Source organism: Micromonospora sp. URMC 103, from assembly GCF_051386435.1.
Lineage (GTDB): Bacteria > Actinomycetota > Actinomycetes > Mycobacteriales > Micromonosporaceae > Micromonospora.
The window spans coordinates 2,678,566-2,791,538 of sequence record NZ_JBPQTR010000005.1 but is presented as its reverse complement, the minus strand read 5'-3'; the positions used below and the strand labels follow the sequence as shown (position 1 = coordinate 2,791,538).

Below are 112,973 nucleotides of genomic sequence, written 5' to 3'. Positions count from 1 at the left end.
CTGGCGCCGATCTCCGGCGACCTAGACGCCGCGCCGAAGACCCCGCGCCGGCGCCGCAAGGCGACCGCGAAGGCGGTCGAGGAGCCGCTGGTCGCGGCGTCCGCGGAGGAGGCCTCCGAGGAGGTCGTCCCGCCCGTCAAGGTCACCCGCACGCGGCGGAAGAAGACCGCGCCTCCGGTGGCGGCGGAGCCGACCGCGGAGACGCCGGCCGAGACCGCCGACACGTCGTCCGAGCCGGCGGGTGAGACCCCGCCGCCGGCCGCCGGCGCCGCCGAGGCCGGGGCGACTCCCGGCGAGGAGACCGGGCGCGCCGCGTCGACCGACGTCCCGCCGGCGGCCCAGGCTGCGGCGGGTGAGCGCGGCAGCGGCGCCGAGCCCCAGTCCGGCGAGGTGCCGTTCGGTGCGGCGGTGTCCGCGGCTCCCGAGCAGCTCACCGAGCCGGCGGAGATCGCCGAGCCGGAGCCCCGCACCCGCCGTCGGCGGGCCGCGCTCACGGCGCCCACCGTCCTGTTCATGGCACCGCAGCCGGAGACGGCGCCGGTCCCGCGCGTGACCGAGCCGGCGCCCGCCGCCGAGGAGCCGGTCGCCGAGGAACCGGCCGAGCCGTCCCGCCGCCGGCGGCGCGCCCGCCGGGAGGCGGAGCCGGTGGAGGTCGTCGAGGCGGTCGAGGCGGAGGAGGAGCCGGTCGAGGAGGCCGCTGAACTCGCCGAGACCGAGGCCGAGGGCGAGGAGGACGAGGACGAGACCGCGGCCGGCCGCCGTCGCCGCCGCCGTGGCCGCCGTGGCCGCGGCCGGGGCAAGGGCGGTGTCGAGGATCTCGAGGACGAGGAGGCCGAGGAGGCCGTCCAGGCCGAGGCCGAGGAGGCGGAAGCCGAGGAGACCGAGGACGAGGAGGCCGAGGGCGGGGACGGGCTGACCCGTCGCCGCCGCCGTCGCCGCCGCCGGGGAGCCGGCGACGTCGAGGGAGCCGCCCCGGACGACGGCGTCCCCACCGTCGTCAAGATCCGCGAGCCGCGCCGGACGGTCGACGAGGTGCAGGGCGTCTCCGGCTCGACCCGCCTCGAGGCCAAGCGCCAGCGTCGCCGGGACGGCCGGGAGCAGCGGCGTACGCGGCCGCCGATCCTCAGCGAGTCGGAGTTTCTGGCCCGCCGCGAGGCCGTGGACCGCGTGATGGCGGTCCGCCAGCGCGGCGACCGCACCCAAATCGCGGTGCTGGAGGACGGCGTGCTGGTCGAGCACTACGTCACCCGCAACTCTTCGGGCACCATGGCCGGCAACGTCTACCTCGGCAAGGTGCAGAACGTCCTGCCCAGCATGGAGGCGGCGTTCGTCGACATCGGCCGGGGCCGCAACGCGGTGCTCTACGCCGGCGAGGTCAACTGGGACGCCACCGGCCTGGAGGGCCGGGCCCGCTCGATCGAGCAGGCGCTCAAGTCGGGTGACTCGGTCCTGGTGCAGGTCACCAAGGACCCGATCGGGCACAAGGGCGCCCGGCTGACCAGCCACATCGCGCTCTCCGGCCGGCACCTGGTCTACGTGCCGAACGGCAACGCGTCCGGGATCAGCCGCAAGCTGCCCGACACCGAGCGCAAGCGGCTGCGGGACGTGCTCAAGAAGCTGGTGCCCGACGGCGCGGGCGTGATCGTCCGGACGGCCGCCGAGGGCGCGAGCGAGGACGAGCTGGCCCGGGACGTCAAGCGCCTCCAGGCGCAGTGGGAGGACATCCAGGCCAAGGCGGCCGAGGGTGGCGCCCCGGTGCTGCTGTACGAGGAGCCGGACCTGGTCATCCGGGTGGTCCGGGACCTGTTCAACGAGGACTTCCGCGAGCTCGTCATCGAGGGCGACGAGTCGTACGACATGGTCGAGTCGTACCTGTCGCACGTCTCGCCGGACCTGGTGGCCCGGCTGCGCCGGCACGCCGGCACCACGGACGTGTTCAGCGAGTACCGGATCGACGAGCAGATCCTCAAGGGCCTGGACCGGAAGGTCTTCCTGCCCTCCGGCGGCCACCTGGTCATCGACCGCACCGAGGCGATGACCGTGGTCGACGTCAACACCGGCAAGTACACGGGCGCGGGCGGCAACCTCGAGGAGACGGTCACCCGGAACAACCTGGAGGCCGCCGAGGAGATCGTCCGCCAGCTCCGGCTGCGTGACATCGGCGGCATCGTGGTGATCGACTTCATCGACATGGTGCTGGAGTCGAACCGCGAGCTGGTGCTGCGCCGGCTCACCGAGTGCCTCGGCCGGGACCGCACCAAGCACCAGGTCACCGAGATCACCTCGCTCGGCCTGGTCCAGATGACCCGCAAGCGGATCGGCGCCGGGCTGCTGGAGGCGTTCAGCGAGACCTGCGAGTGCTGCAAGGGTCGCGGCGTCATCATCCACACCGAGCCGGTGCCGGAGAAGCCGCGCACCGGCGGGGCCGGGGACAAGGTCAAGGCGGTGGCGTCCGCGGTGCCCAGCCCCGCGACCGAGGCGACCGGCGGCACGTCGCGGCGCCGGGCGCGCAAGAGCGCACCGGTGGAGCGCCAGGTGGCGGAGGTCACCGAGCCCGAGACCGCCTCCGCCGCCACGACCGGCGTCGAGCCCGTCACCACCGACGCCGACTACTACGACACGATGGGGTACGACCTCTCGCGCTACCAGACGGAGACCGAGGCCGGAGCCGCCGTCGTCGACAGCCAGGAGGGCGACTCGGCCCGGCTGGCCGCGGCGGACGACCCGGACGCCCTCGGCGACGAGACCGACGAGGAGGGCGGGGACGGCGCCGGTGTCCGGCGGCGGTCCCGCCGCGGCGGCGCCCGGCGGCGTACCCGGCCCTGACCATTTGACGGCAAGGGTGGCTGGCAGGGCCCCGACTCCGGCACGATGGCCGGGGTAGGGGCCCTTGCCCGTTCCGCGTGCGTATGCCTCGGCGTCGGTCGTGTCCGGCGTCGGCGTCGCGTCCGGGCTGCGTCACCACCGCCGCCGGGAGGAGAGAGATGCGTCGACTGCTCGTCGCCGCCGCGCTCGTCGCCGGCCTCGGGTCCGCGGGCGGCTGCGGGAACGCGCCGGCGCCCGACGCGCCTCCCGTCGCCCGGTCCGGCGCGGCGACCGGGATCGTACCGACCGGGACGGGATTGACCGGCGCGGCACCGACCGGGACGGGACCGACGACCGGCACCGCGGCGAGCGGGACCGCGGCGACCCCGAGCGGGGTCGCCGCGACGACGGGCGCCGGCGGGGGCACCGCAGCGGTCTGCGCCGTCACGCGGCGGGCCGGCGACGCCGCCCTCGAGACGTACGTCGAGGAGGTCGGCCGGATGGTCGCGGCGATCGGCGCGAACAACGGCGCGGCGGCCGAGGCCGCCCGGCGGCGGGCGGAGGGGGCGCTGAGCGGCTGGCGGAACGTGCTCCGCGAGCAGTCCGCCCGGGCCGCCGACCCGCGGCTCCGGACGCTGCTCGGCGACCTGGACGCCGAGGTCGGGGCGATGGGGGCGGACGTCGGCGGCCTCGACGAGACCGAGCTGGACCGCTTCCGGCAGCGCCTCGACCAGCTCTGTCCGGGCTGACCGGCCGGGTCGGTTTGGGGCGCGGGGCGGGCATGGCGTACGCTTGCCTGCGGCGCACTTTTGTGTGCCGAGTTCCCGCGTGCCCGCGCCGCCGTGCCACTGCTACCCGGCGAGCCGCCGCGGGGACGACCACCAGCAGCCTCAACGACAGGGAGTCCGCCTCCGATGTACGCGATCGTCAAGACCGGCGGCAAGCAGTACAAGGTCGCCGAGGGCGACGTGATCGAGGTCGAGAAGCTCGCCGGTGCCCCCGGCGACGCGGTGAACCTCACCGCGGTGCTCCTCGTCGACGGTAACGACCTGGTGACCGACGCGGCCCAGCTCGCCAAGGTCGCGGTGTCCGGCGAGATCGCCGCCCACACCAAGGGCCCGAAGATCCGGATCCACAAGTTCAAGAACAAGACCGGCTACCACAAGCGCCAGGGTCACCGCCAGCCGCTGACCCAGGTCAAGGTGACCGGCATCTCCAGCGGGAAGTAGGTCGTCCTCAGATGGCTCACAAAAAGGGTGCGTCCAGCTCGCGTAACGGTCGTGACTCCGCGGCCCAGCGGCTCGGCGTGAAGCGCTTCGGTGGTCAGGTCGTCAGCGCCGGCGAGATCATCGTCCGGCAGCGGGGCACCAAGTTCCACCCCGGTGACCTGGTCGGCCGCGGCGGCGACGACACGCTCTTCGCGCTGGCCGCCGGCTCGGTGCAGTTCGGCACCAAGCGTGGTCGCAAGACCGTCAGCATCGTGCCGCAGCAGTAGTTCGACAGCGAAGCGGGCCGCGGACCTGGTGTCCCGGCCCGCTTCGCTTTTTCTCGTGCGGGACGCCTCCCGCTGGAAGGATTGACGGCGTGACGATGTTCGTTGACCGGGTCGTCCTGCACCTGCAGGCCGGCGACGGCGGGCACGGCTGTACCTCGATCCACCGGGAGAAGTTCAAGCCGTTCGGCGGCCCGGACGGCGGCAACGGCGGTCACGGTGGCAGCGTCACGCTGGTCGTCGACCCGCAGGTGCACACCCTGCTGGACTTCCATTTCCGTCCGCACGTGAAGGCCGCCAACGGCAGGGGCGGCGCCGGCTCGAACCGGGACGGCGCCAACGGCGAGGACCTGGTGCTGGCCGTCCCGAACGGGACGGTGGTGCAGGCCCTCGACGGCACGGTCCTCGCCGACATGGTGGGTGCCGGCACCACCTTCGAGGTCGCCCGGGGTGGGCGCGGCGGTCGGGGCAACGCGGCCCTCGCGAACGCTCGGCGCAGGGCGCCCGGCTTCGCCGAACTCGGCGAGCCCGGCGACAAGCTCGACGTCGTGCTGGAGCTGAAGAGCGTCGCCGACGTCGGTCTGGTCGGCTTTCCGTCGGCCGGCAAGTCGTCGCTCATCTCGGTGATCTCCGCGGCCAAGCCGAAGATCGCCGACTACCCGTTCACCACCCTGGTCCCCAACCTCGGGGTGGTCCGGGTCGACAACCACACGTTCACCGTCGCGGACGTGCCCGGGCTGATCCCGGGCGCCGCCAGCGGCAAGGGTCTGGGCCTGGAGTTCCTGCGGCACATCGAGCGCTGCGCCGTGCTGGTGCACGTCATCGACACGGCGACGCTGGAGCTGGGCCGCGACCCGCTGGCCGACATCGACGCCATCGAGGCCGAGCTGGACGAGTACGGCGGCCTCGCCGAGCGGCCCCGCCTCGTGGCGCTCAACAAGATCGACGTTCCGGACGGCCGGACGCTCGCCGAGATGGTCCGGCCCGACCTGGAGGCGCGCGGGCTCCGCGTGTTCGAGATCTCCACGGCCACCCGTGAGGGGCTCCGCGAGCTTGAGTACGCGATGGCGGAGCTGGTGGAGGCCGCGCGTGCCGCCACGCCGGTGGCCGAGCCGACCCGGATCGTGATCCGTCCGGCGGCCGTGGACGAGGCCGGCTTCACGGTCGAGGCGGAGCCGGACGGCTCGTACACGGTACGCGGCGCGCGGCCGGAGCGCTGGGTGCGGCAGACGAACTTCGACAACGACGAGGCGGTCGGCTACCTGGCCGACCGGCTGGCCCGGCTCGGCGTCGAGGAGAAGCTGGCCAAGGCCGGCGCCGAGCCCGGCGACCTGGTGCGGATCGGTGACCGGGAGTTCGACTGGCAGCCCACGCTCTACGCCGGTGTCGACTTCGTTCCCGGCGTCCGGGGCGCCGACCAGCGGCTCGAGGACAAGGCGACCCGGGCCTCGGCCGCCGAACGGCTCGCCGCGCGCAAGGCGCGCCGGCAGCGGCCCGCCGACGAGATCGAGGCGGACGCGACGGACGACGTCGAATAGCTCCGTACCGTCTTCGATCGGGTCGTTCAGCGGAAACCTGGCGGAAATCCGCCCGGCATACCGTCGGGTGATGCTGATCGAGTCCCGTCCCGCCACCGACCCGGAGATCGCCGCCCTGGTCACCGCGCAGCAGCGTGAGCTGCGCGAGGCCGACGGCGGCCTGGACGGACAGGCGACACTGACCCACGCCGACATCGGCTACCTGGCCGTGGTGGTCAACGGCCGGGCGGTCGCGTGCGGCGGGGTGCAGGCCCTCGACGAGGAGACCGGCGAGGTCAAGCGGATGTACGTCCGGCCGGCGTACCGGGGCCGGGGGATCGCGCGCCAGTTGTTGGCGGCGCTGGAGGAACTGGCCTACCAGCGGGGGCACAGCCGGATCTGCCTGGAGACGGGCACCTACCTGCCCGCCGCCATCGGGCTCTACACCTCCTGCGGGTACGAGCCGATCCCCGTCTACGGCGAGTACGTCGGCAACCCGTACAGCGTCTGCTTCGCGAAGCGGCTGGCCGTGCGGGCCTGACCGGCGCGCTCAGGCGCCGGTCTCGGCGTGCGCCACGGTGACCGGCTTCGACTCCGGCGAGGCGTGCTGGCGCAGCACGATGCTCAGGACGACCAGCGTGCCCACGGCGAGGAACTCGCTCTGCCAGTTCTGCATGGACTGGAACCAGAAGTCGCTGGTGCCGAGGAAGTGCCACGTGCTCACGGGCGGCGCGCCACTCTCCAGCGCCTGCTCGGCGTTGTACTCGGCCGTGCCGCCGAGCAGGTGCCCGATGAACGAGCCGGCGAAGATCAGCAGCAGCGCGAGGCTGAGGCTGTTGCGGTAGATCACGAGCGGCAGCCCGCCGACGCGGACCGGCCAGGGCGATGCCGGGGTGGCGCGGCGCTCGTCGTCCTCGGGCCGGTCGGTCTGGCCCTCCGGCTTCGACTCCGCCGACCCGCGCTGCACGAGGTACGCGGTGAGCAGGACGTAGCCGCCCATCTGGAGGAACTCCGACTCCCAGTTCTCGAAGACCGCCTCCGCGAAGTGCCCGGTGGCCAGGTACGCGGGCCAGCTCAACGGGGCGGCCCCGAACTCGGCCAGCTCCTCGTTGTGGGTCTGCCAGCCGAACACGCTCTGCAATGCCAGGAAGACGAAGAACGCACCGAACATGGCGACGGCCAGAGCGTTGTTGCGTAGCCAACGTGGCATCTCGACCTCCTCGGCGGCCATCTGGTGACTCTCCGTTGCCCCAACGGATCATTCGCCAAACCCCGGTCCGGCGCGCCGGCACCCGAGCGGGTGACGGGCGCCACCGCGCTGGTCAGGGACGGTCGAGCGGCGCGTCGAGGCGACCGCCGGTGCCGTACTGGTTGGAGAGGAGCAGACCGAGGGCGAGCATGCCGAACCCCAGGCCCAGGTGGAGATAGTTGTCGGAGTTGTTGACGGGCAGGAAGTTGGCCGCGCCGTTCTGGTGGATGGCGAACCCGTACAGCCAGAGCCCGAGGTACGCGACGCCGCCGCCGGCCAGGTAGAGCCGCGCCGCGCCGAGGGTGCGGGCCATCGCGAGCCCGAGCACGCCGAACAGCAGGTGCAGCGAGTTGTGCAGGATCGAGATCTGGAACACGCCGAACAGCTTGGCGGCCGAGTGGTGGGTGGCGCCTGCCAGCTCGTCGTAGTTGGTGGTGACTCCCGGGACGAAGCCGAGCGCGCCCACCACGAGGAAGACCAGGCCCACCAGCGCGGCGACCAGCTGGATGCGCGGCTTCGGCCCCGCCGGTCGGCCACCGCGCGCGCCCCGTGCCATCGATGCCACCTCCGTGGATCTGTCCGCCCGGCGGATCGTCCGGCACCGGGCGTGCTCCGGGCCCGGCCGGTCGCCCGGGTCCTGGTCGTGAGAATCGTTCGTCTCACCGTCCGTGGCGGCGACGTCACGCAGCCCGACGATCCTCCATTTTGAAGTCCCCGCGAGGGCCGGCGCAGTGAAATGACGGAAGAGGGTATGGACCCGGCGACGGAGGGTAGGTGTTCCCGCGGAGGCGGCTCGTTCCGCCACCGAAGCCCCCAGCACAACCGCGACGACTTCCGAGCGGAAGGGACATCATGACTTACGATCTGTCACCCACGGCTACGCCGTACGGTCAGGAGTCGACCAATGGCGGCGTACGCGAGCAGGCCCGCCAGGTCGGGTCGGAGGCCGCCCACGCGGGCGGCGCGGTCGCCGAGACCGCCAGGGAGCAGGGCCGGGAGGTCGGCCGCGAGGCGGCCCGGCAGGCCCGCAACCTCTACGGCGAGGCCCGCAGCCAGCTCGCCGGCCAGGCCGGTGAGCAGCAGCGGCGGGCCGCCGGCGGCCTGCGGTCGCTGGCCGACGAGATGCGGACGATGGCCGAGCAGGGCGGCCAGTCCGGCCCGGTGAGCGAGCTGGCACGCCAGGCCGCCGACCGGGTGCACGGCGTGGCCGGCTGGATCGAGTCGCGCGAACCCGGCGACCTGATCACCGAGGTGCGCGACTACGCCCGCCGCAACCCGGGCACCTTCCTCGTGGGCGCCGCCGTGCTCGGCGTGCTCGCCGGCCGGCTGACCCGCAACCTCTCCGCCTCCGGCGACGACTCCGGGCAGCGCCAGTTCCAGGGCGCGTACGACGACCCGGAGCGGACGGCCGTCCTGCCGACCCAGACGCCGCCGCACGTGTCGGAGCAGGTGCCGCCCGGCGGCTACCTCGACCCGGCCCCGGCCGCGTACCCCGACCCGCAGACGACCACGAGCTACGCCGACCCGGTGGGCGGCACCGGTCAGCCGCTGCCGCCGGTGCACCAGACCGACCCGCTGCCCGGCGTGCCGTCGAGCGGGACCGTGCGGCCGTGAGCGTCCGGAGCGTCCGAAGGGAGGCGGCGGCATGAGCATGCCGACGCAGGGGTCCGGGATGGACTCCCCGACCACCGCGGGTGCCCCGCACAGCGCGGCGGAGGTCAAGGGCAGCTCCCTCGGTGAGCTGATGCGCCAGGTCACCACCGACCTGTCCACCCTCATGCGGCAGGAGGTGGAGCTGGCCAAGGCCGAGATCCGCCAGGAGGGCCGCAAGGCCGGCAAGGCCGCCGGGCTCTTCGGCGGCGCGGGATTCGGCGGCTACATGGTCGCCCTGTTCCTCTCGCTCGCGCTCTGGGCCGGGCTGTCCAACGTCATGGACGCCGGCTGGGCGGCGCTGATCGTGGCCGTCATCTGGGGCGCGATCGCCGCGGTCCTGTACTCGAAGGCCAAGCAGAACGCGCGGCACGTGCGCGGGTTGTCGCAGACCAGCGACAGCGTGCAGCGGATCCCCGACGCGCTCAAGCCCCACCCGGAGGGAGTCACCCGATGAGCACCGATCCCGACCAGATCCGCCGGGAGATCGAAGCCACCCGTAACAGCCTGAGCTCCGATGTGGACGCACTGGCGTACAAGGTCAGCCCGGGCCGCATCGTCGACGACCGTAAGCAGCGGGTCCGTACCGCGTTGCAGAATGTGAGGGACAGGGTCATGGGAACCGCGTCGGACCTCGGTCACGGCACCGGCCACGCCGCGCACTCGGTGGGCGAGCGCGCCTCGTCGGCGGCCTCCAGCGTGGGCGACGCCGCGCACTCGGCCGCCTCCACGGTGGGCGACGCCGCGCAGTCGGCCGCGTCGACAGTGAGCGACGCCGCGCACCGCGCGCCGCACGTCATCCGCCAGAAGTCGGAGGGCAACCCGCTCGCCGCGGGTCTCATCGCATTCGGCGTGGGCTGGCTCGCGTCCTCGCTGATCCCGGCCACCCGCCGGGAGCAGCAGGTGGCGACGCAGGTCCGCGAGAAGGCCAGCGAGCACGGCGGTGTGGTCAAGGAGAAGCTGACCGAGGTCGCCAGCGAGATCAAGGAGGAGCTGCGGGAGCCCGCGCAGCAGGCGACCCAGTCGGTGAAGGCGACCGCGCAGGACGCCGTGGAGACCGTGAAGGACGACACCCGCTCGGCCGCGCAGGACGTGAAGGAGCACGCCCAGCAGGCCCGCCAGTAGGGACCGCCATCCGCCCCCGCCCGCTCTCGAGACGGGCGGGGGCGAGCGCCGTTTCGGGGGGTCGCTGGCGGGTAGCGCTGCCGTACGGGTGCTCCGTCGTCGAGGACCCCGGTGGAGGAGGCGTGATGATCAGCAAGGCGACGAGGTGGGGTCTGCTCGGCGTCGGCACGGTCGCCGTGGCGGGTGTGGGCCGGACGGTGGCCCGCCGGCGGCGGCGACGCCAGCCGGAGCGGCAGGACGGCTGGTACGTGGTGCGCCGCGGCGTCACGGTCGACCGGCCGCGGGACGCGGTGATCGGCTTCTGGACCGACCGGGAGCGGTTGGACCGGGCGCTGGCCGAGTGGGCGACGCTGGAGCGGATCGACGGTGACCGGTGGCGGTGCGAGGACGCCGACGCCGACGGCGGCGCCGGCTGGCGGGCCGAGATCACCGTCGAGGGCCCGGGGGTGCTGCGCTGGCGGGTCACCGAGGGCGCGATCCCGCAGGAGGGGCGCCTGGAGCTGGTCGACGCGCCCCAGGGGCGGGGCACCGAGCTCCGGGCCGAGCTGCGGTACCGCTCCGGGCCGGTGCGCCGGGTGTTCGGCCTGACCGCCGGGAACGAGCCGGACCTGGCCCTGCGGGACACCCTCCGGCGGGTGAAGTCCCTGATCGAGACCGGCCAGATCATCGAGACCCGCCGCGACCCGTCGGCGCGCAGCCCGCGGCAGGAGCGGGCCACCGACAGGATGCGGGACAAGCTCATGACGGGGGGACGGGCGTGAGGGCGCTCTGCTGGGAAGGGGTCGGCAAGCTGGCCGTACGCGACGTGCCGGAACCCCACATCCGTGCGGCCGGCGACATCATCGTCCGCGTACGGGCGAGCAGCGTCTGCGGTTCCGACCTGCACCTGATCAACGGCTACCTGCCGGCGATGCGGGAGGGGGACGTCCTCGGACACGAGTTCATGGGCGAGGTCGTGGAGACCGGCCCGGACGTGCAACGGCTGCGGGTCGGCGACCGGGTGGTCGTCGGCTCCGTGGTCGCCTGCGGCGGCTGCTGGTACTGCCGCACCGAGCAGTACTCGCTCTGCGACAACTCCAATCCCCAGCCGGTCTTCACCGAGAAGCTCTGGGGGCACTCGCCGGCCGGCATCCTCGGCTACTCGCACGCCGCGGGCGGATACTCCGGCAGCCACGCCGAGTACATCCGGGTGCCCTTCGGCGACGTCGGCGCGTTCCCGGTGCCCGACGGGGTGGCCGACGACGCGGTGGTGTTCGCCTCCGACGCGATGCCGACCGGCTGGATGGCCGCCGACTTCTGCGGGCTCAAGGGCGGGGAGTTCGTCGCCGTCTGGGGCGCCGGCGGGGTCGGCCAGATGGCGGCGCGCAGCGCGCAGATCCTCGGCGCCGAACGGGTCGTCGTCATCGACCGGCTGCCGGAGCGGCTCGCCACCGCCGCCGCCCGGCTCGGCGTCGAGACGATCGACTACTCGCGGACCGACGTGCTGGAGGCGCTGCGCGAGATGACCGCCGGACGCGGGCCGGACGCCTGCATCGAGGCGGTCGGCATGGAGTCGCACGACGTCGGGCCGAGCTACGCGTACGACCGGATCAAGCAGGCGGCACGGTTGCAGACCGACCGGCTGGTCTCGGTCCGGCAGGCGATCATGGCGTGCCGCAAGGGCGGCACCGTGAGCATCGTGGGCGTCTACGCGGGGCTGGTCGACAAGTTCCCGCTCGGTGCCGCCATGAACAAGGCGCTGGTGCTGCGGATGGGGCAGATGCACGCCCAGCGCTACATCCCGATGCTGCTCGACCGGATCGCCGCCGGGGAGATCGACCCCGGCTACCTGGCCACCCATCCGCTGCCGCTGGAGGAGGGCGTGCGCGGGTACGAGCTGTTCGAGAAGAAGCAGGACGGCTGCCTGCGTACGGTGCTGCACCCGGCCGCCTGACCGCGGTACCGCCGCGCCGGCCACCGCCCGGCGCGGCCCCGTCAGGCCGTGCGGCGCACGTTGGTGACGACGAAACCGCTCGGCGGCAGCGTGGGCATCCGCCGCAGGCTCACGGCGAGGTCCTGCGGCGATACGTCGTACCGCATGCGCGCGCCGATGAACCGGTAGCCCTCCCAGAGGAAGGCGAGGGTGCTGTCCGGGGCGCGGTCGGCCGGGATGGTCGCCATCGGGCCTCCTGACGCGCCGGTGGCCGTCGCCGGCCGGCCGATTTCCTGGACCGGTCGCGTCTACCCAGGCCAATCCCGGGCGTACGGCCCGGTGCCGGGCGCCGTTCCGGGCGCCGCGCGCCGCGGCGGTGGGGGGAGGGGGCCAGCGGACCGGGACGTCCGCTGGCCCCTCCCGGGAGGGCGGAAACCTGGTTGGCTTCGGGAACCGGCCCCGCAACGCCGGCCGGTGCGACCGGCGGGGGCGGATCACTACGGCACGGATCACGGGGAGGCGGAATGCGCGGGAACAACTCGCCGCACCGGCGGTGGTGGACGATCGGGGCGCCGCGCGCCGGGCGGCCACCGACCGGGTCGGCCGGCGGCGGGACGACCCCCGCCGACCCGCCACTGATCGCGCCGCCGCGGCGGTCCGTTCCGCCGCCCCGATTCTTCACCGTGCACCTGGGCTTCACGGCGGCCGGCGCCGCCGACGCCCGGGACGCCGCGGTGGCGTACGCCGAGGCACTCAGCCTGCTCCGCCCCGAGCTGGCGCTCGGCGCGGCCGCCCTCTCACCCGCCGACGCCTGGCACCGGGCCGAGCGGCTGTTCTGCGGCGCGGTCGGCCCGGACGGCGAGCGCTGCGTCGACGTGACCGACCACCCCGGCTTCCACCACGGGCCCGGGCCCGGCGGCCTCGGCTGGGGAGACGGCGACTCGTGAGCGGCCCCGTCGCGCCGGTGGCCTCAGTCGAGGTCGAACTCCCCGTCCTGGGCGCCCGCCACGAAGGCGTCCCACTCGGCCTGCGTGAACACCAGCACCGGCCCGTCCGGCTCGGCGGAGTTGCGCATGCCGATCAGGTCGTCGACGAACGCGACCTCGACGGCGCTGTCGGAGGTGTCGCCGTCGGCCCGCTGCCAGACCGCCCGGGACAGGTCGAAGTCGCCCTTGGGGTGCTGAGCCATGGTCAATCCTCCAGTGCACGCGTCGGCCGGGGGAAACACGTGTGGTCCCCATCGGGCAGGATAAGCGGATGCCCAGCCTGACCCGTGTAGAGGCGACCGCGCGTGGCGCGGCGATCACCGTCGAGTCCTACCAGGTGGACCTCGACCTGACCGGCGGCGGGGAAAGGTTCCGCTCCCACGTGACGATCCGGTTCCGGGCCACCCCCGGCGCCGAGACGTTCGCCGAGGTCAAGCCCGCAAAACTGCTGGCGGTACGCCTCAACGACCGCGACGTCGACCCGGACGCGCTCGTCGACAACCGGTTGCCGCTGACCGACCTCGACGCGGAGAACACGCTCACCGTCGAGGCGGAGATGGCGTACTCCAACACCGGGGAGGGGATGCACCGCTTCGTCGACCCGGCCGACGGGGAGACGTACCTCTACGCGGTCACCTTCCTCGACAACGTGCAGCGCATCTTCGCCGCCTTCGACCAGCCCGACCTGAAGGCGCCGTTCACGCTCTCCGTCACCGCCCCGCCGGAGTGGACGGTCGCGGCGAACGGGCAGCTCGCCGACAACCCGCGTCCGGGGCGGTGGGAGTTCGCCCCGACGGCGCCGCTGGCCACGTACTTCTTCTCGCTGATCGCCGGGCCGTACCACCTGCGCGAGGCCGAGCACGACGGCGTGCCGCTGGGCCTCTACTGTCGACGGTCGCTGGCCGAGCACCTGGACGCGGACGTCGACGAGATCTTCACCGTCACCCGGCAGTGCCTGGACCGGTTCCACGAGCTGTTCACCGAGCGCTACCCGTTCGGCAAGTACGACCAGGCGTTCGTGCCGGAGTTCAACGCCGGCGCCATGGAGAACCCGGGCATCGTCACCTTCCGCGACGACTACATCTTCCGCTCGGCGGTCACCGACACCCAGCGGGAGCTGCGGGCCACCACCATCGCCCACGAAATGGCGCACATGTGGTTCGGTGACCTCGTCACCATGCGCTGGTGGGACGACCTGTGGCTCAACGAGTCCTTCGCCGAGTACCTGGGCACCCGGGTCACCGCCGAGGCCACCCGGTTCGGTCAGGCGTGGACGACGTTCGCGATGCGCCGCAAGGCGTGGGGCTACGCCGCCGACCAGCGCCTCTCCACGCACCCGGTGGCGCCCGAGGAGGTGGCCGACACCGACGAGGGCCTGCTCAACTTCGACGGCATCTCGTACGCCAAGGGCGCCAGCGTGCTGCGGCAGCTGGTCGCCTGGCTCGGCGACGACGCGTTCCTGACCGGGCTGAACGCGCACTTCGCGGCGCACCGGTTCGGCAACGCCACCCTCGCCGACCTGCTCGCGAGCCTCTCGGCCTCCAGCGGCCGGGACCTCACCGACTGGGCCGAGCGGTGGCTGCGCCGGCCCCAGGTGAACACGCTCCGGACCGAGGTCAGCCTCGATCCGGACGGGCGCTACCGCGAGGTCGCCGTGGTGCAGACCGCGCCCGCGTCGCACCCGGTTCTGCGCCCGCATCGCATCGGCGTCGGGCGGTATGCGGCCGACGGCACGGTGGACCGCATCGAGGTGGACCTCGACCCGGACGCCGACGGTGGCCGGACGGTGCTCGCCGAGCTGACCGGTACGCCGGCCGCCCGGCTGCTGCTGCCCAACGACGGCGACCTCACCTTCGCCAAGGTGCGGCTCGACCCGGCCTCGGCGGACGCCGTACCGCTGGTGCTGCCCGGTCTCGCCGACCCGCTGGCCCGGGCCCTGCTCTGGGGCGAGGCGCTCGACGCGGCCACCGACGGGGAACGGCCCGTCACCGGTGTCGTCTCGCTGATCGCGGCGGCGCTGCCCGCGGAGACCGAGGTGATCATCGCCGAGGACGTGCTGACCCTCAGCCGGTCGCTCGTGGACCGCTACCTCGACCCGGCCTCACGGGAGGGGGCGCTGGCGCGGATCTCCGAGGCGTGCGCCACGCTGCTGCGCGGCGCGCCGCCCGGCGGATCCCTGCAACTCGCCGCCGCGCGCGGACTGATCGCCGCCACCACCGACGCGGACCTGCTGACGGGTTGGCTGGCCGGCCGGGACGTCCCGCCGGAGCTGGCCGTGGACGCGGAGCTGCGCTGGGCCGTGCTACGCCGGCTCGTGGTGCTGGGCGCGGCCGGCGAGGCGGAGATCGCGGCCGAGGCGGCGGCCGACCGGAGCGCCGCGGGAGCCGAACGGGCGGCCCGGTGCCGCGCCGCACTGCCCGACGCCGACGCCAAGCGGGTCGCCTGGGAGGTCATCACGCGCAACACCGACCTCTCCAACCGGCTCGTGGAGGCGACTGCGGAGGGCTTCTGGCAGCCCGAACAGGCCGACCTCACGGCCGGGTACGTCGAGCGGTACTTCGCCGACATGCCGGCCGCCGCGCGGCTGCGTACCCCGTGGACGGCCGACCGTGTCGCCGGCCTGGCCTTCCCGCGCTACGCCGTGGCGCAGCCCACCCGGGAGGCGGCCGCGGCGCTGCTGGCCCGCGACGACCTGACCCCGGGCCTGCGTCGGGTCGTCACGGACGCCGACGACGACCTGCGCCGGGCGCTGATCGCCCGCACGGCCATAGCCGCCACCACGGCCTGACCCCCGAGGGCGCCCCCGCCCGCCGCCCCTCCCCGCGATCGTGCACTTCGTGCCCCGGCGCAGCGCGCAGAAGCCGCGTAACCGGGGCCGAAAGTGCAAGATCGGCGAGGTGGTGGGCGGGGGTCAGCCCCGGGCCAGCTCGGCCGTCACCGGGGCGTCAAAGTCGATGACGTAGCGCTGCTCGCGACCCAGGGTCCTCTCGGGATTCATGGCGGTCCGCACGAACAGCGGCATGAGCAGCGGCATCACGGCCCGGGCCACGGCGCCCGGCGCCTTGGCCCGGTTGATTCGGGCGGCCCGGGCGGCGACCCGCTCGACCCGCTCCCGCCGGAGCCGCTCGTACGCGCTGAACGCCGACGGCACGTCGGGCAGGTCGCGCAGGCAGCGGGCGAGTTGCACGGCGCTCTCGATCGCCAGCGAGGCGCCCTGGCCCGAACTGTTCGAGGGCGCGTGCGCCGCGTCGCCGACCAGCACCAGCCGGCCACGGTGCCACCGCGGCACGGGCGGCATGATGAGCAGTGAGCCCACCACGCGCAGCCCGTCGGCGTCACTGGTCGCCACGAGCTGCCCGCCCGGGTCGTCGTGGCCGTACGCCGCCCGGAGCGTCCGCAGCCAGTCGCCCGGAGGCACCGCGCGGGCCTCGGTGAGCGTCATCGGCCGCTCCTGCGGCAGGTTCACGCCCCACCGGGTGCCGCCGCCCGGCTCCGGCCAGTAGAGGTAGTAGCCACCTCGGCCGAAGGCGAAGGTCATGGTGCCCGGCTCGGCATCGACCTCGTGACGGGCCACGGCCTCGAAGCCGAGCAGCCCGGTGTGGTGCGGGCCGGGCGCGTCCGGGTCGATGAGCGTCCGGACCGTCGAGCGGATGCCGTCGGCGCCGACGAGGAGTTCGGCCGTGGCGGTGCCGCCGTCGGCGAACCGCGCGGTGACGCCGTCGGCGCTCTCCCGAACGTCGACGAGCCGTCGGCCGTGCTCGATCACCACGCCCTCGGCGACGGCCCGCTCGTGCAGGACCCGGTGCAGCTCGGCCCGGTGCACCACCTGCAGCGGTGGCACGCCGGCCAGGCCGGGCAGCTCGGTGCGCTTGCGGCCGACCGCCATCACCGTCCGGTGGATGGGGGTGGCGATCGCGGTCACCACACCGTCCGCGCCGACGGCGCGCAGCGCGGCGACCCCGTTGGGGGCGAGCGCGAGGGTGCCGCCGATGCCGTCGGCGGTGCTCGGGTACGCCTCGTACACCCTGGCGGCGATGCCGGCGCGGCGTAGCGCCAACGCCGTCACCGGGCCCGCGATGCCGCCGCCGATGACGATGGCCGTGCTCACTGTGGTCATGGTCCTCTCCCTGGTCGTCGTGCCCGTGCGACGGCAGCGACGGCCGTGCCGTCGGTGCCGTGCGACGCACCGACCGGCCTGCGGTCGGTGCCCGTGTGGCACCGACCTGGGAGGGAAGCCCGGCTATCCTCGTGGTTGCCGCTTCGGAGCCGAGCACCTTCCCAGGTGCGGTACCGAGGTAAGGGCCCCGGTGTGGTGTTGGCGCACCGCGCCGGGGCCGTCCGATGTCACCGCGTGCCGCCGCTCCCTCCGGCGAGATCGGTCGACTCCGGCGGCAGCTCGCCGGTCTCGTGGAACGCCCGCCACCGGTCGAGCCCCGGGTAGGTGCCCGTCGTGAGCTCGGCCAGCAGGTCGCGGACCCAGGCCGCCTCGGCCTCCCGGATCGCCAGGTCGTACTCCGACTCGACGAGGAACAGCCGCGGGATCTGCCGCAGGTGCTCGGCGAGCGTGGCCCGGCCCGCCCGGATGCCCTCCTCCAGCCGCTCGAGACGCTGCCGCAGGAGCGTCACCGCCTCGTCGGGATGCAGGGCGGCCAGCACGGAGAGCCCGGCGCGGAAGCGCGGGTGCTCCGGCTCCGGTGTCGACACCAGCTCGCGCACCCAGTCGACCATCTCCGTCCGACCCGCCTCGGTGATGCGGTAGACGGTGCGCTCGGGCCGCCGGCCGGCGCGGACGCTCTCCACGGCCGCGATGAGACCGTGCCGGTCCATGTTGCGGATCACCGTGTAGAACGACCCCCACTTGATCTCCATGTCCTGGTCCTTGCCCCAGGAGCGCAGCGCGGTGGCGATCTCGTACGGATGCATGGGCCGTTGGGTGAGGGCGGACAGCACGGCGAGGGCGAGGAGGTTGCCGACCTTGCGCTGCTTCGGCATGCGGCCCTCCCGTGCTCGTAGGCGATTACTCGTAAGCGAGTATAGGTTTCCGGCGCCGACCGCGCGAGCCCCCGCATTGGCCGGGACTCGTGCGGGTCCCGCGTGGCGGGGACCACGTCGCCGCCGCGGGCCCGCGCCCTGCCGGCCGGCCTACGATCACGGGGTGGAGGAAGATATCCGGCGGATCGGGATCATGGGTGGCACCTTCGACCCGATCCACCACGGGCACCTCGTGGCAGCCAGCGAGGTCGCGGACCGTTTCGGGCTGGACGAGGTGGTGTTCGTCCCCACCGGTCAGCCGTGGCAGAAGGCGGACGTGCCGGTCAGCCCCGCCGAGGACCGCTACCTCATGACGGTGATCGCGACGGCCTCCAACCCCCGGTTCCAGGTGAGCCGGGTCGACATCGACCGGGGCGGTCCCACCTACACCGTCGACACGCTGCGCGACCTGCACGCCGAGTACGGCCCCAAGGTCCAGCTCTACTTCATCACCGGCGCGGACGCGCTCGAGAAGATCCTCTCCTGGAAGGACCTGGACGAGATCTTCGAACTGGCCCACTTCATCGGGGTGACCCGGCCCGGGTTCGAGCTCACCGACAAACACCTGCCCGCCGACACGGTGAGCCTCGTGCAGGTCCCCGCCATGGCCATCTCCTCCACGGACTGTCGGGACCGCGTCGCCCGCGGTGAGCCCGTCTGGTACCTGGTGCCCGACGGTGTGGTGCAGTACATCGCCAAGCGCCGCCTCTACCAGCGCTGAACCGCCCGGTATGCGGCAGTCCGGGCGGGTTACCGACCAGAACTGACAAGTCGGGACCACGCCACATGTGAGACGCTTGGGGGGTCGCACGGTTGATCGAAGGAGAACGGTGACAGTTTCCGAGCGCGCGTACGAGCTGGCGACGGCCGCGGCCCAGGCCGCCGCCGACAAGAAGGCACAGGACATCGTCATCATCGACGTGGGCGACCAGCTCGCCATCACCGACGCGTTCCTGCTCGCCGCGGCCCCGAACGAGCGTCAGGTGCTGGCCATCGTCGACGCCATCGAGGAGCGCCTGCTGGAGCTGCCGGAGAAGGCGAAGCCGGTGCGCCGCGAGGGCGAGCGCGGCGGTCGCTGGGTGTTGCTCGACTACGTCGACGTCGTTGTGCACGTCCAGCACACCGAGGAGCGGGAGTTCTACGCGCTCGACCGGCTGTGGAAGGACTGCCCGACCATCCCGTTCGTCGACCGTGACCTGGTCGACGCCGAGTCCGCCGCCGGTTCCACCGCCGCGGAATGACCCGTCTGATCATCTGGCGGCACGGCAACACCGACTGGAACGCCGCCAACCGCGTCCAGGGTCAGACCGACGTACCCCTCAACGAGCTCGGCCGCGAGCAGGCGCGTTCGTCCGCGCCACTGCTCGCCGCCCTGCGCCCGGACGTCATCGTGTCCAGCGACCTGGGCCGGGCCGCGGACACCGCGGCCGCGTTGGCCGCCGTGACCGGGCTTCCGGTACGCACCGACGCCCGGCTGCGCGAACGCCACTTCGGGCGCTGGCAGGGCCTCACGCTCGCCGAGGTCGCCGAGCGCTTCCCCGCCGAACACGCGCGCTGGCGCGCCGGTGACCCCGACCCGGGCGCCGGGATCGAGACGCTGGACGACCTGGGCAAGCGGGTCGGTGCGGCCCTCGCCGACGCCGCGGACGCCGTCCCGGGCGGCACCGTCGTGGTCGCCACCCACGGCGGTGGGGCGCGGCAGGGCATGGGCCACCTGCTCGGCTGGGACCCGGGTGTGCTGCGGGCCGTCGGCTCGCTGCAGAACTGCCACTGGACCGAGCTGCGCCGCGACGACGTGCGAGGTTGGCACCTGCGGGCGCACAACGTGGGCCTGGTCGTCGCGCCGGCCGTCGCCGACGCCGTCTGAACACGGCCTCGTCGCCCGGCCCGCCATCGGCTAGCGTGCCGGGCATGCCCGTCGCGGTCGTCACCGACTCCACCGCCTACCTCCCGCCCGACCTGGTGCGGGCCCACCGGCTCACCGTGGTGCCGCTGACCGTCGTGCTCAACGGCGCGGAAGGGCTCGAAGGGGTGGAGGTCTTCCCCGCCGACGCCACCCGGGCGCTCAGCGGCCGGCGGGTCTCGGCGAGCACGTCGCGTCCCGCGCCCGAGCAGTTCGTCCGGACGTACCGCCGGTTGCTCGACGCCGGTGCCGACGGCGTGGTGTCGGTGCACCTGTCGGCGGAGCTGTCCGGCACGGTCGAGGCGGCCCGGCTGGCCGCCGACGAGCTGGGCGGGCGGGTCGCCGTGGTCGACAGCCGCTCGACGGGCCTGGGTCTGGGCTTCGCGGTGCTCGAAGCCGTCGAGGCCGCCGCGAGGGGCGCGGATCTCGACGAGGTACGCCGCGCCGCCGTCGACGCCGTGGCCCGCACGACCATCTACTTCTACGTGGACACTCTGGAGTTCCTTCGCCGGGGCGGCCGGATCAACGCGGCCGAGGCGCTGCTCGGAACGGCGCTGTCGGTCAAGCCGATCATGCACATGCCCGACGGGGCCATCGTGCTCCGCGACAAGGTGCGCACCGCGAGCCGGGGCGTGGCGCGCCTCGTCGACCTGGCCGTCGAGGCGGCCGGGGACGCCGAGGTGGACCTCGGCGTCCACCATCTGGCCGCGCCCGAGCGTGCCGAGACGCTGCGGGCCGCCCTCCTGGAGCGGCTCGGCGACCGTGTGCGCGCAACGTACGTCTCGGAGGCCGGCGCGGTCGTCGCCGCGCACGCCGGACCCGGCCTGGCCTGCGTCGTGGTGCACCGCCGGCCGGCCGCCGTGCCGGAGACCGACGGTCCCGACGCGGCCTGACGGTCGCGGGCGGTAGGGGGCCAGGCTGGTGTCCTCGCCGTTCCCTGTCGAGCTGCCCCAGATCTGGGGCGCGTGACGCCACCGAGACGGCGGCGGGAAGGAGCACGAGTGTCCTGTGTGGTGACCGGCGGGGGCCGGGGCGTGGGTCGTGCCGTGGTGGAGCGGCTGGCCACCGCGGGCGGCACGGTCGTCGTCGTCGAGCGTGACGCCGGCGCGCTCGACTGGCTCCGCGGGCACCCGGCCGCCGACCGGTTGGTGGGAGTCGTCGGTGACGCCGGCGACGAGGCGGTAGCGGGTCACGCCGCGGACCTCGCGGAGCGATCGGCGCCGCTGACCGGCTGGGTCAACAACGCCGCGGTGTTCCGGGACGCCTCGCTGCACACCGCCCCGGTGGCCGAGGTGGCCGACCTCGTCGGGGCCAACCTGCGGCCGGCCCTGGCCGGGGCCACGGCGGCCGTCCGGCGGTTCCTCGCCGCCGGCACCGCCGGGTCGATCGTCAACGTCTCCTCCCACCAGGCCGCGCGGCCGGTGCCCGGCTGCCTCCCGTACGCCACGGCGAAGGCGGCGATCGAGGGGCTGACCCGTGCGCTCGCCGTGGAGTACGGCCCGTACGGCATCCGGGCGAACGCGGTGGCGCTCGGGTCGATCGGCACCGAGCGGCACGCGGAGTTCCTCGCCCGGCAGGAGCCGGTCGAGGCGGAGCGGATCCAGGGGGACCTCGCCCGACTGCACCCCCTCGGCCGGATCGGCCGCGTCGACGAGGTCGCGGACGCCGTCGCCTGGTTGCTGTCGCCCGGCGCGAGCTTCGTCACCGGGACGATTCTGGGCGTGGACGGTGGGCGAGCGGTGCTCGGGTTGGATCCGGAGTCGCACTGACCTGCCACGATGCCGCCGCTAGCAGATGACGGCATGATCAGGGCGTTGTCCACAGGAGGCGCGGCCGTCCACAGGTGACGGACGAGCGGCCCGCGGTGGCCGGGGACCGCCGTAGCGTCACGGCGTGTCACACGAGGACGAAACCGTCGTACGCCGGCGCCTGCGGCAGCTGACCGCGCGGCTGCCCGACGCGGCCGTGGCCGCCGCTCCGGCGCCGATGGGCGCGCCGGCGGTCCCGGGCGCCCTCGACCTGCCGCCGGGCGGTCCCCCCGGCTCACCGACCGCCGGGCCGCGCCCGGAGCCGGATTTCGCGGTGCCGGACGCGCCGCTCGCCCCGGCGGCGGGAACGGGCGAGTCGACGGGGGATTCGGGCCGGCTGCCCGGCCCGGGGGCGTTCGACCCGGGGCGACGTGGGGTGCGGGCGTTGGCCGCGCTCGCCGTGGTCGTGGTCCTCGGTGCCGCCCTGTGGGCCTGGCGCGCACGGCCGCACACGGAGCCGGTCCCACCGCTAGCGAGCGCCGCCGCCCCCGTGGCGGAGAGCGCCGCGGAGCCCGGTCCGAGCCCGACCGGCGAGCTCGTCGTCGCGGTCGCCGGCAAGGTACGCCGTCCCGGTCTCGTGCGACTGCCGGCCGGCGCCCGTCTCGCCGACGCGGTGGAGGCGGCCGGCGGGGCGCTCCCCGGGGTCGACGTCGCCCTGCTGAACCCGGCCCGCAAGGTGACCGACGGCGAGCTGATCGTGGTCGGGGTGACGCCGCCGCCCGCACCTCCGGGACAGCCCGCGGGCGGTTTCGGCGGCGTGCCCGCCGCCGGCGCCGCACCCGGCCCCGGCGGCCGGGTCAACCTCAACACCGCGACCCTGGCGCAACTCGACGCGTTGCCCGGGGTCGGTCCGGTGCTGGCCCAGCGCATCCTCACCCACCGTGAGCAACAGGGCGGTTTCCGGTCCGTCGGTGACCTGCGGCAGGTCGAGGGGATCGGCGACGCCCGCTACGAGCAGCTCAAGGACCTGGTGACGGTGTGACGCCGCGGCCCACGCCGGAGGCGCCGCCGACCGTCGACACCGGGGCGCCGGACCTGCGGCTGGCCGGGCTCGCGGTGGCGGCCTGGCTCACGGCCCTCGCCGGCCTGCACCTCGACGCGGCGACCGCGCTACTGATCGCGGTGCTCGCGGCGGTGTTCTCCACCGCGGGCGCACTGCACCTGCTCGGCCTGCTCGGCCGTCCCGGGCCCCGGGTCCGGCGCTACGGCTGGATCGCCGTCGCGGTGGGCATCGGGGTCGTCTGCGGCGGCACGGCGACGGCCGCCCGGCTGGCCGTCCGCGACGCCGCTCCGCTGCGCGCCCTCGCCGAGCAGCGGGCGAGCGTCACCGCCGACCTGGTCGTCCGCGACGATCCCCGGCCGGTGCGCGGCTCGCCGGGCCGCCCGGCGACCCTGCTGGTGCCGGTCGACCTCGTGAGCCTCGCGGGGCCGGACGGCCGGCGGATCACCGTTCCCGCCCGGGTGCTGGCGCTGGCCACCGATCCGGCCTGGCGGGGCATCCTGCCCGGGCAGCGGCTCACCGCGCGGGGGCGGCTCGACGTCCCGCGCGGCGGCGACCTCACCGCCGCCGTGCTGAGCGTCAGCGGTCCGCCGGTCCGACACGGTCCACCCTCCTGGCCGCAGCGCGCCGCCGGGTCGCTCCGCGCCGGCCTGCAACGCGCTTGCGCGCCGCTCCCCGACGAGCAGGGCGGGCTGCTGCCGGGGCTGGTCGTCGGCGACACGAGCCGGCTGCTGCCCACGGTGGAGGAGGACTTCCGGGCGACCGGCATGACCCACCTCAACGCGGTGTCCGGGTCCAACGTGGCGATCGTGGTCGGCGCGGTGCTGCTGCTCGCTCGCTGGTCCCGGGCCGGGCCGTGGGCCGCCGTCGCCCTCTGCGGCGTCGCCCTGGTGGGCTTCGTGATCCTGGTGCGCCCATCGCCGAGCGTGGTGCGCGCCGCCACCATGGGCGCCATCGGGCTGGCCGCGCTGGCCGCCGGCCGTCCCCGCGCGGCCCTGCCCGCGCTGGCCGCGGCCGTCACCGTGCTGGTGCTCGTCGACCCGGAGCTGGCCGGTGACCCGGGCTTCGCGCTCTCGGTCCTGGCCACCGGCGGGCTGCTGCTGCTCGCGCCGCGCTGGCGTGACGGGCTGCGCCGGCGGGGCGTCCCGGCCGGGCTGGCCGAGGCGCTGGTCGTGCCGGCGGCCGCCCAGCTCGCCTGCGCTCCCGTCGTGGCCGGCCTCTCCGGCACGGTGAGCCTGGTCGCCGTGCCGGCCAACCTGTTGGCGGTGCCGGCCATCGCGCCGGCCACCGTGCTCGGCGTGCTCGCGGCCCTGGCGTCGCCATTGTGGCCGGCGGCCGCCGAGTTCGCGGCCTGGCTGGCGAGCTGGCCGGCGTTCTGGCTGGTACTGGTGGCCCGGTACGGCGCCCGGACGCCGGCGGGCACGCTGCCGTGGCCGGACGCTGTCCCCGGCGCCCTGCTGCTGGCGGGGCTGACCGTGGCGCTGCTCATCGCCGTCCGGCGGCCCGTGGTGCGCCGGCTCGTGGCGGTGGTGGCCGTCGCCGTGGTGCTGGGCACCCTGCCGGTACGACTGCTCGCCCGGGGCTGGCCGCCGCCGGGATGGGTCGTGGTGGCATGCGCGGTCGGCCAGGGAGACGCGGTGGTGTTGCCGGTGGCCGCGGGCCGGGCCGTGGTGGTCGACGCGGGGCCGGAGCCTTCGGCGGTGGACGGCTGCCTTCGCCGGCTCGGCGTCCGCGAGGTGCCGCTGCTCGTGGTCAGTCACTTCCACGTCGACCACGTGGGCGGCATCGCCGGGGTGTTCCGAGGTCGCCGGGTGGCGGCCGTGCTCACCCCCGCAACCGGCGAGCCGGGAACCGGGCGGGATCTGGTGGGGGCCGCGGCCGCCGCCGGTCGGGCGCGTCTCGTGAACGCGCCGGCCGGCTGGGCGTACCGGGCCGGCCGGACGGAGTTGGTGGTGCTCGGCCCGCCCTACCCGCTGCGCGGCACCCGCTCCGACCCGAACAACAACTCGCTGGTGCTGCGGGCCACGGTCGCGGGCGTCCGCGTCCTGCTGCCCGGCGACGCGGAGTCCGAGGAGCAGCGGGCCCTGCTGGAGCGGTCGCCTCCGGAGGCCTTGCGGGCCGAGGTGCTCAAGGTGGCCCACCACGGTTCGGCCTATCAGGACGCGGCGTTCCTGGAGGCGGTCCGCCCCGCCGTCGCCCTGGTGCCCGTGGGCGTCGGAAACACGTACGGGCACCCGCATCCCGCGCTGCTCGCGAGGCTGGCTCGGAACGGCGTGCGGGTGCTGCGGACCGACACCGACGGCGACGTGGCCGCCGTGCACGGCGACGGTGGCCTCGCCGTGGTGGCCCGGGGCGTCCCGCCGGGGGCGGCGCCGTGAGCGCTTTCATCGGACGGACTTGGGGGAGTGCATGACGGATTGACATGAATGTCGGGATTTGCACTGAGTGCGGGCTCCGCCGCCTCAGCGGCCGGTGAGCAGGCACGATCCCGCTGCGGCCCGTGCGAATATGGGCGACGTGACCCCCGCCAGCCTCGCCCCCATTCTGCTCGTTGTCGGCGACGAGGAGCTGCTCGCCACGCGCGCGGTGAGTGAAGCCATCGCCCGGGCGCGCAGCGTCGACCCCGATGTGGACGTCCGCGAGTACCAGGCCGGCGCGCTCACGGTGGGCGAGATCGCCGAGATGCTCAGCCCGTCCCTGTTCGGTGGCCGGCGACTGCTGGTGTTGCGCTCCGGCCAGGACGCCCGCAAGGACCTCGCGGCCGCCCTGCTGGCGTACGCGAAGAATCCGGACCCGGAGGTGCAGCTCGTCGTCCTCCACCTCGGTGGCGCCAAGGGCAAGGCGTTCGCGGACGGGCTGAAGGCGGCCGGGGCGACGGTGGTGCCCGCCGCGAAGCTGAAGGGGCACCGCGACCGGGTCGCCTTCGTCCGTGACGAGATCCGCCGCGGCGGCGGCAAGTGCACCGACGACGCCGCCGAGGCGCTGATCGCCGCGGTCGGCAACGACCTCCGCGAGCTCGCCGCCGCCTGCTCCCAGCTGATCGCCGACACCGACGGGCGGATCGGCGCCGACACGGTGGCTCGCTACTACCGGGGCCGGGTGGAGGTGAGCGGCTTCACGGTGGCGGACGCCACCATGGTCGGTGACGTCCCGGCCGCGCTGGAGGCGCTGCGCTGGGCGCTGCACGTCGGCGTCGACCCGGTGCCGATCGCCGATGCCCTCGCCGACGGCGTCCGCACCGTGGCCCGCGTCGCGTCCGCGGGGCGGGGCAGCCCGTACCAACTGGCGAGCAGCCTCGGCATGCCGGCGTGGAAGATCGAGCGGGCGCAGCGGCAGGGCCGGGGCTGGACGCCGGACGGGCTCGTCGTGGCCATGCAGGCGGCCGCCGAGTGCAACGCCGCGGTCAAGGGCGGCTCGGACGACCGGGCGTACGCCCTGGAGCGGGCCGTCTTCGCGATGGCGGCCGCCCGACAGGGCGGCGCCCGGTGAGCGGAACGGTCCGCACGGCGTGGGCCACCCTCGCCGCCGACGAGGAGCAGTTCCGCCCGCTCTACGCGCGGGTGCTCGGGCTGCGGTTCGTCAACCCGGGCGGCGTGCTCTGCTTCCTCTTCTTCGAGGGAGCGGTCGCCCTCGCCGTGCTGCTCGCGCTCGCCGAACTGGTCAGCTGGTGGGCCGTGCTGGTGCTGCCGGCCGCCGTGGCGGTCATGGTGAAGCTCAACGACATGGTCGCCGCCGTGGTGGTGCGCAGCGCGGCGCTCGTACCCGAGCAGGAGCGCGACCGGTTCCGCCGCCAGATGGAGCCGGCCGTCGGGCGCGCCCGGGTGGCGTGGAACAGCCACAGCGTGCCCGGGATCGTCGTCTCGGCCGAGCCGGCCGGTCCGGCCACCCGCGACGACGTCACGAACGCGGACCGGCCCCGCCCCGACCGTCCGTCCTGACCCGGCCGCCCGGGCCCGCCGGGGAACGGCGAGGCGAGGGTGATCGACTCCGTTCCGCCGAAGTGGCGGTATCCGGCGGACCGGGACACCGCTAGATCGCCGGAATGGTGTGGATCACGCCACGGGCGCGGACGACGACAGCCGGAAGCCCCCGGGGTCAGCGCCCCGGGGGCTTCCGGCGAGGTCTGGCGACGCCTGGGTCAGGCGGAGAACGACGCGACGCGCTTGGCGATCGCCGACTTGCGGTTCGCGGCCTGGTTGGCGTGGATCACGCCCTTGCTGACCGCCTTGTCGAGCTTGCGGGAGGCGTCCCGCATGAGGGCGGTGGCCTGCTCGACGTCGCCGGTCTCGGCGGCCTGGTGGAACTTGCGGATGGCGGTCTTCAGCGACGACTTGACCGACTTGTTACGCAGCCGGCGCTTCTCGTTCTGCCGGTTGCGCTTGATCTGGGACTTGATGTTCGCCACGCGACAGCCTCGTCTTGATAGCTCGGGTTGGTCAGCTTGTGCGCGCAACGAGCATGCGTCATCGTCACGCGAAAACTCAGGTTACCAGGTCGCCCCCGGACGAGCCAAAACGGCACCCGCTCGGCACGCGAGGCCCGGCCCGGGCGGGCCCGTCGGACGCCGGCAGCCCGGCAGGGTCGAGCCGACCGGCAGGCCCTCGTCACGTCCAGCCCTGGCGGGCGGCCAGCCAGGCCAGCGCCTGCTCGCCGCTCCACCTGTTGTGCCGACGGATCTGCGGCGAGGCGGTCGGCGGGGTCGCCGCCGCCGTCGTGAGGAAGTACCCGGCCAGCGCGGCCAGCGTCACGTCCAGCGCGTCCGCGGGTGCGCCGGCGGCCGTCGGATGGCCGGCGAACAGCCGGTCGACGTCCAGCCCGCTGGCGTACCCCGTGATGAGCAGCCCGGCCAGGTCGAACCAGGCCGGGCCGCGGCACAGCCAGGTCCAGTCGCAGAACCAGGCGCCACCGCCGGCGTCGATCAGGACGTTGTCGAGCCGCAGGTCGCCGTGGATGAGCGCGTCCGGCGCGGCGGCGGCCGCGTAGCCGGGCAGCCGGGACTCGAGCGCGACCAGCTCGTGGAGACGGCCCCCGAGCCCGGTGGGCAGGGGCGGGACCGGTTCCCGACCGGCGGCCACCTCGCCCCACCAGAGGATGTCCTCCCGGGCCAGGTCGGCGAGCCGGGGCGGGTCGAGGGCGAGCAGGTCGGCCGGTGGGTCGGCGAGCGCGGCGGCCAGGTCGGCGTACCCGGCGAGGGTGGCGGCCAGCTCTTCCGGCGGCCAGGGCAGGCGGGGGGTGCGGCCGTCGACGGCGTCGAGGCAGATCGCGTACCAGCCGGCCGCCGTGACGGTCCAGCGCAGGCGGGGGACCGGCAGCCCGGCCGGGAGCCGGGCGAGGACGGCGGCCTCCCGGGCGTACCAGTCGACGAGCCGCGGCTGGTCGGCCCACGGGGCCGCCTTGAGGAAGGCGGACGAGCCGTCGGCGGTGGTCAGCACGGCGGCAAAGCCCCGGGTGAAGCCCGCGCCGGCGACCCGGGCGCCGGTCACCGGGGCGCCCAGCCGGTCCGCGACGGCGGACCGCAGGCCGGCCGGCAGCTCGGTCCAGTCGGGCCGCACGGCGGTCGCGTGGTAGGGCGGCGGCGTGGCGGGCACGCCCGCGACGCCCGCTTCCTCGGCGCCGGGCAGGCCCCCGGCAGCGCCCGCTTCCTCGGCGGCGGGCAGGCCCTCGGCAGCGCCCGCTCCCTCGGCGGCGGCGGGCAGGCCCTCGCCGACGGGCAGGCCCTCGGCGGCCGACACTCCTTCGGTGGCGCACACCCCTCCAGTGTCGTACCCCGTCGGCAGGATGCGGTGGTGCCCATCGACGACGTCCCGAATCCCGGCGAGCCCACCGTTCTGCGAGACTGCGAGGCCATGAGGACCGACGAGTTCTGGCAGTTGATCGACCAGGCGCGGGCCGGCGGTGGGGGAGAGGCCCAGGCGGTGGCCGCCCGGGCCGTGGCGCTGCTGGCCGAGCGCGACCCGGCCGAGATCGTCGGCTACGCCCACCACCAGCGGCGGGTGCTCGCCGCGAGCCACACGGTGGACCTCTGGGGCGCGGCCTACCTCATCAACGGTGGGGCCTCGGACGACGGCTTCGAATACTTCCGCGGCTGGCTCATGGCCCAGGGCCGCGCCGTCTTCGCCAAGGCCGTCGCCGACCCGGATTCGCTGGCCGAGCTGCCGCAGGTGCGGGCCGCCGCGCTCTCCGGCGAGGAGTTCGAGTCGGAGGACATGCTCGCGGTGCCCTGGGAGGCGTACCGCCGGGCGACGGCCACCGATCTGCCGGCCGACCGTGACCCGGTGGCGACGCCGGACCTCAACGACTTCTGGGACTTCGACGACGAGGAGGAGGCCCGGCGGCGGCTGCCGCGCCTCGCCGCGCTCTTCGTCGAGCCGCCGGAGGAGTGATCCGACCGCGCCCGGGACGGCGTGGGAGCATAGAGGGGGCCGGCGTCGCGCCGGCCCGCTCACGTCAGCCGACCAGAACGGACAGCTGTGCCACCGACGCTCGATTCCGGCGCGAACGCTCCTGGTGCCACCGACCCCGGCCGCATCAGGAACTTCTGCATCATCGCCCACATCGACCACGGGAAGTCGACCCTGGCCGACCGGATGCTGCAGCTCACCGGTGTGGTCGACCCGCGGCAGATGCGCGCCCAGTATCTCGACCGGATGGACATCGAGCGCGAGCGCGGCATCACGATCAAGAGCCAGGCCGTCCGGATGCCGTGGACGATCCGCGAGGGCGACCGGGCGGGCGAGACCGCCGTCCTCAACATGATCGACACCCCGGGGCACGTCGACTTCACCTACGAGGTGTCCCGGTCCCTCGCGGCGTGTGAGGGCGCGATCCTGCTGGTCGACGCGGCGCAGGGGATCGAGGCGCAGACGCTCGCCAACCTCTACCTGGCGCTCGAGAACGACCTGCACATCATCCCGGTGCTCAACAAGATCGACCTGCCGGCCGCCCAACCGGAGAAGTACGCCGAGGAGCTGGCCCACCTGATCGGCGGCGACCCGGCCGACTGCATCAGGGTCTCGGGCAAGACCGGCGAGGGCGTGCCGCACCTGCTCGACGAGATCGTCCGGCAGTTCCAGCCGCCGGTCGGCGACGCCGATGCGCCCGCCCGCGCCATGATCTTCGACTCGGTGTACGACGTCTACCGGGGTGTGGTCACCTACGTGCGGGTGGTCGACGGCCGCATCAGCGCCCGCGACCGGATCAAGATGATGTCCACGGGCGCCACCCACGAGCTGCTGGAGATCGGTGTCATCTCACCGGAGATGCAGAAGGCCGACGCGCTCGGCGTCGGCGAGGTGGGCTACCTGATCACCGGTGTGAAGGACGTCCGGCAGTCCCGCGTCGGCGACACGGTCACCATCAACGCCAACCCGGCGACCGACGCCCTCGGCGGCTACAAGGACCCGAAGCCGATGGTCTACTCGGGCCTCTACCCGATCGACGGGTCCGACTACCCCAACCTCCGGGACGCCCTCGACAAGCTCAAGCTCAACGACGCGGCGCTGACCTACGAGCCGGAGACCTCCGGCGCGCTCGGCTTCGGCTTCCGCTGCGGCTTCCTCGGCCTGCTGCACCTGGAGATCATCCGGGAGCGGCTGGAGCGCGAGTTCAACCTCGACCTCATCTCGACGGCGCCCAACGTGGTCTACCGGGCCGTGCAGGACGACGGTCAGGAGATCGTGGTCACCAACCCGAGCGAGTACCCGACCGGCAAGATCGCCGAGGTGTACGAGCCGACCGTGCGGGCCACCGTGCTGACCCCGAACGACTACGTCGGGGCGGTGATGGAGCTCTGCCAGGGGCGGCGGGGCAACCTGCTCGGCATGGACTACCTGTCGGCCGACCGGGTGGAGCTGCGTTACACGCTGCCGCTCGCCGAGATCATCTTCGACTTCTTCGACCAGTTGAAGAGCCGGACCAAGGGTTACGCCTCGCTCGACTACGAGCCGTCGGGCGAGCAGGCGTCCGATCTGGTCAAGGTGGACATCCTCCTGCACGGTGAGCCGGTGGACGCGTTCAGCGCCATCGTGCACAAGGACAAGGCGTACAACTACGGCGTCTCGATCGCCGCGAAGCTGCGCAACCTCATCCCGCGCCAGCAGTTCGAGGTGCCCATCCAGGCGGCGATCGGCAGCCGGGTCATCGCCCGGGAGACGATCCGGGCGATCCGCAAGGACGTGCTCGCGAAGTGCTACGGCGGCGACATCAGCCGTAAGCGCAAGCTGCTGGAGAAGCAGAAGGAGGGCAAGAAGCGGATGAAGATGGTGGGCCGCGTGGAGGTCCCGCAGGAGGCCTTCATCGCTGCGCTCTCCTCCGACTCCGCCGACGCCAAGCCCGCCGGAAAGAAGTAACCACCACGCCGACGGCCGGTCCCGGCCGGGGGCGGGACGACTCGTCCCGGCCCCGGCGGGGCCGGCCGTCGCCGCGTACCCGGGGGCGGGCCTGAAGGAATTCTTCCGCCGCGCCGGGCCGCCCGAAGGTCCGTCGCCACCCGGCCTGACCTGCGTGGACGGTGCCCCGGTGGGACCGGCGGAGTGGCGGGACATCGGCGTACGACGACGTTTCCCTCCGGGTGCCGGTTTGGTTTTTCGACGGCTCGGGAACTTAGCGGCCACGACAGGAAGCACACACAACGTGTGACACATTCTTGAAGGAGGGCGACCGTGGAGCTGACCGTTTGGGGCATCATCACCGCGCTCATCGTTGGTCTGATCGTCGGGGCGCTGGGCCGTCTGGTCGTCCCGGGCCGGCAGGACATGCCGATGTGGCTGCACATGCTGATCGGTGTGGGCGCCGCGCTTCTCGGCACGGTGCTGGCGCGGGCGGTGGGCATCGCGACCGAGACCGAGGGTATCGACTGGGGCGAGCTGCTGGTGCAGGTCGTACTGGCCGCCATCGCGGTGGCCCTGGTGGCCGGCGTGGGACGCCGCCGCAGCGTCACCCGGTGATGACGGCCGGCCTGCGGCCGGCTACCGCACTGCCGAAACGGGCGTCCGACCGAGAGGTCGGGCGCCCGTTCGGCGTCTGCCCGGTTCGGCGCGGAACGCACTGGTAACGAGACGTTCGCAAACGGTGCCCCGGTAAGTCGGTTTGGCGGATCGGCCGATCGGGAACCTTCCCGTCGTACAGGAAACGACGTACTACTGAGGAGGGCGACCGTGGAGCTGACCGTTTGGGGCATCATCACCGCGCTCATCGTTGGTCTGATCGTCGGGGCGCTCGGCCGTCTGGTCGTCCCCGGCCGGCAGAACATGCCGATGTGGCTGCACATGCTGATCGGTGTCGGTGCCGCGCTTCTCGGCACGGTGCTGGCGCGGGCGGTGGGCATCGCGACCGAGACCGAGGGTATCGACTGGGGCGAGCTGCTGGTGCAGGTCGTGCTGGCCGCCATCGCGGTGGCCCTCGTCGCCGGCGTGGGGCGCCGCCGCAGCGTCACCTACCGGTAATTAATCCATCGGATTCGCGAAGGGGCGCCCGGCCGTTCGGCCGGGCGCCCCTTCGTCGGGATACGGCACGATTTCGCGCCCGCTGCCCCCTGCCTCGCGACCCCGGCCTGCGGTACGGTCGCGTCGCCCCGTCCCGATCGCCCACTGTCGTAAAGGATTTTTTCCTACTAAGGTGCGGCGGAGAAGGTTAGTGCCAGGCGGCGCGAGGGGAGATGTGGCGTGAACAGGTGGAAGCGGCTGGCCCCGGTCACCGCCTTGGTGGCTTCGGCCGCGATGGTGCTGACCGGTTGCGGCGGCTCCGGCGACGACGACGCGGCCGACACGAGCAAGCTGACGGTCTGGATGATGGGCGAGGGGGGCGACGCCCAGAACGCGTTCCTCGACGGCGTCGAGGCCGAGTTCAAGCAGAAGCACCCCGGCACCGACGTGGTGGTGCAGTACATCCCGTGGCTCGAGGCGCCGAAGAAGTTCCAGGCCGCACTCGCCGGCGGTGAGGGGCCGGACGTCACCGAGCTGGGCAACACCGAGACGCAGGGCTGGGCGGCGCAGGAGGCCCTCGCCGACCTGACCGGCCGGATGAACGGCTGGGCCGACGGCAAGGACATCCTTCCCGACCTGGTGAGGAACGCGCAGCTCGACGGCAAGCAGTACGGCGTGCCGTGGTACGCCGGTGTGCGGGCCATCTTCTACCGCACGGACTGGTTCGCCGAGGCGGGCGTGAAGCCGCCGACGACCTGGGACGAGCTGGTCACCGTCGCCAAGACGGTGCAGGCCAAGAAGCCGAACACGTACGGCATCGCCGTGCCGGGCAACTCCGAGTTGCCCTTCTACTCCTTCCTCTGGGGGGCGGGCGGCGAGATCGCCACGCAGCAGAACGGCGCCTGGAAGTCCGGCTACACCAGCCCCGAGGCGCAGCGGGCCGTCAAGTTCTGGACGGACCTCGTGACCGTCCACAAGGTCGCCCCGCCCGCGGCGGCCGGTTGGAACGAGATCGACGCGCGCACCCAGTTCGCCACGGGCAAGGCGGCCATGGCCTTCGCCGGCAGTTGGCAGCAGGGCGCCATCAAGAAGGACAACCCGGAGATCGAGAAGGTGTGGGGCACGTTCCCGATCCCCGGCCCGGACGGCAAGGCGGCGCCCGGCTTCGCGGGCGGCTCGGACCTCGCCGTCTGGAAGGACAGCGAGCGGCAGGACCTCGCCTGGGACTACCTGACGGTGCTCGCAAACAAGAAGAACGCGCAGACGTTCGCCGACAGCCTCGGCTTCTTTCCCGTCTACCGGGATCTCGTTGGCGGCAACAAGTACGCCAATGACAAGATCATGTCGGCGTTCGCGACCACGATGCAGAACACGAAGGTCACGCCGCTCACCCCGAAGTGGGTGGAGGTCAGCCGCACCAAGACGGTGACCCAGGCGATGAACAGCTCGGTCATGAAGGGTCAAAAGACGGTCGAGAAGGCCACCGCCGACGCGGCCGCGGAGATGGAAAGCATCCTCAACGCCAAGTGACCACGCTGACCGAGGCGCCGGAGACGCCCGCCGCTCGGGAGATCCCCGCGCGGCGGCGTCGCCCGGTCGACCGCCTGCCCTACCTGCTGCTCCTACCCTGCGTCGTCGTCGTCGGCGTGCTGCTGCTCTGGCCCCTCGGCCAGGTGGTCGTCATGTCGTTCTACCGGCTCAACAACGTCCGCCAGTTGCGCGGCGACCGCGAGTGGCCGTGGGCGGGGCTCGGGAACTACACGCAGATCCTCGGCGACCCGTTCTTCTGGACGGTCCTGCGCAACACCGTGCTGTTCGCGGTGGCCAACGTCGTGCTCACCATGATCGTGGGCACTCTGGTGGGGCTGCTGCTCAACCGGCTCGGCCGCAGGATGGCCACCTTCGTGGCCAGTTGCGTGATGCTCGCCTGGGCCACCCCGGCGCTCACCGGCACGATCGTCTGGAAGTGGATCTTCGACGACACGAGCGGCCTGGCCACCTGGTTGTTCAACGCGCTGCCCGACGGGATGTCGCAGGCGCTGTTCGGGCGTACCGACTGGACGGGCTACGGCTGGTTCAACTCGCCGCTGCTGTTCTTCTCGATCCTGACCCTCGTGGTGGTCTGGCACTCGTTCCCGTTCATCGCGGTCAGCGTGCTGGCCGGGTTGAAGAGCGTGCCGAGCGAGCTGCACGAGGCGGCCCGGGTGGACGGAGCGGGGCCGTGGCGGGTGTTCTGGCGGATCACCTTCCCGCTCCTGCGCCCGGTCTTCGGGATCCTGATCGTGCTCTCCACGATCTGGGACTTCAAGGTGTTCACCCAGCAGTTCGTGCTGTCCGGCGGCACCCAGGACCGGCCCACGTTCATGCTCTCCATCTACTCGTACGCCGAGGCGTTCTCGCCCCCGCCGAAGTACGGGCTCGGCGCGGCCATCGCGGTGATCCTCACCGTGATCCTGCTCGTGGTGACCGGCTTCTACGTGCGGATGGTGCTCAAGCAGGAGGACGGGTCGTGAAGAAGGTCGCGCTCAACGGCGCGGGGCTGCTGGTGGCGCTCTTCGCGGCCTTCCCGGTCTACTGGATGATCGCCACGTCGCTGAAGCCGAACCGGGAGATCTTCTCGGCCACGCCGCAGCCGGTGCCGGCGCACCCCACGCTCGACCACTACCGGGACATCCTGACCGGCAACCTGATCCCCGGCGTGACCTTCGCCGACTTCTTCCTCAACAGCGCAATCGTCGCCGTCGCCACGGTGCTGCTCAGCGGCCTGGTGGCGCTCCTGGCCGCCACCGCGGTGGCCCGGTTCCGGTTCCGGCTGCGCACCAGCTTCCTGATCATGCTGCTCGTGGTGCAGATGATCCCGCTGGAGGCCCTCGTCATCCCCCTGTTCCTGATGATCCAGCGGCTGGGGCTCTACAACACCCTGCCCAGCCTCATCCTCACCTACCTCGGCTTCTCGCTGCCGTTCGCGGTCTGGATGCTGCGCGGCTTCGTGGCCGCGGTGCCGAAGGAGTTGGAGGAGGCGGCGGCCATCGACGGCGCGAGCCGGGCGCAGACCTTCCGGCGGATCCTCTTTCCGCTGGTCGCCCCGGGGCTGGTCGCCACCAGCATCTTCTCCTTCATCACGGCCTGGAACGAGCTGATCTTCGCGCTCACATTCATCAACGACCAGGACCGCTACACCCTGCCGGTGGCCATGGCGTTCTTCAACGGACGCGACGACACCGCCTGGGGTCCCGTCATGGCGGCGTCCACACTGTTCACCCTGCCGGTGATCGTCTTCTTCCTGCTGGTGCAGCGGCGGATGGTCTCCGGGCTGGTCGCCGGCGCCGTGAAGGGCTGACGTCGCGGGCGCCGGCGTCCTGAAGGGCCGACGTCGCGGGCGCCGGCGTCCTGAAGGGCTGACGTCGCGGCCGCCGGCGCCGTTGCGGTGATCTTTCGCGCTGTTCACGGCCCCGGCCGGACGACTACGCTGACCGCCATGACGGGCAGGGTGGTGGCGGTGAACCTCGGCGTGGTCACCGAGGCGGAGTGGGCCGGCGACGCGAGCGGCCGCACCGGCATCGACAAGCGGCCGGTGGACGGCCCGGTGCTGTTCGGCGTCGACGGCGTGGTCGGCGACTTCATCGGTGAGCGCGCCCACCACGGTGGTCCGGACCAGGCGGTCTACGCCTACGCGGAGGAGGACGCCGGCTGGTGGGCCGCCGAGCTGGGCCGTGACCTGCGGCCCGGGGGCTTCGGCGAGAACCTCACCACGTACGCGGTGGACGTGACGGGGGCCGTGATCGGCGAGCAGTGGCAGATCGGGTCCGCGGTGCTCCAGGTGACCAAGCCGCGCACGCCGTGCACCACCTTCGCCGGCTTCTGGGGCATGCCCGACCTGATCAAGCGCTTCACGGCCCGCGCGCTGCCCGGCGCGTACCTGCGGGTGCTGCGCGAGGGCGAGGTCGGCCCGGGCGACCCGGTGCAGGTGGTCGACCGGCCCGCGCACGGGGTGACGATCGGCGAGGTGTTCCGGGCCCTCAACCTCGAGCCGGCGCTGCTGCCCCGGTTGCTCGACGCGCCCGACCTGCCGGAGGGGATCCGGGAAAAGGCACGCCGCCGGCTCGCCGTCCGCTGAGCGGCGGCGGCCGTCGGCGGATGTGGCAAAGGGCCCCCTGCCCCGCGCGAGGCGGCGGCAGCGGGGCCCTTCCCTACGAGGTCAGCGCAGCCAGGGGATGCTGCGGTCGAGAAGACCGCGCTCCTTGAGCTCCTTGCGCAGCGGGATCTCGTCGTCGACGTAGCCGTCCCAGTTGATGCCCCAGTAGTTCGCGGTGTGGGTGCCCTCACCGAGGAGCTGGCGCTGCACCGGCGTCCGGTTGCGGTACCACTCGCCGTTCTTGTCGGGGTGCAGCTCGTCCAACGGGCGGATCCACCGGTAGGTGTAGCCCACGAACAGCATCTTCCGCGTGATGTTCGACAGGTTGGTGGAGCGGGAGTGCCACTGCCGGCGGTCGAAGATGAACGCGTCGCCCGGGTTGGCGGTGATCTCCACCGTGCCCTCCGGGTCGGGGTTGTGCACCGTCAGGTCCTTGGGCCGGGGCAGCGAGTTCCACAGGTGGCTGCCCGGGATGACCTTGGTGGCGCCACGGCCCTTCTCCGACAGGTCGGAGAGCACGTACGCGACCTTGAGCGAGAACATGGGGCGCGGCAGGTTCGGGTCCATGGTCTCCGGGTCGGAGTTCTGCCGGTACCCGTCCTGGTGCCAGCCCCAGTACGGCTTCTCCGGCTCCAGCGCCGGCGGGGTCACGTCCAGGTGGTTGTGGTGCGTGTAGATGTTCCAGCCGGCCAGGCCCCACATGTACGGGAAGGCGATGGGGTGGGTGAGCAGCTCGCCGAAGAGCTCGTCCCGCTCGAGGAAGCCCAGCAGGTGCAGGGTTCCGTCCTTGGTGGTGTTGCCCTTGGCCTTCTCCTCGGCGTAGACGCGGTCGACCGCCGCCTCCAGGGCCGCCCGGTGGTCCTCGGTCAGGACATTGCGCAGCAGGAGGAAGCCCTGCTCGTGGAACTCCTTGCGGTCAGTGTCACTGATCGGTTCGTAACCGGTCCGGTCGCCGTAGTCGAACGCCACGTCGTACCCCTCCCCATGAGGCGAAGCCATGTCTGGCACAGGCCGCCGATCGTAACGCGCCGGGCCGGGGGTAGGGGAAGGGCGATTGGCGGGTACGGGCCGTACCGGAACCATCGGCAGCGGAGCGGTCACGGGCGGTCACGGCCAACGCGAAAACGGCGCGACCTGGGATGGTTTGCCGGTTTGTGCGGCTACTGACGGTCAGGAGATCCGGGTCGCTGCGGCTCAGCCGTCGGCGAAGACCTCGGCCACGACGCGGCTGGCTCCCTGCGGGTCGCCGGCCACCTCGGTCCAGGTGCCGTCGCGGGCGGTCCACTCCAGGCCCTCGAAGCGCACCCGCTTGACGCCGTGGTCCTGGGCGTGCGAGACCAGCCAGTGCGCGTACCGCCAGCCGTTGCGCTGGTCGGACGCGGCCAGGGTGAGCCCCGTCAGCTCGGCGGGCACGGCGCTGCCGGCGACGCCCCAGTCGAGCGCCAGGCTCCTCGTCAGCGCGGCGGCGGCCGCCTCGCCCCGCATCACGGGGGTGCCGCCGACCGTGCAGGCCACCGCACCGGTCACGTCGCCGAGCAGCGCCCTGCTGAGCACCGCGGACTCGTCGGCCCACTTCTGGTACGCCTCGGGGAACGCGGAACGCTGCACCCGCTGGGCGGCGTCGGTGATCCGCATCCGCTCCCAGCCGCGGACCTTCTTCAACGCGGCGTAGAACCGCTTGGCCGCGTACCGCGGGTCACGGATCTCGTCCGGGGTGCCCCAGCCCTGGCTCGGTCGCTGCTGGAACAGGCCGACCGAGTCCCGGTCGCCGTCGGGCAGGTTGCGAAGGCCGGACTCCTGGTACGCGGTGGCCAGCGCCACCACCACGGCCCGCTCCGGCAGGCCCTGCTGGGCGCCGATCGCCGCGACGGTCGCGGCGTTGGCCATCTGGTCGGCGTCCAGCACCACCCGACCGTCGGCCTGCACCGTGCAGGTCCGGCTGGCGAGCGGCAGGCGAAGCTCGCCGCCGATCCGTCGGACGAGGACCAGGACACCGACGACGGCGAGCAGGACGAGGACGACACCGCCCGCCACGACAGTCCGAGTTCGCACCCACACCCCCTGTGAGACAGTTCGACAAGCGTACGTCCCCCGTCGGCCCGTCCGGGCCGTCCGACCGTTTTCCGCCGCCCCCTCCGGTTCGTCACCGGGCTCCCGGGAAGCCTCCAACCGCAGGTCGCCGCCGGGTTCCCGGCGCCCGGGCCGGAAAACGGGCTACCGGGCGGGCACCCAGCTCGCGTCCCGCTTCTCCCGGAACGCCAGCACCCCCTCCCGCCCCTCGTCGGAGAGGAAGTAGCCGGTCGACAGCGCGGCCAGCTCGGCGATCTCGGCCCGCAGGTCGGCGGCGGCCGGGCGACGCAGCAGCTGCTTCGCGCCGGCGAGCGCGCCGGGCGCGCCCCGGACCAGCGACCCGCAGTACCGCTCCACGGCCGCGTCCAGCGCGTCCGCGGGCACCGCCGCCGTGACGAGGCCGATCTCGGCGGCCCGCCGGCCGTCGAAGGTGTCCCCGGTCAGGTACAGCTCGGCCGCCGCCCGCGGGTGCAGCCGGGGCAGCACGGTCGCGGAGATCACCGCGGGGATCACCCCGATGCGCACCTCGGTGAAGGCGAACGTGGCCTCCTCGGCGCAGACCGCCACGTCGGCCGCGGCGATCAGCCCGAGGCCGCCGGCGCGGGCCGGGCCGGCGACACGGGCCACCACCGGCTTCGGGCACTCCCAGACGGCGGCCAGCACGTCACCGAGCATTCCGGCCGGCACCGTCCCACTCGCGTACGCCGCGGCGGTCTCCTTGAGGTCCGCGCCGGAGCAGAAGACGGGGCCGGTGTGGTCGAGCACGATCACCCGGACCGTGTCGTCGGCGACCGCGGCGGCCAGGCCGGCGAGCAGCTGCGTCATCAGCGGGGTGGAGAGCGCGTTGCGGTTGTGCGGGCTGTCCAGGGTGAGGGTGGTCACCCCGCGGGCCGTGGCGACCCGCACGAGCGCGTCGGGAGAGGTCATGCCGGGCACACTAGTGGCCATGCCCGGCGTCCTTCCAGAAGGCGAACCCGTCCCCACCGACGGCGCGCTGCCCGCCGCCGCGACCCGCGAGGTCGGCGCGCGTGGCTTCGGCGTGTACGTCCACGTGCCCTTCTGCGCCAGCCGCTGCGGCTACTGCGACTTCAACACGTACACGTCGGCGGAGCTGGGCGGCGGCGCCACCCGCGAGGCGTACGCGGACACCGTGCTGGCCGAGCTGCGGCTCGCCGCCCGGGTCCTCGGCGACGCCCCGCCGCGGCGGGTGGACACGGTGTTCGTCGGCGGCGGCACGCCGACCCTGCTCCCCGCCGACGATTTGGCCCGGATCCTGGACGCCGTCGACCGCACCTGGGGCCTCGCCGCCGACGTCGAGGTGACGACCGAGGCCAACCCGGAGTCGGTCACGCCCGAGTCGCTCAAGGCGCTGCGGGCGGCCGGCTACACCCGGATCTCGCTGGGCATGCAGTCGGCCGCGCCCGGGGTGCTGGCGATCCTCGACCGGCGGCACAGCGCCGGCCGGGCCGCGGCCGCCGCACGGGAGGCGCGCGAGGCGGGATTCGACCACGTCAACCTCGACCTGATCTACGGCACGCCGGGGGAGAGCGCCGAGGACTTCGCCCGGTCGCTGGACGAGGTCGTGGCGGCCGGGGCCGACCACGTGAGCGCGTACGCCCTCATCGTTGAGGACGGCACCCGGCTCGCCGCCCGGATGCGCCGCGGCGAACTGCCGTACCCCGACGACGACGTGGCGGCCGACCGCTACCTGGCCGCGGAGGCCGCGCTCGGCGCGGCCGGCTTCTCCTGGTACGAGGTCTCCAACTGGGCGCGTACGCCCGCCGCCCGCTGCCGCCACAACCTGCTCTACTGGGCCGGCGGCGACTGGTGGGGGCTCGGGCCGGGGGCGCACAGCCACGTCGGCGGCGTGCGCTGGTGGAACGTCAAGCACCCCACGGCGTACGCCGAGCGCCTCGCCGCGGATCGGTCACCGGGCCTGGCCCGGGAGGTGCTGACCGCCGACGAGGCCCACACGGAGGACGTCATGCTGCGTCTGCGGCTCGCCTCCGGCCTGCCCCTGGACGTGCTGGACGCGGCGGGCCGCGCGGGCGCCGGGCGCGCGCTCGCGGACGGGTTGCTGGACGCGGCGGCGTACGCGGCGGGCCGAGCCGTGCTCACCCTGCGCGGCCGGCTGCTCGCCGACGCCGTGGTGCGCGACCTGCTGCCCTAGCGGTGCCCGACCGGCCGGGGGAGCGGCCGGCCGGGTCACTTGATGAGGTTCGCCGACATCGGGTAGCGGTACGGGGTGCCCTCGTTGGCCTTGACCCCGGCGATGATGCCGAACACGGTGCCGATGATGACCGCCGCGCCGACCGCCACGAAACCGATCAGGATGCAGGCGAGCACCCAGCCGACCAGCCCGACGATCGACCAGACGAGCTGGAAGTTGAGCGCCGCCACGGCGTGCGCCCGGACGGCCGGCGACTGGCTGCCCCGAGCCAGCATGGCCACCAGCGGGGCGATCCAGCCGAGCACGCCGCCGCTGAGGAACATGCCCGCGGCGCCGCCGAAGTGGGCGACCAGGGCCCAGGTCTTGTCGTCGTTGCCGCCGGCCGGGCCGTAGCCGCCGGTCGGATACCCGACGCCGGGCGGCGGGTAGCCCCCCGGCGGGACGCCACCACCTGGGGGCGGGTAGCCGCCCGGCGACCCCTGGCCACCGGCGGGTGGCGGATAGCCCCCGGGCGGGGGATAGCCACCCGGGTCGGCGGCCCCGGACAGTGGTGCGGTGGGGGGCTCGTCCGTGGCGGACGGGCCGGGTGCGGCCGGCGGCGGGGTCGGCTCCGGCGGCGGACCGCCGGGTTCACCCGTGCCGGGAGGGCGAGGTGGTTCAGTCATGCACGTCACGGTAGGGGCCGCCGGCAACGTCACGCCAGAGCGAGCCCGACGGGCCAGTGGGGCCGATCGGCCGTCCATGGGCGACCCGCTCGGGCCCCGTCCCGCGGCGCCTTTCGGCCGGGCGGCGGCGCCCGGGCGGCGGTGACGTGGACCGTGCCGCACCGGTCGTCCGTCGTTGATCATCGCGTCGGCGGGCCCGCCGACGTAGACTGGCACTCGCTACAGTCGAGTGCCAGGAACGCCCGCCCGCGGTGCCGAGCGCCGGGGGCCGACGCGCGTAGGAGGTGGGGAGGATGGGTCTCGACGACCGTAAGCTCGCCGTGCTCCGCGCGATCGTGGAGGACTACGTCGCCACGCAGGAGCCGGTCGGCAGCCGCGCGCTCGTCGAGCGGCACCAGCTCGGGGTCTCTCCGGCGACGGTCCGCAACGACATGGCGGTGCTCGAGGAGGAAGGCTACATCCGGCAGCCGCACACCAGCGCCGGTCGGGTGCCCACCGACCGCGGCTACCGGCTGTTCGTCGACCGGCTGTCCCGGGTGAAGCCGCTCAGCCCCGCCGAGCGCCGTGCCATCGAGCGCTTCCTGGTCGGCGCCGTCGACCTGGACGACGTGGTGCACCGCACGGTCCGCCTGCTGGCCCAGCTGACCCGGCAGGTCGCCGTCGTGCAGTACCCGAGCCTGGCCCGCTCCTCCGTCCGGCACCTGGAGCTGGTGCCGATCTCCACCACTCGCCTGATGCTCGTGATGATCGCCGACACCGGGCGGGTCGAGCAGCGGCTGGTCGAGATGCCCGCGCCGATCCCCGCCGACGACGTCACCGACCTGCGCCGGGTGGTCAACGAGAAGCTGGTCGGCACCCGGCTGTCGGACACGCCGCCGCTCGTGCAGGCGCTGGTCGACGAGGCGACCCCCGACCGGCGCGCCGCCATGGCCACCCTCGCCAGCGTGCTGCTGGAGACCCTCGTCGAGCGGCACGAGGAGCGGATCGCGTTGGCCGGCACGGCCAACCTCACCCGCGGCGGCCTCCTCGACTTCCAGGGCTCGCTGCGACCGATCCTCGAGGCGCTCGAGGAGGAGGTCGTACTGCTCAAGCTCATCGGCGAGGTCGAGCCGAGCACCACGCGGGTCCGCATCGGCGACGAGAACGAGATCGACAACCTCCGCGCCGCCTCGGTGGTGAGCACCGGCTACGGGCCGGGCGCCACCATCGTGGGTGGCCTCGGCGTGCTCGGGCCGACCCGGATGGACTACCCCGGCACCATCGCCACGGTGAGGGCCGTGGCACGCTACGTGGGCGACCTGCTGGCCCAGAACTGACCAGGCAGCACCGACGGCCGTCCCGGCCGGCGGCCGGCGCAACGCGAGACGAACATGAGGACACGGAACGCAGTGGCCAGGGACTACTACGGCATTCTCGGCGTGAGCCGGGACGCCTCCGACGACGAGATCAAGCGCGCCTACCGCAAGCTGGCGCGCCAGTTCCACCCGGACGTCAATCCGGACCCGGAGGCCCAGGAGAAGTTCAAGGACATCAACGCCGCGTACGAGGTCCTCTCGGACGACCGGAAACGGCAGATCGTCGACCTGGGCGGCGACCCGCTCGCCCCGGGCGGCGGGGGCGCGGGCGGCCCGGGTGGTCCCGGCGGCGCCGGCCCGTTCGTCGGGTTCCAGGACATCATGGACGCCTTCTTCGGCGGGGCGGCCGGCGGCGCGCGGGGGCCGCGCCCGCGTACCCGGCCGGGCGCCGACGCGATCCTGCGTCTCGAACTGGACCTGCACGAGACGGCGTTCGGCGTCGAGGCGCCCATCACGGTCGACACCGCGGTCCTGTGCACCACCTGCTCGGGCGCCGGCACGGCCGCCGGCACGCACCTCGCCACCTGCGAGGCGTGCGGCGGCCGGGGCGAGGTGCAGTCGGTGCAGCGCACGTTCCTCGGCCAGGTGGTCTCCGCCCGGCCGTGCACCGTCTGCCAGGGCTACGGCACCACCATCCCGCACCCCTGCCCGACCTGCGCCGGCGACGGCCGGGTGCGCACCCGCCGCTCGCTGACCGTGAAGATCCCGGCCGGCGTCGAGGACGGCATGCGGATCCGGCTGGCCCAGCAGGGTGAGGTGGGCCCGGGCGGCGGCACCGCCGGCGACCTCTACGTGGAGATCCACGAGCGGCCGCACGACGTGTACTCCCGCAAGGGCGACGACCTGCACTGCCGCGTCACCGTGCCGATGACGGCGGCGGCGCTCGGCACCCGGCTGACCATCAAGACGCTGGACAGCGAGGAGGCCGTCGACGTCAAGGCCGGCACCCAGCCGGGCAGCACGCTGCGGCTGCGCGCCCGCGGCGTGCCGCACCTGCGCGGCACCGGTCGGGGCGACCTCTACGTCCACCTCGACGTGCGGACCCCCACGAAGCTCGACGCGGACCAGGAGCGGATGCTGCGCGACTTCGCGAAGACCCGGGGCGAGGAGGTCGCCGAGCTGACCAAGCAGGGCGGCTTCTTCTCCCGGATGCGTGACGCCTTCAACGGCCACGCCTGAGACGCGCCCGGCTCGCCGTCCCGGCCAATGCCGGGGCGGCTAGCCTGATGACCGTGTCCGCCCCGCTGTTCCTGGTCGAGTCGCTGCCCACCACCGACACCCTGACGCTCGGCGGGCCCGAGGGCCACCACGCGGCCACCGTCCAGCGGCTGCGTGTGGGCGAGGAGTTGCTGCTCGCCGACGGCCGGGGTGGCACGGCCGCCGCCGTGGTCACCGCCGTCGGCCGGGGCAGCCTGGACCTCGCGATCACCGCCCGGGGGTACGTCGACGCGCCCGTCCCGCGGCTCGTCGTGGTGCAGGGCATCGCCAAGGGCGACCGGGGCGAGCTGGCCGTGCAGGCGATGACCGAGGTCGGGGTGGACGAGATCGTGCCCTGGGCGGCGTCCCGTTCGGTGGCGCAGTGGCGCGGCGACCGGGGCGTACGGGCCCGGGAGAAGTGGGCGGCCACGGCCCGGGAGGCGGCCAAGCAGGCCCGCCGGGCGTGGCTGCCGGTGGTGGCCGGCGCCCCCGACGAGTCGACCGACCGGGTGGCCCGCCGGATCGCCGGCGCGGCCGCGGCGTTCGTGCTGCACGAGGAGGCCGTCGACCGGCTCGCCACGGCGGCCCTGCCGGACGTCGGCGAGATCGTGCTGGTGGTCGGCCCGGAGGGCGGCATCGCTCCGGCCGAGCTGGACGCCTTCGGCGCGGCCGGCGCCCGCCCGGTACGCCTCGGCGACTCGGTGCTGCGCACGTCCACGGCCGGGGTGGCGGCCCTGTCCGTGCTCTCGACGCGCCTCGGGCGCTGGTGATCCGGGGCTCGGCGCCCCGTGCTGCCGTCGATCATGCAGTTGTGGTGCCTGCCAAATCGGACGTAGGCGGGTCTTCCGCCCACCACAACTGCATGATCGGCAGTGCGATCGGATTCTGAGCCGTCAGCTGCGCAGGTACGAGGCGCCGTTGAGGTCGACGATCGTGCCGGAGGCCCACTCGGCCTCGGGCGAGGCGAGCCAGTGCACCGCGGCGGCGATCTCCTCGGGGCGGGCAATCCGGTTGAAGGGGCTCTGCGCCCGTACGGCGGCGCCCCGCTCGGCCTTCAGGTGCTCGTTGGTCATGTCGGTCTCGACGAAGCCCGGCGCGACCGTGGCCACCGTGATGCCGTACGGAGCCAGGGCCACCGCGAGCGACTGGCCCATGGCGTTCATCCCCGCCTTGCTCGCGCCGTACGCCGGGTTCGCCGGCTCGCCGCGGAACGCCCCCCGGGAGGAGACGTTGACGATCCGGCCGCCCCGCCCGCGCATGTGCTGCGCGGCGCACCAGGTGGCGTTGGCCGCGCCGAACAGGTTGGTGTCGAGGACCTCGCGCCACCGCTGCCGCCACTGCTCGTAGCTGGTCTCGAAGACCGGGTGCGGCGGGTCGGCCGGGCCGAAGACCCCCGCGTTGTTGACGAGCACGTCCAGCCCGCCGAGCCGGCCGGCCGCCTCGTCCACCATGGCCTGGACCGCGTCCGGGTCGGCGAGGTCGGCGCGTACGACCAGGTGCCCCTTGCCCGGCAGCTGCGCCCGCAGCTCCTCGGCCAGCTCCGCCGAGTCCCGGTGGTGGATCGCCACCCGGTCACCGCCGGCCGCGAAGGCCCTCACCACCGCCCGCCCGATGCCGCGCGAGCCACCCGTCACCAGTACCGCCCGTGAAGTCACGCCGGCCATCATGCCCGAGCGGCCCGGCCTCGCCCACGGGCCCCCGGGCCAGCGCTTAGCATGCCCGGATGGGATCCGACTGCCTGTTCTGCCGCATCGTCGCCGGGGAGATCCCGGCCACCGTCCTCCGGGAGACCCCCACCACCCTCGCCTTCCGCGACATCTCCCCGCAGGCGCCGGTGCACGTCATGGTGATCCCCAAGGAGCACTACGCGGACGTCGCCACGCTCGCGCAGGGCGACCCGGCGCTGGCCGGTGAGGTGCTGGCCACCGCCGCCGCCGTGGCCGAGGACGAGGGGCTGCTCGGCGACGGCTTCCGGCTGATCTTCAACACCGGGACGTACGGCGGCCAGGAGGTGTTCCACGCGCACGCCCACCTGCTCGGTGGCGCGCCGCTCGGCCCCATGCTGACCCGGACCGTCGCGTGAGCGCGGCGGACCGGCTGGACCGCATGGTCCGCCAGGTGCAGGCGCAGGCCCGGATTCCGGCCGTCTCGGCGGCCCTGCACCGGGCCGACCGGCCGCTGTGGACGTGCACGGTCGGCGGCACCGGCAACGACACGGCGCTCGACCCCGAGACCCGGTTCCGGATCGGCTCGGTCACCAAGACGTTCACGGCCGTCCTCACCCTCCAGTGCCGCGACGACGGCCTGCTCGACCTGGACGACCCGATCGGCCGGCACCTGGCCCTGCCGGCGCACGGCGAGCTGACCGTGCGCCGGCTGCTCTCGCACACGTCCGGCCTGCAACGGGAGCCGTACGGCGACGTCTGGGACACCCTCGCCGCCCCCGACGCCGAGCGGCTGCTGGCCGACCTGGCCCGCGCCGAGCGGGTCCTGCCGGCCGGACGCCGCTACCACTACTCCAACCTGGGCATGGCGCTGCTCGGCCGACTCGTAGGCGAGCTGCGCGGCGGCACCTGGGCGGAGGTGCTGACCGATCGGGTGCTCACCCCGCTGGGGCTGACCCGCACCACGGTGACGCCTGGCCGGCGGGCCGCCTCGGGCTTCCTCGTGGACGCGTACTCCGACGAGGCGCACCCGGAGCCCCCGACCGATTTCGGCGCGGTCGGCCCGGCCGCCCAGCTCTGGAGCACCGCCGGCGACATGGCGCGGTGGGCGGCCTTCCTGGCCGATCCCGCGGCGCTCGACGCGGCCGGCCGGGTGCTCGCCCCCGCCACCCTCGACGAGATGCGCTGGCCGGTGACGGTGACCGACGAGACGCTCTGGTCCGGCGGCTTCGGGCTCGGCCTGATCCTGGTCCCGCAGGGCGAGCGCGTGGTGCACGTGGGGCACGACGGCGCCATGCCGGGCTTCCTGGCCGGGGTCTACGGGCGGCGCGGCGGGGACGGCACGGCCGCCGCCATGGGCTGCGCCGTGCTCGTCTCCTCCGGCACCGCGGCGGAGGCCCTCGACCTGCCGCACCGGCTGCTCGCCGCGGCGGTCGAGCACGACCCGGCCGACATCGACCCGTGGCGGCCGGGCCCGCCCGCGCCCGCGTCCGTGCGGGGGCTGCTCGGCCGCTGGTGGGGGGAGGGCTTCGAGTACGTCTTCTCGTGGCACGACGGGGCGCTGCGGGCCCGGGGCGCCGGCGACCCGGCCGGCAAGCCGCCGGCGGTGTTCGCACCGGTGCCGGACCGGCCGGACGTGTTCCGTACGGTCTCCGGTCGGGAGGTCGGCGAGCTGCTGCGGCTGACCCGCGACGAGCAGGGCACGGTGGTCCGGATGCACTGGGCGACCTACCGGTTCACCCGCCACCAGGAGACCTTCGACCGGTACGACTTCCGCGCCGGCGCGTGACGCCACCGGGGGGGGCGGACCGCCCGGTTCGTCCCCCTTCGTCCGGCCGGTGGAACCCGGCCCGTGCCGAGGAAATGCACACGGTGCCGCCGCTGTTGAACCGATACGATGAGTGCAACGTCCGCACGCCGCGCCACCAGGGCCGGCGCCGAGATCGAGAGCAGGTGGCACAGGGCCCCTCGGCCCGAGCTATGACCGGCACCCCACCTCCCGGCCCGCCCCAGGTGCAGACCAGGATCACGGTCCCCGACTCCAAGATCATGGTCAACCTGCTCGGTGCGGGTGACGAGATCCTGCGACTCGTCGAACGCTCGGTCAACAGTGACGTGCACGTCCGGGGCAACGAGATCACGATCTCCGGCGCGCCCGCGGACAACGCCCTCGCCGAGCGCCTCTTCAGTGAGCTGCTCGAACTCATCGAGAAAGGCGAGACCCTGACCACTGACGCCGTCCGGCGTACCGTCGGCATGCTCGAGCAGGGCAGCGCCGAGCGGCCCGCCGAGGTCCTGACGCTCAACATCCTCTCCCGGCGCGGCCGCACCATCCGTCCGAAGACCCTCGGTCAGAAGCGCTACGTCGACGCGATCGACGCGCACACCATCGTCTTCGGCATCGGCCCCGCCGGCACGGGCAAGACCTACCTGGCCATGGCGAAGGCCGTGCAGGCGCTTCAGGCCAAGCAGGTCAACCGCATCATCCTCACCCGGCCCGCGGTCGAGGCGGGTGAGCGGCTGGGCTTCCTGCCCGGCACCCTCAACGAGAAGATCGACCCGTACCTGCGGCCGCTCTACGACGCGCTGCACGACATGCTCGACCCGGACTCGATCCCGAAGCTCATGGCCGCCGGGACGATCGAGGTCGCCCCGCTCGCGTACATGCGTGGTCGGACGCTCAACGACGCGTTCATCATCCTCGACGAGGCGCAGAACACGACGCCCGAGCAGATGAAGATGTTCCTCACGCGGCTCGGCTTCGGCTCCAAGATCGTGGTGACCGGTGACGTGACGCAGGTCGACCTGCCCGGCGGCACGACGAGCGGCCTGCGCGTGGTCCGGGAGATCCTCGCCAACGTCGAGGACGTCCACTTCGCCCAGCTGTCCAGTTCCGACGTGGTCCGGCACCGGCTGGTCGGGGAGATCGTCGACGCGTACGCCCGCTGGGACGAGCGGGAGAACCAGCAGGGCCAGCAGAGCGTGCACGCCGTGCCGGGGCGGGCCGCACAGGGCGGCCGGTCCGGCCGGCGCCGCTAGATCAGGGGAATCCACTTGTCCATCGAGATCGCCAACGAGTCCGGTGTCGAGGTCGACACCGACGCCGTGCTCGCCGTCGCCCGGCACGCCCTCGACGAGATGGGGGTCAACCCCCTCGCCGAGCTGTCCGTGCTGCTGGTCGACGTCGACTACATGACCGAGCTCAACCACCGCTGGATGGGGGGCGACGGGCCGACCGACGTGCTCGCGTTCCCCATGGACGAGGGCAGCGTCGACCACGGCCCGGGCGAGAGCGCCCCGGCCGGCGGCGAACCGGCCCTGCTCGGTGACATCGTGCTCTGCCCGGAGGTGGCGGCGAAGCAGGCGGCGACGGCCGGCCACTCGCCCGCCGACGAGCTGCACCTGCTCACCGTCCACGGCGTGCTGCACCTGCTCGGGTACGACCACGCCGAGCCTGAGGAGGAGCGGGAGATGTTCGCGCTCCAGGCCCGACTGCTGTCCAGCTGGCGGTCGAGCCGGTCCCAGTGATGTCTCTCCAGGCCTCCGCAGCCGGCGCGACCGCCGGCCTGCCGGACCTGCAGTTGCTCTTCGTGGCTGCCGGGCTGGTCGTGCTCGCCGGGCTGATCGCGATGACCGAGGCGGCGCTCGCTGCCGTGTCGCCGGCCCGGGCCGCCGAGCTGGCCCGCGACGGCGCGCGCGGCGCCCGGACGCTGCAGGCCGTCGCCGGCGACGTGGTCCGGCACCTCAACCTGCTCCTGCTGCTGCGGCTGCTCGCCGAGCTGACGGCCACCACGCTGGTGGCCCTGGTCGCGGTCGACACGTTCGGCGCGGGCTGGCGGGCGGCGCTCGTGACCGCCGGCGCGATGACCGTGGTCAGCTTCGTGGTGGTCGGGGTCGCGCCCCGCACGCTGGGCCGGCAGCACGCCTACCCGGTGGGCCGGGCGGTGGCGCCGCTGGTCCGCTGGCTGGGGCGCGCGCTCAACCCGCTCGCCTCGCTGCTCATCCTCATCGGCAACGCGGTGACCCCGGGCCGTGGCTTCCGGGAGGGCCCGTTCGCCACCCAGGTCGAGCTGCGCGAGCTGGTCGACCTGGCCGAGCAGCGCGGCGTCGTGGAGCACGGCGAGCGGCAGATGATCCACTCCGTCTTCGCCCTCGGCGACACCATCGCCCGCGAGGTGATGGTCCCGCGTACGGAGATGGTGTGGATCGAGGAGGGCAAGACGCTCTCCCAGGCGCTCGCGCTCTTCCTGCGGTCCGGTTTCTCCCGGATTCCGGTGATCGGCGAGAGCGTCGACGACGTGCTGGGCGTGCTCTACCTCAAGGACCTGATCCGGCGCGTACGCGGCGGCGACCCGGCCGCCGAGCAGCTCCCCGTCGCCGGGCTCATGCGGCCGGCCACCTTCGTCCCGGAGTCCAAGCCCGTGGACGACCTGCTCTCCGAGATGCAGGCGGCCCGCAACCACCTCGTCATCGTCGTCGACGAGTACGGCGGCACCGGCGGCCTGGTCACCATCGAGGACATCCTCGAGGAGATCGTCGGCGAGATCACCGACGAGTACGATGTCGAGCGCCCGCCGGTCGAACGCCTGGAGGACGGGTCGGTGCGCGTCACCGCCCGGCTTCCGGTCGAGGACCTCGGCGAGCTGTTCGACACCGAGCTGCCCACCGACGAGGTGGAGACGGTCGGTGGCCTGCTGGCCCAGTCGCTCGGCCGGGTGCCGATCCCCGGCGCGCGCGTCGAGGTGGCCGGCCTCCGGCTCATCGCCGAGGGCACCACCGGCCGGCGCAACCGGATCGACACCGTGCTCGTGAGCCGCGTCGAGCCGGCCGACGAGCACGAGCACCCGGGGCGCGGCGAGCACGCCGAGTCGCGGGGCAACCCCAACCGCACCGAGGAGAGGCAACCCGCCGATGCCTGAGTCGCCCGCCGTGCCCGCCCCGCGGCCCACGCCGTCCGCACCCGCCGAGCTGAGCGCCGAGGACGGCAAGCTAATCGTCCTGGCCCGCGGCGCGCGGGGCCGGGTCGGCGCCGTGGAGGGAGCGGCGGTCCGTGACCAGGACGGCCGGACGTACGCGGCGGCCAGTGTGGCGCTGCCGTCGCTGGTGCTCAGCGCACTCCAACTGGCCGTCGCCTCGGCGGCGGCCGCCGGCGCGACGCGGCTCGAGGCGGCCGCCGTGGTGACCGAGGCGTCGACGCTGGACGGGGCCGGGCACGCGGCGGTGCGGGACCTCTCCGCCGACGCGCCGATCCACGTCGCGGCGCCGGACGGCACCGTCCTCGGCACGGTGACGGAGTGACCGCCGCGCGCGGCCCGGAGGAACGCCCCTACCGGGCGGGCTTCGCCTGCTTCGTGGGGCGGCCCAACGCCGGCAAGTCGACGCTGACCAACGCGATCGTCGGCCAGAAGATCGCGATCACCTCGAACAAGCCGCAGACCACCCGGCACGTCATCCGGGCCGTCCTGCACCGGCCCGAGTCGCAGCTCGTCCTCGTCGACACGCCGGGCCTGCACCGTCCCCGTACGCTGCTCGGTGAGCGCCTCAACGACCTGGTCCGGCAGACCTGGAGCGAGGTCGACGTCATCGGCCTGTGCATCCCGGCCGACGAGCCGATCGGGCGGGGCGACCGGTTCATCAGCGGCGAGCTGGGCGAGCTGAAGGCCACCGTGCTCGCCGTCGTCACCAAGACCGACCTGGTGGACCGCAAGCGCCTCGCCGAGCAGCTCCTCGCCGTGAGCGAGCTGGCCGAGTTCGCGGACGTGGTGCCGGTGAGCGCCGTCTCCGGGCACCAGGTCGACACGCTTGTCGACGTGATGACCGGCTACCTGCCGGTGTCCCCCCAGCTCTACCCGGACGACATGCTCACCGACGACCCGGAGCAGGTGCTGGTCGCCGAGCTGATCCGGGAGGCGGCGCTGGAGGGGGTCCGCGACGAGCTGCCGCACTCCATCGCCGTGGTGGTCGAGGAGATGATCCCGGAGGGGCAGCTCATGCGGATCTACGCCGACCTGTACGTCGAGCGGCCCAGCCAGAAAGCGATCATGATCGGCCACCGGGGCAGCCGACTCCGGGAAGTCGGCACCACCGCCCGCAAGCAGATCGAGGAGCTGCTCGGCAGCCGGGTCTTCCTCGACCTGCACGTCCGGGTGGCGAAGGACTGGCAGCGCGACCCGAAGCAGCTGCGCAAGCTCGGGTTCTGACACCCCGTACCACCATCAGCCGGACGGCGGCCTGCGCCGCCGTCCGGCTGATCGCCGCCGGTCAGACGGTGGATTCCGGATGCCCCGGACGGGGGAGGCGCTGATCGGCATCGGTCGGGCGTATGGGAAGTTTCACGTCTGCTCGGGGCGTGCAACCGGTTGCCGGCGGCGCGGCGGAGGGTAGGAGACATCCGCCCCCTGCCCCCGAGACAGATGCAGGCTGATGCGAAACAGATACCTCGACCTGCTCCGCTTCCTGGCCATCGTCCGAGTCGTCGTCTACCACGTAACCGGTTGGGCATCGCTGACCCTCGTGTTCCCGGCCATGTCGGTGATGTTCGCGCTGGCCGGCTCGCTGATGGCCGCCTCGCTGGAGCGGTCCGGTCCGACCGCCGTGCTCCGCCGGCTGCGTCGCCTGCTGCCGTCGCTGTGGGTGCTGGCCGCCGTGTTCGTGCCGGCGATGCTGCTCACGGGGCTGCCGCTCACGCCCCGGGTGCTGCTCTGGCTCCTCCCGGTCGCCGATCCGCCGGCCAACCACTGGGGCGCGCTGGCCCTGAGCGTCATCTGGTACCTGCGGGACTACCTCTGGTTCGTGCTGGCCTCACCGGTGGCCCTCTGGCTGTTCCGCCGCGCCCCGTTGCCCACCCTGCTGGCGCCGTACGCCCTGCTCGTGGCCATCGAGTCGGGCCTGTGGGCGGACGCGCCCGGCCCGGCGCGGGAGTTCGGTCTCTACTTCGGCGCCTGGCTGCTCGGCTTCGCCCACCACGCGGGGATGCTGCGCCGGCTCGCCAACCGGGTGCTCGTCCCGGCGGTGCTGGTGCTCGCCGCCGCCGGGGGCGCCTGGATCGCCACGCACCCCGGCCCCCGGGGGTACGACCTCAACGACATCCACCTCGGCAACGCCCTCTGGTCGGCCGCGTTCGTCCTGGTCGTGCTCGGCCGGGGGCCCGCCGGCGCGGCGTGGGTCGACCGCGTCCCCGTGTTCGGGCGGGCCGTGACCGTGCTGAACCGGCGAGCGCTGACCGTCTACCTCTGGCACATGCCGTTCGTGGTGGCGCTGACCCCGCTCGTGGACGTGGTGGGGTGGTCGCACCAGGACCCGGTGGGGCTGGCGATCCGGGTGGTGCTGGTCTTCGCCCTGGTCGGCGTGGTGACGATGGCCGTCGGCTGGGTGGAGGACGTGGCCGCCCGCCGGCCGCCGGAACTGCTTCCCGGCCGACGGGAACGCTCGGCGTCGCAACCCTCGACGGCCGCTCCCCGGGTCACCGTGCCGGCGCCGCGTGGCCCGGTGGCGGAGGAGGTCACCGCTGGGAGACGTTGATGTCGCCGCTGCGGGTGCTCACGTCGAGGACGAGCGCCGCCGACCGGTCGTCGGCCACGGTGACGTTCGCGTCGCCCGAGGCCGCGTCGGAGCGGACCTGGTAACGGCCGGCGGGCACCACGAGGCTGACGTCGCCGCTGGAGGCGTGCGCCCGGGCCGAGGCGGCCTTCTCCAGTTCGAGGACCACGTTGCCGGACTTCGCCTCCGCGTCCACGTCGCCCCGGAGGCGCCGGGCGGAGATGTCACCGGAGGCGGCGCGGAGGGTGACCGGGCCCGCGGCCTCGGAGACCTCGATGTCACCCGAGCGGGTCTCCAGCCGTACCGGGCCCGTGGCGCCGGTGAGCAGGACGTTGCCCGACCGGAGCAGCATCTGCACGGCGCCCACCTGGCTGAGCTCGACGTCACCGGAGGCGCTCTCGCCCTGCACGGCGACGCCCTCGGGCGCCGTCACCTCGTACGAGACGCTGCACTGTGACCCGCAGTCGGTGTCGAGCACCAGCTCCGTGCCCTTGATCTCGTACCGCGCCGTGGGCTCGGCGCCCTGGTAACGCACGACCCGCTTGATCCGGACCTCGGACGCGCTGCCGTTGGCCCGCACCACCACATCGCCCGAGCCGGGCTGCACCCGGATCGTGGTGATCCGCACGGTCTCGGTGTTGTCGAAGTCCAGCCGCCGGAAGGCCAGGTCGTCACACCCGGCGAGGAGGATGAGGGCGGCCGCCGCGCCGAGCGCGACGGGCGCGGTCGCGCGGTGGCGGGCCGCTCGCCGGCCGGCGCCGGGGCGCTCGCCGGTGGTGAGGTGCAGGCTCATGCCGAGCACGCTACGGCCGGGCCGGTGCCCGGCACATCGGGGTTCGTCCGCCGTTCCACCCCGAACCGACCCTGATTTCACACCCCGAGGGAGAATGGCCCGATGGCCGGATACCGCCGACAGCTCTACCGCGACGACGCGGTGGTGCTGCGCGTGCAGAAGCTCGGCGAATCCGACCGGATCATCACCCTGCTCACCCGCCGGCACGGCCGGATCCGCGCGGTGGCCCGGGGGGTGCGGCGCACCACGAGCAAGTTCGGCGCCCGGCTGGAGCCGTTCGGGCACGTCGACCTGCAACTCGCCGGAGACCCGAAGGGCGAGCAGGGCAGCGCGTTGCACACCGTGAGTCAGGTCGAGGGGATCGACCTCTACGGCAAGCGGTTCCTCGGCGACTACCCGCGCTACACGGCGGCCAGCGCCATCGCCGAGACGGCCGAACGCCTCACCCCGGTCGAGCGGGAGCCGTCGCTGCGGCTGTTCCAGCTCACCCTCGGCGCGCTGCGCGCGCTCGCCGAGGGGAGTCACGCCACCACCCTGGTCCTCGACGCGTACCTGCTGCGCGGGATGGCCCTGGCCGGCTGGGCGCCGGCGCTCACCGCGTGCGCCGTGTGCGGCACGCCGGGGCGGCACCGGGCCTTCTCCGTCCCGGCCGGAGGCGCCGTCTGCCCGGACTGCCGGCCCCCCGGCGCGGCCCACCCCTCGCCCGCCACCGTCGACCTGATGTCGGCCCTGAGCACGGGCGACTGGCGGGTGGCCGACGCCACCGAGGTTGGCGTACGCCGGGAGTGCAGCGGCCTCGTGGCGGCGCACCTGCAGTGGCACCTGGAACGCGCGCTACGCTCGCTTCCGCTGGTCGACCGGGGTGCCCCGGGCGCTGGTGCGGATGGCCTGAGCAGGGAGAAGAGCGAGTGATCGGATCAACGAGGGCCGGCCGGCGACAGCCGGTGCCACCCACGCCGCACCCGTCGGGCGCCCGCCCACCGGCGCTGCCGGCGGAGGCGCTGCCCCGGCACGTGGCCGTGGTGATGGACGGCAACGGCCGGTGGGCCAAGGAGCGCGGGCTGGCCCGCACCAAGGGCCACGAGGCGGGGGAGTTCTCCCTCTTCGACACCATCGAGGGCGCCATCGAGCTCGGCATCCCGTACCTGTCGGCGTACGCCTTCTCCACCGAGAACTGGCGGCGCTCGCCCGACGAGGTCCGCTTCCTGATGGGCTTCAACCGTGACGTCATCCGCCGCCGCCGCGACCAGCTGGTCGACCTGGGCGTGCGAGTGGTGTGGTCCGGGCGGGCCGGCCGGCTGTGGAAGAGCGTCATCTCCGAGTTGCAGACCGCCGAGGAGATGTCGCGGGGCAACTCGACGCTGACCCTGCAGTTCTGCGTCAACTACGGCGGGCAGGCGGAGATTGCCGACGCCGCCGCGGCGATCGCCCGCGACGTGGCCGCCGGCCGGCTCGACCCGGCCAAGGTCAACGAGAAGACGGTGGCGAAGTACCTCTACCACCCGGAGATCCCCGAGGTCGACCTCTTCCTGCGGCCGTCGGGAGAGCAGCGCACCTCCAACTTCATGCTCTGGCAGAGCGCGTACGCCGAGCTGGTCTTCCTCGACACGCTCTGGCCGGACTTCGACCGCCGGCACCTCTGGTACGCCTGTGAGCTGTACGCGCAGCGCGACCGCCGCTTCGGCGGGGCGCTGCCCAACCCGGTGGCCCCGCCGCCGGCCTGAGTCGCGGCCCGGCCACTTCCGCCGATCGGCCCGGGCAGGCTTACCTGGCCGTCACGCTGGGTATCAGTCTCCTCAGGAGCCACTGACGGAGGTGAAACCCACATGATCCAGAAGCGCATCGCCCAGTGGGCGCTGATGGCGGTCGCCGTGCCGCTGGCCGCGGCCGGCGCACGCCGGCTCAGCCACTCGCTGGAGGCCCGTCGCGGCCCCACCGGGGTGAGCCGCCTGCTCGCCAAGGGCGCCGACATGCTGCGTCCGCAAAAGACCAAGCGTCGCCGGTTCTGGTGAGACCCCGCCGGTTCCGTTGACCCGCGCCGGGCCGCGCCGCCCGTCCCCCTCCGGACGGCGCCGCCCGGCGCGCCCGCGCGCGTCCGCTCCCCGCCCCCGCTCCCGCCCCCGCTCCCGCCCCGCTCCGCGCGATCATGCAGTTGTGGTGCCTCGCGAATACCGTTAATAGCTATGAAACGGGCACCATAACTGCATGATCGACGGAGTGGGGGCGGGCACGGCGGCGGGGCGGCGGGGCCGGCGGGCGGGTCGGTGCGTTTCTCGGGGTGGGGTGCTTTCCGCGGGCCTAGGATCGGAGGGCGGGCGTGACGCGGGGGTGCGCCCGGCGCGGGGGTGGCGATGCGGGATCTCCGGTACAAGATGATCATGGCGCTGAACGCGGCCGACCTGGGTGACCCGATCTGTGAGCAGGTGGCCGAGATCTGCGCCGAGATCGCCGAGCAGCACTGCGCCGAACTCGGTCACGCGCCGCAGTTGCGCTCCGGCGAGATCGCCGAGCTGGCGAACGGCGAACCGGCCCTCACCTGGGCGCCCGTGCCCGAGGACAACCGGCAGCGTGCGTGGTGAGCGCGCCGGCCCCGGCCGTGGACGTCCGCCGCGCCGACGACCGCTTCGCCACACGCATCTCCTGGCTGGACTCGAAGCACTCGTTCTCGTTCTCCCGGCACTACGACCCGGCGAACACCCACCACGGGCTGCTCCTCGTCAACAACGACGACGTGGTCCGGCCCGGCGCCGGCTTCGAAACCCACCCGCACGAGGACATGGAGATCGTCACCTGGGTGCTGCGCGGCTCTCTCGTGCACCAGGACTCCACCGGGCACTCCGGCGTCATCTACCCGGGTCTCGCCCAGCGGATGAGCGCCGGCACGGGAATCCTGCACTCGGAGAAGAACGACTCCTGGCGGCTCGACGGCCGTGACCCGCACACCGAGCCGGTCCACTTCGTGCAGATGTGGGTGCTGCCCGACACCGAGGGCGTCGACCCCGGCTACGAACAGCTCGAAATCGACGACGAGCTGCTCCGCGGCGGGCTGGTGCCGGTCGCGTCCGGGATGGAACGGTACGAGGGCGCGTCCGCCATCCGGATCCGCAACCGGTACGCCGCCCTGCACGCCGCCCGCCTTACCCCCGGCGACACCGTCACGCTCCCGGACGCGCCGTTCCTGCACCTCTACGTGCCCGACGGCGCCGTGACGCTGGAGGGCACCGGCCTGCTCGGCACCGGCGACGCCGTCCGCATGACGGCCACCGGCGGGCAACGCGTCACCGCCACCGAGCCGGCCGAGATCCTCGTCTGGGAGATGCACGCCACCATCGCGTGAGCAGGCGGCCCGGCCCCGGGAGGCTCAGGCCTCCACCTCCGAGCGGTCGCCGGCCCAGACGGTGTGGAACGTGCCACCCCGGTCGACCCGGTGGTAGGTGTGCGCCCCGAAGTTGTCCCGCAGGCCCTGGATCAGCGCGGCCGGCAACCGCTCCGCCCGGAGGGCGTCGAAGTATGCCAGCGACGAGGAGAACGCCGGCGTCGGCACCCCGGCCCGGGCCGCCTCGGCGACCACCCGCCGCCAGCTCGGCACGCCCGCCGCGACCGACTCGGCGAAGTACGGCGCCACCAGCAGCGTGGACAGGTCGGGCTGCGCGTCGTACGCCTCTCGGATGCGGTCCAGGAAGCGCGCCCGGATGATGCAGCCGCCGCGCCAGATGGTCGCGGTGCCGCCCAGGTCGATGTTCCAGTCGTACTCCGCGCTGCCCGCGCGGATGTGGTCGAAGCCCTGCGCGTACGCCACGATCTTGGAGGCGAGCAGCGCCCGGCGGACGTCCTCCACGAACGCGTCGCGGTCCTCCACCTGCCACGGGGCCCCGGCGTCGGGGAACGCCCCGCGGGCCGCCTCGCGCTGGTCGGCGTGCCCGGACAGCGAGCGGGCGAACGTCGCCTCGGCGATGCCGGTGATCGGGATGCCCAGGTCGAGCGCGCTCTGCACCGTCCACCGGCCGGTGCCCTTCTGTTCCGCCTGGTCGCGCACGATGTCGACGAACGGACGGCCGGTCGCCGCGTCGGTGTGCGCCAGCACGTCGGCGGTGATCTCGATGAGGAAGGACTCCAGCTCGCCGCGGTTCCAGTCGCGGAAGATCTCCGCGAGCTCCGCCGGCTGCGCGCCCAGACCGACCCGCAACAGGTGGTACGCCTCGGCGATGAGCTGCATGTCGGCGTACTCGATGCCGTTGTGCACCATCTTCACGAAGTGGCCGGCGCCGTCCGGGCCGATGTGCCGGCAGCAGGGCACGCCGTCCACCTGGGCGGCGATCTTCTCGAAGATGGGGCCGAGCTTGCGGTACGACTCCTCGGAGCCGCCCGGCATGATGCTCGGCCCGTGCAGCGCGCCCTCCTCCCCGCCGGAGACGCCGGTGCCCACGAAGTGCAGCCCGTGCTCGCGCAGCGCGGCCTCCCGCCGCCGGGTGTCGGCGAAGTGCGCGTTGCCGCAGTCCACGATGATGTCGCCGGGCTCCAGCAGCACGGCCAGCTCGTCGATCACGGCGTCGGTCGGCTCGCCGGCCTTCACCATGACGATCACCGCGCGGGGGCGCTCCAGGGAGGCCACGAAGTCGGTCATCGTCTCGGCGGGCACGAACCGGCCCTCGTCGCCGTGTTTGGCCACGAGGCTCCGGGTGCGCTCCGGCGAGCGGTTGTGCACCGCCACCCGGAATCCGTTGCGGGCCAGGTTCCGGGCCAGGTTGCGGCCCATCACCGCCAGCCCGGTAACCCCGATCTGCGCCGTCGCCTGCTCGGCCATCCGCGCCGCCACCTCTCGCTGTCGCTGTCCGCGAGATCGAACCTATCGCGGTACGCGGCGGCGCGTGCCGCTCCTCGACACCCCGTCACCGGGCGGTCGCAGCCCGCTGCCCGCGCCCGGTCCGGCCGCGGTGTCTCCCCACGACCGGACACCCGGCCGCCTCGCTCCGTGCGCCGATCCGGCGGCCTCCCGACCCGCCGGACACCGCCACATCGCCGCAACCGTGTGGATCTCGACGGACCGGCGAGCCGGCCGGCTTCAGCCCTCGGCCAGCCGGGCCTCGACCCGCGCCACCTTCCCGGTGAGCGCGTCGGTCACCCCGGGGCGTACGTCCGCCTTCAGCACGACGCTCACCCGCGGAGCCTGCGCGGCGACCGCGTCGACCGCGCGCTTCACCACGGCCATGACCTCGTCCCACTCGCCCTCGACGGTGGTGAACATGGCGTCGGTGCGGTTCGGCAGACCCGACTCGCGGACCACCCGGACCGCCTCCGCGACCAGGTCGCCCACCGAGTCGCCGACGCCGAGCGGGGTGATGGAGAACGCGATCAGCATGGGCCGATCGTAAATCGGATGCGCGTCCAACCCGTTGGTGGTGGGGTGTGGACATGCGTTACTGACGCCCCACCTCCGAGCCGGCCCGCCGCCCGATGACGCGCGGTCCGTGCGCTCCCGGGCGTCCGCATTCCGACCCGCCGCCGTCGCGGCGCTGCCGGTCGTGGCCGATCCCGGCACCCGTCCCCGTTCCCTGCGGACCGCCGCTGTCGTCAGCCCGGGCCGCACCCCACCGCGACCGCGCCCGCCGGCCGGATGCCGCGACCACTCCCGGTCGCCGCGCCCCGCCGCGCCGGTGCGGTCGGAAAGGAGGCCCGGATGCCCGCCAGGCGCACCGCGAAGAAACCCTCATCGACCCGTACCACCCGGAGCGCGGAGGCCACGTCGCCCGACCTCGACCGGCTGCCGCTCAAGCCCGCGATGCCACCACTGCCGGCCCACGCCGCACCCGCGCTGCCGACCGACGCCGCACTGATGCTGCCGCTCGAATCCGCGCCCGCGCTGCCGCTCGAATCCGCGCCCGCGCTCTCGGGCGACGCCCCGGCGTCGGCGCCACGGCCGGCCGCACCGAAGGCCGGCCCACCGGCCGCCCACGGCCGCTCCGCCACCACCCGGGGCAGCCAGCGCGCCGCCCAGCCCCGCCGGTACGCCTTCCGCCGAAGCTGACCCCCCGCCCCCTCTCCCCGCGATCTTGCACTTCCGGCCCCCGAAGTGTCCCGTACGACCGGTATGCCGGGGCGACAAGTGCAAGATCGCGGGGGAAAGGCCGGGGGAGGGGGCGGCGCGCGGGGCGGTCAGCCTAGGAGGGGGCGGAAGGTGCCGAGGAGGATGCTCGCGGTCAGGGCCGCGGCGGCCAGTGCCACGGCGCCGGCGACCAGCAGCGCGTCGGCGGCCGTGAACCGCTGACGGCGGGCGGCCGTACGCGGGGTGCCGGCGTCGAAGCCGCGCGCGTCCATGGCGACCGCGAGCCGGGTGCCCCGCCGGATCGCGCCCACCAGCAGGGCGAACGCGGTCGAGGCGAAGAGCCGGAGCTTCGCCAGCGGGTTGCGTCCGGCGTCCACGCCGCGCGCCCGCCGCGCCATGCTGATGGTCTGCCACTCCTGCCCGAGCAGCGGCACCAGGCGGAACGCCGCCAGCGCGCCGATGGCGAACCGCGCCGGTGCCTTGGCGTTCTGGATGAGCGCGTCGGCCAGGTCGGTGGCGTCGGTGGTGGCGAAGACGAGAACGCCGGGCAGCGCCACGGCGAACAGGCGCAGCACCAGACCGAGCGCCGTGAGCAGCACGCCCGACGTGATGACGACGGGCCCTGCCTCGACCAGCATCCGGCCGGAGCGGTCGGCCGCGAACAGGACGAGGGTGACCAGGATGCCGGCGGCGCTGACGAGCAGCGGCCACGCGCGCCGGGCGAGCAGCCGGTAGCGCACGCCGAACAGCGGCAGCAGCGCCAGCTCCACCGCGATGGCGATGGCCGGCGCCACCGGGTCGAGCGTGGCCACCAGCACGAACGAGAACAGCAGCGCGGCCGCCAGCTTGGCCACCGGGTTGCGCCGGGCCAGCGGCGCGCCGGGCGCGGCGATCGGTTCAATGCTGATCATGGCCGCTCCCCGTGGCCGGCCCTCGCGCTCGCCGGCGAGCTGGCCGCCGCCCGCACGTCGGCAGCGGCCGCCGGTGCCGTCCTCGTGAGCGTGAGCTGCCGGTCGGCCAGAGCCGCCACGAAGTCCGCGTCGTGGGTCACCGTGACGACGCCGTGTCCGGCGTCGCGCAGGTCCGCGAAGAGGTCGACCAGCTCCAGCCAGGTCCGCCGGTCCTGGCCGAAGGTGGGCTCGTCGCACACGAGCAGTCGGGGCGCGGTGGCCAGGGCCGTCGCCACGCTCAGCCGCCGCGCCTCGCCGCCGGAGAGGGTGTACGGGTTGGCGCCCGCGAGCGCGGTCAGCCGGAGCCGGGTGAGCAGCTCGTCCACGACGGACCGCACCTCGGTTTCGGAACGGCCCGTCCGGCGCGGGCCGAGGGCCAGCTCGTCGAAGACGGTGCCGGTGACGAACTGGTGCTCCGGATCCTGGAAGACCGAGCCGATCCGGCCGGCGAGGGCCGGCGCGCGCCACCGGTGCGGGGGAGTGCGGGCGTCCCGGCCGGCCAGCTCGGCGCTGGCCGAGACGGCGCCGGCGCCCGGCTTGAGCAGCCCGCCGAGCAGCAGCGCCAGGGTGGACTTGCCGGCGCCGTTCGGTCCGAGCACGGCGATCGCCTCGCCGGCGCGTACCGCCAGGTCGGTGGGGGCCAGCCGGGGCGGCAGGCCGAGCCGGTCGGCGGTGACCAGCAGGTCGCCGGGGGCCGTCGTCGCGCGGCGGGGCGCGACGGTGTGACCCGGCACCCAGACGCCCTCGGCGGCGAGCGCGTCGCCGTGGGCGCCGAAGACCGCCTCGGGGGTGCCGTCGGCGCGGACGCCGCCGCCGGGTTCCAGCACGACGACGCGGTCGACCAGGGGCAGCGCGTCGGCCACCCGGTGCTCGACCAGGATCAGCGTGGTGTCGGCGTCCAGTGCGCCGGCGACCGCCGAGCGGACCAGCGTGGCGCCGGCCGGGTCGAGGTTGGCGGTGGGCTCGTCGAGCAGCAGCAGCCCGGGTCGCAGGGCGAGCGCCCCGGCCAGCGCCAGCCGCTGCTGCTCGCCGCCGGAGAGCGCCGCCGTGGGGCGGTCCCGGTGGTACGGGAAGCCGACCCGGCGCAGCGCCTCGTCGACCCGGGGCCAGATCTCGCCGGCGGGCACCCCCCGGTTCTCCAGCCCGAAGGCGACGTCGTCGCCGCAGCGGGCCATCACGAGCTGGCTCTCCGGGTCCTGGAAGACGATGGCGACGCGTTCCCGGCCCTTGCGCGGGTCGAGCCCGTCGATCTCGACGGTGCCCTCCTGCTCGCCGGAGTCCTCGGGGAGCAGCCCGGCGAGCGCGGCCAGGAGGGTGCTCTTGCCGGCGCCCGAGGGGCCGAGCAGCAGCACCCGCTCGCCGCTCTCGATCCGCAGGTCCACCCCGCGCACCGCCCAGCGTTTCCGCCCGGCGTGCCGCCAGCCGAACCCCCTCAGGATGACCCCGCTCAGTGCCCCCACCCCCTTCCGGCCGCCGTCCGGCACGTTGATCAAGAGATTTGCGTCAGGATCGTCGCCGCCGTTGACGCAAACCTCTTGATCAACGGGGCGAGGGCGCGGGGTCAGATGGCCGCGCGTTCACGGCCGGCGGGGAAGCGGTCCAGGACGCCGGTGTTCGCCAGCGCGCGCGTCAGCGCCCAGCCGCCGCCGCCGGCCACGATCGTGGCGCTGATGACGGTGAGCAGCGCGTACGGGAGCCGGTAGCTGGTCAGGTCGTACGCCTTGTTCCAGTACACGAAGTCGAAGACCGCGGCGCTCACGCCGGTGAGCGCGCCGGCCAGCACGGCCGTCGGCAGGCGGTACGAGCGGTACCGGAACGCGGCGAACGCCAGCTCGGCGCCCACGCCCTGCAGCAGGCCCTGCACGATCGTGATGCTGGCCCACTGGCTGCCCAGCAGGGCCGAGAGGATCGCGGCCACCAGCTCGCAGTAGAGCGAGGCCCCCGGCTTGCGGATGACCAGCCCGCCGAGCACCGCCGGGAGCAGCCAGATGCCGTAGATCAGCGCCTGGGCCGGCGGGAAGAAGGCGAATGCGGGCTCTGTCGCGCTCCAGACGAGGTTCCAGGCCCAGAAGATCACGCCGAACGCCACGGCGATCACCGAGGCCACGACGATGTCGATGGTGCGCCACCGGTTCCCGTTGTTCATGATTGCTCCCAGTTCTCAAGACGAACCAGGAGAAGACGCACGCCGCGCCCGGTGGGACCGGACGGCGGCGCGGCTGGAGGTCGACCGAACTCCCTGCGCTGGCATTACCCAGATCAGGTTCGAGGGTCTGCGGGCACCGGCCCGCACTCTCAGCGCTGTGCGCTCCCCTGTCGGATGTGAAGTTGTTTCCGCAGACGCTAGCACCGCAGGCGGGGGCACGGCGAAAGCGGCCAACCTGGGTAGGCTGCCGATCATGCGCATCGACGCCCGGGGCCTCACGTTCGACGTACGAGCCGGCGGTCCGGAGGGCGGTGTGCCCGCGCTGCTCCTGCACGGCTTCCCGCAGCACGGCGGGGAATGGGACGACGTGGCGCCGGCCCTGCACGCCGCCGGCCTGCGCACGTACGCGCCGGACCAGCGCGGCTACTCGCCCGGGGCGCGGCCGGCGGAGGTCGAGGCGTACCGGCTGGCGGAGCTTGTCGCCGACGCGGTGGCGCTGCTCGACGCGCTGGGCGTCGAGGCGGCGCACCTGGTGGGGCACGACTGGGGCGCGGTCGTCGCCTGGGCGGTGGCCGCCGCGCACCCCGAGCGCGTCCGCACGCTCACCGCGGTCTCGGTGCCGCACCCCGCCGCCATGGTGTACGCCCTGGCCAACGACCCGCAGCAGAAGGTCCGCTCGTCGTACATGGTGCTCTTCCGCAAGCCCGGCAAGGCGGAGTCGGTGCTGCTCGCGTTGCGGGCGACGGCACTGCGCCGGATGCTCGCGGGCGTGGGTGACGAGGCACGCGTCGCCGCGTACGCGGACCCGATGCGCGACCCGGGCGCCCTCACCGGTGCGCTGAACTGGTACCGGGCCATGTCCGGGACGGACCTGGGGCGGGTGGGGCCGGTGACGGTGCCCACCACGTACGTGTGGAGCGACCGGGACGTCGCGGTCGGTCGCGGCGCGGCCGAGGCGTGCGCGTCGCACGTCACGGGCGACTACCGCTTCGTGGAGCTGCCCGGGGTGACCCACTGGATCCCCGACGAGGCGCCGGCGGAGCTGGCCGAGGTGATCCTGGCCCGGGTCGGCGGCACGGCCTGAGCGGCAGGCGAACAGGCGGCCGGCCCGGTCGGTGCCGGCCGGTGGTGCGAAACGGACGGAGGAGAGATGACGCTGAGCGCCGAGGGCTACCTCGCGGTGGTCACCGAGACGATGAACCGGGTGGCGACCAGCCAGCGGGAGGCGGTGCGCCGCGCCGCGGACCTGCTCGCCGAGGCGGTACGCGCCGACGGGGTGGTGCACGCCTTCGGCACCGGGCACTCGGAGGCGCTCTCGATGGAGATCGCCGGCCGGGCCGGCGGGCTCGTGCCCACCAACAAGATCGCCCTTCGGGACCTCGTGCTGGTCGGCGGCGCGCCGACTGACCTGCTCGGGCCCACGCTGGAGCGGGACCCGAGCGTCGCGCACCGCCTCTACGAGCTCGCGCCGGTCCGCCCGCAGGACGTCTTCGTGATCGCCTCGAACTCGGGCGTGAACGGGGCGATCGTCGAGTTCGCCACGCTCGTGAAGGAGCGCGGCCACGGGCTCGTGGCGATCACCTCGGCGCAGCACTCCGGGCAGATGACGTCCCGCCACCCGTCCGGGCGGAAGCTGTCCGATTTCGCCGACGTGGTGCTCGACAACGGGGCGCCGTACGGCGACGCGACCCTTCCGCTGCCCGGCGGTGGCGCGGTGGGCGCCGTCTCCTCGATCACCGCGGCGCTGCTCGCCCAGCAGATCACCGTCGAGGTGGTGGCCCGGCTCCTCGACGCGGGGGAGAAGCCGCCGGTGTACCTGTCGGCCAACATCGCGGGCGGCGACGAGCACAACAACGCCCTCGAGGCCCGGTACGCGGGCCGGATCCGCCGCGGCTCCTGACAGCCCGCCGCACGCGGCCGCCGGCGCGTCGTGAGCCGGTTTCACGGTACGCGTGGCCGGGCATTGCGTTGCTGCCGGCGGCCGGGTCCCGCCGGCAGTAGCGTCTGACCGGAGGTAGCGCGTGTCGAAGGAGACCGAGAAGCAGCGCTGGCAGCGCAACTTCGCCGACCTGCTCCAGGAGCTGCGCGTGGCGCAGACCGGGGTGCAGATCCTCTTCGCCTTCCTGCTGACCCTTCCGTTCAGCAACGGGTTCACCAGGACGAGCGGTTTCCAGAAGGACGTCTACATCGTCTCGCTGCTCTCCGCGGCGGCGGCCACCGCGTTGATCATCTCGCCGGTGGCGTTCCACCGGGCGCTGTTCCGTCAGGGTCGCAAGCCGGAGCTGGTCCGGTTCGCCCACCGGATGGCCACCGGCGGCCTCGCCTTCATGCTGGTCTCGATGGTCAGCGCGGTGCTCCTGATCACCGACTTCGTGCTGGACCGCCCGATCGCGTTCCTGCTCACCGCGCTGACCGGCCTCTGGTTCCTGACCTTCTGGCTGCTGCTGCCGTTCGCCCGCCGCAGCTGGGGCGACGACGACATCGACGACGATGACGACGACCCTCGTGCGCTCACCGGCGACTGACCGTCCATCGCCGAAACTCGATCTTCACACAACGCTACCCCTGGGTAACAACCGGGGGTAGCGTGGCATTTGTCGCGCACGTTGACGCAGCGGACCGAGGTTCGAGGGGGCAGCCGTGACCACGACGCAGAACAGCCGACCCGCGCCGGACGAGTCCGGCGGCATCCCGGAACGACCGGACACCAGCGGCGGTGCGGCCGCCCCCCTGCCGAGCGAGGCCGGCCACGTCTCCGAGAAGGAGGCCCGCCAGGTCGCCGAGGCGGCACGGCAGTCCGATTGGGACCGTCCCAGCTTCGGCAAGGAGCTGTTCCTGGGCCGGTTCCGGCTCGACCTCATCAACCCCTGGCCGCGGTCCGACGCGGCGGACGACGCGCGCGCCGAGGAGTTCCTCGGGAAACTCCGGTCCTACCTCGCCACCGAGGTGGACGGCGTGGCCATTGAGCGCGACGCGCGCATCCCCGACGAGGTCTTCCAGGGGCTGGGCCGGCTCGGCGCCTTCGGCATGAAGATCGACCGCGCGTACGGCGGTCTCGGCCTCAGCAACCTCCACTACTGCCGGGCGCTCATGCTGGCCGGCTCGGTGAGCCCGGCCCTCAGCGCCCTGCTCTCCGCGCACCAGTCCATCGGCGTCCCCCAGCCGCTCAAGATGTTCGGCACCGCCGAGCAGAAGCAGCGCTTCCTGCCCCGGCTGGCCGCCGGCGAGGTCTCGGCGTTCCTGCTCACCGAGCCGGACGTGGGCTCCGACCCGGCCCGGCTGGCCACCACCGCCGAGCCGACCGAGGACGGCACCGGCTACCGGCTCAACGGCGTGAAGCTCTGGGCCACCAACGGCACCGTGGCGACCCTGCTCGTGGTGATGGCCCGGGTGCCGGCGGCCGAGGGGCGCCGCGGCGGGATCACGGCGTTCGTCGTCGAGGGCGACGCCGAGGGCATCACCGTCGAGCGGCGCAACGCCTTCCTCGGCCTGCGCGGCCTGGAGAACAGCGTCACCCGGTTCCACGACGTGTTCGTGCCCGCGGAGAACGTCATCGGCGGCGAGGGCAAGGGCCTCAAGATCGCCCTGACCACGCTGAACACCGGCCGGCTGTCGCTGCCGGCCATGTGCGTCGGCGCCGGCAAGTGGTCGCTGAACGTGGCACGGGAGTGGGCCGCCGAGCGGGTGCAGTGGGGCCGGCCGGTCGGTGAGCACGAGGCCGTCGCCCAGAAGCTCGCGTTCATCGCCGCCACCACGTACGGCATGGAGACCATGCTCGACCTCTGCTGCCGGCTCGCCGACGACGACCGCAACGACATCCGCATCGAGGCGGCGCTCGTGAAGCTCTACGCCAGCGAGATGGCCTGGCGGATCGCCGACGACCTCATCCAGATCCGGGGTGGCCGCGGCTACGAGACCGCGGAGTCGCTGACCGCCCGGGGTGAGCGGCCGGCCGCCGTCGAACAGCTCATGCGGGACCTCCGGATCAACCGGATCTTCGAGGGCTCCACCGAGATCATGCACCTCCTGATCGCTCGGGAGGCCGTCGACGCGCACCTCTCGGTCGCCGGCGACATCATCGACCCGGACGCCGGCCTCGGCCGCAAGGCGAGGGCGGGCGCTCGGGCCGGCGCCTTCTACGCCCGGTGGCTGCCCACCCTCGCCGTCGGCAAGGGCCAGCGTCCCACCGCGTACGCCGAGTTCGGGCCGCTCGCCGCCCACCTGCGGGTCGTGGAGCGCGCCTCGCGCAAGCTCGCCCGGTCGACCTTCTACGCGATGTCCCGCTGGCAGGGGCGGATGGAGCGCAAGCAGGCGTTCCTCGGCCGGGTGGTGGACATCGGCGCGGAGCTGTTCGCCATGGCGGCGGTCTGCGTCCGCGCCCACGACGAGCGGGACGCCCGGCCGGAGAACGTCGAGCTGGCCGACCTCTTCTGCCGGCAGGCCCGGATCCGGGTCGACGCGCTCTTCACCGCCCTGTGGGACAACACCGACTCCGTCGACGCGGCGGCCGCGAAGCGCATCCTCGCCGGCCGGTACGCCGACCTCGAGTCCGGTGTGGTCACGCCTCCCGCCGACCTGCCCTGGGTGGCCCGCTGGTCGCCCGGCCCGTCGACCGTCCCCGACGTCCGCCGCCGGATTCCGCGCCCGGAGTGACCGCCGGGGCCCGGTGCGGCCCGCCGGTCGGGCGTGAGTGCCACATCAGCGTGATGCCTCAGAGGCATCAATATGACTCTGAGGCATCACGCTCGTAGAGAAGGGTGGCGCGGCGGCCCCGCGGCCTCGACCGGGTCAGCGGGCGATGGCCCAGGCCAGCACCGCCGCGAGGATCAGCCCGTTGAGCGCCGCCAGCCCGAGGTACGCCGCGGGCGGGATGCGGCGGCCCTTACGGACGAAGCTGACCAGGACGGCGGCGTAGCCGAGCAGCAGCACGGCGATGACGACCAGGAAGTAGAACACCCGACGACCTTAGCGGCCGTTCCGCAGGCCCAGTCGGCGCAGCTCCAGCGCGGCGAGCGCGTCGACCGTGTCGTCGTCGCCGCGCCGCCACGCCTCGGCCACGTCGGGCGCGATCCGGGTCAGCCGGCCGAGTGGCTGGGTGGCGAGCGCGCGCAGGGCCAGCAGGTCGCGGCCGGCGGGCGCGGCGGCCAGCTTCGCGGCCGAACCGGCGCGGCGCATCCAGCGCACCCGCAGCGGCAGCCAGCCGAACAGCACCAGGCCGATCGGGAAGATCAGCACGGCGATGGTGAGCGCGAGCGCCAGCTGGTCGACCAGCTCCTGCTGGTCGCGGCCGGCCTCGGCCAGCGCGCGGGCGGCGTTGGCGGCCCGCTCGAAAGGCGCGGTCAGCTCGTCGCCGACCAGCGGCACCCGGCCCACCTTGCCGCCGGCATCGGCGAGGTTGTCGGCGAGTCCGCCGCCGGCCCCCTCCAGCTTCTGCCCCGGTACGGCGAGCTTCTCGATCAGGTCGTGCAGCCACATCGCGGCGCGGATGGCGCCGTACACCCAGGCGACGACGAGCAGGTCGGTGAGGAACTGGCGGGCGGCGGTCGGGAAGCGATCGGCGTAGATCTTCACGCCGCACAGCGTGCCATGGACGGTGCGCGCCGGCACCCGGCGCGGCGGCCTCAGCTCACGCAGCCCGGGCAGGTGCCGAAGATCTCCAGGGTGTGGCTGACGTCGGCGTAGCCGTGCTGGGCGGCGACCCGCTCGGCCCAGCTTTCCACGGCGGGCCCGGCCACCTCGACGGTGCGCCCGCAGGCCCGGCAGACGAGGTGGTGGTGGTGACCCTCGCTGCACCGGCGGTAGAGGTGCTCACCGCCGGGCGGGCGCATCACGTCGATCTCGCCGGCGTCGGCGAGGCCCTGCAACGTCCGGTAGACGGTGGTGAGACCGACCCGCTCGCCGCGGGCGCGCAGCATCGCGTGCAGGTCCTGGGCGCTGTGGAAACCCTCGACCTCGCCGAGCAGGGCGCTGACGGCGCTGCGCTGACGCGTGTTGCGTACGGCGGTCTCGCTCACGACGTGCCACCTCCGACCGGTCGCTGCCTCATGACCCCTCCCCGGCGTGACTGACCGCGTCCGCCACGATGTGCGCCACGTGCTCGTCGACGAGCGAGTAGGCGATCTCCCGCCCGCGGCGCGAACCGCGCACCACGCCCGCGCCGCGCAGCACCCGCAGGTGCTGGGAGACGAGCGGCTGCGCCACGCCGAGCTTCTCCACCAGCTCGTGCACGCACCGCTCGCCCGCGCCCAGCTCGCTCACGATGGCCAGCCGGATCGGCGCCGACAGGGCGCGCAACAGCTCGCTGGCTCCTTCGAAGCCGTCGTATCCGGATCCGCCGCTCACTCCGTAACGGTAACCAATTCCGCCGGCCCCGCGGTGATCAGTGTCAACGGAGGACGACCTCGTGCGGCTCGGAAGCCGGCGCCGGCGCCGGGGCGCCGCGCCGGCGCAGCGCCCGCCATCCCGCGGCGGCCAGGGCGACCACCAGGAACGAGGCGATCGCCATCAGCACCACGGAGGCGCCCGGGGCCGTGTTGGCGTTGGCCGCCACCCAGACTCCCGAGCCGGCGGCGAGGAGGCCGAGCGCCATGGCGGCCGTCATGGTGGCCCGGAAACCGCGGGCGACCTGCTGCGCGGTGGCCACCGGCACCACCATGAGCGCGCTGATGAGCAGCACGCCGACCGCCCGCATGGCGATGGTCACGGTGACCGCGGTGGTGACCGCGATGAGCATGTTCAGCGCGCGTACGGGCAGGCCGGACACCCGGGCGTACTCCTCGTCGTGGCTCACCGCGAACAGCGCCGGTCGCAGCGCCAGCATGGTCACGAGGATCGCGGCGCCGAGGACGCCGATGGTGGTGAGGTCCGCCGGCGAAATGGTGGTGAGCGACCCGAAGAGGTACGCGTTCAGGTTGGCGCTGGTGCTGCCGGAGAGCCCGACCAGCATCACGCCGCCCGCGATGCCGCCGTAGAAGAGCAGCGCCAGCGCCAAATCGCCCGAGGTGCGTCCGCGGGAGCGGACCAGCTCGACGGCGACCGCGCCGAGGGTCGCCACGATCACGGCGACGAACACCGGGGAGCGGTTCAGCAGCAGGCCGGCGCCCACGCCCGTCAGCGCCACGTGGCCGATCCCGTCGCCGATCAGCGTGAGTCGGCGCTGCACCAGGTAGATGCCGAGCGCCGGGGCGGCGAGGCCGATGACCAGCGCCGCCACGAGGGCGCGCTGCATGTAGGGGTACTGGAAGAGTTCCATGCTCAGTTGCTCCAGAGCCCGGCGGGCTCGTCGGGACCGTGCGGGTGCACGTGGTCGTGGTCGGGCTCGGCGTGGTGGCCGGCGGGGTCGGGCACCTCGCCGTCGTGGCAGATGCCGCCCTCGTGGACGACGACGGCACGGCTGATCAGCGGGCGCAGCGGCCCGAGTTCGTGAGCGACCAGCAGCACGGTGCCGCCGCCGGCCACGAACTCGCGCAGGGCCCCGGCGAACGCCTCCTGGCTGGCCGCGTCCACGCCGGCGGTCGGCTCGTCGAGCACCAGCAGCTCGGGATGACCGGCCAGCGCCCGGGCGATCAGGGTCCGCTGCTGCTGCCCACCGGAGAGGGTGGCGACCGGGTCGTCGGCCCGGCCGGCGAGCCCGACGGCGCGCAGCGCGCTGTCGACCGCGGCCCGGTCGGCGGCGCCGGGCGGGCGCAGGAGGCCGCGCCGGGCGAGCCGGCCCGACGACACCACCTCGCGGACGGTGGCCGGCACGCCGCCGGCGGCGCCCAGCCGCTGCGGGACGTACCCGATGCGCTCCCACTGCCGGAACCGGCGCAACGGGCGGTCGAAGAGGGTGACCGACCCGGCGCTCAGCGGCACCAGCCCGAGCACGGCGCGGATCAGGGTGGACTTGCCGGAGCCGTTCGCGCCGAGGACGGCGACCACCTCTCCGGCCGTCACGGTCAGCGAGACGTCGCGCAGCACGGTGCGGCCGTCGTACCCGACGGCCGCGTGCGCGACGCTGATCACGGGCGGGTTCACGAGCAGCCCAACGCCGTACGCAGTGTCTGCAGGTTGGTGCGCATCACTGAAAGGTAGTCCGAGGAGGCGTCGTCGTCGGCGAGGCCCTCGATCGGGTCCAGCACGGCGGTCTTGGCACCGACCTCGGCGGCGATGGTCTCGGCGATCTTGGGACTCACCAGCGTCTCGAAGAAGATCGTCGTGGCCTTGTGCGTGCGCGCCTCCTCGGCCACCTCGGCCAGCCGCCGGGGGGAGGGCTCGGTCTCCGGGTCCAGCCCCGTGATCCCGACCTGCTGCAGCTGGTAGCGCTGGGCCAGGTAGCCGAAGGCCGTGTGGCTGGTCACGATCTCCCGGCGCTCGCAGGTCCGCAGGCCGGCCGCGAACTCGGTGTCGAGCTTCTCCAGGTCGGTGCGCAGCGCCCGGGCGCGGGCCGTGAAGTCGGCGGCCCGCTCCGGGTCGGCCCTGCCCAGCCGCTCGGCGAGCTGGTCGCCGACGGTCGCGAGGCGGGTCGGGTCGAGCCAGAAGTGCGGGTCCTTCCCGCCGGGCGCCTCCGCCTCCTCGCCCTCGTGCTCGTGCCCGCCGGCCGTGGCGTCCAGCAGCGGCTGGACGGTCGCCACGTCGAAGGACCGGTCGTCGGCCGCGTTCTGGGCGACGGCCTCGTCCAGCGCCGGCTGGAAGCCCTTGAGGTAGACGACCAGCTCCGCCTGGCTCACCTCGCCGACCTGGCCCGGGTTGAGTTCCAGGTCGTGTGGCTCGGCGCCCGGCTTCACCAGGTTGGTCACCCGGACCGCGTCGCCGCCGATGCGCTCGGCGACGAACTGGAGGGGGTAGAACGCGGCCACGACGTCCACCCGTTCGGGGTCGGCGCCGGCCGGGCCGCCGGACGAGCAGGCGGCGGCGCCGCCGAGGGTGAGCAGGGCGGCGGTCGTGGCGGCCAGGAGACGGGCGGGAACGCGGTTGTTCATGCCCTCAACTGTCCGTGGTAACGATAATGATTGTCAAAAACGCATGATTGCATGTCAGAACAGCTTGGCGAGGGCCACCGCCACGAGGAGCGTGAGCATCAGCAGCCGGACGAGCCGGGTCTGCGGCGCCTGCACCGGCCACGTCGTGACCAGCAGCGCCACCAGGGCGCCGGCGAGCGCCAGCAGCAGGACGCCGCCGGCGATGCCGGGCGTGAAGAGGGCCACCAGCACGAGCACCAGGGTGATCAGGAACACCGTCGTCGGGTTCGCCCGGGCCAGGCGGGCCAGCAGGAGGCTCTGCGTACGCTGCATCCCACAGACTCTACGAGGAGGAACCCCCGGTGCTGGTGACCAACCGCTTCGTGGTCGACGTCGATGTCGCCGACGACTTCACCGAGCGGGCGCACGCCGCCCTCACGGCGCTGGCCGCCCGCCCCGGTTACCTGCGCGGCCAACTCGTCCGGGCGCTGGACGACCCGCGGCACTGGTGCCTCGTCACCGAGTGGGAGTCCGTCGGCGCGTACCGGCGCGCCCTGGGCGGCTTCGAGGTGAAGGTGACCGCCGTCCCGCTGCTCGCCCAGTCGATCGACGAGCCGTCCGCGTACGAGGCGCTCGCCACCGCGGCGCCCGGCGGAGCGGTCGTCGTGACCGCCAGTGATCGGGCCGCTGGTCCTTACCGCTGAGCCCGCGGGCACTAGATTGATCGTATGACCGCTCCCGGACCGGCAGCCCCACCGCCGCACCCCGCGCCGCCCGGGCCGCCCGGCGACCAACCCCCCGCCGTGCCCGGTCCGCCGTCGTGGATGCCCGGCCCGCCGCCCGGGCCCGGAGTGGCGCCACCGTTCGCGGCGCCGCCCACCGAGGGGCGGAGGGCCCGCCTCTGGCTGGCCCTCGGCGTCGGCGCGCTGGCCGTGGTGCTCTGCTGCGGCGGGGGCGGGGCGGCGGTCGTCGGCCTGGCGGTCAGCGGGGTGCAGGCGGTCCGCGAGCAGGGGCGGACGGTCTCCAACGAGTACTATCAGGCGCTCGTCGACCGGGACTTCGGTGAGGCGTACGACCAGCTCTGCGACGACGCGCGGCGCCGCGAGTCGCGGGCCGAGTTCGAGCGCCGGGCCGCCGCCGAGCCGCAGGTCACCGCGTTCCGGGTGGGTGAGGTGGACACCACCAACCTCACCGTGCCGGTCGACGTGACCCTGGAGGGCGGCCAGCAGGAACGCCAGCAAGTCGCGCTCGCCCAGGACCAGCAGACCGGCGGCCTGGAGGTCTGCGGGGTCAGCTGACCCGTCCCCGGTATTCTCCTGGGCTCGGGGCGTTGCCGTCGTTACCGTTGTCCCGAACTGCTCGTTCCGTCCATATCACGTCCCCGCCGACCGCCAGCCGGCGTAGGAGGAAACATGCCAGTCGACCGTATCGACGCCGTCGTCAGCCTCGCCAAGCGCCGAGGCTTCGTCTTCCCCTCCAGCGAGATCTACGGAGGCACCCGGTCGGCGTGGGACTACGGTCCGCTCGGCGTGGAGCTCAAGGAGAACGTCCGCCGGCAGTGGTGGAAGACGATGGTCCAGCAGCGCGACGACGTCGTCGGCCTGGACTCGGCCGTGATCCTGGCCCGCAAGGTCTGGGAGGCCTCCGGCCACATCGCCGAGTTCGTCGACCCGCTCACCGAGTGCCAGTTCTGCCACAAGCGGTTCCGGGCCGACCACCTCGAGGAGGCGTACGAGGAGCGGCACGGCCGCCCGCTCACCTCGCTCGCCGAGCTGAACTGCCCCAACTGCGGCAACAAGGGCACCTTCACCGAGCCGAAGATGTTCAACGGGCTCATGAAGACCTACCTCGGCCCGGTGGAGAGCGACGAGGGCCTGCACTACCTGCGACCGGAGACCGCCCAGGGCATCTTCGTCAACTACAAGAACGTCGAGACCGTCGCGCGGAAGAAGCCGCCGTTCGGCATCGCGCAGACCGGCAAGTCGTTCCGCAACGAGATCACCCCGGGCAACTTCATCTTCCGTACGCGCGAGTTCGAGCAGATGGAGATGGAGTTCTTCGTCGAGCCGGGCACGGACGAGCAGTGGCACGAGTACTGGCTGCAGGAGCGCTGGAACTGGTACCTCGACCTCGGCCTGTCGCCGGACAACCTGCGCTTCTACGAGCACCCGAAGGAGAAGCTCTCCCACTACTCGAAGCGGACCGTGGACATCGAGTACCGCTTCCAGTTCGGCGGCAGCGAGTTCGCCGAGCTGGAGGGCATCGCGAACCGCACCGACTTCGACCTCTCCACGCACAGCAAGCACTCCGGCGTCGACCTGTCGTACTTCGACCAGACCAAGGGCGAGCGCTGGATGCCGTACGTCATCGAGCCGGCGGCCGGCCTCACCCGGGCCGTGCTCGCCTTCCTGCTCGAGGCGTACGACGAGGACGAGGCGCCGAACACCAAGGGCGGGGTGGACAAGCGGACCGTCATGCGGTTCGACCCGCGGCTCGCGCCGGTGAAGGTGGCCGTGCTGCCGCTGTCCCGCAACGAGGCGCTCTCACCCAAGGCCAAGGACCTGGCGGCCACGCTGCGCAAGCGCTGGGTGGTCGAGTTCGACGACTCGCAGGCGATCGGCCGCCGCTACCGCCGGCAGGACGAGATCGGCACGCCGTTCTGCGTGACCGTCGACTTCGACACCCTCGACGACGACGCCGTGACCGTCCGGAACCGCGACACCATGACCCAGGAGCGGGTCTCCCTGGACCAGGTGGAGCGTTACCTGATCGAGCGCCTGCCCGGCTGCTGAGCTGCGACGGGGCTCCGGCGGCGCGTGAGGGCGTCCGCCGGAGCCCCGTACACTTGTCGGGTGACCGCCCCGACCCTGCCCGCGCTGCGCCCGCTCACGATCGGCCGGCACGAGGTGTGGCCGCCCGTGGTGCTGGCTCCCATGGCGGGCATCACGAACGTCGGCTTCCGGCAGCTCTGCCGGGAGCAGGGCGGCGGCATCTACGTCTGCGAGATGATCACCACGGTCGCGCTGGTCGAGCGCAACCCGAAGACGCTGCGGATGATCGCCTTCGGCGACGACGAGAGCCCGCGCAGCCTCCAGCTCTACGGCACCGACCCGGAGACCACGGCGGCCGCCGTGCGGATCGTGGTCGAGCGTGACCTCGCCGACCACATCGACCTGAACTTCGGCTGCCCCGTGCCCAAGGTGACCCGCAAGGGCGGCGGCGCGGCGCTGCCGTGGCGGCGCCGGCTCTTCGCGCGGCTCGTGCGGGCCGCCGTGGACGCCGCGGCGCCGGCCGGGGTGCCGGTCACCCTGAAGATGCGCAAGGGCATCGACGACGACCACCTGACGTACGTCGAGGCGGGCCTCGCCGCCCAGGACGCCGGCGTCGCCGCGGTCGCCCTGCACGGGCGTACGGCCGCCCAGCGCTACTCGGGCACCGCCGACTGGGACGCCATCGCCACCCTCAAGCAGGCGCTCGACGTGCCCGTGCTCGGCAACGGCGACATCTGGGAGGCCGACGACGCCCTGCGGATGGTCGCCCACACCGGCGTGGACGGCGTGGTGGTCGGGCGCGGCTGCCTCGGCCGGCCGTGGCTCTTTGCCGACCTGGAGGCTGCGTTCGACGGCCGCCCCGAGCGGCGGCTGCCCACCCTCGGCGAGGTGGCGTCGACCATGCGCCGGCACGCCGAGCTGCTGGTGGAGCAGTTCAGCGCCGGGTCGCGTACGCCCGGCCGGGGTGAGCGGGACGGGTGCACCGACTTCCGCAAGCACGTCGCCTGGTACCTCAAGGGCTTTCCCGTCGGCGGGGAGCTGCGGCGCGAGCTCGCCATGATCGAGAGCCTTGCCCAGCTCGACGACCTGCTCGGCAAGCTCGACCCGACCGTGCCGTTCCCGGTCGAGACCCTCGGCCAACCCCGCGGCCGCACCAACTCGCCCGGCAAGGTGTTCCTCCCCGACGGCTGGCTGGCCGACCGCGACGACGACACCGTCCCCGAGGGCGCGGAGCTCGCCGACTCCGGCGGGTGACCCGTCCGCCGGTGGGTGCGTTCCCCGGCGGGCGGGCGGGCGGGCGTTCGGTCGGCGTTCGGCCGGCGGGCGTTCCGGTGTGTGGAGACGACGAAGGGCCGGCCCCTCTCGGGGCCGGCCCTTTCGGTCGGTCACACTCCGGCTCAGTTGGCGGAGTAGCCGCGGGTGGCGATCCAGTCGGCGAGGTTGTCCACGCTCATCCGGTAGGAGGCCATGTTCGGATCGGCCGAGTCGGCGATCGTCACGACCTTGCCACCGTCGCGGTAGCCGATGACGCTGATGTAGTGCCCGCCCTCGAAGGAGTGGGTGTTGCCATCAGTGTCGGTGGCGGTGCCGGCGATGTTGGCGACCACCGCGCGACCGTCGTCGACGGTGCGGACGATGTCGGCCTGCAGCTTGTCGGTCTGCTTGTCGTCGGCGCTCGGGGTGCTGATCTCGACGCTGTGGTAGGCGTTCTTACCGGTCTCCTTGTTCAGCACCGGGGTGATGTCGTTGATGGAGTTGGTGCCGGCCTCCGTGGTGCCCATCTCCTTGGCCATGGCGTCGACGTTGATGTCCTTGCCCTGGACCGAGAGGGCGTTACGGGTGGCGGCGGGGCCACAGTAGAAGAAGTTCGGCTGGGCCTCGTAGCGGACGTTGAGCTCACGCTCACCGTGGCCGCCCTTGCGCTCGCTCTGGGTCTGCGCGGCCGGCTTGGCGTCGGCGTGGGCGGCGATCGCCGGGGCGGCGACGCTGATGCCCGTGGCGGCGAGGCCGGCGGTGGCCAGTGCGGTCTTACGGATCAGATCGGTACGCATGATGTGTGCCTTTCTGGTCGGGGGTGGTACGCACGTGCGGCGCACAGAACGCGTCACACGCGAAGAGATAGGGATTCGGGATGCCCGGCGGCGTGGCCTGCTCGGGCGGTCCGGGGGTGTAACGGTGCGGGCCGGTCCGGCATTCCGCCGCGGGGCTCGCGTTGGTCAGGGATGTCAACCGAGCGGGTGGGGCCGGCATTCCGCCGGTCCGGGGCTCGCGTTGGCCAGGGATGTCAACCGACGGGGGCGGTCCGGCATTCCGCCGAGCCTCCGTGGTCCGCGATCCGGGAGTGCAACCAACCGGGCCGGCCTGGCCTGGCTGTGGGCGCCCGGTGGTGCGGCCGATCGGGATAGTCAACCAACGCGGCCGGCTCGGTGTTCCGCCGGCGGGGCCCGACGGAGCGGGCCGTCGTGGCACGGCGTGCGAGCCGCGGTGACCGGCGGTGCGGGCCGCGGTAACACGGCTGTGGTGCGGCCCGCGGTGGCGCGACCATGTTCAACGACTTGGGGCGGGCCGTGATTCCGCCATCCCGGTTGCCCCGGCCATGCGACAGTCAGGAACGAACCGGACATGCACGCCGGGGCTGACCCGCAGAATCGGACATCTTCGGGCAGTCAGCTCTTGCCAACCGGACAGGCCGCCAGGCTGGGTCGAATCGGGGACTCGAGCTTGATCGACACCAGCTCGCCGATGTGGCGGTATCCGGTGGGGTGGGATCCCGCCACATCGCCGGAATGGAGTCGATCATGGCTGGGCGAGGCGCCGGCGAAGGCGTCGCCCTGCGCGGATGGCTGCCTCAGTGGCGGTCGGGCGTGATCGACTCGACTTCCCTGAAGGCGCGCTGTCGGAGCGGCCGGGACACCGCGACGTCACGGAAGTCGAGTCGATCACTGCGCCGGATACCCCGGACACGGCGGACGTCGGGGACGCTCCCGCTCTCCGGCGGAGCTTGATCGACACCAGCTCGCCGATGTGGCGGTATCCGGTGGGGTGTGATCCCGCCATATCGCCGGAATGGAGTCGATCACGCGACCCCCGACCCCGACGCGCCGTCAGGCGGGTTGGGCTGCCGTGTCCGGTCCGGGCTGGGTCGGGATCGTCGGGGTGGTGAGGTGCGGCGTGTCCGGTTCCGCCGGCCAGGGCACCTCCGGCGCGCGGTGGAAGGTGATCCCCGCGGCGGCCCAGCGCGGCCCGTGCCCGGCCAGCCGCTCCCGGAAGCCGGACCAGTCGTGCGTCGACCGGGGCGACCAGCCCAGCTCGGCCACGGCGGGCAGCCGTGGGAAGAGCATGAACTCGATCTCGGGCAGCGACGTCACGGACTCCGTCCAGAGGGGCGCCTCCACGCCGAGCACGGCCTCGGGCGGTACGTCCGTCACGTGGGTTGCCGGATCCCAGTCGTACGCCCTGCGCACGTCGATGAGGCCCGCCCAGTCGTGCCCGATGGGGGTGTCCGGGGCGTACTTCATGTCGAGGTAGGCGTGGTTGCCGGGGGAGAGGACGAGCCGTGCGCCCCGGCGTACCGCCTCGGCGGTGGCCGGGTCGTCGCCGCCGGTGCCCCACCACTGGAGCACGCGCCCGTCGGTGTGCGCGGCGGGGGCGATCTGGTGCCAGCCGACGACGGTCTTGCCGGTGGCCGCCACGATCGCCTGCACCCGCTCGACGAAGCCGGTGTACGCGGCTCCCTTCACCTTGAACGCCTCGTCGCCGCCGATGTGCAGCCAAGGGCCGGGCGTGAGCGCGGCAAGCTCCGCGAGCACGTCGGCCACGAAGTCGTACGTCCGCTCGCTCGCCGGGTCGACGTAGCTGAAGCCGACCTCGGTGCCGGTGTACGGCGGCGGCGCGACCCGGTCCGGCGCCAGCTCGGGGTACGCCACGAGCGCGGCGTTGGTGTGGCCGGGCAGGTCGATCTCGGGCACGACCGTGACGTGGCGGTCGGCGGCGTAGCGGACGATCCGGCGGTAGTCGTCGGTCGTGTAGTGGCCGCCCGGGCCGCCGCCGACCTCGCCCGCTCCGCCGAGCGTGGCGAGCCGGGGCCAGCCGGGCACGGCGATCCGCCAGCCCTGGTCGTCGGTGAGGTGCAGGTGCAGGTGGTTGAGCTTGTACCGGGCCAGGTGGTCGATCACCCGGAGGACGTCTGGTACGGCGAAGAAGTGCCGTGCCACGTCGAGCATGGCGCCCCGGTACGGGTACCGGGGCCGGTCGACGATCGACCCGCCGGGCAGCGTCCAGCGTTCGGTGACCGGGGTGCGGTGCTCGACGGCCGCCGGGAGTAGCTGGCGCAGGGTCTGCACGCCGTAGAAGAGGCCGGCCGGGGTGGCGGCGGTGATGCGGACCCCGTCCGTGGTGACGTCGAGCCGGTACCCCTCGTCGCCGAGGTCCGTGCCGTCGGTGGCCGCGCCGGTGTCGAGCGGGCGGGCCGCGTCGGAGACCGTGAGCGTCAGCGCGCCGGCCGGCCCGGGGGCGGCGGTTTCGGTGACGGGGAGCGGGTGGCCGGTGGCCGGCCGCAGCAGCGCGGCGAGCTGCTCGGCGACGGCCCGACCGGCCGGGCTCACCCGGATGGCCTCGTCCCCGGTGAGCGTGAAGTCGGCGGCGGCGTCCGGTGTCACCCGCTCCGGGGCCGGGACGACGTCGCCCAGCCGGACGGGCGCGGGCGGGGCGATCAGGTTGCCCGCCGCCGTCGCGGCGGCCCGGGCCAGGTCGGCGGCGGCCGGCTGCGCGTCGGGCAGGGCGATCTCACCGGCGGAGGTCGATCCGACGGCGGGCGGCGACGCGGCCGGGCCCGGCCGGTCGAGCGGCTCGGGACCGGTCTCGGACGGGGTGGCGGGAATGGTCGGCACGGCGACGGCTCCGGGTGTATTCGGGTGGGATATGGCAAAGGTCAGGTTCAGCAAAATCCAGTGCCGTCAAGCGTACGGCGGAAGGCGGATTGCGTGATAGTGCGCGTGGAAGCGTTCCCAAAAACCGGTACGGACGCGGATAGTGGTGACAGTTGTGCCGATTGTCACCGAACGGTCCCAGGCCACGCGATGTTCGCTTAACCTTCGCCCACCGATCGCTGACGACGCCGGGATTACCGGTGGTCGGTCCCGGGGTATGTCCGAACTGAACCTTCGTTAAGTGTCAATGGCGCGCGTGGGAGGCTCTGGTGGCAGCGCAAGAAACGGTCGATCACAAGTACGTGTACGACTTCGCCGAGGGCAACAAGGACCTCAAGGACCTGCTCGGCGGCAAGGGGGCCAACCTGGCCGAGATGACCAACCTCGGCCTGCCGGTCCCGCCCGGGTTCACGATCACGACCGAGGCCTGCAAGGCGTACCTCGCCACCGGCCGGGAGCCGGACGGGCTCGCCGACCAGATCGCCGCCCACCTGGACGCGCTCGAGCGGGGGATGGGCCGGCGCCTCGGCGACCCGGACGACCCGCTGCTCGTCTCCGTGCGGTCCGGCGCCAAGTTCTCCATGCCGGGGATGATGGAGACGGTCCTCAACGTGGGCCTCAACGACCGCAGCGTGGTGGGGCTCAGCGCCCAGGCCGGGGGGAACGACCGCTTCGCCTGGGACTCGTACCGGCGCCTGATCCAGATGTTCGGCAAGACCGTCTGCGACGTGCCGGGCGAGGAGTTCGAGCACGCGCTCGACGAGGCCAAGCGCGCCAAGGGCACCACCAACGACCTCGACCTCGACGCCGACGACCTGCGCGGGCTGGTCGACGCGTACAAGAAGATCTTCGCGAAGCACACCGGACGCGAGTTCCCGCAGGAGCCGCGGGAGCAGCTCGACCTGGCCGTCCGGGCGGTCTTCGAGTCCTGGAACGCCGAGCGGGCGATCGTGTACCGCCGGCAGGAGCGGATCCCCGCCGACCTCGGCACCGCCGTCAACGTGGTGGCCATGGTCTTCGGCAACCTGGGGCCGGACTCGGGCACCGGCGTCGCGTTCACCCGGGACCCCGCCAGCGGCGCCCAGGGCATCTACGGCGACTACCTCGCCAACGCCCAGGGCGAGGACGTGGTGGCCGGCATCCGCAACACCGTCCCGCTGCAGGAGCTGGAGCGGATCGACAAGACGTCGTACGACGAGCTGCTCGACTACATGGCCCGGCTCGAGGAGCACTACCGGGACCTCTGCGACATCGAGTTCACGATCGAGCGCGGCAAGCTCTGGATGCTCCAGACGCGGGTCGGCAAGCGTACGGCGGCCGCCGCGTTCGTCATCGCGGGCCAGCTCGTCGACGAGGGCCTCATCGAGCTGGACGAGGCGCTGCACCGCGTCAACGGGGCGCAGCTCGCGCAGCTCATGTTCCCCCGCTTCCGCCTCGACCACGAGTTCGAGCCGGTCGCCAAGGGCGTCGGCGCCTCGCCGGGCGCGGCGTCCGGCAAGGTGGTCTTCAGCTCGGACCGGGCCGTGGAGCTTGCCGCCGAGGGCGAGTCGGTGATCCTCGTGCGCCGGGAGACCAACCCCGACGACCTCAACGGCATGATCGCGGCCAAGGGCATCCTCACGTCGCGCGGCGGCAAGACGAGCCACGCCGCGGTGGTGGCCCGGGGCATGGGTAAGACGTGCGTCTCGGGCGCCGACGAGCTCGACGTGAACGTGCCGCAGCGGCGGTTCACGGTCGCCGGGAAGACCGTGACCGAGGGCGACGTGATCTCCATCGACGGCACGACCGGCAAGGTGTACCTCGGCGAGGTGCCGGTCATGCCGTCGGAGGTGGTGCAGTACTTCGAGGGCACGCTCGACGCGGAGCAGAGCGACGACCCGCTCGTCCGGGCCGTACACCGGATCATGACGCACGCCGACCAGCGCCGGCGGCTCGCCGTGCGGACGAACGCCGACACGGCGGAGGACGCGGCCCGGGCGCGGCGGTTCGGCGCGGGCGGCATCGGCCTGTGCCGGACCGAGCACATGTTCCTCGGCGACCGGCGGGAGCTGGTCGAGCGGCTGATCCTGGCCCGCAGCGACGAGGAGCGCGACGCGGCGCTCGGGGCGCTGCTGCCGTTGCAGCGGGCCGACTTCGTGGACATCTTCAAGGCGATGGACGGCCTGCCGGTCACCGTCCGGCTCATCGACCCGCCGCTGCACGAGTTCCTGCCCCCGCTGGAGCAGCTCGCGGTCAACGTGGCGGTCGCGCAGGAACGCGGCGAGGACGTGGCCAAGGAGGAGGCGCTGCTCGCCGCCGTCCGGCGGATGCACGAGGAGAACCCGATGCTCGGCCTGCGCGGCGTACGCCTCGGCCTGGTCATCCCCGGCCTGTTCGCCATGCAGGTCCGCGCGATCGCCGAGGCCGCCGTCGCGGTCGTCCGCGACGGCGGGTCGGCCTTCCCGGAGATCATGGTGCCGCTGGTGGGCGCCGTGCAGGAGCTGGAGACGGTACGCGCCGAGGCCGAGAAGATCATCGCCGAGGTGGTCGGCGACAGCGGGGTCGAGGTGCTGATCGGCACGATGATCGAGGTGCCGCGGGCGGCGCTGACCGCCGGGCAGATCGCCGAGGCGGCCGAGTTCTTCTCGTTCGGCACCAACGACCTCACCCAGATGGGCTGGGGCTTCTCCCGCGACGACGTGGAGGCGGCCTTCTTCTGGCGCTACCTCGAGCTGGGCATCTTCGGCATCTCGCCGTTCGAGTCGATCGACGCCGAGGGCGTCGGCCGGCTCGTGCGGATCGCGGCCGAGGAGGGCCGGGCGGCACGCCCGGGGCTCAAGCTCGGCGTCTGCGGCGAGCACGGCGGCGACCCGGACTCGGTGCACTTCTTCCACTCGGTGGGGCTGGACTACGTCTCCTGCTCGCCGTTCCGGGTGCCGGTGGCGCGGCTCGAGGCCGGCCGGGCGGCGATCGAGACGGCGGGCTCGGACAGCCGCTGAGCGAGGCCGTGGCGGCGGGCCGGGAAGCCGGTCCGCCGCCGGGGGCCGCCGTGTGACGGGCTGGCCGGCGCGCCGTACGCCGGTTGCGGGCGTAACCTTGGCTCCTCGTGACCCGTCGATGCGGAAGGGTGGCTGCATGACCAGCGTCTGGGAGAGCCTGACCGTCGACGCGCAGGATCCGCCGCGGTTGGCCCGCTGGTGGGCCGAGGCCCTCGGCTACCAGGTCGTGAAGGAGAAGCCGGACGAGGTGGAGATCCGCCAGTCGCCGGACCGGCTCCCCGGGATCGTCTTCGTGCCCGTCACCGCGGCCAAGGAGGGCAAGAACCGGCTGCACATCGACCTGCGCCCGAGCGACCGGGAGGCCGAGGTCGAGCGGCTGGTCGACATGGGCGCCCGGCACGTCGACGTCGGCCAGGGCGAGGTCGGCTGGACGGTGCTCGCCGACCCCGAGGGCAACGAGTTCTGCGTGCTTCCCCAGCGGGACTAGGGCGTGACCGGTTGAGCGGCCCGCCCTCCTGGGCGGAGCCGGAGGCGCAGCGGCGGGTTCCGGAGCCCGCCAAGGACACCGGGCAGGCCCGGTCGCCGTACGAGCGGGACCGCGCCCGGGTGCTGCACTCGGCGGCGTTCCGCCGGCTGGCCGCGAAGACCCAGGTGCACACCGCCGGCACCGACGACTTCCTGCGTACGCGGCTGACCCACTCGCTCGAGGTGGCCCAGATCGCGCGGGAAATGGGCGCGCGGCTGGGCTGCGACCCGGACGTCGTGGACGTCGCCGGGCTGGCCCACGACCTGGGGCACCCGCCCTTCGGGCACAACGGCGAGGCCGCGCTCGACCTGCTGGCCCTTCCCTGCGGTGGCTTCGAGGGCAACGCCCAGACACTGCGGGTGCTGACCCGGCTGGAGGCGAAGGTGCTCGCGCCGGACGGCTCCTCGGCCGGGCTGAACCTCACCCGGGCGTCGCTCGACGCGGTGGGCAAGTACCCGTGGCCACGCCGTCCGGGGCAGCGCAAGTTCGGCGTGTACGCCGACGACGCCGACGTGTTCGGCTGGATCCGGGCGGGCGCGCCGCCGGGGGACCGGCGGTGCCTGGAGGCGCAGGTGATGGACTGGGCCGACGACGTGGCGTACTCGGTGCACGACGTCGAGGACGGCATCCACGGCGGCTACGTCTCGCTGCGCCCGCTGCTCGTCGACGCGGACGAGCGCGCCGCGCTCTGCGCCGACGTGGCCGCCACCTACTCGGGCGAGTCGCCGGCGGACCTGGGCGAGGTGCTGGTCGAGCTGCTCGACGATCCGGTGCTCGCCCCGCTGGCCGGGTACGACGGCAGCCACCGCGCGCAGGTCGCGCTCAAGGCCACCACCAGTGTGCTGACCGGCCGTTTCGTCTCGGCAGCGGTGGCCGCGACGGAGGAACGTCACGGCCCTGGGCCGCACCGCCGGTACGCCGCCGATCTGGTGGTGCCCCGCCGGGTGCGGGCGCGCTGCGCGCTGCTCAAGGGCATCGCGCTGCGCTACGTGATGCGGCGGCCCGGGTCGCGCGACCGGTACGAACGGCAGCGGCAGGTCCTCGCCGAGCTGGTGGCCGCCCTGGTCGAGCGCGCGCCACACGGGCTGGATCCGGTGTTCGCCCCGCAGTGGCGGGCCGCTCCGGACGACGCCGCCCGGCTGCGGGTGGTGATCGACCAGGTGGCCTCACTCACCGACCCGGCGGCGGTGGCGTGGCACGACCGCCTGGTGGCGAGGGGTGCACCCCCGATCGGCACTCCCGACTTAGCGTAGCCTAACCAGCATGGCCGAACGTCGCACCACAGTCACGTCCGTTCGGGTCCTGCGCACCGAGCGACCCACCCCGCACCTGATCCGGCTGGTCCTCGGCGGCGAGGAGCTCGCCGGGCTGCCGCTGGGTGAGTTCACCGACCACTACATCAAGGTGATCTTCCCGCAGCCCGGCGTGGTCTATCCGACCCCGCTCGACATGGACGTGGTCCGCCGCGAGATGCCCCGCGCGCAGTGGCCACGGCTGCGCACGTACACCGTGCGGGCCTGGGATCCGCGGGCCCGTGAGCTGACCGTCGACGTGGTGCACCACGGCGACGAGGGGCTCGCCGGCCCGTGGGCGGCCGCCCTGCGCCCCGGCGACCCGGTCTCCTTCGTGGGGCCCGGCGGCGGGTACGCCCCGAGCCCGGAGGCGGACTGGCACCTGCTGGTCGGGGACGAGAGCGCGCTGCCGGCGATCGCCGCGGCGCTGGAGCGGCTGCCGCACGGGGTGCCGGCCCGGGTGCTGGTCGAGACGAGCGGCCCTGCGGAGGAGCAGCCGCTGGCCAGCCGCGGCGCCGTCGAGCTGACCTGGGTGCACCGGGGCCGGCGGCCGGTCGGCGAGGCGCTGGTGGAGGCCGTCCGCGCACTGGACTTTCCCGCCGGCAGCGTGCACGCGTTCGTGCACGGCGAGGCGACGTTCGTGAAGGACCTGCGCCGCCTGCTGCGGATCGAGCGGGGCGTACCCCGGGAGCTGCTCTCCATCTCCGGCTACTGGCGCCGGGGGATGGACGACGAGGGGTGGCGGGCCAGCAAGCCCGAGTGGAAGCGGCAGGCCGAGGCCGAGGAGGCGCTCGCCGCCTGACGCGGCGGACGACACGGTGGGGCGGGGCCGGCTGGCCCCGCCCCACCGTCGTGCTCGGGTGGTCCCGGCGATCGTCACGGAGGCGACAGGGAGCGGGTGTACCTCGACATGTAGTAGAGATGCTACATTCTGCCGCAGGACTTCGCCAACCCGGGGGTGGCTCATGACCGCGGTAGAACTGTCGGGAGTCGCGCAGACTCCCCATCCACCCGACGCGGACCTCGTCATCGACGTCCGCGACCTGCGCATGCGGTACGGCAGCGTCGACGTGCTGCACGGGGTCGACCTCGCGGCCCGGCGCGGGGAGGTGCTCGCGTTGCTCGGGCCGAACGGCGCCGGCAAGACCACCACCATCGAAATCCTGGAAGGCTTCCGGATGCGCTCGGCCGGGGAGGTGCGCGTCCTCGGCGCCGATCCGGGCCGGGGCGACGAGCGCTGGCGCGCCCGGATGGGGGTGGTGCTCCAGTCCTGGCGCGACCACGGCAAGTGGCGGGTCCGAGAGCTGCTGGCGCACCTCGGCTCCTTCTACGCGCCGTACGCCACCGAGCGGGTCCGCCGTCCCTGGCCGGTGGACGACCTGCTGGCCGCCGTCGGCCTCACCGCGCACGCGGGCCGGCGGGTGAACCAGCTCTCCGGCGGGCAACGCCGCCGGCTCGACGTGGCCGTCGGCATCGTGGGCCGCCCCGAGCTGCTCTTCCTCGACGAGCCGACGGTCGGGTTCGACCCGGCCGCCCGCCGCGAGTTCCACGAGCTCGTGCACCGCCTCGCCGACCTGGACGACACCACGATCCTGCTCACCACGCACGACCTCGACGAGGCGGAGAAGCTCGCCGACCGGATCCTCATCCTGGCCGGGGGCCGGATCATCGCCGACGGCTCGCCGGACGAGCTGTCCCGCCGGGTCGCCGGAAACGCCGAGATCCGGTGGACGCGGGACGGGCAGCGTTTCGTGCACTCCGCCGAGGACGCCACCGCCTTCCTGCGCGACCTGCTCCGGCAGTACGGCGACGGCGTGCGGGAGCTGGAGGTCCGCCGGGCCAGCCTGGAGGACGCGTACATGGCGCTGGTCTACGAGCAGGAGTCCGGAGTCCGGGGCGGCACGGCGGCCCGGGTGTGGCAGCAGGGGAGCGAGGAATGAACCCGACCAGAGCGGCCGTCCGGGCCGGCTTCCAGCGCGGCGTGACCGAGCTGCGCAACAGCTTCACCAACGCGCAGGACGTGTGGGGCTACGTGTTCCCGACCGTCGTCCTGCTCGTCACGATCTTCTTCATGCGCGGCGCGACGGTGCCCGGCACCAGTTTCTCCCTCGGCGCGCGTACGCTGCCCAGCGTCCTCGGCATGGGGCTGGCCTTCGGCGGCCTCATCACACTCGCCCAGCAGCTCGTCGTCGAGCGCGAGGACGGCACGCTCCTGCGCGCGAAGGCCACGCCGAACGGAATGCTCGGCTACCTCGTCGGCAAGCTCACTCTCATCTCGACGGTCGCCGTGGTGAGCATGGTCATCCAGATCGTCCCGGCGCTGTTCCTCGTGGACGGGCTCCGGCTGACCAGCGCGACCGCCTGGCTCACCCTGCTCTGGGTGGTGGTGCTCGGCCTGGTCGCCACACTGCCCATCGGCGCCATGATCGGGTCGCTCATCGAGAACCCGCGCAACCTCGGCCTCGTCATGCTGCCGATGATGGGGCTCATCGCCCTCTCCGGCATCTTCTACCCGATCAACGGGTACCCGGGATGGATCCAGGGCGTCGCCCAGCTCTTCCCGGTCTACTGGCTAGGGTTGGGGATGCGCTCGGCACTGCTGCCCGACGGCCTGGCCGCGGTCGAACTCGGCGGGTCGTGGCGGCACCTGGAGACGCTCGGCGTGCTCGGTGCCTGGGCGGTGCTCGGGATCGCGCTCGCCCCTGCCGTGCTGCGCCGGATGGCCCGCCGGGAGTCCGGATCGCGGGTGGCGGCACGCCGGGAGCGGGCCATGCGGCAGGTCATGTGAGAGGAAACCGATGAGCGAGACCGTGCACAACCGGATCGCGGTGCTGCGCGCCGAGCGGGGGATCTCCCGGCGGCAGCTCGCCGACGCCCTGGGCGTGCACTACCAGACGATCGGCTACCTCGAGCGGGGCGAGTTCCGGCCCAGCCTCCACCTGGCGCTGCGGATCGCCGCGTACTTCGAGGTGCCGGTCGAGGTGGTCTTCTCCATCGAGCCCTTCCCCCGGATCGGGGGCGCCGCCACGGGGGCCGGCCGTTCGGCCTGACGGCCTTTCGGAGACGCGCTCACCCAGCTCGGCGGCCCGGAGCGGGGGACCGTGCCTCTCTCGCCCGTTGCGACGCGCGCAGTTCGCGGGTGACCAGCACCGCGTAGACGATGAGCGTCACCGCCAGCAAGGCCAGCAACGCGGTCGGGTACGGCAGCATGACGGTGATCAGGCCGACCGCCGGGAGGCCGAAGCCGGTCGCCACCCAGCGGGCGCGCGGGACCGGGCCGGCCAGCGCGCGTACGGACAGTTCGCAGATCATCCAGGTGATCAGCGAGCCGGCGAGCACCAGCCGCAGCTCCATCGGCAGCCAGCCCGAGCCGGAGTCGACCACCCGGACCACCTCGCCGAGAGACCAGCCGAGCAGCAGCAGCGCCCCGAAGAGCGGGGTGTGCACGTAGGTGTACGCGTGCCCGGCCTTCAACCGGTTGGCGGCGAGGCCGGTGCTGACGAACGTCGTGTAGACCCACCAGACCGAAGCCGGCACCGTGAAGGCGAGCGCCGCGTGCAGGATCATGCTCGGGTCCGGGAAGCGCGGCACCGCGCCGAGCAGGTTCGCCACCGAACTGCCGAGGACGATGATGGTGAACTGCCCCACACGCTCCGGCAGGTGACGGGTGTCCACCGGGCGCCGGTTGAGCTGCCGGTAACCCAGCCACGGCGTGGCGAGGTCGACGCACATCCCCGCGATCCAGAGGGCGGGCCGCAGGTGCGGCGGCACGAACAGGGACACCAGCCAGATCGACCACCCGGTGCCGAACCCGGTGAGGTAGATCGTCGTCACCGTCCGGGCGGTCTCGCTCGTGGGCCGGACGCGCGCGTAGAGCAGGAGCAGGATGCCCCGGACGATCAGGTAACCCACCGGAAACAGCAGGCCCTGCGGCACCTCGTCCACCCCGAGGGTGATCGCGCCCGCGCCGAGCAGCGCGCCCAGGATCATGAGCCGGTGGACGGCGTCGTCCGGGTCGTACCGGGTGTCGTAGTAGACGTGGCCGACCCAGGCCCACTCCACCACCACGAAGATCCCGGCGGTGGCGAGGACGTTGGTCAGCTGCGGCGTCGAGTCGGCGCCGAGGCGACCCACCACGGCGGCCAGGGCGAAGACGAACACCACGTCGAAGAAGAGCTCGAGCCAGGTGGCGTGCCGGTGCCCGGCCTCGTCCTCCAGGATCGCGGGCCGGTTCCGGAGCAGGCCGCCGGTGAACCAGCGCCGCCAGCGGCCACCCTCGGGCCGTACCGTCCCCACCTGCCCATGATCTCCGCCGCGCGGTCGTTCCGGGCCGGAACGGGCGACTGCGCGGCGGCGCCCGCCACACGCCGTCCCCCCGGCGGCGGAACGTCGGTCCGGCAGGGCAGGATAGGTAGCCGACGAGGGGGTGGCGAATGGCAGGGCGGATCCGGGACGAGGACATCGCGCTGGTCCGGGAGCGCACCTCGATCGCGGACGTCATCTCGGAGACGGTGACCCTCCGGTCCGCCGGCGGCGGCAACCTCAAGGGGCTCTGCCCGTTCCACGACGAGAAGAGCCCCTCGTTCAACGTCTCGCCCGCACGGAACGTGTGGTACTGCTTCGGTTGTGGCGCCGGTGGCGACGCCATCAAGTTCCTCATGGACGCCGACCACCTGAGCTTCGTCGAGGCCGTCGAACGGCTCGCCGCCCGGGCCGGCCTCCAACTGCGGTACGTCGAGAGCGACTCGGCCGCCCCGCGCAGCCGCCCGCAGCAGGGTCAGCGGCAGCGGCTCGTCGCCGCCCACGCCGCCGCGGTCGAGTTCTACCGGTCCCAGCTCACCACCGCCGGCGCCCGGCCGGCGCGGGAGTTCCTGGCCCAGCGCGGGTTCGACCGCGCGGCGGCCGAGCGCTACGCCTGCGGCTTCGCCCCGGACGGCTGGGACCAGCTCACCCGGCACCTGCGCCAGCGGGGTTTCACCGCCGACGAGCTGGTGACCGCCGGGCTGTCCCGGCCGGCCCGGTCGGGTTCGCTCATCGACCGGTTCCGCCGCCGGCTGCTCTGGCCGATCCGGGACCTCACGGGTGACGTGATCGGCTTCGGGGCGCGCAAGCTCTTCGACGACGACGACGGCCCGAAGTACCTGAACACCCCCGAGACGCCGATCTACAAGAAGTCGCACGTCCTCTACGGCATCGACCAGGCCAAGCGGGAGATCGCCAAGCAGGGCAAGGTGGTCGTCGTCGAGGGCTACACGGACGTGATGGCCTGCCATCTGGCCGATGTGCCCACGGCGGTGGCCACCTGCGGCACCGCGTTCGGCGCCGACCACATCGGGGTGCTGCGTCGACTCCTGCTCGACACCGACGCGGTGGCCGGCGAGATCATCTTCACCTTCGACGGGGACGCCGCCGGTCAGAAGGCCGCGCTGCGCGCCTTCGACGACGACCAGCGCTTCGTCGGGCGTACGTTCATCGCGGTCAGCCCGGACAACATGGATCCGTGCGAGCTGCGGCTGGCCAAGGGCGACCTTGCCGTCCGCGACCTGGTGGCCCGCCGCGAGCCGCTGGTCGACTTCGCGCTGCGCCACGTGATCAGCCGCTACGACCTGGACACGGTCGACGGCCGGGTGGAGGCGATGCGGCGGGCCGCGCCGCTGGTCGCCAAACTCAAGGACCGGGAGAAGCGGCCCGAGTACGTCCGCAAGCTCGCCGGCGACCTCGGCATGGAGATCGAGCCGGTGCAGCGGGCGGTGCAGGCCGCCGCGTCCGCCCCCGCCGGCCGGGAGGCGGCCCCCGCCCCGGCGCCCCGGCCCACGGCCGAGTCCGCTGTCGACAGCCCGCAGTCGATGGTCGAGCGCGAGGCGTTGAAGCTCGCCCTCCAGCAGCCGGTGCTGGCCGGGCCGATGTTCGACGCGGTGGAGGCCGCCGAGTACCGGCACCCCGTCCACGTGGCCGTGCGGGAGGGGATCGCGGCGGCCGGTGGGGCCGCGGCGGCCGCCGGCGGCGCGGTGTGGATCGAGTCGGTCCGGGACGCCTGCGCCGACCTCGCGGCCCAGGCGCTGGTGGCCGAGTTGGCCGTCGAGCCGCTGCGCATCGACGGCGACCCGGACCCGCGGTACGTGTCGGTGACGATGGCCCGGTTGCAGTGGGGGTCGGTCACCGGCCGGATCAAGGACCTGAAGTCGCGGATCCAGCGGATCAACCCGGTCAGCAACAAGGACGAGTACTTCGCGCTCTTCGGCGAGCTGCTGTCGTTGGAGCAGCACGCCCGGGCGCTGCGCGAGCAGGCCGCGGGAGGGCTCTAGATGGGACTGTTCAACCGCCGGCCCAAGCTGCGCCCGGCCGACCGTCCGCCGCTCGCGCCCGACGAGCGGGTGCTGGCCTGGGCAGCGGCCGGCGACGGCACGGGCGGCGGCGTCCTGGTGGCCACCACCCTGGGGCTGTGGCTGCCCGGGCGCGCCGACCGGCTGGGCTGGCACGAGCTGCTCAAGGCCGTGTGGTCCGGTCGTGAGCTGACCGTCACCGCCGCCGAGCAGGTGACCGAGCGCGACGGCTACCTGGTGGTCGCCGACGGCGCCCCGTCGACCCATCTGCTGCTCGATCCGGGCGACCTGCCGCACCAGGTGCGGGCGCGGGTCACCCGGTCGGTGGCGTACACCGAGCGCCACGCGGTGCCCGGTGGCGCCGGCCGGATCGCCGCCCGCCGGGTGCCGGGCGTCGACGGACTCACCTGGACGGTCCGGTACGACGCCGGCACGCCCGTCGACGACGCGGAGGTCGTCGCCGAGACCGACCGGCTGGTCGCCGCGGCCCGGGCCGCGACCGCTCCCGCCGACGTCTGAGCCGATCGGGAGCGGCCGCCGGAGCCCGGTGACCGCGGGCCGTCGCACCGCGCGAGCGCGGCCTGTCGAGCCGGTGTGCGGCCCGCGGTGGCCCGTCGCGTCCACATGCGGCCCGCGGTGGCCCGTCGCGTCGACATGCGGCCCGCGGTGGCCCGTCAGCGTGCGCCGAGGTCGGTGAGCGCCTTCTCGGCGCCGCGGTGCAGCGGCACCGGGTCGGTCCGGCGGGCGTTCTCCAGGCTGATCCCGCGCGCCGCCGGGTTCGCCTGGGCCAGCGCGTCCTTCCGGTCGAAGATCGTCCGGGTGATGGCGCAGGCGACGTTGGCGTCCAGGTCCTTGCGGACGAGCAGCACGTTCGGCACGACGATGGTCGGCGTGTCCGTCGCCGTCTTGTACGCGTCCCGCCCGATCGTGGCGGCCTGGTAGGCCGGGCTCAGCTCGGCCATCTTCGGCAGCAGCGGGCTGATGTCGAGGAAGCGGACGCGGTCGCCGGCCGTCGTGAACAGGTCGGTGAGCCCGCCGGTGGGCAGGCCGCCGGACCAGAAGAAGCCGTCGATGCTGCCGTCCTTCATCCCCTCGACGGTCTTCGCGAGGTCGAGCCGCTGCGCCCGGATGTCCTTGGCCGGGTCGAGGCCGGCAGCCTGGAGCAGCCGGTGGGCGATCACCTCGGTGCCCGACTTCGGTGAGCCCGTGGAGATCCGCTTGCCCCGCATGTCCGCCACCGAGGCGATGCCGGCGTCACTCCGCACCACCACCTGCGTGTAGTTGTCGTAGATCCGGGCGAGCGCCACGACGTCCTGCGGCGCGCTGAAGCTGTCCTTGCCCTGCACCGCGTTGACCGCCGTGTCGAACAGCGAGAACGCCACGTCGTACTGGCCGGCGACCAGCTGCTCGATGTTCTGCACCGAGGCGCCGGTCTCGGCGGCCGTGCCCGTCAGCTTGCCCCCCGTGGCGTCGGAGAGCTGGCCGGCGAGCGCGTTGCCGACCACGTAGTAGACGCCCGTCGCGTTCCCGGTCGCGATGCCGACCCGGGTGTCGCGGGTCACCTCGCAGGTGACCTCGCTGGCCGTGTCGTCCGTGGCCGCGCCGCCCTGCTTTCCGCCGCAACCCACCGCTCCCGCGGCGACGAGGGCGAGCACGCCCGCGCCCGCGAGGAGCCGAACCGTCTTCCCGCTCACTGTCCTACCTCCCTGAGCTCCACCGGTGATCCGGCCTGCCCGCCGGGGCGGCCGGCGGATCTGCGCCGTACGAACACTCCCGCGACGGCCGCGACGGCGAGGCCCACGCCGATCGCGATCGGCAGCGCCTCCAGCCGGAGCAGGACGGCGCCCGCCACGGCGGCGAGCAGCCGCTCCGGTACGCCGGCCCGGCCCACGCCGGGCAGCCAGCCGCCGGCGGCGACGGCGAGCACGGCGACGCTGAGCGCGACGACCACGGTGGCGAGGGCGATCCGGCCCGGGCCGCCGATGCCGAGCAGCCCGAGCCCCGCGGGCGTGATGACGAAGGCGATCGGGGTGAGGTACGCCGGCAACGCGTAGCGCAGCGTCTGCCACATGGTGGGCACGAGCCGGCCGCCGGTGACGGCGGCCGCGGCGACGGCGGCCAGCGCGGTCGGCGGGGAGGCCTCGGAGAGCACGGCGAAGTAGAAGACGAACATCGCGGCGGCCGGGGTCGCCACGCCCAGGTCCAGCAGCGCCGGGCCGATGATCACCCAGCCGATCACGAAGGAGGCGGTGACCGGCACGGCGAGCCCCAGCAGGGTGAGCGCCACGGCGGCGAGCACCGCGGTGAGCACCAGGACCACGGCCGGGTCGGTGGTGAACGCGCGGGCGCCGTCCACGAGCAACGCCGCGGCCTGCGGGCCGAGGCCGGTCTTCGTGGTGGTCGCCGTGATGATGCCGGCCGCGGCGCAGACGGCGGTCACGGCCAGCACTCCGCGTACGCCGGCGACGAGGGCGGCCAGCAGTCGGCCCGGTGTGAGGCGATGGGCCCGGTCCAAAAAGGACAGCGCGGCGGCCAGCACGGTGGCGATCACCACGGCCCGGGTCGCCGACACGCCCACGGCGAGCAGCACGATGATGACGACCAGCGAGGCGAAGTGGTAGCCGAAGCGGGCGAGCAGCCGCCACGGCGACGACGCGTCGACCGCCACGGGGCGTACGCCGGAGCGCCGGGCGTCGATCTCCACGGAGAGCAGGATGCCGAGGTAGTACAGGACGGTCGGCACGGTCGCCCAGCCGAGCACCTGGAGGTAGGAGACGCCGAGGTACTCGGCGATGATGAACGCGGCCGCGCCGAGCGTGGGCGGGGACAGGATCGCCCCGACCCCGGCGGCGGCGAGCATGCCGCCGGCCCGCTCCGGCGGGTAGCCGGCCCGGCGCAGGACCGGCCAGGTCACGGCCCCGATGCTGACCGTCGTGGCGGCCCCGGAGCCGGAGACGGTGCCGAGCAGGAAGCCGGACGCGACCGCCGTCCGCCCGGCGGCCGTGCGCGACCGCCGGAACGCGGCCGTGGACAGGTCCACGAAGAAGCGGCCCGCGCCGGAGAGGTCGAGCACCGCGCCGTAGACGGTGAAGAGCACGATGTACGAGGCCGCGACGTCCAGCGGTGTGCCGTAGAAGCCGCTGTCGGAGTTGTAGAACGCGTCTACCAGCTGGCTGAAGTCGAGCCCGGCGTGGGCGACCGGCCAGGACTGTGGGAGCAGACCGCCGTAGTAGCCGTAGCCGAGGAAGAGCAGGCAGACCACGGGCAGGATCCAGCCCGTGGTGCGGCGGCAGGCCTCCAGCAGCAGCAGGAGCAGCGCCGTGCCCATCACCAGATCCGTGGGGACGAGCAGCCCCTGCCGGTCGAGGAAGGCGTTGTAGCCGCCGCCCCCGGAGCCGAGCGGGATCGGCAGTACGGGATAGAGGCATGCGGCCAGCGCCAAGGCGGCCAGGGCCCAGTCGGCGACCGTGGGCCCGCCGGGCCGCGCCGCGGACGGGCGGGCGGCGACCGGGGAAGCGCCGGCGGGACGGGTGCGGCGGCCACCCAGCCGGGACCGGATCCGCAGGTCGGCCGGGTAGGCGAGGAACACCAGCGGCAGGATGCCGGCCAGGAAGAGGATCAGATAGTACTTGCTGCCCTGCGGCAGCGGCCGGAGAACCTGCCAGAGGGCGAGCGCGCCGACCACGAGCGCCACCGCGCCGAAGAACAGGCCGGCCGGGCCGGACAGCACGCGCCCGGGCTTCTCGTCCTCGAACTGCGCGGCCAGCTCCGGCGGGCCGTCCGCCCCACGGGTCGGCGGCGCGACCGAGCTCTCGGCCCGGTCGGTCCGCTCGGCCTGGTCGACCTGCTCAGCTTGGTCGACCTGCCTGGCCTGGTCGACCTGCCCGGTTTGGTCGACCTGTCCGGCCTGGTCGACCTGTCCGGCCTGGTCGGTTCGCTCGGCCTGGTCGGTCCGCTCGGCCTGGTCGGTCCGCTCGGCCTGGTGCGCCCGGTCGGTCTGGTCGCGCGGTGCCGGGACCGGCCGTTCCTGTTGCGGGCTTGTTTTGTCGCCCGCGCCGGGCGTGGTGCTCTCCGTCGAGGGTGGACCCGCCGGCCGCGGTGAAGCGGCTCGGCGCGGCGTCGGCGGCGAGCCGTCGGAGGACCGGGTGGGCGACACAGAGGGACGATACACGTCGATGGAGGGCCGTCCGGCGTGTCGCCGGCCCGCTAAATCGGGTGGAGCTGTCGGACCCGGCCGTTAGGGTCGGGCCGTGACCACGGTTCAGCCACTCATCCGGGCGCGAGGGCTGGTCAAGCGGTTCGGCGACTTCACCGCCGTCGACGGCATCGACGTCGAGGTTCTTCCCGGTGAGGCGTTCGGTTTCCTCGGCCCCAACGGCGCCGGCAAGTCCTCCACCATGCGCATGGTCGGCTGCGTCTCCCCGCCCACCGACGGCGAGCTGCGCATCCTGGGCATGGACCCGGTCCGTGACGGGCCGGCGATCCGGGCCCGGCTGGGTGTGTGCCCGCAGCTCGACAACCTCGATCCCGAGTTGACCGTCCGGGAGAACCTGACCACCTACGCCCGCTACTTCGGCATCCCCCGGCGCACGGCCCGGCAGCGGGCGAGCGAGCTGCTCGACTTCGTGCAGCTCGCCGAGCGCGCCGACAGCAAGGTCGATCCCCTCTCCGGCGGCATGAAACGCCGGCTCACCATCGCCCGGGCGCTGGTCAACGAGCCGGAGATCGTGCTCCTCGACGAGCCGACCACCGGGCTCGACCCGCAGGCCCGGCACCTGGTCTGGGAGCGTCTGTTCCGGCTCAAGCAGCAGGGCGTGACGCTCGTGCTGACCACGCACTACATGGACGAGGCCGAGCAGCTCTGCGACCGACTGGTCGTCATGGACGGCGGCCGGATCGTCGCGGAGGGCTCGCCCCGGGCCCTCATCGCGCGCCACTCGAGCCGGGAGGTGGTGGAGCTGCGCTTCGCGGCCGAGTCGCAGGAGGCGTTCGCCGGCAAGCTCGACGGGTTGGGGGAGCGGGTCGAGGTGCTGCCCGACCGCGTCCTGCTCTACGTGGCCGACGGCGACGCCGCGCTCGCCGAGGTGCACGCGCTCGGTCTCACCCCGGCCAACGTGCTGGTCCGGCGCAGCGGCCTCGAGGACGTCTTCCTGCATCTCACCGGCCGCACGCTGGTCGACTGACGGGGCGGTGCGCGGGCGCGGCCGGCCGTCCGTAGCATCGCCGGCGCGATCCGGTTCGATGCGAGCATGAGTTGGCCGTGGATTCGTTTCCGGGTCGGATATTCCGCGCAGAGTCTGACCAGGTCGCTCACGATCCGGCCATGCCAGCCGTGCGGGAGAGCCAGGTCGAAGCATTCCTCAAGACCGTGATGGTCGGAACGAGCCTGACCGGCACCGAGGTCCAGAACGTTCGGGTCCGGAACGTCGGGCCCCGCGCGATCCGGGCCCGGCCGGTCGTCCGAGGGCCGGGCCGCACCGGCGCGCCCCCGATTTCCGGCTGCGGCTGTCACACCCGCCGGGTAGCGTCCCTGCACGACTGGCCCCCGGGCGGGTGGCCGCAGTCGAGCAGGGTGGCCGCAGTCGAGCGGGGGTGGCCGGTGAGCACGGTGCGACAGGGGCGTGGCGTCGTCCGCCCGGCGCTGCCGCGGGTCCCGGCGCTGGCGGTGTTCGCGCACTACCTGGTGGGCTACCGGCGCACGTGGCGGGCGGGGGTCTTCTCGTCGTTCCTGCTGCCCGCGCTCACGGTGCTCGGCTTCGGGGTCGGCGTCGGCGCCTACGTCGACCAGGGCGTCGGCGGGGCCTCCTACCTGCAGTGGATCGTCGGTGGCCTGCTCGCCTCGACGGCGTTGCAGGTGGCGATCGGCGAGTCCACCTGGCCCGTGTTCAGCAACTTCCAGTGGATCAAGACATACGTCGCGCAGAGCGCCGCCCCGTTGCGCGTGGCCGACATCCTCGTCGGCCACCTGGCCTTCGTGCTGTTCCGGGTGCTCACGTCGGTCGCGGCGTTCCTCCTCGTCACCGGCGCGTTGGGGGCGTTGCGGTCGCCATGGTCGGTCCTCACCCTGCCGGTGGCGGCCCTGCTCGCCCTGGCGGTCGCGGCGCCCACCTTCGCGTACGCGGCGGCGGTCGACTCCGACAGTTGGCTCGCCATGCTGTTCCGGTTCGCGGTGATCCCCATGACCCTCTTCGCCGGCGTGTTCTTCCCGGTCGAGTCGCTGCCGTCGGTGCTGCGCTGGCTGGCGTACGCGACCCCGCTCTGGCACGCGGTCGACCTGTGCCGGGCCGCGGCCCTCGGCGTGGCTCCGCAGTGGTCGGTCGCCGGTCACCTGCTCTACCTCGGGGCGTGGCTGCTCGCTGGCGGCCTGCTGGCGCACCGGGTGTTCCGCCGCAGGCTGGTCGTCTAGGAGGCGTGTCGTGGTGACCCTGCTCCTGCCCCGGCTGGTCGACGTCTCCGCCCCGTCCCGGCGGGCAGCTTCCGTGGCCGAGCGCAACGTCGCGGCGCTGCGGTCCGTCTACTGGCTGCTGCTCGCCTCCGGGTTCGTGGAGCCGCTGCTCTACCTGCTGTCCATCGGCGTGGGCGTCGGCACGCTCGTCGGCGACCTCACCCTGCCCGGCGGGCGGGTCGTCGACTACGCGGCCTTCGTCGCGCCCGCGATGCTCGCCTCCTCGGCGATGACCGGGGCGCTGGCCGAGACCACCTTCAACTTCTTCGGAAAGATGAAGTACATGAAGCTGTACGACGGGGTGATCGCCACTCCCGTGCAGCCGTTCGAGATCGCCCTCGGCGAGTTGGGCTGGGCGATGCTGCGGGGCGCCGCCTACTCCGCCGCCTTCCTCGTGGTGATGGCCGCCATGGACCTGACCACGCCGGCGCGGGCCGTGGCCGCGTTTCCGGCCGCCGTGCTCGTGGGCTTCGCGTTCGGCGCGCTGGGCATGGCCCTCGCCACGTTCATGCGCAGCTGGCAGGATTTCGACCTCATGGGCTCGGCCCAGTTCACCCTGTTCCTCTTCTCCGGCACGTTCGTCCCCGCGGAGGCCTACCCGGCCCTGCTGCGCTGGCTGGTGGAGGTCACCCCGCTCTACCGGTCCGTGCACCTGGTCCGGGCGGTCTCGCTCGGCACCGCCGGCTGGTCCTGGCTGCTCGACGTGCTCTACCTGCTCGGGGCGATGGCCCTGGGCCTGCTGGTGGCGTCGCGCCGGATGGGCAGACTGCTCTACAAGTAGGTGGTTACGCGCCGCCTCTGTCGGGGCATGTCCGGGGGACACCGCCGACGTTGAGGAGGGCCGAATGGCCGCCGACGAGTCTTCCGCCCGCAGTGGCCGGGACCGCGCCGACGGCGCGCGTCCGGCGGACGACCGCCCGGATCCGGACCGGCCGCCGGTGGGGCCCGACGAGGGCCCGGAGAGCCCCGCCCAACTGTCGGGCACGGGCTGGAAGGCCACGCTGCGTCGGACGGTCCGGGAGTTCCAGGAGGACAGCCTGACCGACTGGGCCGCGGCGTTGACCTACTACGGCGTGCTCTCGATCTTTCCCGGCCTGCTCGTGCTCGTCTCCATCCTCGGCCTGCTGGGCCGCGGCACCACCAACACCGTGAGGGAGACCCTCGACCAGGCGGTCCCGGTGGGCACCATCCAGCAGATCCTCGACAAGGCGATCGAGCAGGCGCAGGGGTCCGGGGGGCTGGCCAGCATCGCCGCGGTCCTCGGCCTGCTCGCGGCGTTCTGGTCCGCGTCCGGCTACATCGCGGCGTTCATGCGCGCCTCCAACGCGATCTACGACGTGCCGGAGGGCCGGCCGATCTGGAAGACCCTGCCCATCCGCATCGGCGTGACCGCGGTGATCGGCGTGATGCTGCTGATCAGCGCGGTGATCGTGGTGTTCACCGGCCGCCTCGCGCAGGCGGCCGGCGAGGCCATCGGCCTGGGCTCCACGGCGGTGACGGTGTGGAACATCGCCAAGTGGCCGGTGCTGTTGATCCTGGTGAGCCTGATGTTCGCCATCCTCTACTGGGCCTCGCCCAACGCCCGGCACGGCGGTTTCCGCTGGGTCAGCCCGGGCGGGGTGCTGGCGGTGGTGGTGTGGCTCGTGGTGTCGGGCCTCTTCGCCGTCTACGTGAGCAACTTCGGCTCGTACAACAAGACGTACGGGGCGCTCGCCGGTGTGGTCGTCTTCCTGATCTGGCTCTGGCTCACCAACATCGCGATCCTGTTGGGCGCGGAGTTCGACGCCGAGCTGGAGCGCAGCCGGGCCATCTCGGCCGGCCACCCGGAGGAGAAGGAGCCCTACGTCGAGCTGCGCGACGACCGCAAGCTCCGCAAGAAGCGGGGGCACTGACCAGCGCGTACGCGGGAACCCGACGCACCGGGCGGCCGTCCGAGAGGGCGGCCGCTCTTCCTGTGTCGCCCGGAGACGGCTTTCCTTGATCCACTATTAGCTTTTGTTCGTTCGGACGAAAGTTGGAGTCAGATCGGCTGAAGCTCTGGACAGGCGGCGCGGAAGGCTCCTACTGTGTCGGACACAACACATCGATCGATCATCGATGTGACCGACCGCGATGCGGAGGTGAGTCCCGGTGCGGACGGAGGAACCGCTGCACGTGCGCCTCCTGCGGTTGCTGCGCGACGAGGGCCCGGTGTCCCGCGCCGAGCTGGGTGACCGGTTGCAGATGCCGCGCCCCCGGCTCCTGGCCGAGCTGGATCGTCTCGTGAGCCTCGGCTACGTGGCCGAGGCCGGTCTCGCCGCCTCCCGCGGCGGACGCCGGTCCACTCTGGTGGAGCTGAACCCGCGCCTGCGCTTCGCCGCCGTCGACCTCGGCGCCAGCTCGATCGACGTCGAGGTGGTCAACGGCCGGCTGGAGCCGGTGGCGGCGTACGCGGAGCCCGCCGACATCCGCTCCGGACCGAAGGGCACCCTCCAGCGGGTCAACGAGCTGTTGCACAAGGCCCGGGTGGACGGCGCGTACGAGCGGCTCGACGCGGTCGGCGTCGGCGTGCCCGGGCCGGTCAGCTTCCGCGACGGCGTGCCGGTCTCGCCGCCCATCATGCCGGGGTGGGACCGCTTCCCGGTGCGCGAGCTGCTCACCAGGGAGCACGGCTGCCCCGCGGTGGTCGACAACGACGTGAACATCATGGCGATCGGCGAGCGGCACGGCGGCGTGGCCCACTCCGTCGACGACTTCCTCTTCGTCAAGATCGGCACCGGCATCGGTTGCGGCATCTACCTCACCGGCGAGGTCTACCGGGGCACCGACGGCTGCGCCGGGGACATCGGGCACATCCAGGTCGACTCGCACGGTCCCATGTGCTCGTGCGGCAACGTCGGTTGCCTCGAGGCGCTGTTCAGCGGCGCGGCGCTGGCCAAGGACGCGCTGGCCGCCGCGCGCAGCGGCAGCTCGCCGGCCCTCGCCGAGCGGCTCGCCGCGAGCGGGGTCGTGACCGCGCAGGACGTCGCCGAGGGCGCCGTCGAGGGGGACGTGACCTGCATCCAGCTGATCCGCGACGGGGGGCGGCGGGTGGGCGGCGTGCTGGCCGGCCTGGTGAGTTTCGCGAACCCGTCGATGATCGTGATCGGGGGCGGGCTCGCCCAGCTCGGTCACATCCTGCTCGCCGAGATCCGCAGCGTGGTCTACCGCCGGTCGCTGCCGCTGGCCACCGGCAATCTGCCCGTCGTCCTGTCCGAGCTGGGCCCGCGGGCGGGCGTGGCCGGCGCGGCCGTGCTGGCGAGTGACGTGGCGTTCGGAGAGGCGTCGTGAGCGCGAGGAGTGAGCCGGGTCTGCGAGCCCCGCAGTCGCGAACGGAGCAGGCGCAGTGACCGACCGGGAGGAGAGCGTGGTGAGCGAGCGGGAGACGGAGTCCGCGGACGCCGGCGCGGAGCGCGCGTCGGCGGACGCGCCACTGGTCGAGGCCCCGGCCGACACGGTGACCGGTGAGGTGGTGCTGCGCCTCACCGACGTGGTGAAGACCTTCCCGGGCGTACGGGCCCTGGACGGGGTGCAGCTCGAGGTCCGCGCCGGCGAGGTGCACTGCCTGCTCGGCCAGAACGGCGCCGGCAAGTCCACGCTCATCAAGGTGCTGTCCGGGGTGCACCGGCCGGACTCGGGCCAGATCGAGTGGCGCGGCGAGCCGGTCACCTTCGCGAACCCGCAGGCCGCCATGCGCGCCGGCATCGCCACCATCTACCAGGAACTCGACCTGGTCGAGGACCTGTCCGTCGCGGAGAACGCCTTCCTCGGCCACGAGCCGCGGCGGCTCGGCTTCGTGCGCCGCGGTCACATGGCCCGGCGTACCCGGCAGATCCTCGGCCGGCTCGGCCACGGCGAGATCCCGCCGGGGCGGATGGTCCGCTCCCTGCCCGCCGCCGGCAAGCAGGTCGTGAGCATGGCGCGCGCGCTCTCCCACGAGGCGCGACTGATCATCATGGACGAACCGAGCGCCGTGCTCGCCCACGACGAGGTCGGCAACCTGTTCCGGATCATCCGGGAGCTGACCGCCCAGGGCATCGCCGTCATCTACATCTCGCACCGCCTGGAGGAGATCCGCGAGATCGGTGACCGGGTGACCGTACTCAAGGACGGCCGGACGACGGCGGCGAACCTGCCGGCCCGCGACACGCCGACCCGCGACCTCGTCAGCCGGATGACCGGCCGCACGATCGAATACGTCTTCCCCGACCGCCCGGCGGACGGTGTGCCGGCGGGCACCGATCTGCTCGAGGTGGAGGGACTGACCCGCGCCGGCGAGTTCGCCGACGTGTCGCTGCGGGTCCGGCCCGGTGAGATCGTGGGCATCGCCGGGTTGGTCGGCTCCGGCCGCTCGGAGCTGCTGGAGACCATCTACGGCGCGCGGCGGTCCGAGGCGGGCACCGTGCGGATGGCCGGCCGGGTGCTGCGCCCGGGCAGCGTGGGCGCCGCCGTACGGGCCGGGATGGGCATGGCGCCCGAGGAGCGGAAGAGTCAGGCGCTGCTGCTCGGCGAGCCCATCTACCGCAACGTCACCCTGGCCACGTTCGGTCGGTACGCGCGCGCCGGCTTCACGCAGGCCGGCCGGGAGCGCGCCGAGGCGGACCGCATCGCCGAGAGCCTGGAGCTGCGTCCCCGTGACGTCCGCCGGCCGGTACGCACCCTCTCCGGCGGCAACCAGCAGAAGGTGGTGGTCGGGCGCTGGCTGCTCGGCGACACGAAGCTGCTGCTGCTCGACGAGCCCACCCGAGGTGTGGACGTGGGCGCCCGGGCCGAGCTGTACCAGGTCATCCGCACCCTCGCCGAGCGGGGCGTCGGTGTGCTGCTGGTGTCGAGCGAGGTCCCCGAGGTGCTCGGCCTGGCCGACCGGGTGCTGGTGATGCGGGAGGGTCGGGTCGTCCGCGAGGCCCCGGCCGGCGAACTCGACGAGAACACCGTCCTCGACCTCGTCATGGCGGGGTCCCTCATGGAAGGCGCACCGGCATGAGCGACGTCACGGACACTCCCGCCGCGCCGCGCGGCACGCAGCTTCCGGCGCAGTCGCCGCCGGTGGACCCGGCCGAGACGGCCGCCGCCGGCACCCGGCTCTCGTGGTGGCACGGCGAGGGCGGGGAGGGCGCCCGGCGCAATCTCGGCCTTCTCGGCGTGCTGGTGGCACTGGTCGTGATCGGGGCACTCACCCGCTCGGACCTCTACTCCGACCCGGACTGGGTCTGGGACAACGTGCTGAGCATCCTCAAGCTCGCCTCGGTGGTGGGCGTGGTCACGGTGGGCATGACCTTCGTGATCATCGGCGGCGGCATCGACCTCTCGGTCGGCGCGATCGTCGCCCTCGCCGGGGTGTGGTGCACGACGGTGGCGACCCAGAGCTACGGCGCCGGCGGGATGATCTTCACGGCGTGCGTGGTCGGCCTCGCGGTCGGCCTGGTCAACGGTCTGCTCATCTCGTACGGCCGGCTGGTGCCCTTCATCGCGACGCTGGCCATGCTGGTGGCGGCCCGGGGCCTGGCCGCGGAGATCTCCAACAAGCAGACCCAGATCTCGGAGAACACCTTCATCAACGGCATCGCCAGCAACAGCCTGTTCGGCATCCCGCTGCTGGTCTACCTGCTCGCGGCGGTCGTCGCGGCCGGTTGGGTGCTGCTCAACCGGACCACCTTCGGCCGGCGCACGGTCGCCGTCGGGGGCAACCCGGAGGCCGCCCGCCTGGCGGGCATCGACGTCAAGCGGCACACCCTGATGCTCTACGGGCTCTCCGGCCTCTGCTGCGGCATCGCCGCCATCATGCTCACCGCGCAGGCCAACTCGGCCCAGGCGGCCATGGCCAACCTCTACGAGCTGGACGCGATCGCCGCCGCGATCATCGGCGGCACGCTGCTCAGCGGCGGGCGGGGCACCATCATCGGCTCCCTGCTCGGCGTGATCATCTTCGCGACGATCACCAACCTGTTCGCCATCAACGGCCTCACGACCGAAGCCCAGAACATGGTCAAGGGCGGCATCATCGTCGCCGCGGTCCTGGTCCAGCAGGTCAAGTTCCGCAGCCTCAGCCAGTTCCTGAACCGCAACCGGCTCACCACCTGAGAACACGCACCACCGCACCGCCCGCACCACGACCAGCGCACCTGGCCGCCCGACGAAGCGACGGCGGTCCCATCACCCACACCCTTTTCTCACCATCACGCCAGACCAGGAGGTCGTCATGACCCAGCACAGCCGCGACCTGTCGCGCCGCCGGCTGCTATTCGGCGGGGCCGCCGTCGGCGCCGGCGTCCTGCTCGCCGGCTGCACCAGCAACGAGAAGCAGGAGCCGACCGAGGCGCAGACCAAGGCGGCGGCCACGGGCGGCAACGCCGAGCCGGGCAAGCGCGTCGTCATCGGTTTCTCCGCGCCCGCCCAGGACCACGGGTGGCTCGGCGCGATCACGAGCAACGCCCGGGCGCAGGCGTCCGCGTACTCCGACGTGGAGTTCAAGACGGTCGAGGCCGGCGCGGACGCGGCGGCCCAGCGGGCGGCGCTGTCGACGCTGGTCTCGCAGAAGCCCGACGTGATCGTGGTGCTGCCGCACGACGGCAAGGAGCTCAACGCGTTCGGCCTGGAGGCGATGCAGGCCAACATCCCGGTCATCAACCTGGACCGGGCGTTCCCGGACCCGAAGGCCTACCGGCTCCAGCTCAAGGGCGACAACTACGGCATGGGCGTGGCCGCCGCCCACTACATCGTCGAGCAGCTGAAGGCCAAGAACATCAGCAACCCGGTGATCGCCGAGATCGCCGGCATGGACGAGCTGGAGTTGACCCAGGAGCGTTCCAAGGGCTTCGCCGAGACCCTTGCCCAGAGCGGGTTCAAGGTGGCCAACCGCCGCGCGGCCCGGTTCACCATCGACTCGGGCCAGCAGGAGGCGGCGCAGCTGCTCCAGGCCCTGCCGAAGATCGACGCGCTCTGGAACCACGACGACGACCAGGGCGTCGGCGTGCTGGCCGCGATCAGCCAGGCCAACCGCAAGGAGTTCTTCATGGTCGGCGGCGCCGGCTCGAAGAAGGCCATCGAGGACATCCAGGCCGACAACACCGTGCTGAAGGCGACCGTCACCTACAGCCCGTCCATGGCCTCCTCGGCCATCTCGCTGGCCCGCCTCATCGGGCAGGGCAAGGGCATGTCCGACCTGGTCGAGCTCCAGGTGCCCAAGGAGATCATCCTCTCCTCCGAGACGATCACGAAGGAGAACGCGAGCAACTACCTCAAGCTCGGGTTCTGACACGTTGGGGGGAGACCCACCTTGTCCACTACAGGTATGCAACTGCGGGTCGGCATGGTCGGCTACGCGTTCATGGGCGCCGCGCACTCGCAGGCGTGGCGCACCGTGAACCGGGTGTACGACCTGCCGGCGCGGGCCCGGATGTCGCTCATCTGCGGCCGGGACACCGGAAAGGTGGCCGAGGCCGCCGACCGGCTCGGCTGGGAGGCGTACACCACAGACTGGCGTGACCTCGTCACCCGGGACGACATCGACGTGGTCGACGTCTGCACACCGGGCGACAGCCACGCCGAGATCGCGCTCGCCGCACTGGCCGCCGGCAAGCACGTCCTGTGCGAGAAGCCGTTGGCCAACACGGTGGAGGAGGCCAGGGCGATGGCCGCCGCGGCGGCCACCGCCCAGGCGGCCGGCGTGCGGTCGATGTGCGGGTTCAACTACCGCCGGGTGCCCGCGGTCACGATGATGCGCCAGATGATCGCCGACGGACGGCTCGGAGTGATCCGGCACGTCCGGGCGACGTACCTGCAGGACTGGATCGTCGACCCGCAGTTTCCGCTGGTCTGGCGGCTGCAGAAGGACAGGGCGGGCTCGGGCGCGCTCGGCGACATCGGCGCGCACATCATCGACCTCACCCAGTACGTGACGGGTCAGCGGATCAGCGGCGTGAGCGCGGTGACCGAGACCTTCGTCAAGGAGCGGCCGCTGCCGGCCGGGTCCAGCGGGCTGGCGGCCACGGTCGACGGCGCCGTCGACGGCCACGTGTCCGCCGACGGGCAGGGCCCGGCCACCGGGCCGGTCACCGTGGACGACGCCGCGGTCTTCGTGGCCCGGCTCGACGGCGGCGCGCTGGCCACGTACGAGGCGAGCCGGTTCGCCACCGGCCGGAAGAACGCCCTGCGGGTGGAGATCAACGGCTCGCTGGGCAGCGTGGTGTTCGACCTCGAGCGTCTCAACGAGCTGGAGTTCTACGACGCGACGCTGCCTACCACCGAGCAGGGTTTCAGCCGCATCCTCGTGACCGAGGGCGACCACCCGTACATGACGGCCTGGTGGCCGCCGGGCCACATCATCGGGTACGAGCACTCGTTCACGCACCAGATGCGCGACTTCGTGGAGGCGATCGCCACGGGCACGGACCCGGCGCCGTCCTTCGCCGACGCCCTCCAGGTCCAGTTGGTGCTGGACGCGGTGGCCCGCTCGGCGGAGCTCGGCTCCTCCTGGACGGAGGTGGAACCGGCGCTGGCCGCCGTGGCGGTCTGACCGTCGGTCCGGCCGGGACGCACCCGGTCCCGACCATCCGGTCCGGCCGGGGGGTGCCCCGGTCGGACCGGCAGCCCGAACCGCCCCGCGGTGCCGGCGTCGACGCCCGCACCGCCCGAGAGAGCTTTCCGGACCGACCGGCGAGGGCCGGCCGCGGTTGCGCCCCGCGGTCGGAACGAGGTTGGGGCCGGGAGGCGTGCACCCGGGCCGCACGGCCCGGCGGCGCACGAGCAGGACGGCCGTCCGGTGCGGCCGGACCGGGATTCCCCGGCCGCACCGGAGGGCCGCCACCACCACGACGATCCGGAGGAGCCGATGGCACCGCCCGCCTCTCGCCCGACCGTCACCGACCACGTCCGCCGGGCGGCGGCGGATGGCGACTGCTGAGACGTCCGGCCGGGGGTGACCGACCCGACCCGGAACGCGGGGGAGGCAGGGTCGCGACGCCGACCGACCCTGCCTGCCAGCCCCGTCCGTCCGTACCCGCACCGGGGCCGGTCCGGCGCCGTCGCCGCCGACTTCGACGCCGGACCGTCCGGAGCGGACGGACGGACGGGGCCCACCCGAGAAATCCATATCTTTCGGAAGCAAATTCTGATATCAATGTAATTCGATGCACAACGGTCTCCTGATCGGGGAGGGAGCGCCATGCGAACGGGTGTCTGGCTGGTGGGGGCGCGCGGATCGGTCGCGACCACGAGCATCGTCGGAGGGCTCGCGCTGCGGGCCAACCTCGCCGGGCCGACCGGCTGCGTCACCGAGCTGCCCGAGCTGCGTGGCCCCGCGCTCCCGGCCTTCGCCGACCTGGTCTTCGGCGGCCACGACGTGGTCACCACCCCGCTCGCCAAGCGCGCCGAGGCGCTGGCCGCGGCCGGTGTGCTGCCCGGTCGCCTGGTCGCCGCGCTCCCCGACGAGCTGGCCGCCGTCGAGGAGGAGCTGCGCCCCGCCCCGGGCGGGGGCACCCAGGCCGACCGCGCCGCCGCCACATCCCGCGACCTCACCGACTTCCGTGACCGGCACCGGCTCGACCGGGTGGTCGTGGTCAACGTCTCGGCCACCGAGCCGGCCGTGCGGCCGCATCCCGCGCACGCCGACCTTGGCGCGCTGCGGGAGGCGCTGTCCGGCCCCGACGAGGTGCTGCCGGCCAGCTCGCTCTACGCGTACGCGGCGCTGGAGGCCGGCTGCCCGTACATCGACTTCACCCCGTCCACCGGCGCCCGGCTGCCGGCGCTGCACGCGCTCGCCGTCGAGCGCGGCCTGCCGTACGTGGGGCACGACGGAAAGACGGGGGAGACGCTGGTCAAGTCGGTGCTCGCCCCGATGTTCGCGATGCGGCACCTCCAGGTGCGCTCCTGGTCCGGGCTCAACCTGCTCGGCGGCGGCGACGGCGCCAACCTGGCCGACCCGGCCGCCAACGCCGCCAAGGTGGAGAGCAAGCAGCGCGTGCTCGGCGAGACGCTGGGCTACGTGCCGCAGGGCGACACCCGCATCGACTTCGTGGAGGACCTCGGAGACTTCAAGACCGCGTGGGACCTCGTCACGTTCGCCGGCTTCCTCGGCACCCGGATGCGCATGGAGTTCACCTGGCACGGCTGCGACTCCGCCCTCGCCGCGCCGCTCGTGCTCGACCTGGCCCGGCTCACCGCGGCCGCGCACGCGGCGGGGCGGTCCGGCCCGCTGGCCGAGCTGGCGTTCTTCTTCAAGGATCCGCTCGGCGCGCCGACGCACTCGCTCGCCGAGCAGTGGGCCCTGTTGACGGACTTCGCCCGGGCCCTGCACACCGCGTGGGGGAGCGCCGATGGCCCGGCTCGCTGACCTCGTCGAGCTGGTCCGCGCGCCGGCCGCGCTCTCGGTGCCCGGTGACGTGGTCGCCGGCGCCGCCGCGGCCGGTGCGCTCGACCGGCGTACGCCCGCCCTGGCCGGCGCGTCGGTGCTGCTCTACTGGGCCGGCATGGCCGCGAACGACTGGGCGGACCGGCGGTTGGACGCCGTCGAGCGGCCGGAACGGCCCATCCCCAGCGGGCGGGTCCGCCCGGGCGCCGCGGTCGGCGTGGCGGCGGGCCTCACGGCCGCGGGGCTCGCCGTGGCCACCGCGGCGGGCGGCCGGCGTGCCGCCGCCGTCGCCGTGCCGCTGGCCGCCGCCGTCTGGGCGTACGACCTGCGGGCCAAGAACACCGCCGCCGGCCCGGCCGTGATGGCGGCCTGCCGGGGCCTGGACGTGCTGCTCGGCGCCGCCGGAGGGCGGGTGACCCGCGCGCTGCCGGCGGCGCTGACCGTGGCCGCGCACACCTGGACGGTCACGGCCCTCTCCCGCCGGGAGGTCACCGGCACCGACCCGGCCCTGCCGCTGGGCACGCTCGCCGGCACGGCCGTCGTGGCGGCGAGCGCCGCCACGGTGGCGCGGCGCCTTCCGGGCGGCCGGCGCGGCGCCACGGCACTTCCGGACCCGGGGCCCGGCAACCGGGATGCGCGGCCCGCGGCCGCCGGGCCGGACGGGACCGGCGCCTCGCGGTCGCGGCGGTCGACGCTGGCCGCCCTGGTGCCCGCGGGGCTGGCCGCCTGGTACGCCGTCAACTACGGCTCCGCCCAGGCGCGGGTGGTCGCCGAGCCGAGCGCCGGCCGCGTCCGGGCCGCCGTCGGGGCCGGCATCACCGGCCTGCCCGCGCTGCAGGGCGCGCTCACGGCGCGCGGCGGGGCCCGACTGCTGGGCCTCGCGGTCGCGGCCGCCGCACCGCTGGGGCGGCGCCTGGCCCGGAAGGTCTCCCCGACATGACCACCCCGCCGCCCGACCCGGCTCCCGGCCCCCTCAGTGCGGCAGGGGCGGCCGGCGCGGGCCCGGACGGCGATGGCGCCTCGCCGCGTTTCGGGTACGGCACCAACGGCTTCGCCAACCACCGCCTCGACGACGCGCTCGAGGTCATCGCCGACCTGGGGTATGCCGGGGTGGCGCTCACCCTGGACCACGACCACCTCGACCCGTTCGCGCCGGGGCTGGCCCGCCGGGTGGCGGTGCTCCGGCGCCGCCTGGACGCCCTGGGGCTCGCCGTGATGGTCGAGACCGGCGCCCGCTACCTGCTCGACCCGTGGCACAAGCACGCGCCCACCCTGCTGCACGACGACCCGACCCGACGGGTCGAGTTCCTGCGGCGGGCCGTACGCGTCGGCGCCGACCTGGGCGCGGAGGCGGTGTCGTTCTGGGCCGGCGTACGCCCCGGAACCGTCTCGCCGCGCGCGGCCTGGGACCGGCTGGTGGCCGGCTGCGCCACCGTGGTCGACGCCGCCGACCGGGCCGGGGTGCGGCTCGGCTTCGAACCGGAGCCCGGCATGCTCGTCGAGGACATCGCCGGCTGGCGGCGGCTGCGTGCCGCGCTCGACGACCCCGCCTGCTTCGGCATCACCCTCGACATCGGGCACTGCCGCTGCCTCGAGCCCCGGCCCGTGCCGGAGTGCGTGTCCGAGGTGGCCGAGCACCTGGTCAACGTCCAGATCGACGACATGCGCCGGGGCGTGCACGAGCACCTCGAGTTCGGCGAGGGTGAGATCGACTTCCCGCCGGTGCTGCGTGCCCTGACCGACGGCGGCTACCGCGGCCTGGTCGCCGTCGAACTGCCCCGGCACTCGCACGCCGCCCCGACCGTGGCGGCCCGCTCGCTGGAGTTCCTGCGCGCCGCGGCGGCACGCGCACGCGCGTTGCCCCCGGCCGCCGGCGCGGGTCCCGCCGCGCCCCTGCGCTCCGCACCCACCCAGGCACCGGCGAGTGGAGAGGTCGCGGTGCGTATGTAGGTGCGGCGAAGGGGCCGGGGCGATCCCCGCCGCCACCGCGGCGGCGAGGCGCGACACCCCGGCACCCACGGCGAGACGCGCAGGCTCCGGGACGCGGAGCGGCGCCGAGGGGAGGCACGATGACAGCGGACGAGCTGCGGGCGGCCCTGCGGGGCGTACCCGATCCGGAGTGGCTGGACGCCGCGCTGCGGCAGGTGGCGGCCGACCCGGGCACCATCACCCGGTTCTTCCCGGCCGCCGGCCGGCGTTGCGGCCGGGCCGCGCTGCCCGACGCGCCGGGCTGGACCGCCGACGAGGCGGCCCGCGCCGTGCTGCTGGCCGCGCTGCCCACCGACCACGCCGCCCACGCGGAAGCCCTCTACCGGCAGGGCGACGCGGCCGAGAAGCGGGCCGTGCTCAAGGCCCTGCCGCTGCTGCCGGTCGGCACGGCGGCGGTGCCCCTGCTGCACGACGCGATCCGGACCAACGACACCCGGCTGGTCGCCGCCGCGCTCGGCCCGTACGCCCGGCACCTCGACCCGGCCGCCTGGCGGCAGGCCGTGCTGAAGTGCGTCTTCACCGGCGTGCCGCTGGCCGCCGTGGCCGACCTCGACGCGCGCGCCGACGGCGAGCTGGCCGTGATGCTGGCCGGCCTCGCCGCCGAACGGCACGCGGCCGGGCGGACCATGCCCGCGGACGCCACCGACCTGCTCGACCGGCTCACCGCCGGCTCCGGCCGACCCAGCGCCAGGGAGGCGTGAATGCGCATCTTCGACCCGCACATCCACATGACCTCGCGGACCACCGACGACTACGAGCGGATGGCCGCGGCGGGCGTCCGCGCGATCGTGGAGCCGGCGTTCTGGCTCGGGCAGCCGCGCACCAGCCCCGCCTCGTTCACCGACTACTTCGACTCGCTCGTCGGCTGGGAGCCGTTCCGCGCCGCCCAGTTCGGCGTCCGCCACCACGCCACGATCGCGCTCAACCCGAAGGAGGCCAACGACCCGCGCTGCCGGCCGGTGCTCGACCTGCTGCCCCGCTACCTGGAGAAGGACGGCGTGGTGGCGGTCGGCGAGATCGGGTACGACTCGATGACGCCGGAGGAGGACGAGGCGTTCGCCGCCCAGCTCGCCCTCGCCGTGGCGCACGACCTGCCGGCGCTCGTGCACACTCCGCACCGGGACAAGGCCCGGGGCGTGGAGCGCACCCTCGCCGTGGTCCGCGAGTCGGGCATCGAGGCGGGCCGGGTGGTGGTCGACCACCTCAACGAGGTGACCGTGAAGCTGGTCCGGGACACGGGCTGCTGGCTCGCCTTCTCCATCTACCCGGACACCAAGATGTCGCCGCCGCGGATGGTCGAGCTGCTGAAGGAGTACGGGACCGAGCGGATGCTGGTCAACTCGGCGGCCGACTGGGGGCGCTCCGACCCGCTGCTCACCCGGGCCACCGCCGAGGCGATGCTCGCGGCCGGGTTCGGCGAGGACGACGTCGACCGCGTGTTGTGGCGCAACCCCGTGGAGTTCTACGGCCAGTCCGGGCGGCTCGACCTGGGCGACCTGGCGGACGCCGACCCCGGCGCGCCGGCCGGCACCTTCGCCGGCAACTCGATCCTGCGCGGGGGGAGCTGATGCGGCTGCGGCACGCCAGCGGCGAGACCGTCCACCTCGGCTACTGCACGAACGTGCACCCGGCCGAGGACCTCGCCGGCATCCTGGCCCAACTGGACACCTACGCCGTGCCGGTGCGCGAGACGCTCGGCGCCGACCTGCTCGGCCTCGGACTCTGGCTGGCCGCCCCGGTCGCCGCCGAGCTGGCCGCCGACCCGGCCGCGCGGCGCCGGCTGCGCGGCGAGCTGACCGCGCGGGGGCTCGAGGTGGTCACCCTCAACGGTTTCCCGTACGCGGCGTTCCAGGCCCCGGTCGTGAAGGGGGAGGTGTACCACCCGGACTGGACGACCACGCGCCGGCTCGCGTACACCCTCGACCTGGCGCGGGTGCTCGCCGACCTGCTGCCCGACGACGCGGCCCGCGGCTCGATCTCCACGCTGCCGCTGGCCTGGCGCCGACCGTGGGACGCGGACCGCGCCGACGTGGCCCGCCGGCGGGTCGACCAGCTCGCCGCCGGCCTGGCCGAGGTCGAACGTGACACCGGCCGGCCGGTCCGGGTGGCGTTCGAGCCGGAGCCCGGCTGCGTCGTGGAGAGCACCGGCCAGGCGGCCACGATGCTGTCCGACCTGGACACCGCGCGGCTCGGCGTGTGCGTCGACCTCGCGCACCTGGCCTGCGCCTGGGAGGAGCCGGCCGAGGCGCTGGGCCGGCTGCGCGCCGCCGGCCTGCCGGTGGTGAAGGTGCAGGTGTCGGCCGCGCTGGAGGCGGCCGACCCGGACGGCTCCGCCGAGGCGCTGCGCCGCTGGGTCGAGCCCCGCTTCCTGCACCAGACCCGCGCCGCCGGGTGCGCGGGCGCCGCCGACCCGGCCGATCCGGCGTACGCGGCCGACGACCTGGACGCCGCCCTCGACGCCAACCTGCCCGGCCGGTGGCGGGTGCACTACCACGTGCCTCTGCACGCCCCGCCGGAGGCGCCGCTCGACTCCACCCTCCCGGTGCTGCGCGCCGCGCTGGCCGCGCTGTTCACCGGCCCGGAGGCGGGCTGCGACCACCTCGACGTCGAGACGTACACCTGGGGGGTGCTGCCGGAGGCGCGGCGGCCGCGCACCGACGCGGAGCTGGCCGCCGGGATCGCCGCCGAACTCGCGTTCGCGCGGGACGAGCTGACCGGGCTCGGCCTCGCGCCGGCCGGCGCCGCCGACAGGGCGCCGGCGCACAGTGACCAACGGAAGCCGCACAGCGGCATCGACAAGAGTGAGGTGCCGGCATGAGCAGGCGACTGGTGGTCCTGGACGTCGTCGGGTTGACCCCGCGGCTGCTCGCGCACATGCCCCGGCTGCGGGCCGTGGCCGAGAGTGGGTTCCGGGCGGAGCTGGGCACCGTGCTGCCCGCCGTGACCTGCTCGGTGCAGTCGACGTTCCTGACCGGGGAACCGCCGGCCGGGCACGGGATCGTGGGCAACGGCTGGTACTTCCGCGACCTCGGCGAGGTGCTGCTCTGGCGGCAGCACAACGCCCTCGTGGGCGGGGAGAAGCTCTGGCAGGCGGCCCGCCGGGCCGAGCCGGGCTACACGGTGGCCAACGTCTGCTGGTGGTACGCGATGGGCGCCGACGTGGACTGGACGGTCACCCCACGCCCGATCTACTACGCCGACGGCCGCAAGGAGCCGGACTGCTACACCGACCCGCCGGAGCTGCACGACGAGCTGACCGGCCGGCTCGGCACGTTCCCGCTCTTCACCTACTGGGGGCCGGGCGCGGGGATCGCCTCCTCGACCTGGATCTGCCGGGCCGCCGAGCAGATCCTGGCCGACCACGCCCCGGACCTGACCCTGGTCTACGTCCCGCACCTGGACTACGACCTCCAGCGCCACGGGTCGTCCTCGCCCCGGGCCGCCGCCGCGGCCGCGGAACTGGACGCCGTGCTCGGCCCGCTGCTCGACGCCGCCCGCGCCCGGGACGCGACGGTGGTGGCGCTGTCGGAGTACGGCATCACCGACGCCTCCCGACCGGTCGACGTCAACCGGCTGCTGCGCTCCGAGGGGCTGCTGCGGGTGCACACGCAGGCGGGGATGGAGTACCTCGACCCGTGGACCTCGCGGGCGTTCGCGGTCGCCGACCACCAGGTCGCGCACGTCTACGTCCGGGACCCGGCCGACGTGCCGGCCGTGGCGAAGCTCTGCGCCGGCCTGCCGGGGGTGGCCGAGGTGCTGGACGCCGAGGGGAAGGCCGCACACGGGCTG

At 73.6% G+C, this 112,973-nt stretch carries 113 protein-coding genes and 1 riboswitch (2 of these 114 only partly in view); of the genes, 81 read left to right on the top strand and 32 right to left on the bottom strand.

The annotated features are described in order from the left end of the window. The 6 genes from ACSNOA_RS26140 to ACSNOA_RS26115 form a co-directional block, all read left to right on the top strand. Positions 1–2,826, top strand: partial view of an Rne/Rng family ribonuclease gene (locus ACSNOA_RS26140; RefSeq protein WP_436662263.1) — the 3' portion only. It extends 288 nt beyond the left edge of the window; 2,826 of the gene's 3,114 nt are visible here — the last part of the coding sequence; its start codon lies off the left edge, out of view; its stop codon occupies positions 2,824–2,826. Between the two features lie 158 nt (positions 2,827–2,984). Continuing rightward, positions 2,985–3,554, top strand: a complete 570-nt coding sequence (locus ACSNOA_RS26135) for a hypothetical protein (RefSeq protein WP_436662261.1) — start codon at positions 2,985–2,987, stop codon at positions 3,552–3,554. Positions 3,555–3,719: 165 nt separating this feature from the next. Next, positions 3,720–4,034 (top strand): 50S ribosomal protein L21, encoded by a 315-nt coding sequence (rplU, locus tag ACSNOA_RS26130; protein WP_436662259.1) that lies wholly within the window; start codon positions 3,720–3,722, stop codon positions 4,032–4,034. A gap of 11 nt (positions 4,035–4,045) precedes the next feature. Beyond that, positions 4,046–4,300 carry a 50S ribosomal protein L27 gene (gene rpmA / locus ACSNOA_RS26125; RefSeq protein WP_341717210.1) on the top strand — a complete coding sequence of 85 codons (255 nt, stop codon included), beginning with the start codon at positions 4,046–4,048 and terminating at the stop codon, positions 4,298–4,300. An 89-nt stretch (positions 4,301–4,389) separates the two neighbouring features. Further along, the gene (obgE, locus tag ACSNOA_RS26120) at positions 4,390–5,835 is read left to right on the top strand and encodes a GTPase ObgE (protein WP_436662257.1); all 1,446 of its coding nucleotides are present in this window, start codon (positions 4,390–4,392) and stop codon (positions 5,833–5,835) included. 70 nt (positions 5,836–5,905) lie between these two features. Continuing rightward, positions 5,906–6,355: a GNAT family N-acetyltransferase gene (locus tag ACSNOA_RS26115; protein ID WP_436662255.1), complete on the top strand. Its 450-nt coding sequence runs from the start codon at positions 5,906–5,908 to the stop codon at positions 6,353–6,355. A gap of 9 nt (positions 6,356–6,364) precedes the next feature. Here the strand turns inward: ACSNOA_RS26115 and ACSNOA_RS26110 are convergent, their stop codons facing one another. Together ACSNOA_RS26110 and ACSNOA_RS26105 are read right to left on the bottom strand one after the other, a co-directional pair. Then, positions 6,365–7,045: a DUF6766 family protein gene (locus tag ACSNOA_RS26110; protein WP_436662253.1), complete on the bottom strand. Its 681-nt coding sequence runs from the start codon at positions 7,043–7,045 to the stop codon at positions 6,365–6,367. 91 nt (positions 7,046–7,136) lie between these two features. Next, a complete protein-coding gene (locus ACSNOA_RS26105; RefSeq protein ID WP_436662252.1) occupies positions 7,137–7,619 on the bottom strand; it encodes a DUF4383 domain-containing protein in 483 nt (160 codons plus the stop codon). 296 nt (positions 7,620–7,915) lie between these two features. On the opposite strand from ACSNOA_RS26105, the gene ACSNOA_RS26100 reads away from it, so the two are divergent. The 5 genes from ACSNOA_RS26100 to ACSNOA_RS26080 all read left to right on the top strand — a co-directional run bounded on the left by ACSNOA_RS26100 (position 7,916) and on the right by ACSNOA_RS26080 (position 11,771). Beyond that, positions 7,916–8,677: a hypothetical protein gene (locus tag ACSNOA_RS26100; protein WP_436662251.1), complete on the top strand. Its 762-nt coding sequence runs from the start codon at positions 7,916–7,918 to the stop codon at positions 8,675–8,677. 31 nt (positions 8,678–8,708) lie between these two features. Continuing rightward, positions 8,709–9,170 (top strand): phage holin family protein, encoded by a 462-nt coding sequence (locus ACSNOA_RS26095; protein WP_436662250.1) that lies wholly within the window; start codon positions 8,709–8,711, stop codon positions 9,168–9,170. Continuing rightward, on the top strand, positions 9,167–9,838 hold the full coding sequence (locus ACSNOA_RS26090; RefSeq protein WP_436662248.1) for a DUF3618 domain-containing protein: 672 nt from the start codon (positions 9,167–9,169) through the stop codon (positions 9,836–9,838). Before ACSNOA_RS26095 ends, ACSNOA_RS26090 begins: the two co-directional genes overlap by 4 nt. 125 nt (positions 9,839–9,963) lie before the next feature. Continuing rightward, complete coding sequence (locus ACSNOA_RS26085) at positions 9,964–10,599, top strand: SRPBCC family protein (RefSeq protein WP_436662247.1); 636 nt, start codon at positions 9,964–9,966, stop codon at positions 10,597–10,599. Beyond that, entirely contained in the window at positions 10,596–11,771 is a 1,176-nt protein-coding gene (locus ACSNOA_RS26080; RefSeq protein ID WP_436662245.1) for a zinc-dependent alcohol dehydrogenase, read from the top strand. The genes ACSNOA_RS26085 and ACSNOA_RS26080 overlap by 4 nt, the downstream gene beginning before the upstream one ends. A gap of 41 nt (positions 11,772–11,812) precedes the next feature. Here ACSNOA_RS26080 and ACSNOA_RS26075 read toward each other — a convergent pair whose 3' ends face one another. Continuing rightward, positions 11,813–11,998, bottom strand: a complete 186-nt coding sequence (locus ACSNOA_RS26075; protein WP_436662243.1) for a hypothetical protein — start codon at positions 11,996–11,998, stop codon at positions 11,813–11,815. A gap of 276 nt (positions 11,999–12,274) precedes the next feature. On the opposite strand from ACSNOA_RS26075, the gene ACSNOA_RS26070 reads away from it, so the two are divergent. Further along, positions 12,275–12,697 carry a hypothetical protein gene (locus ACSNOA_RS26070; RefSeq protein ID WP_436662241.1) on the top strand — a complete coding sequence of 141 codons (423 nt, stop codon included), beginning with the start codon at positions 12,275–12,277 and terminating at the stop codon, positions 12,695–12,697. 23 nt (positions 12,698–12,720) lie between these two features. Here ACSNOA_RS26070 and ACSNOA_RS26065 read toward each other — a convergent pair whose 3' ends face one another. Further along, positions 12,721–12,939, bottom strand: coding sequence for a DUF397 domain-containing protein (locus ACSNOA_RS26065; protein WP_436662239.1), 219 nt, complete (start codon positions 12,937–12,939; stop codon positions 12,721–12,723). A gap of 68 nt (positions 12,940–13,007) precedes the next feature. Between ACSNOA_RS26065 and pepN the strand changes: the two genes are divergently transcribed. Next, complete coding sequence (gene pepN / locus ACSNOA_RS26060) at positions 13,008–15,524, top strand: aminopeptidase N (protein WP_436662237.1); 2,517 nt, start codon at positions 13,008–13,010, stop codon at positions 15,522–15,524. A 123-nt stretch (positions 15,525–15,647) separates the two neighbouring features. Here pepN and ACSNOA_RS26055 read toward each other — a convergent pair whose 3' ends face one another. Next, positions 15,648–16,853 (bottom strand): FAD-dependent oxidoreductase, encoded by a 1,206-nt coding sequence (locus tag ACSNOA_RS26055; RefSeq protein WP_436662235.1) that lies wholly within the window; start codon positions 16,851–16,853, stop codon positions 15,648–15,650. Positions 16,854–17,080: 227 nt separating this feature from the next. After that, positions 17,081–17,728, bottom strand: a complete 648-nt coding sequence (locus ACSNOA_RS26050) for a PadR family transcriptional regulator (RefSeq protein ID WP_436662233.1) — start codon at positions 17,726–17,728, stop codon at positions 17,081–17,083. A 163-nt stretch (positions 17,729–17,891) separates the two neighbouring features. Between ACSNOA_RS26050 and nadD the strand changes: the two genes are divergently transcribed. The 9 genes from nadD to ACSNOA_RS26005 all read left to right on the top strand — a co-directional run bounded on the left by nadD (position 17,892) and on the right by ACSNOA_RS26005 (position 26,416). Further along, entirely contained in the window at positions 17,892–18,488 is a 597-nt protein-coding gene (nadD, locus tag ACSNOA_RS26045) for a nicotinate-nucleotide adenylyltransferase (RefSeq protein ID WP_436662231.1), read from the top strand. A 109-nt stretch (positions 18,489–18,597) separates the two neighbouring features. After that, a complete protein-coding gene (rsfS, locus tag ACSNOA_RS26040) occupies positions 18,598–19,008 on the top strand; it encodes a ribosome silencing factor (RefSeq protein WP_436662229.1) in 411 nt (136 codons plus the stop codon). After that, complete coding sequence (locus ACSNOA_RS26035; protein ID WP_436662228.1) at positions 19,005–19,634, top strand: histidine phosphatase family protein; 630 nt, start codon at positions 19,005–19,007, stop codon at positions 19,632–19,634. Before rsfS ends, ACSNOA_RS26035 begins: the two co-directional genes overlap by 4 nt. 44 nt (positions 19,635–19,678) lie before the next feature. Beyond that, positions 19,679–20,563 (top strand): DegV family protein, encoded by an 885-nt coding sequence (locus ACSNOA_RS26030; RefSeq protein WP_436662226.1) that lies wholly within the window; start codon positions 19,679–19,681, stop codon positions 20,561–20,563. Positions 20,564–20,671: 108 nt separating this feature from the next. Then, positions 20,672–21,439, top strand: coding sequence for an SDR family NAD(P)-dependent oxidoreductase (locus tag ACSNOA_RS26025; protein ID WP_436662224.1), 768 nt, complete (start codon positions 20,672–20,674; stop codon positions 21,437–21,439). Between the two features lie 124 nt (positions 21,440–21,563). Then, the gene (locus tag ACSNOA_RS26020) at positions 21,564–22,460 is read left to right on the top strand and encodes a helix-hairpin-helix domain-containing protein (RefSeq protein ID WP_436662223.1); all 897 of its coding nucleotides are present in this window, start codon (positions 21,564–21,566) and stop codon (positions 22,458–22,460) included. After that, positions 22,457–24,856: a ComEC/Rec2 family competence protein gene (locus ACSNOA_RS26015; protein WP_436662221.1), complete on the top strand. Its 2,400-nt coding sequence runs from the start codon at positions 22,457–22,459 to the stop codon at positions 24,854–24,856. Before ACSNOA_RS26020 ends, ACSNOA_RS26015 begins: the two co-directional genes overlap by 4 nt. Before the next feature lie 130 nt (positions 24,857–24,986). Further along, a complete protein-coding gene (holA, locus tag ACSNOA_RS26010) occupies positions 24,987–25,967 on the top strand; it encodes a DNA polymerase III subunit delta (RefSeq protein ID WP_436662219.1) in 981 nt (326 codons plus the stop codon). Beyond that, positions 25,964–26,416: a hypothetical protein gene (locus ACSNOA_RS26005; protein WP_436662217.1), complete on the top strand. Its 453-nt coding sequence runs from the start codon at positions 25,964–25,966 to the stop codon at positions 26,414–26,416. Before holA ends, ACSNOA_RS26005 begins: the two co-directional genes overlap by 4 nt. Before the next feature lie 200 nt (positions 26,417–26,616). On the opposite strand, the gene rpsT is transcribed toward ACSNOA_RS26005, so the two are convergent. Beyond that, a complete protein-coding gene (rpsT, locus tag ACSNOA_RS26000) occupies positions 26,617–26,883 on the bottom strand; it encodes a 30S ribosomal protein S20 (RefSeq protein WP_436662215.1) in 267 nt (88 codons plus the stop codon). A 199-nt stretch (positions 26,884–27,082) separates the two neighbouring features. Beyond that, on the bottom strand, positions 27,083–28,066 hold the full coding sequence (locus ACSNOA_RS25995) for a phosphotransferase family protein (protein ID WP_436662457.1): 984 nt from the start codon (positions 28,064–28,066) through the stop codon (positions 27,083–27,085). Positions 28,067–28,324: 258 nt separating this feature from the next. On the opposite strand from ACSNOA_RS25995, the gene ACSNOA_RS25990 reads away from it, so the two are divergent. The 8 genes from ACSNOA_RS25990 (at position 28,325) to ACSNOA_RS25955 (ending at position 36,017) form a co-directional block, all read left to right on the top strand. Continuing rightward, positions 28,325–28,861, top strand: coding sequence for a DUF4240 domain-containing protein (locus ACSNOA_RS25990; protein ID WP_436662213.1), 537 nt, complete (start codon positions 28,325–28,327; stop codon positions 28,859–28,861). Between the two features lie 87 nt (positions 28,862–28,948). Next, the gene (lepA, locus tag ACSNOA_RS25985; protein WP_436662211.1) at positions 28,949–30,826 is read left to right on the top strand and encodes a translation elongation factor 4; all 1,878 of its coding nucleotides are present in this window, start codon (positions 28,949–28,951) and stop codon (positions 30,824–30,826) included. A 312-nt stretch (positions 30,827–31,138) separates the two neighbouring features. Then, a complete protein-coding gene (locus ACSNOA_RS25980) occupies positions 31,139–31,423 on the top strand; it encodes a GlsB/YeaQ/YmgE family stress response membrane protein (protein ID WP_436662210.1) in 285 nt (94 codons plus the stop codon). 210 nt (positions 31,424–31,633) lie between these two features. After that, positions 31,634–31,921, top strand: a complete 288-nt coding sequence (locus tag ACSNOA_RS25975) for a GlsB/YeaQ/YmgE family stress response membrane protein (RefSeq protein WP_436662208.1) — start codon at positions 31,634–31,636, stop codon at positions 31,919–31,921. Between the two features lie 219 nt (positions 31,922–32,140). Further along, complete coding sequence (locus ACSNOA_RS25970; protein ID WP_436662206.1) at positions 32,141–33,430, top strand: sugar ABC transporter substrate-binding protein; 1,290 nt, start codon at positions 32,141–32,143, stop codon at positions 33,428–33,430. After that, entirely contained in the window at positions 33,427–34,413 is a 987-nt protein-coding gene (locus ACSNOA_RS25965; RefSeq protein WP_436662204.1) for a carbohydrate ABC transporter permease, read from the top strand. Before ACSNOA_RS25970 ends, ACSNOA_RS25965 begins: the two co-directional genes overlap by 4 nt. Next, entirely contained in the window at positions 34,410–35,240 is an 831-nt protein-coding gene (locus ACSNOA_RS25960; RefSeq protein WP_436662202.1) for a carbohydrate ABC transporter permease, read from the top strand. Before ACSNOA_RS25965 ends, ACSNOA_RS25960 begins: the two co-directional genes overlap by 4 nt. Positions 35,241–35,378: 138 nt before the next feature. Beyond that, positions 35,379–36,017, top strand: coding sequence for an MOSC domain-containing protein (locus ACSNOA_RS25955; RefSeq protein WP_436662200.1), 639 nt, complete (start codon positions 35,379–35,381; stop codon positions 36,015–36,017). A gap of 81 nt (positions 36,018–36,098) precedes the next feature. On the opposite strand, the gene ACSNOA_RS25950 is transcribed toward ACSNOA_RS25955, so the two are convergent. The 3 genes from ACSNOA_RS25950 to ACSNOA_RS25940 form a co-directional block, all read right to left on the bottom strand. After that, positions 36,099–37,034, bottom strand: coding sequence for a phytanoyl-CoA dioxygenase family protein (locus ACSNOA_RS25950; protein WP_436662198.1), 936 nt, complete (start codon positions 37,032–37,034; stop codon positions 36,099–36,101). 195 nt (positions 37,035–37,229) lie between these two features. Beyond that, complete coding sequence (locus tag ACSNOA_RS25945; RefSeq protein WP_436662197.1) at positions 37,230–38,093, bottom strand: hypothetical protein; 864 nt, start codon at positions 38,091–38,093, stop codon at positions 37,230–37,232. 156 nt (positions 38,094–38,249) lie between these two features. Then, entirely contained in the window at positions 38,250–39,032 is a 783-nt protein-coding gene (locus tag ACSNOA_RS25940; protein WP_436662195.1) for an enoyl-CoA hydratase family protein, read from the bottom strand. A 19-nt stretch (positions 39,033–39,051) separates the two neighbouring features. Between ACSNOA_RS25940 and hemW the strand changes: the two genes are divergently transcribed. Continuing rightward, positions 39,052–40,275 (top strand): radical SAM family heme chaperone HemW, encoded by a 1,224-nt coding sequence (hemW, locus tag ACSNOA_RS25935; protein ID WP_436662456.1) that lies wholly within the window; start codon positions 39,052–39,054, stop codon positions 40,273–40,275. Positions 40,276–40,310: 35 nt separating this feature from the next. Here the strand turns inward: hemW and ACSNOA_RS25930 are convergent, their stop codons facing one another. Continuing rightward, complete coding sequence (locus ACSNOA_RS25930) at positions 40,311–40,940, bottom strand: DUF4870 domain-containing protein (protein WP_436662193.1); 630 nt, start codon at positions 40,938–40,940, stop codon at positions 40,311–40,313. Positions 40,941–41,233: 293 nt separating this feature from the next. On the opposite strand from ACSNOA_RS25930, the gene hrcA reads away from it, so the two are divergent. The 3 genes from hrcA (at position 41,234) to ACSNOA_RS25915 (ending at position 44,262) form a co-directional block, all read left to right on the top strand. Next, positions 41,234–42,256 carry a heat-inducible transcriptional repressor HrcA gene (hrcA, locus tag ACSNOA_RS25925; RefSeq protein WP_436662191.1) on the top strand — a complete coding sequence of 341 codons (1,023 nt, stop codon included), beginning with the start codon at positions 41,234–41,236 and terminating at the stop codon, positions 42,254–42,256. A 72-nt stretch (positions 42,257–42,328) separates the two neighbouring features. Then, the gene (gene dnaJ, locus ACSNOA_RS25920; protein ID WP_436662455.1) at positions 42,329–43,474 is read left to right on the top strand and encodes a molecular chaperone DnaJ; all 1,146 of its coding nucleotides are present in this window, start codon (positions 42,329–42,331) and stop codon (positions 43,472–43,474) included. Positions 43,475–43,527: 53 nt separating this feature from the next. Further along, a complete protein-coding gene (locus ACSNOA_RS25915; protein ID WP_436662190.1) occupies positions 43,528–44,262 on the top strand; it encodes a 16S rRNA (uracil(1498)-N(3))-methyltransferase in 735 nt (244 codons plus the stop codon). Positions 44,263–44,385: 123 nt separating this feature from the next. Here ACSNOA_RS25915 and ACSNOA_RS25910 read toward each other — a convergent pair whose 3' ends face one another. Further along, complete coding sequence (locus ACSNOA_RS25910) at positions 44,386–45,147, bottom strand: SDR family NAD(P)-dependent oxidoreductase (RefSeq protein WP_436662188.1); 762 nt, start codon at positions 45,145–45,147, stop codon at positions 44,386–44,388. 68 nt (positions 45,148–45,215) lie between these two features. Between ACSNOA_RS25910 and ACSNOA_RS25905 the strand changes: the two genes are divergently transcribed. The 8 genes from ACSNOA_RS25905 (at position 45,216) to ACSNOA_RS25870 (ending at position 52,677) form a co-directional block, all read left to right on the top strand. After that, a complete protein-coding gene (locus ACSNOA_RS25905) occupies positions 45,216–45,575 on the top strand; it encodes a histidine triad nucleotide-binding protein (protein WP_436662187.1) in 360 nt (119 codons plus the stop codon). 23 nt (positions 45,576–45,598) lie between these two features. Further along, entirely contained in the window at positions 45,599–46,945 is a 1,347-nt protein-coding gene (locus ACSNOA_RS25900; protein WP_436662454.1) for a serine hydrolase domain-containing protein, read from the top strand. A gap of 191 nt (positions 46,946–47,136) precedes the next feature. Continuing rightward, positions 47,137–48,195: a PhoH family protein gene (locus ACSNOA_RS25895; RefSeq protein ID WP_436662186.1), complete on the top strand. Its 1,059-nt coding sequence runs from the start codon at positions 47,137–47,139 to the stop codon at positions 48,193–48,195. 15 nt (positions 48,196–48,210) lie between these two features. Then, positions 48,211–48,684, top strand: a complete 474-nt coding sequence (gene ybeY / locus ACSNOA_RS25890; protein WP_436662184.1) for an rRNA maturation RNase YbeY — start codon at positions 48,211–48,213, stop codon at positions 48,682–48,684. Beyond that, the gene (locus ACSNOA_RS25885; RefSeq protein WP_436662453.1) at positions 48,660–50,075 is read left to right on the top strand and encodes a hemolysin family protein; all 1,416 of its coding nucleotides are present in this window, start codon (positions 48,660–48,662) and stop codon (positions 50,073–50,075) included. Before ybeY ends, ACSNOA_RS25885 begins: the two co-directional genes overlap by 25 nt. After that, positions 50,068–50,454 (top strand): cytidine deaminase, encoded by a 387-nt coding sequence (locus ACSNOA_RS25880; RefSeq protein ID WP_436662183.1) that lies wholly within the window; start codon positions 50,068–50,070, stop codon positions 50,452–50,454. The genes ACSNOA_RS25885 and ACSNOA_RS25880 overlap by 8 nt, the downstream gene beginning before the upstream one ends. Continuing rightward, positions 50,451–51,356 (top strand): GTPase Era, encoded by a 906-nt coding sequence (gene era, locus ACSNOA_RS25875; protein WP_436662182.1) that lies wholly within the window; start codon positions 50,451–50,453, stop codon positions 51,354–51,356. The genes ACSNOA_RS25880 and era overlap by 4 nt, the downstream gene beginning before the upstream one ends. A 223-nt stretch (positions 51,357–51,579) precedes the next feature. Then, positions 51,580–52,677 carry an acyltransferase family protein gene (locus tag ACSNOA_RS25870; protein ID WP_436662181.1) on the top strand — a complete coding sequence of 366 codons (1,098 nt, stop codon included), beginning with the start codon at positions 51,580–51,582 and terminating at the stop codon, positions 52,675–52,677. On the opposite strand, the gene ACSNOA_RS25865 is transcribed toward ACSNOA_RS25870, so the two are convergent. Further along, positions 52,658–53,488, bottom strand: a complete 831-nt coding sequence (locus tag ACSNOA_RS25865; protein ID WP_436662179.1) for a DUF4097 family beta strand repeat-containing protein — start codon at positions 53,486–53,488, stop codon at positions 52,658–52,660. The genes ACSNOA_RS25870 and ACSNOA_RS25865 overlap by 20 nt on opposite strands. A 102-nt stretch (positions 53,489–53,590) precedes the next feature. On the opposite strand from ACSNOA_RS25865, the gene recO reads away from it, so the two are divergent. From recO to ACSNOA_RS25840, 5 genes are all read left to right on the top strand, one after another. After that, on the top strand, positions 53,591–54,400 hold the full coding sequence (gene recO / locus ACSNOA_RS25860) for a DNA repair protein RecO (RefSeq protein ID WP_436662177.1): 810 nt from the start codon (positions 53,591–53,593) through the stop codon (positions 54,398–54,400). Between the two features lie 32 nt (positions 54,401–54,432). Next, entirely contained in the window at positions 54,433–55,212 is a 780-nt protein-coding gene (locus tag ACSNOA_RS25855; RefSeq protein ID WP_436662452.1) for an isoprenyl transferase, read from the top strand. Between the two features lie 102 nt (positions 55,213–55,314). Next, a complete protein-coding gene (locus ACSNOA_RS25850; RefSeq protein WP_436662175.1) occupies positions 55,315–55,500 on the top strand; it encodes a hypothetical protein in 186 nt (61 codons plus the stop codon). Between the two features lie 339 nt (positions 55,501–55,839). Continuing rightward, positions 55,840–56,067, top strand: a complete 228-nt coding sequence (locus ACSNOA_RS25845) for a thioredoxin reductase (RefSeq protein ID WP_436662173.1) — start codon at positions 55,840–55,842, stop codon at positions 56,065–56,067. Continuing rightward, positions 56,064–56,825: a pirin family protein gene (locus ACSNOA_RS25840; RefSeq protein ID WP_436662171.1), complete on the top strand. Its 762-nt coding sequence runs from the start codon at positions 56,064–56,066 to the stop codon at positions 56,823–56,825. Before ACSNOA_RS25845 ends, ACSNOA_RS25840 begins: the two co-directional genes overlap by 4 nt. A gap of 24 nt (positions 56,826–56,849) precedes the next feature. On the opposite strand, the gene gndA is transcribed toward ACSNOA_RS25840, so the two are convergent. Together gndA and ACSNOA_RS25830 are read right to left on the bottom strand one after the other, a co-directional pair. Further along, positions 56,850–58,292, bottom strand: coding sequence for an NADP-dependent phosphogluconate dehydrogenase (gndA, locus tag ACSNOA_RS25835; RefSeq protein WP_436662169.1), 1,443 nt, complete (start codon positions 58,290–58,292; stop codon positions 56,850–56,852). Between the two features lie 258 nt (positions 58,293–58,550). Further along, positions 58,551–58,847 (bottom strand): MTH1187 family thiamine-binding protein, encoded by a 297-nt coding sequence (locus ACSNOA_RS25830; RefSeq protein ID WP_091595999.1) that lies wholly within the window; start codon positions 58,845–58,847, stop codon positions 58,551–58,553. Between the two features lie 318 nt (positions 58,848–59,165). Between ACSNOA_RS25830 and ACSNOA_RS25825 the strand changes: the two genes are divergently transcribed. Then, positions 59,166–59,513, top strand: a complete 348-nt coding sequence (locus ACSNOA_RS25825) for a hypothetical protein (protein ID WP_436662166.1) — start codon at positions 59,166–59,168, stop codon at positions 59,511–59,513. A gap of 128 nt (positions 59,514–59,641) precedes the next feature. On the opposite strand, the gene ACSNOA_RS25820 is transcribed toward ACSNOA_RS25825, so the two are convergent. The 3 genes from ACSNOA_RS25820 to ACSNOA_RS25810 form a co-directional block, all read right to left on the bottom strand. After that, the gene (locus ACSNOA_RS25820; protein ID WP_436662164.1) at positions 59,642–60,442 is read right to left on the bottom strand and encodes an energy-coupling factor transporter transmembrane component T family protein; all 801 of its coding nucleotides are present in this window, start codon (positions 60,440–60,442) and stop codon (positions 59,642–59,644) included. Then, a complete protein-coding gene (locus tag ACSNOA_RS25815) occupies positions 60,439–61,932 on the bottom strand; it encodes an ABC transporter ATP-binding protein (protein ID WP_436662451.1) in 1,494 nt (497 codons plus the stop codon). The genes ACSNOA_RS25820 and ACSNOA_RS25815 overlap by 4 nt, the downstream gene beginning before the upstream one ends. A gap of 110 nt (positions 61,933–62,042) precedes the next feature. Next, entirely contained in the window at positions 62,043–62,627 is a 585-nt protein-coding gene (locus ACSNOA_RS25810; protein WP_436662163.1) for an ECF transporter S component, read from the bottom strand. Positions 62,628–62,699: 72 nt separating this feature from the next. Further along, a riboswitch (TPP riboswitch) is annotated at positions 62,700–62,806 on the bottom strand. Positions 62,807–62,880: 74 nt separating this feature from the next. On the opposite strand from ACSNOA_RS25810, the gene ACSNOA_RS25805 reads away from it, so the two are divergent. The 4 genes from ACSNOA_RS25805 to ACSNOA_RS25790 all read left to right on the top strand — a co-directional run bounded on the left by ACSNOA_RS25805 (position 62,881) and on the right by ACSNOA_RS25790 (position 67,280). Continuing rightward, on the top strand, positions 62,881–63,711 hold the full coding sequence (locus ACSNOA_RS25805; protein ID WP_436662162.1) for an alpha/beta fold hydrolase: 831 nt from the start codon (positions 62,881–62,883) through the stop codon (positions 63,709–63,711). A gap of 66 nt (positions 63,712–63,777) precedes the next feature. Then, complete coding sequence (locus ACSNOA_RS25800) at positions 63,778–64,527, top strand: sugar isomerase domain-containing protein (protein WP_436662161.1); 750 nt, start codon at positions 63,778–63,780, stop codon at positions 64,525–64,527. Positions 64,528–64,648: 121 nt separating this feature from the next. Beyond that, on the top strand, positions 64,649–65,152 hold the full coding sequence (locus ACSNOA_RS25795; RefSeq protein WP_436662159.1) for a DUF6328 family protein: 504 nt from the start codon (positions 64,649–64,651) through the stop codon (positions 65,150–65,152). A 115-nt stretch (positions 65,153–65,267) separates the two neighbouring features. Continuing rightward, positions 65,268–67,280, top strand: a complete 2,013-nt coding sequence (locus ACSNOA_RS25790; RefSeq protein WP_436662157.1) for an acyl-CoA dehydrogenase family protein — start codon at positions 65,268–65,270, stop codon at positions 67,278–67,280. Between the two features lie 135 nt (positions 67,281–67,415). On the opposite strand, the gene ACSNOA_RS25785 is transcribed toward ACSNOA_RS25790, so the two are convergent. Genes ACSNOA_RS25785 through ACSNOA_RS25750 form a run of 8 tightly spaced genes read right to left on the bottom strand, consistent with a single transcriptional unit; the run spans position 67,416 to position 71,899 of the window. Next, on the bottom strand, positions 67,416–67,583 hold the full coding sequence (locus ACSNOA_RS25785; protein ID WP_436662155.1) for a hypothetical protein: 168 nt from the start codon (positions 67,581–67,583) through the stop codon (positions 67,416–67,418). A gap of 9 nt (positions 67,584–67,592) precedes the next feature. Continuing rightward, entirely contained in the window at positions 67,593–68,198 is a 606-nt protein-coding gene (locus ACSNOA_RS25780) for a hypothetical protein (RefSeq protein ID WP_436662153.1), read from the bottom strand. A 50-nt stretch (positions 68,199–68,248) separates the two neighbouring features. Then, a complete protein-coding gene (locus ACSNOA_RS25775) occupies positions 68,249–68,641 on the bottom strand; it encodes a Fur family transcriptional regulator (protein ID WP_436662151.1) in 393 nt (130 codons plus the stop codon). A gap of 28 nt (positions 68,642–68,669) precedes the next feature. Beyond that, positions 68,670–68,969 (bottom strand): ArsR/SmtB family transcription factor, encoded by a 300-nt coding sequence (locus ACSNOA_RS25770; RefSeq protein ID WP_436662150.1) that lies wholly within the window; start codon positions 68,967–68,969, stop codon positions 68,670–68,672. Positions 68,970–69,012: 43 nt separating this feature from the next. Further along, positions 69,013–69,879, bottom strand: coding sequence for a metal ABC transporter permease (locus ACSNOA_RS25765; RefSeq protein ID WP_436662148.1), 867 nt, complete (start codon positions 69,877–69,879; stop codon positions 69,013–69,015). A gap of 2 nt (positions 69,880–69,881) precedes the next feature. Further along, positions 69,882–70,643, bottom strand: a complete 762-nt coding sequence (locus ACSNOA_RS25760) for a metal ABC transporter ATP-binding protein (RefSeq protein WP_436662146.1) — start codon at positions 70,641–70,643, stop codon at positions 69,882–69,884. Beyond that, positions 70,640–71,587 carry a metal ABC transporter substrate-binding protein gene (locus tag ACSNOA_RS25755; RefSeq protein WP_436662145.1) on the bottom strand — a complete coding sequence of 316 codons (948 nt, stop codon included), beginning with the start codon at positions 71,585–71,587 and terminating at the stop codon, positions 70,640–70,642. Before ACSNOA_RS25755 ends, ACSNOA_RS25760 begins: the two co-directional genes overlap by 4 nt. A gap of 54 nt (positions 71,588–71,641) precedes the next feature. After that, positions 71,642–71,899, bottom strand: a complete 258-nt coding sequence (locus ACSNOA_RS25750; RefSeq protein WP_436662143.1) for a hypothetical protein — start codon at positions 71,897–71,899, stop codon at positions 71,642–71,644. Between the two features lie 29 nt (positions 71,900–71,928). Here ACSNOA_RS25750 and ACSNOA_RS25745 point away from each other — a divergent pair, with 29 nt between their 5' ends. The 4 genes from ACSNOA_RS25745 to dusB all read left to right on the top strand — a co-directional run bounded on the left by ACSNOA_RS25745 (position 71,929) and on the right by dusB (position 75,591). Beyond that, entirely contained in the window at positions 71,929–72,270 is a 342-nt protein-coding gene (locus ACSNOA_RS25745) for an antibiotic biosynthesis monooxygenase family protein (protein WP_436662141.1), read from the top strand. Positions 72,271–72,390: 120 nt separating this feature from the next. Beyond that, a complete protein-coding gene (locus ACSNOA_RS25740) occupies positions 72,391–72,864 on the top strand; it encodes a hypothetical protein (RefSeq protein ID WP_436662450.1) in 474 nt (157 codons plus the stop codon). 114 nt (positions 72,865–72,978) lie between these two features. Beyond that, complete coding sequence (locus ACSNOA_RS25735; protein WP_436662139.1) at positions 72,979–74,358, top strand: glycine--tRNA ligase; 1,380 nt, start codon at positions 72,979–72,981, stop codon at positions 74,356–74,358. A 60-nt stretch (positions 74,359–74,418) separates the two neighbouring features. After that, on the top strand, positions 74,419–75,591 hold the full coding sequence (gene dusB, locus ACSNOA_RS25730; RefSeq protein WP_436662137.1) for a tRNA dihydrouridine synthase DusB: 1,173 nt from the start codon (positions 74,419–74,421) through the stop codon (positions 75,589–75,591). Between the two features lie 143 nt (positions 75,592–75,734). On the opposite strand, the gene ACSNOA_RS25725 is transcribed toward dusB, so the two are convergent. Continuing rightward, positions 75,735–76,388, bottom strand: a complete 654-nt coding sequence (locus ACSNOA_RS25725; protein WP_436662135.1) for a C39 family peptidase — start codon at positions 76,386–76,388, stop codon at positions 75,735–75,737. Positions 76,389–77,441: 1,053 nt separating this feature from the next. Next, entirely contained in the window at positions 77,442–79,226 is a 1,785-nt protein-coding gene (locus tag ACSNOA_RS25720) for a beta-N-acetylhexosaminidase (RefSeq protein WP_436662133.1), read from the bottom strand. 308 nt (positions 79,227–79,534) lie between these two features. On the opposite strand from ACSNOA_RS25720, the gene ppdK reads away from it, so the two are divergent. The 7 genes from ppdK (at position 79,535) to ACSNOA_RS25685 (ending at position 87,111) form a co-directional block, all read left to right on the top strand. Continuing rightward, on the top strand, positions 79,535–82,243 hold the full coding sequence (ppdK, locus tag ACSNOA_RS25715) for a pyruvate, phosphate dikinase (RefSeq protein ID WP_436662131.1): 2,709 nt from the start codon (positions 79,535–79,537) through the stop codon (positions 82,241–82,243). Positions 82,244–82,379: 136 nt separating this feature from the next. Then, positions 82,380–82,730 (top strand): VOC family protein, encoded by a 351-nt coding sequence (locus ACSNOA_RS25710; protein ID WP_436662129.1) that lies wholly within the window; start codon positions 82,380–82,382, stop codon positions 82,728–82,730. An 11-nt stretch (positions 82,731–82,741) separates the two neighbouring features. Then, positions 82,742–84,022 (top strand): deoxyguanosinetriphosphate triphosphohydrolase, encoded by a 1,281-nt coding sequence (locus tag ACSNOA_RS25705; RefSeq protein ID WP_436662127.1) that lies wholly within the window; start codon positions 82,742–82,744, stop codon positions 84,020–84,022. A 10-nt stretch (positions 84,023–84,032) separates the two neighbouring features. Further along, on the top strand, positions 84,033–84,863 hold the full coding sequence (locus ACSNOA_RS25700; protein ID WP_436662125.1) for a siderophore-interacting protein: 831 nt from the start codon (positions 84,033–84,035) through the stop codon (positions 84,861–84,863). A gap of 163 nt (positions 84,864–85,026) precedes the next feature. Further along, on the top strand, positions 85,027–86,001 hold the full coding sequence (locus ACSNOA_RS25695) for an ABC transporter ATP-binding protein (protein ID WP_436662123.1): 975 nt from the start codon (positions 85,027–85,029) through the stop codon (positions 85,999–86,001). Continuing rightward, positions 85,998–86,849, top strand: a complete 852-nt coding sequence (locus ACSNOA_RS25690; protein ID WP_436662121.1) for an ABC transporter permease — start codon at positions 85,998–86,000, stop codon at positions 86,847–86,849. Before ACSNOA_RS25695 ends, ACSNOA_RS25690 begins: the two co-directional genes overlap by 4 nt. A gap of 10 nt (positions 86,850–86,859) precedes the next feature. After that, positions 86,860–87,111 (top strand): helix-turn-helix transcriptional regulator, encoded by a 252-nt coding sequence (locus ACSNOA_RS25685; RefSeq protein WP_436662119.1) that lies wholly within the window; start codon positions 86,860–86,862, stop codon positions 87,109–87,111. A gap of 19 nt (positions 87,112–87,130) precedes the next feature. Here ACSNOA_RS25685 and ACSNOA_RS25680 read toward each other — a convergent pair whose 3' ends face one another. Then, entirely contained in the window at positions 87,131–88,357 is a 1,227-nt protein-coding gene (locus ACSNOA_RS25680) for a low temperature requirement protein A (protein WP_436662118.1), read from the bottom strand. A 137-nt stretch (positions 88,358–88,494) separates the two neighbouring features. Between ACSNOA_RS25680 and dnaG the strand changes: the two genes are divergently transcribed. After that, positions 88,495–90,366, top strand: a complete 1,872-nt coding sequence (dnaG, locus tag ACSNOA_RS25675; protein WP_436662116.1) for a DNA primase — start codon at positions 88,495–88,497, stop codon at positions 90,364–90,366. Next, the gene (locus ACSNOA_RS25670) at positions 90,367–90,903 is read left to right on the top strand and encodes a hypothetical protein (RefSeq protein WP_436662114.1); all 537 of its coding nucleotides are present in this window, start codon (positions 90,367–90,369) and stop codon (positions 90,901–90,903) included. A gap of 155 nt (positions 90,904–91,058) precedes the next feature. Here ACSNOA_RS25670 and ACSNOA_RS25665 read toward each other — a convergent pair whose 3' ends face one another. Both ACSNOA_RS25665 and ACSNOA_RS25660 read right to left on the bottom strand, forming a co-directional pair. After that, on the bottom strand, positions 91,059–92,078 hold the full coding sequence (locus tag ACSNOA_RS25665; RefSeq protein WP_436662113.1) for a TAXI family TRAP transporter solute-binding subunit: 1,020 nt from the start codon (positions 92,076–92,078) through the stop codon (positions 91,059–91,061). Then, positions 92,075–94,540 (bottom strand): TRAP transporter fused permease subunit, encoded by a 2,466-nt coding sequence (locus ACSNOA_RS25660; protein ID WP_436662111.1) that lies wholly within the window; start codon positions 94,538–94,540, stop codon positions 92,075–92,077. Before ACSNOA_RS25660 ends, ACSNOA_RS25665 begins: the two co-directional genes overlap by 4 nt. 94 nt (positions 94,541–94,634) lie before the next feature. Here ACSNOA_RS25660 and ACSNOA_RS25655 point away from each other — a divergent pair, with 94 nt between their 5' ends. The 16 genes from ACSNOA_RS25655 to ACSNOA_RS25580 all read left to right on the top strand — a co-directional run. Next, positions 94,635–95,567: an ABC transporter ATP-binding protein gene (locus ACSNOA_RS25655; protein WP_436662109.1), complete on the top strand. Its 933-nt coding sequence runs from the start codon at positions 94,635–94,637 to the stop codon at positions 95,565–95,567. A gap of 425 nt (positions 95,568–95,992) precedes the next feature. Continuing rightward, on the top strand, positions 95,993–96,790 hold the full coding sequence (locus ACSNOA_RS25650; protein ID WP_436662449.1) for an ABC transporter permease: 798 nt from the start codon (positions 95,993–95,995) through the stop codon (positions 96,788–96,790). A gap of 10 nt (positions 96,791–96,800) precedes the next feature. Continuing rightward, positions 96,801–97,610, top strand: coding sequence for an ABC transporter permease (locus ACSNOA_RS25645; RefSeq protein ID WP_436662107.1), 810 nt, complete (start codon positions 96,801–96,803; stop codon positions 97,608–97,610). Positions 97,611–97,674: 64 nt separating this feature from the next. After that, complete coding sequence (locus tag ACSNOA_RS25640; RefSeq protein WP_436662106.1) at positions 97,675–98,721, top strand: YihY/virulence factor BrkB family protein; 1,047 nt, start codon at positions 97,675–97,677, stop codon at positions 98,719–98,721. A 238-nt stretch (positions 98,722–98,959) separates the two neighbouring features. After that, positions 98,960–100,138, top strand: a complete 1,179-nt coding sequence (locus ACSNOA_RS25635) for an ROK family transcriptional regulator (protein ID WP_436662104.1) — start codon at positions 98,960–98,962, stop codon at positions 100,136–100,138. Positions 100,139–100,316: 178 nt separating this feature from the next. Next, entirely contained in the window at positions 100,317–101,831 is a 1,515-nt protein-coding gene (locus tag ACSNOA_RS25630; protein ID WP_436662448.1) for a sugar ABC transporter ATP-binding protein, read from the top strand. Continuing rightward, a complete protein-coding gene (locus ACSNOA_RS25625) occupies positions 101,828–102,928 on the top strand; it encodes an ABC transporter permease (protein ID WP_436662102.1) in 1,101 nt (366 codons plus the stop codon). Before ACSNOA_RS25630 ends, ACSNOA_RS25625 begins: the two co-directional genes overlap by 4 nt. 118 nt (positions 102,929–103,046) lie before the next feature. After that, a complete protein-coding gene (locus tag ACSNOA_RS25620; RefSeq protein WP_436662100.1) occupies positions 103,047–104,102 on the top strand; it encodes a substrate-binding domain-containing protein in 1,056 nt (351 codons plus the stop codon). A 36-nt stretch (positions 104,103–104,138) separates the two neighbouring features. Next, on the top strand, positions 104,139–105,362 hold the full coding sequence (locus ACSNOA_RS25615) for a Gfo/Idh/MocA family protein (protein WP_436662098.1): 1,224 nt from the start codon (positions 104,139–104,141) through the stop codon (positions 105,360–105,362). A 648-nt stretch (positions 105,363–106,010) separates the two neighbouring features. After that, a complete protein-coding gene (locus ACSNOA_RS25610; protein WP_436662097.1) occupies positions 106,011–107,177 on the top strand; it encodes an inositol-3-phosphate synthase in 1,167 nt (388 codons plus the stop codon). Continuing rightward, on the top strand, positions 107,161–108,135 hold the full coding sequence (locus ACSNOA_RS25605) for an SCO3242 family prenyltransferase (RefSeq protein ID WP_436662095.1): 975 nt from the start codon (positions 107,161–107,163) through the stop codon (positions 108,133–108,135). Before ACSNOA_RS25610 ends, ACSNOA_RS25605 begins: the two co-directional genes overlap by 17 nt. Beyond that, on the top strand, positions 108,132–109,145 hold the full coding sequence (locus tag ACSNOA_RS25600; RefSeq protein WP_436662093.1) for a sugar phosphate isomerase/epimerase family protein: 1,014 nt from the start codon (positions 108,132–108,134) through the stop codon (positions 109,143–109,145). The genes ACSNOA_RS25605 and ACSNOA_RS25600 overlap by 4 nt, the downstream gene beginning before the upstream one ends. Positions 109,146–109,264: 119 nt before the next feature. Continuing rightward, positions 109,265–109,885, top strand: a complete 621-nt coding sequence (locus ACSNOA_RS25595; RefSeq protein ID WP_436662091.1) for an EboA domain-containing protein — start codon at positions 109,265–109,267, stop codon at positions 109,883–109,885. Next, positions 109,886–110,752 (top strand): TatD family hydrolase, encoded by an 867-nt coding sequence (locus tag ACSNOA_RS25590; protein ID WP_436662089.1) that lies wholly within the window; start codon positions 109,886–109,888, stop codon positions 110,750–110,752. Further along, positions 110,752–112,002 (top strand): metabolite traffic protein EboE, encoded by a 1,251-nt coding sequence (gene eboE / locus ACSNOA_RS25585; RefSeq protein ID WP_436662088.1) that lies wholly within the window; start codon positions 110,752–110,754, stop codon positions 112,000–112,002. Before ACSNOA_RS25590 ends, eboE begins: the two co-directional genes overlap by 1 nt. Next, positions 111,999–112,973 carry the 5' portion of an alkaline phosphatase family protein gene (locus tag ACSNOA_RS25580; RefSeq protein ID WP_436662086.1) on the top strand. 495 nt of this gene lie beyond the right edge of the window, so the window shows 975 of its 1,470 coding nt (coding positions 1–975); it begins with the start codon at positions 111,999–112,001; the stop codon falls past the right edge of the window. Before eboE ends, ACSNOA_RS25580 begins: the two co-directional genes overlap by 4 nt.

Coding starts and splice junctions, on each gene's coding strand:
- ACSNOA_RS26135 (WP_436662261.1), top strand. CDS start 2,985: ATGCGTCGACTGCTCGTCGCCGCCGCGCTCGTCGCCGGCCTCGGGTCC.
- rplU (WP_436662259.1), top strand. CDS start 3,720: ATGTACGCGATCGTCAAGACCGGCGGCAAGCAGTACAAGGTCGCCGAG.
- rpmA (WP_341717210.1), top strand. CDS start 4,046: ATGGCTCACAAAAAGGGTGCGTCCAGCTCGCGTAACGGTCGTGACTCC.
- ACSNOA_RS26115 (WP_436662255.1), top strand. CDS start 5,906: ATGCTGATCGAGTCCCGTCCCGCCACCGACCCGGAGATCGCCGCCCTG.
- ACSNOA_RS26110 (WP_436662253.1), bottom strand. CDS start 7,045: ATGGCCGCCGAGGAGGTCGAGATGCCACGTTGGCTACGCAACAACGCT.
- ACSNOA_RS26105 (WP_436662252.1), bottom strand. CDS start 7,619: ATGGCACGGGGCGCGCGCGGTGGCCGACCGGCGGGGCCGAAGCCGCGC.
- ACSNOA_RS26100 (WP_436662251.1), top strand. CDS start 7,916: ATGACTTACGATCTGTCACCCACGGCTACGCCGTACGGTCAGGAGTCG.
- ACSNOA_RS26095 (WP_436662250.1), top strand. CDS start 8,709: ATGAGCATGCCGACGCAGGGGTCCGGGATGGACTCCCCGACCACCGCG.
- ACSNOA_RS26090 (WP_436662248.1), top strand. CDS start 9,167: ATGAGCACCGATCCCGACCAGATCCGCCGGGAGATCGAAGCCACCCGT.
- ACSNOA_RS26085 (WP_436662247.1), top strand. CDS start 9,964: ATGATCAGCAAGGCGACGAGGTGGGGTCTGCTCGGCGTCGGCACGGTC.
- ACSNOA_RS26075 (WP_436662243.1), bottom strand. CDS start 11,998: ATGGCGACCATCCCGGCCGACCGCGCCCCGGACAGCACCCTCGCCTTC.
- ACSNOA_RS26070 (WP_436662241.1), top strand. CDS start 12,275: ATGCGCGGGAACAACTCGCCGCACCGGCGGTGGTGGACGATCGGGGCG.
- ACSNOA_RS26065 (WP_436662239.1), bottom strand. CDS start 12,939: ATGGCTCAGCACCCCAAGGGCGACTTCGACCTGTCCCGGGCGGTCTGG.
- pepN (WP_436662237.1), top strand. CDS start 13,008: ATGCCCAGCCTGACCCGTGTAGAGGCGACCGCGCGTGGCGCGGCGATC.
- ACSNOA_RS26055 (WP_436662235.1), bottom strand. CDS start 16,853: ATGACCACAGTGAGCACGGCCATCGTCATCGGCGGCGGCATCGCGGGC.
- ACSNOA_RS26050 (WP_436662233.1), bottom strand. CDS start 17,728: ATGCCGAAGCAGCGCAAGGTCGGCAACCTCCTCGCCCTCGCCGTGCTG.
- ACSNOA_RS26035 (WP_436662228.1), top strand. CDS start 19,005: ATGACCCGTCTGATCATCTGGCGGCACGGCAACACCGACTGGAACGCC.
- ACSNOA_RS26030 (WP_436662226.1), top strand. CDS start 19,679: ATGCCCGTCGCGGTCGTCACCGACTCCACCGCCTACCTCCCGCCCGAC.
- holA (WP_436662219.1), top strand. CDS start 24,987: ATGGGCGACGTGACCCCCGCCAGCCTCGCCCCCATTCTGCTCGTTGTC.
- ACSNOA_RS25990 (WP_436662213.1), top strand. CDS start 28,325: ATGAGGACCGACGAGTTCTGGCAGTTGATCGACCAGGCGCGGGCCGGC.
- ACSNOA_RS25955 (WP_436662200.1), top strand. CDS start 35,379: ATGACGGGCAGGGTGGTGGCGGTGAACCTCGGCGTGGTCACCGAGGCG.
- ACSNOA_RS25950 (WP_436662198.1), bottom strand. CDS start 37,034: ATGGCTTCGCCTCATGGGGAGGGGTACGACGTGGCGTTCGACTACGGC.
- ACSNOA_RS25940 (WP_436662195.1), bottom strand. CDS start 39,032: ATGACCTCTCCCGACGCGCTCGTGCGGGTCGCCACGGCCCGCGGGGTG.
- hemW (WP_436662456.1), top strand. CDS start 39,052: ATGCCCGGCGTCCTTCCAGAAGGCGAACCCGTCCCCACCGACGGCGCG.
- ACSNOA_RS25930 (WP_436662193.1), bottom strand. CDS start 40,940: ATGACTGAACCACCTCGCCCTCCCGGCACGGGTGAACCCGGCGGTCCG.
- hrcA (WP_436662191.1), top strand. CDS start 41,234: ATGGGTCTCGACGACCGTAAGCTCGCCGTGCTCCGCGCGATCGTGGAG.
- ACSNOA_RS25905 (WP_436662187.1), top strand. CDS start 45,216: ATGGGATCCGACTGCCTGTTCTGCCGCATCGTCGCCGGGGAGATCCCG.
- ACSNOA_RS25900 (WP_436662454.1), top strand. CDS start 45,599: ATGGTCCGCCAGGTGCAGGCGCAGGCCCGGATTCCGGCCGTCTCGGCG.
- ACSNOA_RS25895 (WP_436662186.1), top strand. CDS start 47,137: ATGACCGGCACCCCACCTCCCGGCCCGCCCCAGGTGCAGACCAGGATC.
- ACSNOA_RS25880 (WP_436662183.1), top strand. CDS start 50,068: ATGCCTGAGTCGCCCGCCGTGCCCGCCCCGCGGCCCACGCCGTCCGCA.
- ACSNOA_RS25870 (WP_436662181.1), top strand. CDS start 51,580: ATGCGAAACAGATACCTCGACCTGCTCCGCTTCCTGGCCATCGTCCGA.
- ACSNOA_RS25865 (WP_436662179.1), bottom strand. CDS start 53,488: ATGAGCCTGCACCTCACCACCGGCGAGCGCCCCGGCGCCGGCCGGCGA.
- recO (WP_436662177.1), top strand. CDS start 53,591: ATGGCCGGATACCGCCGACAGCTCTACCGCGACGACGCGGTGGTGCTG.
- ACSNOA_RS25850 (WP_436662175.1), top strand. CDS start 55,315: ATGATCCAGAAGCGCATCGCCCAGTGGGCGCTGATGGCGGTCGCCGTG.
- ACSNOA_RS25845 (WP_436662173.1), top strand. CDS start 55,840: ATGCGGGATCTCCGGTACAAGATGATCATGGCGCTGAACGCGGCCGAC.
- gndA (WP_436662169.1), bottom strand. CDS start 58,292: ATGGCCGAGCAGGCGACGGCGCAGATCGGGGTTACCGGGCTGGCGGTG.
- ACSNOA_RS25830 (WP_091595999.1), bottom strand. CDS start 58,847: ATGCTGATCGCGTTCTCCATCACCCCGCTCGGCGTCGGCGACTCGGTG.
- ACSNOA_RS25825 (WP_436662166.1), top strand. CDS start 59,166: ATGCCCGCCAGGCGCACCGCGAAGAAACCCTCATCGACCCGTACCACC.
- ACSNOA_RS25820 (WP_436662164.1), bottom strand. CDS start 60,442: ATGATCAGCATTGAACCGATCGCCGCGCCCGGCGCGCCGCTGGCCCGG.
- ACSNOA_RS25810 (WP_436662163.1), bottom strand. CDS start 62,627: ATGAACAACGGGAACCGGTGGCGCACCATCGACATCGTCGTGGCCTCG.
- ACSNOA_RS25805 (WP_436662162.1), top strand. CDS start 62,881: ATGCGCATCGACGCCCGGGGCCTCACGTTCGACGTACGAGCCGGCGGT.
- ACSNOA_RS25800 (WP_436662161.1), top strand. CDS start 63,778: ATGACGCTGAGCGCCGAGGGCTACCTCGCGGTGGTCACCGAGACGATG.
- ACSNOA_RS25765 (WP_436662148.1), bottom strand. CDS start 69,879: ATGGAACTCTTCCAGTACCCCTACATGCAGCGCGCCCTCGTGGCGGCG.
- ACSNOA_RS25755 (WP_436662145.1), bottom strand. CDS start 71,587: ATGAACAACCGCGTTCCCGCCCGTCTCCTGGCCGCCACGACCGCCGCC.
- ACSNOA_RS25750 (WP_436662143.1), bottom strand. CDS start 71,899: ATGCAGCGTACGCAGAGCCTCCTGCTGGCCCGCCTGGCCCGGGCGAAC.
- ACSNOA_RS25740 (WP_436662450.1), top strand. CDS start 72,391: ATGCCCGGCCCGCCGCCCGGGCCCGGAGTGGCGCCACCGTTCGCGGCG.
- ACSNOA_RS25735 (WP_436662139.1), top strand. CDS start 72,979: ATGCCAGTCGACCGTATCGACGCCGTCGTCAGCCTCGCCAAGCGCCGA.
- ACSNOA_RS25725 (WP_436662135.1), bottom strand. CDS start 76,388: ATGCGTACCGATCTGATCCGTAAGACCGCACTGGCCACCGCCGGCCTC.
- ACSNOA_RS25710 (WP_436662129.1), top strand. CDS start 82,380: ATGACCAGCGTCTGGGAGAGCCTGACCGTCGACGCGCAGGATCCGCCG.
- ACSNOA_RS25700 (WP_436662125.1), top strand. CDS start 84,033: ATGGCCGAACGTCGCACCACAGTCACGTCCGTTCGGGTCCTGCGCACC.
- ACSNOA_RS25695 (WP_436662123.1), top strand. CDS start 85,027: ATGACCGCGGTAGAACTGTCGGGAGTCGCGCAGACTCCCCATCCACCC.
- ACSNOA_RS25690 (WP_436662121.1), top strand. CDS start 85,998: ATGAACCCGACCAGAGCGGCCGTCCGGGCCGGCTTCCAGCGCGGCGTG.
- ACSNOA_RS25685 (WP_436662119.1), top strand. CDS start 86,860: ATGAGCGAGACCGTGCACAACCGGATCGCGGTGCTGCGCGCCGAGCGG.
- dnaG (WP_436662116.1), top strand. CDS start 88,495: ATGGCAGGGCGGATCCGGGACGAGGACATCGCGCTGGTCCGGGAGCGC.
- ACSNOA_RS25670 (WP_436662114.1), top strand. CDS start 90,367: ATGGGACTGTTCAACCGCCGGCCCAAGCTGCGCCCGGCCGACCGTCCG.
- ACSNOA_RS25640 (WP_436662106.1), top strand. CDS start 97,675: ATGGCCGCCGACGAGTCTTCCGCCCGCAGTGGCCGGGACCGCGCCGAC.
- ACSNOA_RS25625 (WP_436662102.1), top strand. CDS start 101,828: ATGAGCGACGTCACGGACACTCCCGCCGCGCCGCGCGGCACGCAGCTT.
- ACSNOA_RS25620 (WP_436662100.1), top strand. CDS start 103,047: ATGACCCAGCACAGCCGCGACCTGTCGCGCCGCCGGCTGCTATTCGGC.
- ACSNOA_RS25615 (WP_436662098.1), top strand. CDS start 104,139: ATGCAACTGCGGGTCGGCATGGTCGGCTACGCGTTCATGGGCGCCGCG.
- ACSNOA_RS25610 (WP_436662097.1), top strand. CDS start 106,011: ATGCGAACGGGTGTCTGGCTGGTGGGGGCGCGCGGATCGGTCGCGACC.
- ACSNOA_RS25605 (WP_436662095.1), top strand. CDS start 107,161: ATGGCCCGGCTCGCTGACCTCGTCGAGCTGGTCCGCGCGCCGGCCGCG.
- ACSNOA_RS25600 (WP_436662093.1), top strand. CDS start 108,132: ATGACCACCCCGCCGCCCGACCCGGCTCCCGGCCCCCTCAGTGCGGCA.
- ACSNOA_RS25595 (WP_436662091.1), top strand. CDS start 109,265: ATGACAGCGGACGAGCTGCGGGCGGCCCTGCGGGGCGTACCCGATCCG.
- ACSNOA_RS25590 (WP_436662089.1), top strand. CDS start 109,886: ATGCGCATCTTCGACCCGCACATCCACATGACCTCGCGGACCACCGAC.
- eboE (WP_436662088.1), top strand. CDS start 110,752: ATGCGGCTGCGGCACGCCAGCGGCGAGACCGTCCACCTCGGCTACTGC.